The organism is Chondromyces crocatus, assembly GCF_001189295.1.
Taxonomy (GTDB): Bacteria; Myxococcota_A; Polyangia; order Polyangiales; family Polyangiaceae; genus Chondromyces; species Chondromyces crocatus.
Window position 1 is genome coordinate 10,310,861 of sequence record NZ_CP012159.1, and the last position, 115,343, is coordinate 10,426,203.

A 115,343-nucleotide genomic window follows, 5' to 3' on the forward strand; every position below is an offset into this window, starting at 1 on the left:
GAACGGTCCCGAGATGCACTCGGTGCTCGGTCGAGTCCCTTCGCACCGCGCGCCACTGCGTAAAGAAGTCTAGGCTGAACGGCGTACACGGTCCCGCGATCGCGAGACCAGTCTGATGTGATGAGGAGGGCCCACAGGGGTGCCCTCCCATCTGGGGCCGCTGGGGTAGCATCCAAGATGCTCCAGGTCCCATCGCGAGAGCGCTGGCGGAGGAACGATGGTCAACCCTCAGATGGTGATGTACGAGGAGGAGTTCAATCAGATCCAGAGCGTGGTGGATCGCCTCGTCAAGGACGCCAACGCAAAGGTCGTGTTCATCGTCGACAAAAACGGGCAATTGATTGCCGCGAGCGGCGATGTCGACAACCTTGACACAACGTCCCTTGCGTCGCTGACAGCGGGCAACATCGCGGCGACCGGCGGCATGGCGAAGCTCCTCAAGGAGAACGAGTTCGCCACCCAGTTCCACGAAGGTGAGAAGGCCAACATCCACATTCAGCTGGTTGGTAACCGCGTCATCCTCGTGGTGATCTTCGACTCCAAGTCGAGTCTCGGTCTCGTCCGGCTCCGCGTGCGAAAGGCAAGCGAAGAACTCAACCACATTTTTGAGGCACTGCTCAAAAAGGTTCAGGAGCCCGGCGCGGACTCACCGTTCGCCGAGATCACCGACGAGGACATCGACAACCTGTTCAACGACTAGGAGCGCGCTCGATGAGCTTCATCAACTACATGGCGCGCGAGATCAACTGCAAGATCGTCTACTACGGCCCTGGCCTGTGCGGGAAGACGACGAACCTGCAGTACATCTACGAGCGCACCAATCCGGAAGCGAAGGGCAAGATGATCTCCCTCGCGACGGAGACCGACCGGACTCTGTTCTTCGATTTCTTGCCGCTCGCCCTCGGTGAGATTCGCGGCTTCAAGACGCGGTTTCACCTGTACACCGTTCCCGGACAGGTGTTCTACGACGCGAGCCGGAAGCTGATCCTCAAGGGAGTCGATGGGGTCGTGTTCGTGGCCGATTCTCAGGTTGCACGCGTCGAAGCGAACCAGGAGTCGGTGGAGAACCTGCGGACCAATCTGGCGGAGCAGGGATACTCGCTGGACAAGATTCCCTACGTCATCCAGTACAACAAACGCGATCTGCCGGAGATCGGGACGGTTCCGGAGCTGCGCCAGCTGCTCAATCCTCTGGGCGTCCCTGACTTCGAGGGAGTCGCACGCACCGGCGTGGGCGTCTTCGACACCCTCAAGGCGGTAGCGAAGCTGGTCCTGACCGAGCTGAAGAAGGGCGGCCCCTGAGCCGACTTCCGCAACGCCAGGGACATCTGCCCTCCAGCTGGATGTCCATTCCTTCTCTGACACCTTCCAATCAACGGCAACGCATCCAGCGCTCCGGAGCCCCACGCTTCGGGCGCTGATGCCTGTGCCGTGGCGCTCACGAGCGAGCCCGCGCACGGGACCCGAGGAGGAACCCTCGTGGTCCAGGGTGAGCTTCTCGCGGCTCCGAACGGCGGCGACCGGGGTGGCGTGAGCGTGTGATGCGAGGGAGGGGCGGAGGCGGATCGGCACGCCGGATCCTCCGCGTGGCACCGCCCTGCATTGCGCTCGGTGGCGGACAGGAGACCAGTCCGCCAGCCGAAGCGCGTGTCTACTTCATCTGAACGCGAGAGATGGCATTGAGCGGCGGCAGTCGGGCCGCTGCAATGAGGAGGGGATTGATGAGCAGCGGCCGGAGCATCGTCCTCGCTTTTTCGTCGAACGGCTGCAGCAGCGCCTCGGCCTGACGGATCGCGTCGACGAGCTTCTCGGCGATGAACCGAGCGTCGGCATTCGGATTCTGGTCTTCCAGCTTCTGAATGTCATCTCTGACGGATTCGAGGATACGAACGTACTTCGCCAGGGCTGTATCGGTAATCGGGGTTGCCCCACTGCTCGAATTGGGAACACCGAATTCGACCGTCCGCTTGAATTCACCCGGCACGCCACTCAATCGCCCGCGAATCTTCTTCACGTCGATGTTGAACCGGAGTCCGCGCGTCTTCGAGGCCAGCGCCTGGTTGATGCCCTGGTTCATGCGGTCCGTGACGGCCTTGTTGGCGAGCGCTCCCTGATCTCGCTTCCACTGGGTGTGGTCTTCGAGCTGTCGAAGGATACGGAGGTAGGGGTAGTCCGGCTTCGCCAGCTCGGTGAACAGCGCCTTGGCCTCTTTCAAGTTCGCTGGAGAGCGGACCGTGAGATCGGTCATCCACTCGTTCCACTGCTGGATGTAGAGCTGGTCGTAATCGCTCGCGAGGGCGTCCAGGTGCTTCGGGATGCTGTCGGGCTGCTCCTCTCGACCGAGCGGCACCACCCACTGCTCACGCTCGAGCAAACCTGCGCCCTCGGCGATGTTCTCGAGGACGGCGAAGTGTCCCTTCTCCGTGTACGGCCCGTCGACCTCCTTCCAGCGCTTCTCCTTCGTATAGAGCTGGCTGCTCACGTACTTCAGGACGTCGGGGCGGTCGGCGAACATGTCGCCGAGGGTGTGCGGGGGGAACTTCCGGTTCGAGCGGCTGTTGTCGCCGGTCTCGTCGTACTTCTCGTCGATCAGCGAGTTCACGAACAGGTCGTAGTAGCGCTTGCGCACGGGTACGGCCTGGAGCGTGGCGCGCGTCTTCTCGATGAGCTTTGCGTCACCAGGGATGGGGGTGACCTTCTTCTCTTTGAGCAGCTCGAAGTAGTATTTGACGTGGGGACCGAGCTGCTTCCGGAGGTCGGCCTCCGGGAGATTGGAGATGGGGCGCAAGACCTCCGCCCAGAGCGCGGCGTACTTCCCAGAGGCGTAGTCGACGTCGAGGTTCTCGATGTCACCGAGCATCAGGTACGTCTTCAGGTCCGTCCGCTCTCGCAGGTAATGGTCCCCCTTGGTCAGCTGCAGCCGCGCTTCGAGGAGCTGCTTGCAGGGGATGACGAAGCCTTCCTGGAGGCTCTTCACGTAGACCGCGACGGTCGGCCGGTAGATCGTGTCGCCTTCGTACATCGTCCAGCCCATGCCGATGGGCGGGCCGTCTTGTCGGTACGTGTCCACCTCGAGGAGGCGGTCGAGGAGTGGTCGGAGCGTGGTGAGCTTCTCCGAGAGCTGGCGAGGCTCGCCCCACTGGATCTCGGACACGGCGCGCGCCCGAACTTCGGAGTCCCTGAGGAATTCGCGGTTGCGGATGAACGAGGTGATGCCGGGGACAGCGAGGATCACGCCGAGCGCCGCGGCCGCACCGCTCACCGCAAAGCGCATGATCTTCTGCCGCCGGAGCTCGCTGGCGCTGCGGGCCGCGATGTCGGCGTCGGGGAAGACCACGTTCATGAACATGTCGTGAAGGAAGTAGCTCTTCGCTTCGATGGCCTGCTGCGTGGCCGTCTCCTGCGTGCGGATGCCCATGGCGTGACCCATGCGCTGGAGGACACGGTCGAGAGGCCGACCCTCCTGGGTCCCGCTCGTGAAGTAGAAGCCGCGGAAGAGCGGGGTCCCCTGGAATGCGTTGACCATGAACATGGTCGAGATCAACTCGGACAGATTGCGACGGACGCCAGAGAACTCCAGAGGGAACTGGAAGATCTTCTCACGAGCATCGCGGCTGCGTTCCATGACGAGGCGCTTCACCGCGCGGCCGTGCAGGTGCCGCGTGAGCACGTCGAACTCTTCTTCGAAGATGCGCCCCGGATCGGTCTTGTCGGCGCCCATCTTCACCGTGGATCCCCAGGCCTGTGCGCGATCGCTCTTGCGTAGATCGCCGAAAAACTCGGTGAACCCGGCGATGAGGTCGCACTTCGTGAAGAGCACGTAGACCGGGAGGATCATGTGCAGCTGCGTCATGACCTCGTCGATGCGGGCGCGCAGCTTCTTGCCCATCGACTCGATCTGCTGCTCGTTCGCGTCGATGACGTCGGTGATGCTGATGGCGATCAGGATGCCGTTCAGCGGGCGTCTTCCGCGGAACTTCTTCAGCATCTGGAGGAAGGCGATCCACTCGTCATGGTCGTCGGCCTCCGTGGTGTAACGGCCTGCGGTGTCGAGGAGGATCCCCTCGTTCGTGAACCACCAGTCGCAGTTTCGGGTACCGCCGACGCCACGGACGCCACCGCCATTGCGCGGATCCGCATAGGGGAAGACGAGGCCGGAGTGCTTGAGCGCGGTGGTCTTGCCAGCCCCCGGCGGGCCGATGATGGCGTACCAGGGGAGCGAGTAGAGCGCGGCGGTTCCGCTCTTCTTTCCCTTGCCGAGCTTGGAGTTCTTCAGCGCGGCGATGCCGCTCTGCACCTGGCGCTGCAGCTCTTGAATCTCTGCGCGTCGTTCAGGGCGCGCGTTCAGCGCCTGCTGCGCCCCTTGCTGCACGATGGCGCGCTCCATCGCAGACGCCGCACGGCTTGCACGGAAGCGCCTGTAGACGATGAGCGCGACCGCCGCGAGTGCGACGACGACCGTGAGCGCAATGGGAATTGCGAGGTGCAGCTCCAGTGTGAACCAGAGTGCCCACGCGATGAGAATGAGGAGCGCTAGGAGGATCCACCACACAGCGCAACGATACCATCACCGCTGGCGGGGAACAGCATGCGTCGGCGACGTGATCCACAGCCGCGCTCCTCCACGAGGGGGCACCGTGGCGAGCGTCCTGGGCCCCGGAGCGCGAGGTGGAGAGCCGTAGCATCCACTACCTGCGTTCCCCGGGGTATGCAGGGCTAGTTGAGCATTACGTAGTCCTCTGGCTCCAGAGGAACGTACTCGTCATCCCCATCCTGCATCGCCCGGGCGCGGATGCAGTCCACGGCGATATCGATCACCTCTTCCCATGTCGCCGTGGCGTAATACTCTTCCTCGGATACAGGGGGCAGCTTCGCGAGCCGAGCGGAGAGGACGAAGCGGTCCTCGTCGTTCATCAAGAAGGGCGTCATGTAGTCCCCACTGGGCTCGCCTTCGCTCGAGGACGAGGTGCCGTCGCCCTCTTTGCGAGCGCCTGATTCGACCAGAAGCGCTGCGTCATCGGCATCGTCGTCGTCGTCCTCGACTTCTTCGTCCTCTCTCACAACGCCGTCATGGTTCGCCGCTTCCGCGCTGGCCGGGTGGTGCAGAAGCTCACGCACGAGGACCATCGGGCTGAAGGCGAGATACGCACTCTCGAACTCCAGGCGCCATTCGGAAGGATCGTCGGCGTCAGCGCGCCACCACGACGCGTGTTTTCGGCGGACGACCTCTCCGAAGTAGGCGCCCGCCGCGTTCACGAGGAGGAGCTTCACCTCTTCCTTGGACTCCACGCCGTTCCGCGCCTGGTTCAGGTAGTGATCCAGAAGAGGCAGCGTCTCGGGCGTATAATCCAGCGGCACGCCCAGGGCCTTCTCCACAAACTTGACGCAGCTGCGCGCAAGGTCCGCAACAAGGGGAGGCACGTCGGCTCCCACGGCGTCAGTAGGGTGAGGGCTCACGCCATTTTTGTCTTTTGTATCCATCGGCTCGTTCCTCGTCACACGGTGGGCCCGGGGACACCCCCTCGAGCTCCAGCACTCTGGCTGAACTCGTCAGTTCGTCGCCTGCCCTACCCTTCGTCGAACCTCGTCGATCTACACTAGCGTAACTCGACAGGGACATCCGACCAGGCCCCCGCCTCCCTGCCCCCTTCGAGCTCGAATATCTCCGGGTTGCTGCGGGCTTCGACGAGATCGTCAGGGACTCGTCTGGAATTGCTACCGTGATTTCGGCGTGCTCGTGCTAGACTCCGCCCTCACGTCGAAATGAGACTCGGGATCTTCAGCGACACGCACGCCAACTACGAGGCGCTCAGCGCTGTTCTCGAGGCGTATAGGAAAGAACGTATCGACGTTTACTATTGCCTCGGGGATACCGTCGGCTACGGCGGCTCGCCCAACGAGTGCGCCGACCTCGTTCGGAAAATTTCACGCAAGACCATCCTTGGCAACCATGACGCAGCGGTCGCTGGTCGCATGGACTACTCATATTATTATGAGGCAGCCCGCCATGCGCTCGACGCCCACGCGTCAATGCTGTCGCCAGAGAACACGGCCTGGCTGAAAAGTCTCACGTACATGGAGAAGCTGCCGGACATCGGCGTCGATCTCTGTCACGGCTCCCCAGTACGCCTCGAAGAGTTCGAGTACATCTTCGCTCCCGAGCAAGCACGTGAGTGTTTGCCGATGTACGGTGAACTCGGTCACATCACCCTCATCGGGCACTCTCATCTCTGCAAGGTTTTCGCGCTGACACCCACGACGGTGGAAGAGCTGCCGGCAGTCGATTTCACGCTCGATTCGAACCGCAAATACATCGTCAGTGTCGGCTCTGTGGGTCAGCCTCGCGATTACGACAATCGCGCGAGCTACACGATCTACGACAGCGACGCCAAACGGTTCGAGTTCCGTCGCGTCGAGTACGACATCGAGAGCGCTGCGGAGAAGGTCCTCCGCGCCAAGCTCGAACGCAACTTCGCGCACCGACTCTACATCGGCGTCTGAGGGCATCGAGTCGGCACTCTCGGGTGCCGGTTCGACGCTCGAGCGCGTCGAACGAATCCGGACGGCGAACGCTGCACAAAGTCCGGACCGACGCGTGCCCCCCGGGAAGGTGGGAGCCGAGTCGTCAATCCATCCGCACCAAGAGAGCGCAGACGCGAGGCGTCACGCTGGACGCCAGCCTCGCCGGAGCTTGCAATGGAACACGAGCGACTCCGAGTCGCTCGTCGCTGCCGAGCCTTCGAAATCGCCTTCGAGGGAGGTGATGCGAAAGCCATTGTAATGGAGGAGCGCCTCCAGCTCCTGGGGATGGAACTGACGGTGCGCCAGCGGGGTCATCCAGGAGTCGCCACCGTTCACAGGGGAGAACTCCATCGCGACGAACAGAACCTGGCGGAGTTTGTCGTAATCGAAGCGCTCCGAATACCGAACCAGCATCGAGCTGCTGGAGGCGTCGGGATAGCGGAACCGCGGCGTCGAGTAAGCGCGGGCAGGATCGCGTGCGAGCTCTGAAGGCTGCGGCATGGAGACGTCGAAGACCAGGCTCCCGTTCGGAGTGAGGTGCTCCCTCGTGCGGGCGAGGAATGCCTCGACATCCTTCCTCTCATAGAGATGCAGGAACGCATTGAAGGGACAGATCACCAGGGGAAAGCGGCGGCCCAGGCGCAGTCGGCGCATGTCACCACGCCGCACGTCGATTCGATCGACGGTGTGGGTCGGCTCTTGCTGCATCCGACGTCGAAGGTCGTCCAGCATGGGCGCTGAGCGGTCGACGCCGACGATATCGAGGCCGAGGCGGGCAATGGGCAAGGTGATGCGGCCGTTTCCGCAACCAACCTCCAGGATCGGTCCACCGTGCTTGCTGGCCAGGTCGACATAGTACGCGACGTCTTCCGTGCGACGGGCGTAGGTCTGCTGGTAGTAGGCAGGATCTTCGTAATGAGCCGAGGTGCCAGCCTCTAGCTCGGCGTCCTCAGGATGACGCGTCACGCCAGCACCCACGGGTGCAACATGGGCATGTTTGCAAGGATGTCGATCAGGGGTGGGAAACGACCCGGGTCACCCTTCAGGTGACAGCTACCGATTCGCGACCCCGACTTGCTTGAGCCACTCGTTCACCACTTCGTGCGAGCTGCGGTTGAAGTGGACTTTGCCGGCAGCGATTTCACGAAGAGCCGTCACAGCCGGCTTGTTCTTCGTTCGAACCTCGGCGTCCGCGCCCTTCATCAGCTGGCGCGTTCGCTGCGCAGCCAGGATCACCAGGGCGAACCGGTTCTCTTCACGCTCCAGGCAGTCTTCGACGGTCACACGAGCCATAGATGCGCGGAGGCTAGCGCCCTCCTCCGTGGGGGGCAACAGTCATTCCGGGTCTTCGTCCCTGCGCGCAGGCCGCCAAGTGTTCAGTCGTCGGCATGCTCGGGCCGCTCGGGTCGCTCGACTCCTCACGAAATGGGCGCCGTGGCGCGCAGTTCCAGGGTGACGATGCCACGAAGGACCTGTGCGGGTTGCCCTCGGGACATCATCCGACTACGAGAGCGTGCGTGACTGAAGAGAAGGACTCCATTCTCCCGCCGTCTCCCAGTCTGGCCGCCGGACTCAAGTACCGACGAATCGTTCTGAAGATCAGTGGCGAAGCCCTCTGCGGCGAAGAGGGAGGATTCGGGATCCGACCCGAGACCCTGCATCGTGTGGCCGCAGAGATCGCCGAGCTTCAGCGATTGGGTGTCCAGATAGGCATCGTCGTGGGAGGCGGAAACATTTTCCGCGGGCTGAAGGGCGCGAGCGCCGGGATGGATCGCTCCCAGAGCGACTACATGGGGATGCTCGCCACCGTCATCAATTCGCTGGCCTTGCAGGATTCCCTCGAAAAAGCGTCGGTGTCCACGCGCGTGATGACGGCCCTGGAGATCCGACAGATTGCCGAGCCCTACATCCGACGGCGCGCGATGCGTCACCTGGAGAAGGGATCGGTCGTGATCTTCGCCGCTGGCACCGGGAATCCTTATTTCTCGACGGACACGGCTGCGGCGCTGCGAGCAATGGAGGTCCAGGCGCAGGCCTTGTTCAAGGCGACCAAGGTCGAGGGCATCTACGACCGTGATCCCCGCCGCCACGAGGACGCTCAGATGTTCACCCGGCTGACCTACGACCGCTTCCTGGTCGACAAGATCGGGGTGATGGACTCCACGGCAGTGACCTTGTGTCGCGAAAACCGACTTCCCATTCGTGTTTTCAAGCTGACCACGCGAGGCAATATCCTGCGGGTATGCCGCGGCGAGGACATCGGCACCGTCGTGGAGGAGGAAGCCTAGGTCCATGTCCGGCTCACGCTACCTGCCGACGCTCCTCGCCGCCGCGGTGTCGCTAGGGCTTCTGGGCTGCAACGAGAAGGCGGTCGAGCAGCTCCCGGACGCTGGCGCGTCGGCCTTCGGTTTGTCGGCGGAGCAGTCGTCGCGGGTGCTGGCCAAGGTGGGTGATCGGGTCATCACCCTGGGCGACTTCGCGGCGGCGCTGGATCAGATGGACCAGTTCGACCGCCTTCGATACCAGTCGAAAGAGCGACGGCGCGAGCTTCTCAGTGAACTGGTCGACGTCGAGCTGCTGGCGATGGAGGCGCAACGGCGCGGCCTCGACAAGGAGCCGGACGTGCAGGACGCGCTCCGACAGACGATGCGCGATGCCATCCTCGCCCAGGAGCGACGGTCATTGCCCGCTCCTGCGGAGATCTCGGCCGAGGAGGTTCGCGCCTATTTCGACGCAAACAGCGACAAGTTCGTGGAACCAGAGCGGCGACGGCTGGCGGCGATCGTTCTCAAGAGCCGTGCCGATGCCGAGAAGGTCCTGAAAGAGGCCCAGAAGGCGAACACCGCCATCGCCTGGGGCGAGCTGTTTTTCAAGCAGTCCATTTCGGCACCGAAGGTCCGAGACGCGAATGCGCCCGTCGATCTGGCAGGCGACCTCGGAATCGTCGGACCACCCGGAGACGCGCGCGGGGGCAATCCACAGATCCCGGAGCCCTTGCGCGTGGCGGCGTTCCAGATCGGGAATGTGGGTGAGGTGGCGCCAGAGGTCCTCGAGGCCCAAGGGAAGTACTACGTCATCCGGATGACGGGGATCACCGCAGGGCACCGGAGGACGCTGGCCGAGGCAGACCGATCGATCCGGGTCGCTCTCCTGCAGCGAAAGACCCAGGAGCAGGAGGCTTCCTTGAGGGAGTCGCTGAAGCAGAAGATCCGCGTCGAAGTGGACGAGGCGGCGCTCGCCTCGGTGAAGCTGCCAGATCCTGCGACGGCGGGCCCCTATCCAGGCTATCAGCCGCCCTCGGCGCCTACCTCCCTGCCCTCCGAAGGGGGCACCAAGCATGGAAACGGCGGAAACTGAAGGTCTGCTGGCCGCCAGCAAGCTCGTTCGAGCCGCGGACACAGCACCCGATGTACCTGGCATTGCGCCGAATGGCAGCCCTCGTCGCTCGAAGCGGCCGGCGGGGCCCCGGGACTGGACCTGGCAGCTTCGACATGCCGTCACGACCGCAGAGGGGCTCGCGAAGACGCTTTCTCTGACGCCCGACGAGCTCGCCGGAGCTCGACGCGCCGAGGAAGCAGGTCTGCCGATCCGGGTGACTCCCTACTATCTGCAGCTCTGCGATCGTGACGATCCGACCTGTCCGATCCGCCTCCAGTGTGTTCCTCGTCTCGACGAGAGCGCGGTCGTCGAGGGAGATCTCGCAGACCCGCTGGGAGAGGAGGCCCACGAGGTCGCTCCGCATCTCGTGCAGCGTTATCCGGACCGGGCACTGCTGCTGGCCACCGATCGGTGCGCCGTTTACTGCCGCTTCTGCACCCGCTCACGGATGGTGGGCGATGGCGGTGGGAGCGTCTCCCTCGACAAGCTGGACCCGGCGTTCACCTACCTCGCCGCCCATCCGGAGGTGCGTGACGTCATCCTGAGCGGAGGAGATCCGCTCTCCATGTCCACGGACCGGCTAGTGCGGGTCATCGCCCGCCTCCGTGAGATCGAGTCCATCGAGACGATCCGCCTGGCAACACGGACTCCCGTGACGCTCCCGCAGCGCATCACGGGAGAGCTGGTGCGGGCGTTGAAACCCCACCATCCGCTCTGGGTGATGACGCACTTCAACCACCCCAAGGAGCTGACACCGGAGGCCGAGAGAGCGTGCCGACGGCTCGTGGATCACGGGTTCCCGGTGATGAACCAGACGGTGCTGCTGCGCGGCATCAACGACGACGCAGCGACGTTGGAAACCCTCTTCCGAGGGCTGGTGCGCTGGCGGGTTCGGCCCTATTACCTGCTCCAGATGGATCCGGTGCGGGGGACTTCGCACCTTCGAACTGCGCTCGCTCGGGGCATCCAGATCATGGAGCGGCTCCAGGGGCACCTGACCGGCATCGCGTTGCCGAAGTTCATCGTCGATACGCCGGGAGGCATGGGAAAGATCCCGATGGGGCCGAGCTATGTCGTCTCGCACAGGCCAGGGGTGACACGAGTTCGCACCCACCGAGGCGTCGAGGTCGACTACGTCGATCCACCGGACGCATCGGCGTCGGTCCCAGCCAGCACGTCAATCTAGAGGCTTTCGCGACAGCACCTTCACCACCCGGAACGAGAGGTTGGTGTTGCGGGTCAGCGCAAAGAAGCGAGCGCGCGACGCGCTCCTGCAGCGCTGATCGTCGCTGGCCCAATTTCCCGAGCGAAAGACGCGCCAGGTCGACGCATCCCGCTCGACATCGACACTCGGCTCGGGCTCGCCGAGCGCATCGGCCCAGGTCTTCTCTCCGTAAATGTCGCCCACCCACTCCCGCATGCCGCCAGCCATGTCGCGGACGCCGTAGGGCGAGACATCCGCAACGAACGTCCCCACCGGCTCGGGTTGCGGGATGAAGGGTCTCGACGTCCTCATCAGGCAGAAGGTCGAGTCGAAGTGGTCCCCCCAGGGATAGAATCTCCCGTCCGCTCCGCGGGCGGCCTTCTCCCATTCCATCTCGCTGGGGAGGCGGATCTCGGCTCCTTCCTTCTCGGAGCGGTACCGGCAGTAGGCGACCGCGTCGAACCAGTCGATGAGGAACACCGGCAGGTTCCACAGGTGCCCCTTCTCCGCAGGGTAGAGCTTGCGCGTCTCGCCTTCGAGAACCGTCGGGATCGGCTCCCACCCCCCACCATTCGCTGGCTGGACGACATAGCCCTCCGAGCCGCGCGTGTCGTGAGGCGCTCGCTTCAGGGCAAAACCGAGGTCCCTCGTCTCGAGGTCATTGAGGAAGTCACAGTATTCGCGGAACGTGACGGGAAATTTTGCAATGGCAAAGTCCGGGACCACGAGATCGGTGCGCCGCAGTGACTCGATCGCGTCGGGATCGCCTCCGGCGATGAAGGTGCCTCCGGGTACATAGATGAACCCGTCGCCAATCTCGGCGTCGGTGAACAGATTCACCTCGGCGTGGTGGTGGTCGCCCCGCTTCAGCAGGACGGGGTACCGCACATCACGGTATCCCGCGCGCTTGAGCACGAACAGGTAGCTCCCAGGGCTGAGGCGGGCGTCGCGGAGGGGCGTGCGGCCCAGATAGCGCTCGTCGCTCGCCACGAGGACGCGATCTTTCTCCACGTACCGGTAAGCGAGCACGGCCGCGCCGCTGGGCCAGGTGTCAATCGAGATCGCCGCATCCGCTTTGAGCAGGGCAGCGTAGGTGCCCACATCGAACTCGGAGACGAGAGCTTCGTAGTAAATGCGCTCGGCCTGCCGCCGCTCTTCATCGGCGCGCTGAGCCCTCTTCCAGTACAGGTCTGCCAGACCCGCTCGGGCCTCGGACGAGTCGGGATCGTAGGCCAGGGCCTTGGTGTAGAGGTCGATGGCCTCCGCGTTCGCGCGCGCCTGCTCTCGCTCCACCTCTGCTGCCCGGTCTTCCAGCTCCCAGCCGGCGCGTTTTCGCTCGATGGGCTCGTGGCCTTTGACGTCCTGGAGCAGCCGACGGGCTTCCTCCTGAAGCCACTGACGCTCCGCGGTGAGGTCGTGGTCCCGCTGCAAGGGCGTCTTCGCCAGGGCGCAGAGTTTCCCTGCCTCCTCGCGACGCCGAGAGCGTTCCTTGGCGCCCTCGAGGAAGGCATCGACTTCGGCGGCGACCACGTCGGCGGACGCAGGTCGCTTCGAAGGATCCTTGGCCAGCATCGCCATGCACAGGTCCTCGAGGATGAGCGGGCAGCTGGGAACGATCGTACGAGGTGGCCTGGGCTCTCGCGTCTGCGTGGCCAGAATGACCGCAAGGACCGTCGGAGCGTCGAAGGGATGTTCGCCGGTCAGGATCTCGTACAGCACGACCCCCAGCGCGAAGATGTCGACCCGGTGGTCGATGCGGTCGTGATCTCCGCGGATCTGCTCGGGCGCGATGTAGCCAGGTGTCCCGGAGAGTCCGCTGGGCAAGGTCCCTCCCCCCTTCCGATCGAACGCACGGCCGAAGCCGTCCAGGCGCAGCGGTTCGCTGCTCATCGATCGTGAGTCGGGCGCACTGTCGACCCGACAGGACAGGGGCTTCGCGTTCCCCCAGTCCGCGAGATAAATCTCGCCGTAATCGCCCAGGAGCACGTTCTCAGGCTTGATGTCGCGATGGATGACGCCCCGCCGATGGGCATAGGCGAGCGCACGCGAGACCTGGACGAAGGCGCCCATGAGCCGGACCAGGGACCACTGTCGCCGTAGCTCGTGACTGGCAAGCACGTCTTGCAAGCTCTGCTGCTTGACGACGCGCATCGTGTAGAACGGCAACCCTTCGGCCAGCCGACCGAGATCGTAGACCGGGATGATGTTGGGGTGCTCGAGCTGAGCGGTGATGCGTGCCTCCGCCATGAAGCGCTCCACCACGCCAGGCTCGTCCGTCACGCCAGGCAGCAGCATCTTCAGTGCGACGACACGGCCGATCTCCTGGTCGCGCGCCTTGACGACATTGCCAGCACCGCCCGTGCCGAGCGAGTTGCCGAGCTGGTAGCGGGCCGTCCGAGAGATCTCCTCCGAGAGCCTGGTCTCCGCAGGGCGCGCCGAGAGCGATGCACTTTGTGACGTCGCCGCCGCCGCCGAGGTGGTCATCGAAGCGGTCCCCGCCTCAGGGGTGGCCTGGATGGCAGGTTGGACACCTTCACTCGAAAGCTCGTCCATGAGCTGGTCGAGCTGCTCCTGCGTGAGCAGCTGCTCGACCAGCTCGCTCGCAGACGTTCCGCTGCCGAGCGCCACCCTGCAGGCGGTGTCCCAGAGTGCCTCTGGGGCGATGAACCCTCGCCTCACCGCGGCGAGTGCCAGGGCGCGAGCCTCACGGGTCTGACCGAGCTTCACGCGAGCGACCTCTCGTCCTGAGCGACGAAAGTCAGTCTAACCTGGAGACCAGGCCAGACGCCACGCATGCGTTCCTCTGTCACACGAGAGAGGTAGCGGCGGGCATGGGCTGACCCTGCGCCGCTCCACCTTCACGCGCGAACTACTGGGCAGGGCGAACACTCGCCAGACCGAATGCGCCATCGCGTGCCTGCGTGTCCACGCGGACGTATTCGATACCGCACCCGGAGGTGCCCATTTCAGTGATCAAGCCCTGGAAAAAGGGCACGCCTTGGTTTTGCAAACGCCCGAGATTCCAACGGATTGCAATATTTTTGCAAGTGCTGTCGGGAATCAGATCCGGGCAATCCACAAGGCGGAAAGCCGTTCCAGCGAGGATCTGCAGCTGCTCGGCCGACTTGTCGGCCGCCACCACGGTGATGACACTCGAGCCCTTCGTGTAGTTCACGACCTGCCCGGTCGCCGATATGGCTCCAGCGAGAACAGCGGACGACGACAGGGTCAAGGCGACGGTGACCAACGCGGCCATAGCACTCTGCTTCATGGCAACCTCCATGCACGCTGCGGCACAGAGTCATTCTCCGCGCAACGCCCAGCGAAGCGAAGTTACGAGTTCCTTGCATCTCGGTGCAAGAGAGCCCATCGCCACAACTGACGCGGCGACTGATTTTCGTAGGACCTTTCTTTCCCCTGGCACCGATTGTCGTACCGCTGGTGGTTCGAAGCAGGACGGGGCGTCGCGTCACTGACGGTCTACACATCGTAACCCCCGCACCGCGGCGGACTTTTCGCATCCAGACGTCCGCCATGGTAGGGGGTCGTTTCTCATGGCCGACACCACCACGACCGCCGACTTGCTCTCTCGCCTGGATGAGATGAACCGCCGCGCCATGGAGGGTGGTGGGGCAACGCGCATCGCGAAGCAGCACGAGGCTGGCAAGCTGTCCGCACGTGAGCGCATCGAGCTGCTCCTCGATCCAGGCTCCTTCGTCGAACTCGACCGCTTCGTCGTCCATCGGTGCACCGACTTCGACATGGCCCAGAACAAGATCCCCGGCGACGGTGTCGTCACGGGCTGGGGCCTGATCGATGGCCGCAAGGTCATGGTGTTCGCCCAGGATTTCACCGTGATCGGCGGCTCGCTCTCGAACGCCTATGCCCAGAAGATCTGCAAGGTCATGGAGCTGGCGATGAAGATCGGAGCCCCCATCATCGGGCTCAACGACTCCGGAGGCGCCAGGATCCAGGAGGGCGTGGAGTCTCTCGCGGGCTACGCCGACATCTTCCTGCGGAACACGCTCGCGAGCGGCGTCGTCCCGCAGCTGAGCGCCATCATGGGCCCCTGCGCCGGCGGTGCGGTCTACTCCCCTGCGATCACCGACTTCATCCTCATGGTCGAGGAGAGCAGCTACATGTTCATCACCGGCCCGGAGGTGATCAAGACCGTCACCAACGAGGACGTCACGAAGGAGGCCCTCGGCGGGGCCTCGACGCATGCCACGAAGAGCGGCGTGTGTCATCTCACCGCACCGGATGACCGCGCGGCCCTCGCGACCGTGCGGGAGCTCCTCTCTTTCCTGCCGTCGAACAACACCGAGGATCCCCCCCGGCGACCCGTATCCGACCCCGTCGACCGCGAGGTGACGAACCTCGACGCGATGATCCCTGCCGACTCGTCGAAGCCTTACGACATGAAGCAGGTCATCCGTACCGTGGTCGACGACGGCCACCTGTTCGAAGTGCAAGGCCGGCACGCGCAGAACATCGTCGTCGGGTTCGCGCGCATCGGCGGCGCCCCCATCGGAATCGTCGCCAACCAGCCCAGCGTTCTCGCGGGCTGCCTGGACATCAAGGCCAGCATCAAGGCAGCCCGCTTCGTTCGCTTCTGCGATTGTTTCAATATTCCGCTCGTGACCTTCGTCGACGTTCCCGGGTTCTTGCCGGGGACCGACCAGGAGTACGGTGGCATCATCACCCACGGTGCGAAACTGCTCTATGCGTTCGCCGAGGCCACGGTCCCCAAGGTGACGGTCATCACCCGCAAAGCGTACGGAGGTGCCTATGACGTCATGGCCTCCAAGCACATCCGCGCCGATTACAATCTCGCGTTTCCGACGGCCGAGATCGCGGTGATGGGTCCTGAAGGCGCGGTGAACATCGTCTACCGCAAAGAGATTCAGCAGGCGTCGGACCCGGCGGCCGCGCGAGCGCAGTTCGTTGCGGAGTACAAGGCCAAGTTCGCAAACCCTTACAAAGCCGCCGAGCTCGGGTTCATCGACGAGGTGATTTACCCCCGCACGCTCCGCATTCGGCTCGCTCGCGCCCTGGAGATGCTCCGGGACAAGCGCCAGAAGAACCCCCCGCGGAAACACGGCAACATTCCTCTCTGAGCAAAGCAGCCTCGACTGGGGGAACGCGCGCCTCGAGGCCAGGCGGCGCTTCCATGCCGTCGCGCGCCTCTCATTTTCGATCAGCACGCGAAAAGCACGGTTCCGCAGGTCGCCTGGACGACGGGGTGCCCTCGCCGGAGGACACACGCCCATTTCCCGAACGACAGCACGCGTACCCCGTGGGCAGCGTGCTGTCCGGTTGCACCTCGATGCGTGTGCGTGTAAACGTGGTTCTTAACGCACCGGCTCTGCCTGGGGCGTGGACGCGATGCTTCGTTGTCGGCCTCTCAACGAGAGGTACAGCTGTCGAACCAAGGGTCTGACAACCTCTGGTTGAAGTGAAGGCCCCGCTACGGGATCAGCCTTCAGGGCTCACGGTGATGGCGCCTGGTTTCGGTGGTCGCGGCTGGTAACTAACGTTCGGGTCACGTTTGCGGAGGTATAGAGTTATGAAGTCTTGGGTTCTTGCTGCAATTCTGGTGTCTGCGGGTGCTCTGGCGGCGTGTGACAGCGGTGACGGGAGCGACGGCGTGGGCGGCTCGGGCGGCGAGGGCGGTGGCGACACCACGACGACCACCACGACGACGACCACCACCACCGGCACCGACACGGAGACCGAGAACGCCTGCGCGGACGCAGACGCGGCCGGTGGGGCCTGCGCGGTTGACTCTGAGTGTGGCTCGTGCGCCATCCAGCAGACGTGCGCCCCGCTCGTGGTCGTCTGCTCCGGCAACGCGGCCTGCCTGGCGATCAACACCTGCGCCAACGCCTGCCCGGATGACGACGATCAGTGCTACGAGGACTGCTTCACGAACAACCCTGACGGCGTGGACGACTACTACGCCATCCAGGACTGCGTGGTCTGCGATGCATGTCCGACGACCTGCGACGCCGAAAACCGCGACGAGTGCTCGGGCACCTGAGCCCCTCGACAGCGTGTGATTGATGAAAGGGTGCCTCAGGGCACCCTTTCGTTTATTTGCACCACCGCTTGGTGGTCGGCGAGTCGAGCGATACGCCGAAGACTTGCTGCTTCCCTCCTTCTCCATCCCTGACGTCGTGCCGAACACTGCGGCGATTCGCCGCACCGGGCAGGGTGCACTCCATTGCAATGGAGAAGGCAAGCGTGTAGAGCCTTACGAGAAACCGAAGTCGTTTTCAGCGAGCTTTTCGTTTCTGTCAGCACTTCAAACCATCCGCAGGGGTGTCAAACCATCGCAGGGGTGTCAAAGCCTGCTGGCAATTCACGCCGCCATCGGGCGACTCGCTCGCCTGGAGTCCTCTGGCTCGTTGGCGGCGACGAACCGAGGCAATGGTCACTTGCAGGATGGTGGAGGTATTGCGCATGAAGCCTTGCATACTTGCAGTGCTCGTTGTGTCGGTCGCCATGCTGACAGCGTGCGATGGTGATGGGGATGGTGGCGCGGGTGGCGGAGACGACGCAGCTGGAGGAAACGGCGGCGGCGGGTCCACGACGACGACCACCACCTCCTCCACCGGTACGACCACGACTTCCACGACGACCTCCAGCGTGTCGGCATGCGAGGAGGGGGCTTCGGACTGCGCAGCGTGCCGAGAATGTGCCCTCATGACGGGCTCCTGCTCGGACGAGTTCACCATCTGCAAGAGCAACCTGGCCTGTCAGGGGCTGTACGGCTGTGCAGAAGACTGCCGCCTCAACTGCGCCTCATCAGCGGACCCGAGCTGCTTCGATACCTGCATGAATGGGCAGAACGGGTGCAACAGCCAGCACCCGGCTGGAGCTGCAGATTTCGCCGCATTGACTCGGTGCGTAGAGACGGAAGAATGCCCCACGCTCTGTGCCCCGCCGTGACCGAGCACGCGCGCCTCCACCGCGCCACTCGTACCGTGCCGATGTGACGTTCGAGGCGCGCCGCCCGTGCCGCGCCTCGGTGCTCGTGAGTTCGGCAGCCCCGCCCCACCAGCCTGGTGAAGCCTCCTCTGTCACGTCGCACGTCGCAGAGAGGGGCGTTCGTGGTGACCCCCACGTAAGGCGCCCTCGTTCATCGGTTGCGAGCGCGTGCATGTCTATCCGGGGTCTCGGACCGGGGTCAAGACCGTCCAGGCCCCGCTGGCTTGCTCGTCGCCCAAGATCGCCTTCAAGACACTGGGTTGCGCCTTCATGGCTTGGGCAACCCGTGGTAACGCTTGGCGAAGCCGCTCCTGTGCGGCATCCGACATGGCTAAGAATCTCCTCGTAATCAATGTCGACATCCGCGAGACCCGGGTCGCGCTGATCGAGAATGGGATCATTGCCGAGCTGCATATCGAACGGGAGAGCTCCACGGGAACTCTCGGTAACATCTACCTCGGCAAGGTGAGCCGCGTTCTGCCGGGTATGCAGGCGGCATTCATCGAAGTGGGACTGGAGCGCGCGGCGTTCCTCCACGTCGAAGATCTCATCCGACCAGACGACTTCGAAGCTTACCTGGCGGGACGGCGCCACCCATCAAGCGAAGAAGCGCGCGGTGGACGGCGAGCCTGGGCACCACGCCCGGGCGAACCCCACGTGCACGTGGAAGAGCCTGATGATGACCTGCCACACCTCGAAGCCTCCGAATCCGAGGCCGAGGAGGTGTTTTCCGCGCCACTCGAACACCAGCGGGAAGGAGAGGTCGAAGCTTCGATCGCTCTGCCAACAGCGCTGGACGTGCTCGAAGATTCCTCTTCGGGCGAAACAGACGAAGAACAAGGACCGTTCGTCGGCCTGGAAACCCTCGATGCTTCAGGCGACGTCGATGTCGACCGCGAAGACACCGACCTGGCACCAAGCAGTGAAGGGGACGACGACGCCCTCGAGGCAAGTGGCGCGCTGGCCCCCGCCTCGGACAGCGACGCGGCCACGGAATCTGTAGAGTCTACAGAGCCTGTAGAGGCTGCAGAGCAGGATGCTGAAGAGTCTCAGGCTCCGTCCGCGCCGAGCGACGACGACGATGTAGAAAGAGGTAACCTCTCTCCGCAAGACGCAGGGGTCGACCGGCAAGGCCAGGATCCAGACGCGAGCGCCGCTCCTGACGTCGACGCGGACGGCACTTCTGGCGACGACGCTGCGCTCCCGGGATACGAGACCGAGCCTTCCCTGGCCCAGGCCTCGACAGCGGCGCCCTCGTCAGAGGATGTCACTTCGGCGGAAGACGAGACGTCGGGCGCTGCGCAGGAGCTTTCCTCCAGCGACGCGCTCCTCGTCACGACGCCATCAGACGCGGAGCCCTCGCTCGAAGGAGCCCCAGACGCCAGTGTCGACGCTGGTGCCACCACCGAAGAGGTCCCCTCCGTCGCGCGCGCCCGCTCGGGGAGGACGCGCTCACGCCGTGAAGGCCGCGTCCGCCGATCCGGAAGGACCCGCGATCGCCGTGCAGAGATCGGCGCGGAGACCGAAGCAGCCCCTCCGCAGGAGCGGCCTGTCGGCAGCGGAGAGCGTCCCGAGGGAGCCCGCGAGCGCTCCAGTGGGCGCGAGGGCGGCCGAGAACGCGCTGCCACGCCGGAGGCGACGCGCGAAGGTCGGGAGACGCGCGAAGGTCGGGACAAAGAGCAACCGCGGGGACGCGAGGGGCGCGGCAAGGGGCGCGAGCGCTCACGCGAAGGGCGCGACCGCGAACAACCGCGAGGCAGAGACGGACGCGAGCGAGGCCGGGAGAGCCGTGAAGCCGAAGCACGGAACCGTACCCCCGCCCGGGCGCGCTCCAACGAACCCCCCCGCATCTCCAAGTCGACGCCGATCCGGGAAGTGATCCGCGAAGGCCAGGAGATCATCGTCCAGATCTCCAAGGAGCCGATCGGCACCAAGGGCGCGCGGGTGACCAGCCACGTCTCCCTCCCGGGCCGGTACGTCGTCTACCTTCCCACGGTCGACCACATCGGCATCTCCAAGCGCATCGGCTCCGAGAAGGAGCGCTCTCGCCTGCGCGAGTCGATCGAGTCGATGAAGCCCCCGCAAGGCGGCCTCATCGTGCGCACGCTCGCCGAGGGCCTCACCAAGAAGCAGCTCAAGGCCGACGTCGGCTACCTCGTGAGGCTGTGGGGCGAGATCGCCAAGAAGCGCGAGAGCGGCATCCGTGCCCCCACGGTGCTCTACACGGAGCTGGATCTCGTCCTCAAGACGGCCCGTGATCTGTTCACAGACGACATCGAAAAGATCGTCATCGACGATCGCGACGAGTACATGCGCCTCAAGCGCTTCGTCGAGATGTTCATGCCGGAGCGCGCCGACGCCGTGGAGTACTACGACGGCGAGGAGCCCATCTTCGACGCCTATGGCATCGAGGACGAGATCCAGCGAGCGCTGGCCCGCAAGGTTCCCCTCCCCTCCGGCGGCTACCTGATCATCGACCAGGCCGAGGCGCTCACCGCCATCGACGTCAACACCGGGCGCTTCGTTGGCAAGGGCTCGAAGGACCTCGAAGAGACGATCCTGGCCACCAACCTCGAAGCGGTGGAGGAGATCGCCTACCAGCTCCGATTCCGGAACATCGGCGGCTTGATCATCCTCGACTTGATCGACATGGAGCGTGCGCAGAACCGGGAGAAGGTCCGCAAGCGCCTCGAAGATCTCCTCGCCCGGGACAAGGCCAAGACCACCCTGAACCGCATCTCCGATCTCGGCCTCATCGAGATGACCCGGAAGCGGACGCGGGAGAGCCTGGGGCAGATGATCCTCGAGCCCTGCTTCTACTGCGACGGCACCGGCCAGCTCCAGTCGAAGCAGACCGTCGCCTACGAGATCCTTCGCCAGATCCGCAGGGAGCGACACCACCTCCCGGGCTACTCGGTCGTCGTGAACGCCCACCCGGCGGTGATCGACCTCCTGAAGAGCGATGAGCGTGTGGCGGTGATGGAAGCCGAGCGGCTCTTCCAGCGCCGGATCGATCTCGTCCCGCGCAAGGAGTACCACCTCGAGCAGTTCGATCTGCAGGGCAGGTAAGGCGCGATGGCGGACGATCAGGATCAAGAGAACAAGGCGATGGGACGTCAGGATGAGCGCGTCACCATCAACAAAGAGTTCGAGTCGTACGACGCCTTCATCAGCGAGTACGTCACGAATATCTCGCGAACCGGCGTGTTCATCCGCTCGAAGACGCCCCTCGCCGTCGGTACCAAGGTCAACCTCCGCTTCACGGTGATCATGGACGACATCGAGACCATCGAAGGTGTCGGTGAGGTGGTCCGCGTCGGCGACGACCCGCCCGGGATGGGTGTCGTGTTCACCGAGCTGTCGAGCTACTCCAAGGGACTCATCGACAAGTTGCTGACGAGCCAGCGCGCCCCCGGCGCGCAGCTCACCCGTCCGGCGGACAAGCCGGAGGAGTAGAAGCCGGAGCCGATGTTCACCGGGCTGGTCGAGACGATCGGCGTCCTGCGCCGCCGCGCAGGCGCCCCCCTCGCGCGTGCGCTGATCGAGGGTCAGCTCGGCGTTCTGGTGCTCGGCGACTCCATCAGCGTCAACGGCGCATGCCTCACCGTCGATCGCATCACCCCGGGCGGCTTCGAGTGCGACATGTCGCCGGAAACGCTGGAGCGGACGACCCTGGGACGGCTCCCCCTCGGGGCGCGGGTCCACCTGGAGCCTGCGACTCCCCTCGGCGGCCGCATGGGGGGTCACGTCGTCCTGGGGCACGTCGACGGCATCGGCCGGGTGACGGCCACCGAGCGCGCCGGCGCCGCCCTCCGCCTGGAGGTCAGTGCCCCAGCCGAGCTCGCGCGGTTCATCGCCCAGAAAGGCTCCATCGCCATCGACGGCGCCAGCCTGACCGTCAACGCCGCAGGCGAACCACGAGGCTCATCCTTCACCTTCGATGTCATGCTGGTCCCCCACACCCTGGGGAAGACCTTGCTCGGCGAGCTCAAGCCGGGATCCGCGGTGAACCTTGAAGTCGACGTGCTCGCGCGCTACGTGGCGCGACAGCTAGAGGTCGTGGCGCTGCAGGGTCGCAGCGTCCCCACCCACGAGGGGCGGGAGGAAGCGGATGAGCATGTCGATCCTGATCAACGAATCCTCCAGAAGCTACGAGCCGCAGGCTTCGCCTGACGCTGCTGGAAACGCCATGACACAACGGCTGACGATCGACGGCGCCGTGCTCGACCGGGTGAACCGCGGTCTCGAGCAGATTCGCGCTGGGCGCATGGTCATCCTCGTCGACGACGAGGACCGCGAGAACGAAGGCGACCTCTGCATGGCCGCCGATCTGGTGACGCCCGAGGCCATCAACTTCATGGCCATGCACGGGCGCGGCCTGATCTGCCTCACCCTCGACGAGGAGCAGGTCGCACGCCTCGAGCTGCCGATGATGGCTGCCCCGGGTCGCGGAGGCCCACCCCTCGGCACCGCCTTCACCGTCAGCATCGAAGCCCGGACCGGTGTCACCACCGGCATCAGCGCCGCCGACCGCGCCCACACGATCCGCGTCGCGATCAACCCCGATGGAAGGCCCGAGGACCTGGTGACCCCGGGCCACGTCTTCCCCCTCAAGGCCCGCCGCGGCGGTGTCCTCGTCCGCGCCGGCCAGACCGAAGGCTCTGTCGACCTCGCGCGCCTCGCCGGCCTCAGGACTGCGGGCGTCATCTGCGAGATCATGAACGACGACGGCACCATGGCCCGCATGCCGGACCTCGAAGCCTTCGCTGCGAAGCACGACCTGGTCATCCTCACCATCGCCGACCTGATCCAGTACCGCCTCCAGACCGAGCGCTTCGTGCGCCGCGTGAGCGAAGGCCCCGTGCGCCTCGACATGACCGGCTCCGAGTGGACGGGCATCGTCTACGAGATCGTTGGCGAGTCGCGCGAGTTCTTCGCCCTCGTGAAGGGCAACGTCGCCACCCCCGATCCCATTCTGTGCCGCGTCCACAGCGGCTCCCTCATCGGCGACCTCTTCAGCTCCACCCCCGCGGACGGCGGCTCCAACCTGCGCGAGGCCGTCACCGCCATCGAGAAGGCCGGCGCCGGCGTCGTCGTCTACATCCCCCCGCGCGGTGAGCTCCGGCAGGAGTTCGCGCAGCTCCGCAGCATCGCCGCCGGCGAACCGCCCCGTGTCGCGGAGGCCCCCTGGACCTTGCGTGAGTTCGGCCTCGGCGCCCAGGTCCTCGCCGACCTCGGCGTCCGCCAGATCCGCCTCCTCACCAACAGCCAACGCAAGATCGCGGGCCTCACGGGCTTCGGCCTCGAGGTCGTCGAACGCGTCCCGCTCTACTCCGTTCACGGCAACGCTTGAGGTTGAGGTAAGGAGCCCCCATGGCAGACAGCAAGCAGACGCCCGCGGTGATCGAGGGCAACCTGGTCGTCCCGCCCGGAGCGCGGTTCGTGCTCGTGGTGAGCCGCTTCAACCACTTCATCGTCGACCGCCTCACGGAGGGCGCGCTGGATGCCATCGCCCGCCACGGTGGCGATCCCGCGCGCGTCACCATCGTTCGCGTCCCTGGCGCCTGGGAGATCCCCACCGCCGTCGCCCGCATCGCGCGCAAGGGCGGCCCCAGCGCCATCATCGCCCTCGGCGCCGTCATCCGCGGCTCCACCCCCCACTTCGACTACGTCGCGGCGGAGGTCACCAAGGGCATCGCGTCCATCGCCCTCGACACGGGTGTCCCCGTCACCTTCGGCGTCCTCACCACCGACACCATCGAGCAAGCGATCGAGCGAGCAGGCACGAAGGCTGGCAACAAAGGCTGGGAAGCCGCCGTCAGCGCCATCGAGATGGTCTCCCTCGCCGCCGCGCTGGACGGCGCCGGCCTCTAGATCTAGAGACCCCGAGGACACACATGGGTGCTCGCTCAACCGGACGAGAGTCCGCGCTGCAGATGCTTTTTGCGATCGAGGTCAATGCGGACCCCGCACCTCGCGTCGTCACCAACTACTGGCGAGAAACGCCAGGCGATCCCGAGGGCCGTGACTACGCCGACGAGATCGTCCTCGGCATCGCCGGCGACCTCGACAAGGTCGATGGCATCATCCGCAAGGCCAGCACCAACTGGCGCATCGAGCGGATGGCGCGCGTCGACCGCAACGTCCTCCGCCTCGGCGCGTGGGAGCTGCTCCACCGTCAGGATGTCCCTCGCGCCGTCATCCTCGACGAGGCCGTCGAGCTGGCCAAGCGCTACGGCAGCGAGGACAGCGGCTCCTTCGTCAACGGCGTCCTCGACAAGATCGCCGAGAACCTGGGCCGCCTCGACCAGGATCGCTGAAGGCTCCTCTCGGCGGGCGGGCCGCGCGCCTCGGTCGAGCTGCGCGCTCCGTGCGATGAATGGCCCACGGAACTGCGCCAACGCCCCCCGCCAGTCTGCCTCACCTCACCACTTCAGCCACGCCACCGTCACCCCGCCCCCGCCCTCGCTCTGCCCACCGGCCCGCGACCGCACCACGTAGCGGTGCCCTCGCAGCGCCTCCTGCACCGCCTCGCGCAGCGCCCCCGTCCCGTGACCGTGAATGAAGAACACCACCCCCAGCCCTGCCCCCAGCGCGCGGTCGATGAACTGCTCCGCCATCGCCACGGCCTCGTGCGCCCGCAGCCCGCGCAGATCCACCGTGTTCTGTGACGTCTGCACCGGCACGTCCGGGTCCGCTGCCGCATCCAGCGACACCTTCCGCGTCGTCGGTACCGGCGGCGCCGCAGCAGCCGCAGCCTGGATCTCCCCGACGGACGTCGTCAGCTTCAGCGGCCCCGCCGCCACCCGTAGCTGCCCCCCGGCCAGCACCTCCACCACCTCCGCCTCCGCACGCAACCGCGGCACGTACACCTTCGACCCCACCTTGATCGACGCCGCGTTCACCGCGCCGCGCGGCTCGCTCACCTCCAGCGCCCGCGTCTCCAGCGCTCCCCCGATCGCCACCTTCTGCCCGATCGCGTCCAGCGCCTTCGACGCCGCCCGCAGATCGTCCTCGTTCGCCCGCCCCCGGAGCCGCGCCTGCGCCGCCCGCAGCTCCTCCCGCGCCTTGCGCAGCCCGGCCATCAGCGCCTCCCCCTCTTTACTGATGACCGCCTTCTCCTTCTCGCGCAGCCGCTTGATCTCGCTCTGCAGCTCCCGCTGCCGCGCCCGCGCCGCCTCCGCTTCTCGCTCTGCATCAGCCCGCGCCAGCTCCAGCGCCCGCCGCTCTGCCGCCAGCTTCTCCACCATCTGCTCGAAATCGAGCGCCTCCCGCGACAGGAACCGCTCCGCCCGCTCCAGCACCGTCGCCGGCACCCCGTAACGCCGCGCCACGGCCAGCGCGCTCGACGCTCCGGGGATGCCCGTCGTCAACTGAAACGTCGGGTTCATCGCGCTCATGTCGAACCCCACCGACGCGTTCTCGAAGCGCCCGTCTCCCAGCGCCAGCGCCTTCAGCCCCTCGTAGTGCGTCGTGCACGCCGTCGTCCCACCACGCGCGCACAGGGAGTCCAGTACCGCTGCCGCCAGCGCCTCCCCCTCCCGCGGATCGGTTCCTACCGCCAGCTCGTCCAGCAGCACCAGCGCCCCTGGCCTCGTCTCCCCCAGGATCTCCGCCAGGTTCCGCACGTGTGCGCTGAACGTCGACAGGTTCTTGTGAAGGCTCTGCTCGTCCCCCACGTCAGTCAGCACCACCTCGAACAACCCCACCCGCGACCCTGACTTCGCCGGCACCGGCAGCCCAGCGCGCACCATCAGCGCCGCGAGCCCCAGCGTCTTCAGCGCCACCGTCTTCCCGCCCGCATTGGGCCCCGAGATCACCATCGCCCGACCCGCGTCCACCGCCAGATCGCTCGGCACCACCTGCACCCCGTCCAGGGCCAGCAGCGGGTGGCGCGCCCCCAGCAGCTCGATCGACGGCCGCCGCTCCTGCCGACTCTCTTCACCTTCCTCCGCGCGTGGCGCCCCTGGACCCACCCCAGCGAACGCGTCCGCCGGGATCTCCGGAAACGTGAGCGACAGATCCTTCGAGAACCGCGCCGACGCCCCCCGCAAATCCGCGTGGCTCAGCGCCCTCGCTGCCGCCGCCACGCTCTCGATCACCTCCCCGACCCGCGCCGTCAGCTCCGCGTAGATCGCCTGCTCTTCCCGCGTCACGTCCGCGTCGAGCATCTTCAGCCGGTTTCCCTGGTCCACCACCGTCCGCGGCTCGATGAACAGCGTCGCCCCGCTCGCGCTCGTCGCATGCATGATGCCCGGAAACCGCTCGTGCGCGTCCGAGCGCACGGGCAGCACGTAGCGCCCGTCCCGCTCCGTCCAGTAGCGGTCCTGCAGGATGTCCTCGTGCTTGTTGATCAGCTCCTCCAGCCGACGGATCAGCCGCTCTCGCTGCGACCTCCACTCCGCTCGCAGCTCCCCCAACCGCGCCGACGCCCGGTCCGACAGCGACCCGTCCAGATCGAAGGCCCCCGCCAGATCACCCGCCAGATCGTCCAGCCCAGGATCCAGCGCGCACGCCTTGTTCAGCGCTGGCGCGTGCTGCCGCCGCCCGTGCAGGTACTGACGCAGCGTCCTCGCCACGCCCAGCACCGCGAGGACGTCACGCAGCTCCTGGTTCGACAGCACCGCCCCGATCCGCGCCCGGTCCAGCGCCGCGTCGATCTCGGGCACATCCCGCGACGGGAGCGGCTCACCGCGCGCATCCAGCTCGACGGCTTCCCGCACCTCGGCGAGCGCCGTCAACGCATCGTCGCGCCGCTCCGCGAACGGGAGCTCTCGCGCTGCGCGGCGCCCGCCCGGGGACGCGCACCGCACCGCGATCGCCTCGAGGATGCGATCCCACTCCAGATCGGAGCGGGTCTTGGGGGGACAGGGAGAAGAGAGAAGATCAGAGGTGGTGAGGTCGGTCATCAGGCTTCGGAAGGATCCCGCGCGACGCCTCCAGCGCCGCTCGGCATCGGGTTCTGCTCTCGTTCGAGGTAACGGAAGATGGTGCGAGGATCGACGCCCAGATCGCGCGCCGTCTGGGTCCGGTTGCCGTTGTTGCGCTCCAGCACTTCGAGCACGTAGCGGCGTTGAAACTCTTCCTTCGCCTTCTCCAGGGGAAGGATCGGCGTCTCCGCGTCCGGCCCGAGATCGAGATCCTCCGGGCCCAGGAGTGGCCGGTCGCAGAGGACCAGCGCCTTCTTGATCCTGTTCTCTAGCTGCCGGATGTTCCCGGGCCAGGTGTATTTCTTGATCGCCGCCAGCGCCGCCGGGCTGTACCCGCGCACCGGGCTCTGCAGCTCGTCGGCGTACTTCGACAAGAGCGCCTTCGCGATGATCAACACGTCGTCCCCGCGGTCGCGCAGCGGCGGCATCCACAGGTTCACCACGTTCAGCCGGTAGTAGAGATCCTCGCGGAAGTTGTTCGCCTTGATCTCGTCCTCCAGCGTCCGGTTCGTGGCCGCGACCACCCGGATGTCCACCTTCTCCGGCTTCGAGTCACCGACCCGGAACACCACCCGCTCTTGCAGCGCCCGCAGGAGCTTCACCTGTAGGTTCAGCGGCAGCTCCCCGATCTCGTCGAGGAACAGCGTCCCCTTGTCTGCGAGCTGGAACTTCCCTGGCCGGCTGGCGATCGCGCCCGTGAACGCCCCCTTCACGTGACCGAACAGCTCGCTCTCGATCAGGTTCTCGGGGATGGCGCCGCAGTTGATCGTGATGAACGGCCCGTTCGCGCGGTTGCTTCGTCGGTGTACCTCGCGCGCGATCAGCTCCTTGCCCGTCCCCGTCTCGCCGGTGATGAGCACGCTGATGTCGGTCGCCGCCACCTTCTGCAGCTTCCGGAACACCTCCAGCATCGACGGGCACGCCCCGATGATCTCCCCGAAGCGCTTGTCCTTCAGCTCCGCGGTCAGCTTCTCCTTGTCGGCCCGCAGCGCGTTCACCAGGATCGCGTTCTGCAGGATCAAGGACGACTGCGACGCGAAGATCGCCAGCAGATCCAGCTGCGTCCTGTCGAACAGGTGCTTGATCTTGTCGTTGCCCACGTAGAGCGCCCCGATGAGCTGACCCTGCGCCACGAGCGGCACGCACATCACGCTGGAGAGCTTCATCGCGATGACGCTCTCGCTGCGCCCGAACTGTGTGTCGGCGAGCGCGTCGGACACGATCACCGGCCGGTTCGACTCCAGCACCTGCTGCACGATGCTGTCGGAGATCCCGCCTGCCGCGTTGGTGATCGCCTCCTTGCGCACGTTACGCGAGGCGCGCACCACCAGCTTGCGGTCCCCGCCCGAACTGTGCACCACCGGGTTCGACGCGTCCGCCGCCGCCTCGGCGCCCTCGATCAAGAGCAGGAACCCCTTGTCGGCGTGGGTCACCTCGATCACGTCGTCCAGCATCGCCTCGAGCAGCTCGTCGACGCTGCTCCGGTTGCTCAACTTCTCGCTGAACGCGAACAGCTTGCGCACCCCGGCCAGCTCGGGCGACGCCGAGGTCGGCGCGCTCGCCGCCGGCTCCTCGTCGACGCTGCGCCGCGCCGCCGACGGCGCATCCGAGAACATCGAGAACCCGATCTCCGCACCGCCGAGCTGCACCCGATCGCCGTGCACCAGCCGCGCGCGCCTTTTCTTCTTGCCGTTGATCGCGATCTCCCCCTCGCGCTCGCACTCCTCGATCACGAAGTCACGGCCATCGAAAACGATCTGCGCGTGATGCTCCCGCACGCCGGCGCCAGAGAGCGCGAGATCGTTTCCGAGCGCCTTGCCGAGGGTGGTGACCGGCTTGTGCACGCTGTACAGGCGCGGCGTCCCCGCGGTCGAGAAGCACTTCAGGGTCGGCATTGCGGGAGAGCATAGCAGGGGCGCGGCGCGCGATGCCTCCTCACGCGGCGACACGACACCGCTGCGCCCCTTTCGGCGTGGCAGAAGACTCGGGCGCAGCCCGGTCGAGGCCACGGACGTAGCCTCGGCGGGAGCCCGAAAGCCAGGGACGCTGCGGCCCCGCCGTGAGCGCACCACTGGCGCTCGCTCCAGCGCTGTCCCCCGCTCACCCTCCCGTCGGCCAGGCCGACCACGGATGTGCCGACGGTGAGCGCGCTACCAGAGCTCACCCATGAGCTGCGCCCCCATACCGCCAGGGACACTGAGCGGCCCGGCGCCGAGGACCTTCAAGAACGGACGCTCCGGCACGAGCTCCTCGTCGTTCCGCACCAGCGCGCCCGCGCGATCCGGTCGCCCGATGAACGCGCCGGCCCCGAGACCGAGCAAGCTGGCGACGCCCTGGAAGATGAGACCCGTCCGCGGATCCGAGTCGCTCCCCGCATACGCGATGTACACCGGCAGCGACGCCACCGCGCCGATCGCCGCCCCACCCCACATCCAGCCGATCTGGTTCCACGACGGCGTCCACGCCAGCGACACGCCCACCGCGCCGGCCACCGCCACGTTGAGCCCGATGAGCCCACCCAGCGCGACCGAGTCGTTCGCCTGCCCCCAGTCCCCTCGGCTCGCGCCACCACCGAACATCCCGCCGATCGCGCTACCCCAGACTGCGCTCGACGCGAGCAGCATGTTCGTCTTCGGGTTCGGCCGGAGCAGGTGGTAGAACGCGAACCCGGCCACACCGCCCACCGTGCCGCCGATGAACTCCGAGGTCGCCAGCCCCAGGAACGGCCACTCGTTCTTCTTGTCGGCGCTCATCCACTGGTACGACGCGACCCCCAGCCCCTCCGCCGCGCCGATCAGCATGCCCGTCGCGATCGCCGACGGCAGCCCCTCCGGCATCCGCGGCCGGTCGGCGATGAACACCAGGACCGGCGCCGCCACACCAAGGATGCCGGGCGCGATCAGCGCCAGACCAGGGTTCTCGATCCCGAACAGCGCGTCCACCCAGATCCCCGTCCCCACGCCGTAGGCCGTCGCCGTCGCGTAGAGATAGCCAATCTCCAGCCCCGTCGAGCGCGGGCGCCCCGTGGACACTGGCTGCTGCGGATAGCCGTAACCCCCGCCGTAAGGCTGCTGCGGGTAACCGTAGCCACCGCCACCATAAGGCTGCTGCTGGGGATAGCCACCGTACGGCTGCTGCTGGGGATAGCCGCCGTAGGGCTGCTGGGGATAGCCGCCGTAGGGCTGCTGCGCGTCAGCGGTACCGAGGAAGGTGGAGACCACGAGCGCAGCCGCCAGGCCGGCGAGAGAGCGGAGTCGCATGCTCCCACCACTCTACACGCTTCGCCGCGGCGCCTGCCACGCCGCTCACCGCCCCGACCGACGCGATCTTGCTCTCCACCCCTGCTCCACGACGCCTGCACTGCCGGCGACGCGGCCGCCGCGGCGCCAGCGCTCACTCCCGGGTCAGCGCCCGGTTCATCAGATCGACCACCGCCTGACGGGGTGACTTGCCCTCGTACAGCGCCCGGTAGACCTCGCTGGTGATCGGCATCTCCACGTTCAGCTTCCGGCCGAGATCGTAGGCGCTCTTCGCCGTCTTCACCCCCTCCGCCACGTGACCCAGCGACGCCAGCACGTCCTCCAGCGTCCGCCCCTTGCCCATCTCGAAGCCCACCGTCCGGTTCCTGGACAGCTCCCCCGTGCAAGTCAGCACCAGATCCCCCATCCCCGACAGCCCGGCCACCGTGAGCGGGTTCGCCCCCTTCGTGATCGCCAGCCGCGCGATCTCCGCGAGCCCCCGCGTGATGAGCCCTGCCCGCGCGTTGTGCCCGAACCCCAGCCCGTCGGCTGCCCCTGCCGCGATGGCCACCACATTCTTGAGCGCGCCACCCATCTCCACGCCCACCACGTCGTGCGACGAGTAAACCCGGAACCGCTCCGTGGCGAACATCTGCTGCACCGCGTGCGTCTCGGGCTCGCTCGCCCCGGCGACCACCACTGCCGTCGGCTGCCCCACCGCCACTTCTTTCGCGAAGCTCGGACCCGACAGGTACGAGAGCCGCGAGACGATGTCCGTCCCCAGCTCGTCCACGAGCACCTCACTCATCAGCATCAGCGACTCGTTCTCGATCCCCTTCGTCGCGCTGCACAGCAGCGCCCCCGGGGGAAGGTACGGCCGCGCCTTCTTCACCACCTCACGCAGCGCGTGCGACGGCACCACGATCAGCACCAGCTCCGCCCCGCGCAGCGTCCCCTCCAGATCCGCCGTCGCGTGCAGCGTCCCCGGCAGCTCGATCCCTGGCAGGTAGCGCGCGTTCACCCGATCCCGCTGGATGTTCTCGGCCACCTCCGGCTGGTGCGCCCACACCCGGGTCACGTTCCCCTTGTCCGCGAGCACCTTGGCCAGCGCCGTGCCCCACGCGCCCGCTCCCAGGACTGCAACATCACCCATGAGCCGACCCTACCACCCCTCTCCGTGACCTTCGACTATGCTCCGCACCATGAACGCCTCGCGCGCCGCTCGCGCGCTCCTTCTCCTCTTCTTTCTCCTCGGGCTCCCGGCGGCGTCCTGTGGCCAGAGTGCGCTCGGCCTCATGCCCGGCGTCGTCAACAACACCGGCAACCTCTCGCTGCGCCGCGCCGTCCTCGCCTGGGCCCAGCAGCAGATCTGTTCCGAGGTCCAGAAAAGCAGCGTCCCGCTGCGCCTCCACCCCGAGGACGACCCCGCCATGGGGCGGTTCTTCCCGAACTCGTGTCAGACCCAGCAGCTCCAGAACGGCAACCTGCAGGTCACGCTCGGCGGCTACGGCTACGCCTGGACGAACCTCACTCGCCGCCTGGGCTTCGAAGCCAGCGCCACCGTCGAGTACGAGCAGGACTTCCTGATGGATGGCGGCGCCATGTACGTCTACTTCCGCCAGCGCTCGACCACCGCCACCACCTTCAATACGCGCCTCATCGAGAAGCCCGCCACCCTCGCCGTCGGCGGCTTCTCCCTCTCTCCGGGCAGCGCCATGGCCAACAGCTTTGGCGCCCAGCTCCTCAGCTCCGAGATCGCCCGCGGCTTCACGGTCGTCCGCGAAAGCGACAGCACCGTGAGCTTCGGCCTCGGCCTCATCGAGAAGGGCGTGCGCCCACCCACCCCGTACGAGCGCGGCGACAGCAAGAGGCGCATCCTCGCCAACGAGAGCAGTGAGATCCACCAGGAGCAGCGCGACTACGTGGGCCCCCTCGAGGTCACGGGCAACGGCCAGGCGCTCGGCATCACCGTCCACGTCGATGGCGCGGCGAGCGTCGACGTACTCATCGTCCCCCGCGGGCCGGCCGATCCCTGGCTCCAGGGCTACACCACCCAGGCCGCGACCACGCCGCCCCCGACGCCACCGCTCCTCGCCGAATCGGTTCCGGCGGGCGCGATCTGGCGCCGCACCGTCGCGCTGCCGCGCGGCTACTACTACCTGGTCCTGGACAACACCAGCACCGCAGGTCCCACTGCACCCAGTGGCCACGCGCACGACGACCGAGCCGCCCTGGTCAGGTACGCCGTGCAGCTCGGGGACGCCCCCTGACGCGCCGGCCGGACGACGCGGCGCGACGCGACGCGCGGGCGCTTGCCGCGGCAGGTTGTGACGTATACATAAACCCCCCTTGACGCCGCGATCCGAAGATCAATCCAGGACCCCGTCGCTCGGCGCGGCTACCTCGTCCACGGAGCCCCGCCCTGGCAAAGAGCTCGACGACGGCGAAGAACGAAGCGCCAGCGTCCCAGCCAGCAGCCCCGGCGGCGGCGCGCCACCCGGAGGCACCGCCGGCGGCCTGCTCCGCTTTCTTTTCTACGCCGTGTGGATCGTCGCCGTACCGCTGATCCTCGCCGTGGCGAACGTCTGGCTTCTCACGCCGTCGTCGTCCGGCGGAGGCCAGCCCCTCCGCGACTTCGTCGCCGAGCAGCAGATCCCGGTCGGCATCGTCCTCTTCACCCTCTTCGCCATGGTCCTCTGGCGCTTCCGCCACGACCTCCCGCTCGCCTCGGCGCTCGGCGTCGGCGGCCGCCGCGACATCCCCCCCAAGGCGCGCGCCCGCTTCGAAGACGCCGGCGCCCTCCTCGAAGAAGCGCAGCGCATCGTCCGCACCCGCAGACGCGACATCGAGCGCGAGCTGACCGAGGGCGAGCGAGAGCAGCTCGACCAGGCGCTCAAGAACCTCGACCGCGCGATGACCTCCGACCGCTTCGACCTCGGCACCTTCGACGCCGCGCACAGCCGCGCCGACAAGGTCGTCGGCGAGTACCTCGGCAGGTGGCGCAAGGGCGAGATGCGCGAGTATGCCGAGTCCATCGGCATCGCCGTCGCCGTCGCCCTCATCCTCCGCGCCTTCGTCGTCGAGGCCTTCAAGATCCCGAGCGGCTCGATGATCCCGACCCTGATGGTCGGCGATCACATCTTCGTCAACAAGTTCACCTACGGCCCGCTCATCCCCTGGACCGATCACCGCCTGCTCTCGCGCCTGCCGCCCTCCCGCGGCGACGTGATGGTCTTCAAGTTCCCCGAGAACAAGGAGCAGGACTTCATCAAGCGGACGATCGCCATCCCTGGCGACACCCTCGAGGCCATCAACGGCCGTCCCATCCTCAACGGCTGGCTCGTCCCCCACTGCCACGTCGGCCCCTACCGCTACGAGGGTCGCCAGGCCGAGCTGTACGTCGAGTACCTCGACGAGAAGTCGTACTTCACCCTCTACGACGACAACCCCGACGAGCAGACCTGCAAGGTCGAGAGCGACTGCAACGCCGGCCTCGTCTGCCGCAAAGGCCTCTGCGGCGTGCTTCAAGGCCCGTTCAAGGTGGGCCCCACCGAGGCGTGGGTGATGGGCGACAACCGCAACAACAGCCACGACTCCAGGAGCTGGCGCGCTGGTCTCGGCGCTGGCGTCCCCTTCGAGAACATGAAGGGCCGCGCCATGTTCGTGTGGATGAGCTTCGAGCCTGGCGGCGGCATCGCCCAGGACCGCCTCGCCGTGAACGTCATGGGCCGCCCCAAGCTGCCCGGAAACCTGAGTGACCGCGATGCCGCCAAGCTCCAGAGCACCCTCGATCAGTGCCTCCGCGAGCGCCCCTCCATCGCCGATACCACGCCCCCCGCCCGCCGCTGACCCCAGCCCTGGAAAGCCTGGTCTTCTCCCCCTGGACGTAGGGACTCTGCCGCCGATGCTGCAGGGGCCGCCGGTCTCGTGTACCGTGCGCCTTCGAGGAGACCACGCATGACGAGCAAGACGCTGCTTAGCCTGGCCGTTGGGGGCGCCCTGTGCTTCGGCGCGGGCTGCAAGGGTGAGACCGCGACCACCGACGACCTCCCCAAGCCGGTCGAGACCGCGCCCGAGACCCCCACGGCCGAAGCCGCGCCCGCCACGGACGACGAGATCGCCAAGTACCCCAACCAGGTGCCTCAGAGCGGCACCCGGAAGACCCTGCAGGCGTTCAAGATCTTCCAGGCCGCCGATCCCGCCTCGAAGCTTCTCACCACGCTCGGGCCAGGCACCCTCATCAACCTCAAGGCGAGTTCCGGCAACTGGATGCTCGTCGACTGGCCCTGCGGCGTCTCCAAGCTCTGCCCGGGATGGACCGAGCTGAGCGTCACCGACAGCCGCGTGTCGACCGTCACGTCGACCCTCACCGACGCCGGCACGGGTGACGCGGGCACGACCCCCACCGACGCAGGCACGACCCCCACCGACGCAGGCACGACCGATCCCGCGGATGCAGGCACGACGAGCCCCACCGACGCAGGCGCAGCCGACCCCGCTGACGCAGGCACCACCGGCGACGCAGGGCGTCGTAGACCCATCAAGCTCAACATTCCCGATCTCAAGAAGTGACGGTCGGGGCATAGCCCTCCGACCACGTCCCTTCACCTCCCGAGGGCTTCGCGCGACGCCACCTTGTCGCGCTGCCCTCGGCAGTGCTACCGCATCACCACTTCCCATCGCCACCCGCCTGCGCGCCTCTGGCGTGCCAAGGTGCGCGCTGCCATCCGAAGCAGGAGCCTGGTTCCATGAGCGATTCGATGTGGGCGCTGACCTACGACCGCCAAAAAGATCCATGGGAGAGCACCGTCGGCTTCCGCCGAGAAGAGGTAGCTCGACCCGCCATCGACGAAACCAAGGACTACCACGACCGCTCCAGCGTCCTGATCAAGCCCATCATGACGGGCTTCTGCGGCTCCGACCGCGGCATCTGGTTCCGCACCGCCTTCCGCGACATGATCCACAAGTCGCTCGACCGCGATCACGAGAACGTCCGCGTGATCGGCCACGAGCTGCTCGGCCGCGTCGTCGAAGTGGGCAAGGACGCCCGCCGCACCCACGGCTTCGAGGTCGGTGATCTCGTCTCCACCGAGAGCCACATCCCCTGCGGCGCTTGCTACCAGTGTCGCGTCGGCGACACCCACGTCTGCGCCGACGACAAGATCATCGGCATCAGCGAGAACGGCTGCTTCGCCGACCTGGTGAAGCTCCCCGCGAAGAACCTCTGGCGCACCGACGTCACCAAGATCCGCCCCGAGGTCGCGGCCGTGCAGGAGCCCTTCGGCAACGCCGTCCACGCCTGCACCAAGGTGAACCTGCGCGGCAAGCGCGTCGCCATCGTCGGTTGCGGCACGATCGGCCTGTTCGCCGTCGCGATCGCGCGCGCGATGGGCGCCATTCACATCATCGGCGTCGAGCCCTCCGAGCGGAACGCCGAGATGGCGCGCCGCCTCGGCGCCGACGTCGTGCTGCGCCCCCACCCCACCAGCGCCGAGCGCCCCCACGCCCACGACCCGGAGCTGACCGATCGGATCCGCAAGTACACCGACGGCGTCGGCGTCGACGTCGCGCTGGAGATGAGCGGCGTGAACAGCGGCGTCAACAACGCCATCGGCGCCGTCCGCCGCGGCGGCGACGTGATCCTCTTCGGCCTGAAGAGCGGCGACGCCATCATCGAGAACCTCGATCGCCTCATCGTCGACGGCATCAGCCTCCACAGCGTCGTCGGCCGCCGCATCTTCGAGACGTGGCACATCACCCGCCACCTGCTCGAGTCCCGCGACCCGAACATCCACGACCTCATCTGGGAGGTCATCCTGAACCGCGGCGAGGGCACCATCGTCAACTTCGCGGAGTTCGACCCGAAGTCGTTCCAGTCGACCATGGAGCGCTACCCCAAGGTCGTCATCCGCTACTGACCCTCCCCTCCCCTCTCGTCCTCCTCCTCTTTTTTCCAGAACCCACCCGCCACCGCATCACCTGACGCGGTGCCCATCGTCACGCTTGCCCATCGTCACGCTTGCCCATCTCGCGCCTCCGCCCACGGAGTTCCGCCCGAGCGACAACCAGCGCCTCGTTCGATCCCCGAGGTCGCGGAGCAGGCTCCGCCAGCGAAAATCACGTTTCCACATGTCGAAACCGTCATCGCTCCGGTTCGGACGACGTTTCCACATGTCGAAACCGTCATCGCTCCGGTTCGGACGACATTTCCACATGTCGAAACCGTCATCGCGCCGGTTCGGACGACATTTCCACATGTCGAAACCGTCATCGCTCCGGTTCGGGCGACGTTTCCACATGTCGAAACCGTCATCGCTCCGGTTCGGACGACGTTTCCACATGTCGAAACCGTCATCGCTCCGGTTCGGACGACGTTTCCACATGTCGGAGCGTCGTTTTTCGTGTCGATACACAATCCCCGCCCCTCGGGAGGACACTGCGTGACCCACGAACCGCCAAGGCAGTGCGATTGGAGACGCGGCGGAACCAATCCAGCGTCGTGCCAGGTCGATTGGAGACAAACAGGAACCAATCCCCAGCACTGCTGGGGTCAGGCCCGGCGAGGAGGACAGGTGCCGGCGGGAGGTCAGGCGCCGATGGAGGGATCAGGAGATGACGCCGAGCTTCTTGCCGACGCGGGTGAACGCCTCGATGGCGCGGTCGACGTGGGCGGGCTCGTGGGCCGCCGAGAGCTGCACGCGGATGCGGGCCTCGCCGCGTGGCACGACCGGGAAGGAGAAGCCGATCACGTAGATGCCCTCGGCGAGCAGCGCCTTCGCCATGTCGCCAGCGAGGCGCGCGTCGCCCAGCATCACGGGGACGATCGGGTGGTGGCCCGGCTTGATGGTGAACCCCGCCTGGGACATGCCCTCGCGGAAGCGCCGCGCGTTCTCCATGACGCGCTCGCGCAGCGCGCTCTCCTTCTCGAGCAGCTCGAAGACGGCGATCGAGGCGCCGACGATGGCGGGCGCCACGGTGTTCGAGAACAGGTAGGGCCGCGAGCGCTGGCGCAGAAGCTCGACGATCTCCTTGCGGCCGGTGGTGAAGCCGCCGCTACCGCCACCGAGTGCCTTGCCCAGCGTGGAGGTGAACACGTCGACCCGGTGCAGCACGCCGAGCGCTTCGGCCGTGCCGCGGCCCGTGGGCCCGATGAAGCCCGTGGCGTGGGAGTCGTCGACCATCACCATGGCGTTGTACTTCTCGGCGAGATCGCAGATGACGTCGAGCTTGGCCAGGTAGCCGTCCATCGAGAACACGCCGTCGGTGGCGATGAGGCGCAGGCGCTTCTGCTGGGTCTTCTTCAGCGCCTCCTCGAGGGCCTCCATGTCGCCGTTCGGGTAGCGGTGCCGCTCGGCTTTGCAGAGGCGGACGCCGTCGATGATCGAGGCGTGGTTCAGGGCGTCGGAGATGATCGCGTCCTCCTCGCCGAGCAGGGTCTCGAAGAGGCCGCCGTTCGCGTCGAAGCAGGACGAGTAGAGGATGGTGTCCTCGGTGCCGAAGAAGCGGGCGATGGTGCCTTCGAGCTGCTTGTGCAGGTCCTGCGTGCCGCAGATGAACCGCACGCTCGACAGGCCGAAGCCGTGGGTGTCGATGGCTTGCTTCGCTGCCGCGAGGACCGCCGGGTGCGAGGAGAGGCCGAGGTAGTTGTTGGCGCAGAAGTTGAGCACGTCCTGGCCATCGGTCGTTCGGATCACCGCGCCCTGAGGGGTGGCGATGATGCGCTCCTCCTTGTGGAGCCCTGCGGACCGGATGTCTTCGAGGACCTGCGCGTACACCGGACGAGCCGTATCGAACATGGGGGCCTTATACGGCCGGTCGCGCCGAGGGTCGACGGCGGAACGGTGACGTCTCCCCTAGGCAAGCAGGGGTGGACCGTGGCACGTAGTACGGTGCGCGCGGGGGCGGTCTGGGGAAGGAGACACGGGGATGGCGGACGCGAAGGAACGCGGGTGGCACCGCATCGCCCTGGTGGGTGTGCTCGTGGCAGGTGGCGCGTTGCAGCCAGGGTGCAGTTGCTCGGACGAGAGCAAGCCGAGCACGACCTCGACCACCAGCACCACCACGACCACCAGCACCGGAGGCCTGGGGGGCGCGGGCGGGGTTGGTGGCGTGGGCGGCAGCGGGGCCGCGGGCGGGGGCGGTAGCGGCGGTGCGGGAGGCGACGAAGGGCTCTACGAAGTGACCGAGGTGGCCTCGGCACGCGCCTTCGACGTCACGCCGTCTCCTTCGGGCGATCGGTTGTACTTCACAGGCCTCGACGCGACGGGGAACGCGGGGGTCTTCGCGGTCCCGTCGGCGGGTGGGTCCGTGTCCACCATCGCGGTGGGCTCGGGTCTCGTCGCGCCCTTCGGGATCGCGGTTCGTGGAGATGGGCAGCGCCTCTATGTCGCGGATCCAGGGGCGGCCGTCGACGCGGCCAACGACGCGGGTCGGCTCTTCGAGATCACGACGGCGGGTAGCGTGAGCATCCTCCAAGGGGGCGACGGCACGCGGCCGCGTAACCTGGAGGTGCACGTGAGCGCCCAGGGCGAGGAGCGGCTGGTGTTCACGGGGGTCGATCCCGCCGATGGGCAGGTGGCGGTCTTCGCGCTGCCGCTCGGGGGTGGTGCGCGCACGGTGCTGTACAAGGGGGCGCCACTCGTCGATCCGAGCGGGGTGGCGATCACGGAGAGCGGCGTGATCCACGTCTGCGATACCCGAGGAAGCCACGATCAGAGCGCAGCCGTCTTCACCATCGAGGAGGGTCTGGCCACCGAGCTGGTCTCCGGCCTGCGCGTGGGTGTGCCTTGCGGGGTCGCGTTGTCGCGGGATGGTGAGCGTTTGCTCGTCTCGGCGCGCGATCCGCAGGCAGGTACGGATGCCGTGCAGGTCATCCCGCTCGCAGGCGGTGACCCGGAGACGTTGACCACGCTGATCGGCGCGCACCACGAGCCCGCAGGGCTGCACCGCGCAAGGAATGCGGAGGTGTTCGGCTTCGTCGACAGCACCGCCGGGGGAACGGGCCGCGTGTTCGTGTTCAAGGAGTGAGGGCGATGAAAGGATCTCGGACCATGAAGAAGCCCGCCTGGTGGACCCGCGCCGCCATCGCCGCCGTCACCGCCATCGGCGCGCTGGCGCTCCCTGATGCAGCGCACGCAGCGTCGCACCGCGAGGCACCGGCCATCGCCAGGGACCCGTCGGCCGACAACACCGATCTGCACGCCTGGGTGCAGGGCAGCAACCTGGTGATCCTGGCGAGCTACGTGCCGTTCCAGCCACCCGCTGGCGGACCGAACTACCACTCGTTCTCGGACGACGTGCTCTACGAGATCCACCTCGTGCGCGGTCCGACCAGCCTGGAGGACGCGATCACCTACCAGGTCCGCTTCGCCACGACGATGCCGGACTACGTCGATCCAGCAGCCGGCATGCCCACGCCCGCTGGTGGCAACGAGTTCTTCGCGCAGATCAGCGGCGCGGTGCAGACGTACACGCTGGTGAAGATCGAGAACGGCGTCACGACCACGCTGATCAGCAACGCCCCGGTGGCGCCGCCGAACATCGGCCCGCGCACCAACGCGCAGGTGTACCAGGCGCCTCCTTCCGGCTACCCGGCGTACTCCGTCAGCTCGACCTTCCTGCGGTCCTTGCCGGGCAACGAGGGGCGGGTGTGGGTCGGCCCCCGCGACGACGGCTTCTACGCCGATCTCGGCCACCTCTACGATCTCGGCGGCCTGTGCCCGCTGATGGTGCAGCCCAACCCGCCTTGCACCGCGCGCAACCACCTCGGCGGCTACAACGTGCAGACCATCGCCCTGGAGATCCCACTCGCCCGCGCGAACGGCGGGCCGGTGACGCAAGGCCCGAGCAACGCCCAGACGGTGGGCATCTGGGCATCGGCCAGCCGGCGCAAGGTGCGCGTGCTGCGGGCGAACGGCACGCACGACGAGCTGGGCCCCTGGGTGCAGGTCTCGCGCGTGGGCCTGCCGCTGATCAACGACATCGTGATCGGCTTGCAGGACAAGGACCGCTACAACGCCTCGCACCCCCGCAACGACATGGCGAACTTCGGCGCCTACATCCTGAACCCGGTCCTCGTGCGCAACGCGGAGTACGCGGGCCTCTACGGTGCCGGTCAGCCCCTCGCCGCCTACGCCGCGCAGCTCCCCGAGCTGAAGACGAACCGCACCGACATCATCGACGTGATCAACCTGGCCCTGCCCATCCTGGGCTCCCACACGATCTCCTCCGTGGCCGACGTGCTGCGCGTGGACCTGGGGATGCAGTCCATCTACCCCAACGGTCGCCCGCTCATCCCGGGCAACACCATCGAGCAGACCGACGTGACCGACATCTCGTTGACGCTGGTGCTCACGGGCACCGTGGGCCTCAACATCGGCGACGGCGTCGGCGCGAACGATCGGTCGTTCCTGAACACGTTCCCGTACCTGGCGCCGCCCTGGGAAGGGGCGAACGAGAGCCACTACCGCTGAGCGCTCGGGGCCTCCCTCGATGCGACGCTACGCCATCCACCGCAGGAAACGGCACCATGACCGACACCATCGTCCTGTACCGCCCCGTCGGCCCCGCTGAGCTCGATCTCCTCCGCGCCACGGACTGGAAGCGCTTTCCCCCACGCCTCCCCGACCAGCCCATCTTCTACCCGGTCGTACAGGAAGAGTACGCGCGCAAGATCGCCCGCGACTGGAACGTGCCCTCCAGCGGCTCCGGCTACGTCACCCGCTTCCACGTCCGCGCCGACCATCTCGCCAGATACGATGAGCAGCTCGCTGGCGGCACCCAGCACACCGAGTACTGGATCCCTGCCGAGAAGCTCGACGAGTTCAACGACAACATCGTCGGCCCCATCGAAGTCATCGCCGAGTTCCACAAGGATCGCTGACCCTCAGCGCGCCATCGTCGCATCGACGACGCCACCGCGTGCGCTCACGCGGTCGAAGCGCTGCCCGGGCGGCCGGGCGATCGAGCGCGCTTCCGCGGCGTCGTCGAGGAAGACTTCGCGGAGCTTCCGGTGACGACGAGCCGGAGGTCGACGCGCGTCGCGTGGACGTAGTGCGCCAGATCATGCTTCTTGGAGCCGTTGACCCAGCGTTCGAACGCGCTCTTGAAGAGTACGATCCCGATCTCGGCAACGAGGTTCGCCGTGTTCTGGGGGACGCCGCGCTCACGTAGGCATGCAGCCATCGCCGACGTCAGCCTCGCGAGCTTGATGAGCTCTCGCTCGTGCAGCTCGGTGTGCGCCGCGATGAGGCCCTGTCGCTCACGCGCGTGGGCGCGGCGTTGCTCGAACATCGGCGCCGTCGCCTCGAGCCCGGCCACCACGGCGTCGAGAGGAGCCATCGACTTCGGAGCGGTGGTGATGCCATCGACGACGAGCTTCTCGAGCTGCTCCGAGCCCGAAAAGAGGACCTCTCGTTTGTCGGTGAAGTACCGAAAAAACGTTCGCTCCGTGAGCTTCGCCCGAGCCGCGATCTCGCTGACGGTCGTCCGGTCGTATCCGTACTCCAGGAAGAGCGCCATCGCCGCCTCCTGCAGCCGTTCGAGTGCGTTGGGTTCCCAGCGGCCCATGCAGCCGACCATAGCCCCTCCGTCAGGAACTGACATCCGTCACCCTTTGTGATTGCAGAGACTGACATCACACCGTAGATCTGATGTCAGTTTCTGACATAAGGAGACGGCCCATGCGCGTTTTCGTCACCGGCGCGTCCGGTCACATCGGTTCTGCTCTCGTCCCGGAGCTGCTCGCCCAGGGGCACGACGTCGTAGGTCTCGCTCGCTCCGACGCCTCTGCGTCGAAGCTCGTCGCAGCCGGTGCGGTGGTGCACCGTGGCGATCTCGACGACCTCGACGGCCTGCGCGCTGCCGCCGCCGGAGCGGACGGCGTCATTCACCTCGCCTTCAGCCACGAGACCGCTTTCTCAGGCTCGCCCGAAGGGTACGGAACGGCGGCCACTCAGGAGCTGCGCGCCCTTCACGCCATCGGCGAGGCGCTCGTGAACTCCGGCAAGCCCTTCGTGACCACCGTAGGAACGGCAGCACTCGCGTTCGCGAAGCTGGGTCGCCCTGGCACAGAGGAAGACACGATGCCAGCCGGACCGCGCGTCGACGCCGAGAACGCCACCATCGCCCTGGCCCAGCGCAGCGTACGTACCTCGTCCGTTCGCCTCCCGCCGACCGTGCACAGCACGCTGGACCACGCAGGCTTCATCCCGTCCCTCATCGCAATGGCACGCAAAACCGGCTTCTCCGTTTACGTAGGCGATGGTTCGAACGTCTGGCCAGCCGTGCATACGCTCGACGTGGCGCGTCTCTATCGGCTCGCGCTGGAGTCCGCGCCCGCCGGCACACGACTGCATGGTGTCGCCGAAGAGGGCGTGCCGTTCCGCGCCATCGCCGAGACCATCGGCAAGGGACTCGGGCTCCCAGCAAAGAGCATCACCCCGGAAGAAGCCCCGCACCACCTGGGCTTTCTCGCAAGGTTCGCAGGCGTCGACAACCCGACTTCCAGCACGCGTACGCGCGCCCTTCTGCAGTGGGAGCCAACCCATCCCGGGCTGCTCGCAGACATCGCGGAAGGCCACTACCTCACCCCTCGAAGCTGACCAGGACGAGGAGAGAGAGACCATCCCCTCACCCACCTGCCGGGTGAGCCCTCCGCAGATTCACACCGAGCCTCGCGAGCCCCCAGCGGACTCACACCGAGCCTCTCTCCTGCGTCCGCAAACGCGCGACAGCCATCGAGAGGTCTGAAATTCACGCCCCCTCGCCCCACTCATCGACGACGGCACTGGAGCCGCTCAACCCGCCAGCGCCGCTCAAGCCGCTGGAGACGCCCGTGTCCCCTGGAGCGCTTCCACCGCTGGGACCCTGCACCGCCCGATCAATGGCACATGATCCGACAACCCGGCAAAGGCGCCCCGCCGCCCGAACGCATGTGTCCCCTCGAAGTCCAGCCACTCCAGCCCTGGCGACGAGTACACATGATCCAGGTGCATCCGCAGGTTCATGAACCCTGCCGTCGGAAATGCCCGTGCCTCCTCCACCGACACCCGCTGCACCCGTGAAAACGCATCGACCAGCCCTGCTTCCTCCCGCAGGTACCTGTCCACCGGCGACCCTGGCAGCGCGTTGAAGTCCCCCACCACCACGAACAACGGACTCCGCTGCTCCTGCTGGATGAAGTTCGCCAGCACCCGCGCCTCTTCGAGCTGGTTCGGACCGAACCCCATCCGCGCCTGACCCGTCCAGAACTCCCGAGAGAACACACTCGGAAGACTCAGGTGCGTGTTGAAGATGTCGAGCGTCTGACCGCTCGGATGCCGGAACGACACGTGCGCGCAGATCCGCGTCTGCTTCAACCGCCGCACCCGACGACGAAACGTGATGTCGTGCGGCTGCGTCGCGTTGTGATGATCCACCTGCAGCGTGTCGCGCGCGATCACGGCCAGACCCGTCGTGTAGATGTTGGTCCGCATCGTCAGACGGTATGTGTGCGCCGGGAAGTAGTAGGCGAAGTAGCGCTCGGTTCGACCTGATTCCGCAAGCGCCGCGTGGAACTCCAGCATCAGGCGCTCGAGCTGCGTCTCCTCCGGGTGCCACTGCGGGTTCATCGTCGACGACCGCAGCGATTGCGTCTCCACCTCCTGGAGACAGATCAGATCGGGCAGCGGCGACAGATGCGCCAGGGACCGCGCGATCCGGTGGATGGCCGCAGACGTCGTCGCGATCCCCCGCGTCGCGTGACCGAAATACCGGACGTTGTACGTCATCACCCGCAGCACGGGCGTGGACGGCCGGCTCGCCTCGTCACCCGCTGGACACGGCGTCGCGCTCATGGTTCCTCTCGACCATGGGCAAGAACGTCATCGTTTCCGAGGAGACCCTCCGGGATCTGCTGGAAGCGCACGCCTCCCTGTCCGCCTGGTACTACGTCCTCTGGAACGCCTTGCGCCGTGCGGGCGGGACCGCGAATGCCCCGGATGGCTCGGAGCGCGCGGCCTTCCTCGAGCGCATCGCCCAGGAGTACCCCGAGCTGGCCGCGATGGCGCGCTCGCTCGGGGAACCCCGCATGTTCGTCCCCGCGCCTCCCTCGGTCGCGCCGCCGCCCCTGGTCGGGAGCGCGGGCGGCAACGAGCCGACGACGGCGGTCGAGCCGGCGACCGCCAGGGCGCGAGAGCGCCAGGGGGGTGGGAGTGAACCGGAGGGTGAGGGGGGTCGATCCTGAGCTGAGCATCACGCGCCGAAGACGCGTTCCACAAACCAGGCCACACCAGCGAGCACGATCAGCACGCTCGTCAGTCGCACCACACGGGGCGTCAGCCAGCCACGACGACGGGCGAACGCGAGGAGAGGCAGCCACACCGCCAGCACGGCGAGCTGACCTGCCTCCACGCCGAGGTTGAAGCAGAGGAGCGCCTTCGGCACCTCGGCGCGGGGAAGCCCGATTTCCTGGAGGGCGCCGGCGAATCCGAAGCCGTGGATGAGGCCGAACGGGAGGGTGATGCGCCAGCGGCCTTCGGCGTCCTTGATGTACAGGTTCTCCACACCCACGTAGGCGATGGACAGCGCGATGGCGGGCTCGATGAGCCGCGGGCTGGGGGTCCAGATGCCGAGGGTGGCGAGGGCGAGTGTGATCGAGTGCGCCACCGTGAACGCCGTGACCACCAGCAGGATGGCGCGGAGACGGCCTCCGAGCAGGACGAGGCCGAACAGGAACACCAGGTGGTCGATACCGAGAAGGATGTGCTCGATGCCCATCAGGAAGAGGTCGAGGGCCGTGGAGGGGGCTGACTCTTCGGGCGCTGGGGTCGGCGCGGAGGGCAGGCTCGCGGAGGCTGCGGGGGCCGAAGGGCGGGCGACGACGGCAGCGGCGATGGGCGCGGTCAGCGTCTTGCGCTTGCGGTAGAGGAGCGCCTCGCTGACCCGAGGGCCGCCGCCGACACGGAGGAGCTGGCGGTGGTTGAAGGCGAGATCCTCGATCAGGCCGACCTCGAAGCGCACCTCGCCGGGGGGCGCGGAGCACGAGAACGTGGCCTTGAGCGTGACACCGTCGCCCTCGACGGGGAGCGCGAACAGGAGGCGGCCAGGGCACGCGCTGCCGTCGCCGAGTACCTGGATGCGATCGATGACGGCGCGCTCGATGCGATCGTGGGCGTCGGTGAGTTCCTTCTCGCTCAGGGTGTCGTCGCGGTCGCGGTCGAGGCCTGGGAGGAAGGTGGCCAGCTCGCGCTGGGCGAAGGTGATCTCGCCATTGACGGAGGCACCTTCGACGACGAAGTCACCGCGGGAGAGGCCGACTTCATGCGCCGAGGCGAGCGCGGGGAACGCGAGGAAGAGGGCCGCGAAGAAGAGGGCCGCGAGGGACGGCGGGAGGCGCACCACGAGGGCGGCGAGGAGGTGCTGGTGGCAGCGGTCAAGGGGCCGAGGCATCAGGACTCCGGGCTTGCGCGAGCAGGCGCGCAGCATCGGCAGCGCCCGCAGGGTCGAAGTGGGGGTTCTGCCGGAGCGCGGCCTGGAGAAGGCGCGAGGCGTCGGCGTGCTCGCCCGCGGCGAGGTGGATGGCGCCGGCGTGGTAGAGCAGGCGGGCGTCACGGGTGCCGAGGGTGCGCGCGCGGTCGCTGGCAGCGCGGGCTTCGGGGAGGCGGCCGGCGCGGTGGAGGATCCAGGCGTAGGCGTCTTCGGTGTAGAGGTCGCCGCTGCCACCGCGGTGAGCGCGCTCGGCCTCGATGAGGTGGAGGGCTTCGGCCGGGTCACGATCGGCGAGGAAGAGGGCGAGGGCGCGCGGGTCGGACTGGCGGGCGGCGTCGATGGCGGCGGTCTGAGCGCGGGCTGCGGCGTCGGGTGTGGCAGGGGCGCTGGGGGCTTTGAAGGGGCCGGCGAGGTGGTGCGCGTCGGCGAGGAGGAAGAGGGCTTCGGGGGTGGCGCTCCGAGCGACGGCGCGGTCGAGGAGGGAGATGGCGCGCGAGGTGTCGCGCTGGGCAAGGGCGACGCGGGCCTTGCCGAGGAGGGCGGGTGGGTAGTCGCTGGAGGCGTCGAGGGCGCGGTCGAAGCCGCGGTCGGCGCCTTCGAGGTCGCCTTCGTGCCAGAAGAGCATCGCGGCTTGCACGAGAACCCAGGCGTAGGGCTCGGGCTCGGCCGGGTCGTAGGCGTTCATGGCGAGGCGGAAGATCTGCTTGGCGCCGACGATGTCGCCGCGCAGCCAGCGAAGGTGGGCGACGCGGGCGTAGGCGCCGAGGTCGGGCTTGAGGTCGACGCGGCGCTGGGCGGCGCGGACGGCGTCGTCGAAGCGTCCGAGTTCGAGGAGGGTGTCGCTGAGGGTGTCGAGGGCGAGGGCGTCGTCAGGGTCGGTGGCGAGGAGCTGCTCGGCAAGGTCGCGTGCGTCGGTGAAGCGGCGCTGCTGGAGGAGGATCAGGGCGCGGAGGCCGAGGGCCGGGCGATGACGCGGGTCGCGCTCGAGGGCGAGGGCGGCGGCGGCGTCGGCGTTGCGGTAGAGGCGCAGGTCGCTGGCGCGGCGGGCTTTGCGGACCCAGGCGTGGCCGAGGAGGACCCAGGCATCCGGGTCGAAGTCGGTGCGGGTGGCGCGCTGGACGAGGGCGCGGAGGTCGCGATCGGCCGGGGTGGCGCCGGCAGGATCCTGGAGGGCGAGGCGGCGGGGTTCGAGTGCAGGAGGCGCTGTTGCCGAGGCGGCGGTCAGGGGGGTGGAGGGAGGGACTGAGGCCGACGACGTGGGAAGGTTCGACGAGACGGCAGGGCGATCGCGGTCACACGCGAGCGGGGCCACGGCGAGGGCCACGACGAGAGGGAACGGGGGGAGCGCTCGGCGGGCGGCCATCGGGGAGGTGGAGGCACGGCGCGAACAGGCGGGGGCGGGGGCGCCTCTGGGCCTGTGCGGCGGGCGTCGAGGGAGTCGGTCTTATCGCAGGCGTGGCAGGAGGTCGACCAGGCACGAATTGCCTTGCGGTAGGTCACGTGGTCGGCAAGCTCGTGAGCCGGTGCGGCTGGCCTGGTTGCGGATGCGGGTCCTCTCGGGGGACGGGAGCTGCGCGTTGAGCGGGCTGCGCGGTTCGTGGAGCGGGCTGTGCGGTGTCCTGGTGTTCGTGCTGATCGGGGGGTCGTGCGGGCGTGAGTCGGCGGGCGGGGATCCGGGGGTGGGGCCAGGAGCCAGCGCGACGGGTGCAGCGGGTGCGGTGGCGGGGGCCGGCGCAAAAAGCACGGCGCACGCTGGCGCAGGGCGTGACGCGCGAGGCAGCACGAGCGCGGGCGCGGAAGCGGGCGCGGGCTCCGATGAGGTGCGTCCGGTGTATCCGGTGACGGGAGAGGCGCCAGAGGCGGTGGCCGTGCGCCTGTGCGAGGCGCTGCATGCGCTGCCGTCGGCGCGGAAGGCAGCCTGTCGGGGGGGGACCGAGGGGTTCCATGCGGGCGCGGAGTGCGCGCGCACGCTGAGTGAGGCGCTGCGCGCTGGAGCGGTGGTCGTCGAGGAGGAAGCGGTGGCGCGGTGCCGCACGGCGATGGAGAGCGCGCTGTCGGGGTGTGCGTGGGCCGGGGGGCTGACGCCGCGGGCGCCAGTTTCGTGCGAGGGGATCGTGCGGGGGACGCTGCGGGAGGGGGCGCGGTGTCGGTCTGCGCTGGAATGCGTGTCGGGGCTGAGTTGCGCGGGGTTGGGGCCGACGAAGAGCGGGCTGTGTGTGCCGCCGCGGGTGGCCGGGCCGTGCGGACGCGCGGTGGATACGCTGGCGGTGCTGGCGCGGCAGTCGCAGGCGGAGGTGGAGCATCCGGAGTGTGCTGGGCACTGTGCGCAGCTCCAGTGCGCGGTCGATGTGCCGCTGGGAGGGGCGTGCAAGGGTGATGTGGTGTGCGGGCGCGGGCGCGCGTGCGTCGCAGGGCGCTGCGCAGGCGGGCAAAGGGCGGGCGCTCAGGCCGAGGGGCCGTAGCGCTCTCCGGCGAGGAGCTTGAGCTTGTACAAGGCGCCCACCTGGCCGCGATCCATCGCGACGCGCGGGACGTTGAGAGGATCGCAAGCGGTGGTGAGACAGAGGCCCGTGTTGTTGGTGAAGCCGATCTCGAAGCCCGCGGCCTGCACCGCAGCGCGGTGGGCACGTGCCAGGGGGTAGCCGACGGGATAGGCGACGGCGTGGACAGGCTCGCCCAAGACATCCATGAGCACGCTGCGGGAGCAGATGAGGTCGCGCCGCGCTTCGTCGGGCGACATGGTGTTGAGCACGCAGTGGCGGTGGCCGTGGGACTGCACGTCCATGCCGGCAGCGCGGAGGGCGCGGATGTGCGGCCAGTCCATGATGGTGGCCTGGGCGAGCTTGCGCTCTTCGTCGACGCCGAGGGTGACGTCGGTGGCGCGCTCCAGCTCGGCGAGGCAGCGCTCGATGTCGACGCCAGGGGTGCGCTTGATCGCGGCGGTGATGCGATCGGCCGCGGCCCGCGGGGCGCGCGTGGGGTGGAGGACGAGCGGGACGGGATACGCGAGCTCCACGACCTCACGACGACAGCGGCGCAGGGTGAGATGGACGCGATCCCACCAGAAGATGCGGCCGGCGCCAGGGTAGATGGTGGGAATGAAGAAGGTGGCGGAGACGCCTGCGTCCCGGAGGATGGGGAGCACGACGTCGTGGCAGTCGCGGTAGCCGTCGTCGAAGGTGATCAGTACGGGGTTTGGAGGCAGGTGGCCGCCGCGGAGCCCCTGGCGGAGTTCGGAGAGGGAAAGCGCGGTGCAGTGCGCCTTGATGAGGGCGATCTGTTCGCGCAGCTCGCGCGCCGTGGCTTCTGCGACGCCTGTGTCGAACTCGCCCACGCCATCGGGCTCAGCAATGCGGTGATAGGTGAACACGCCGAGGATCGGCACGCGACACCGGCCTCGAAGCCAGAGGAGTCGATCGAGCAGACCAAGCGTATCCAGAGCGCCCGCGGCGAGCGCGCGAGAGGATCCGCGCCGAGGGAGTTGGTAGAGTGGCTGGACCGGCCGGGCAGCGTTCACGAGCATACTTGTTATATGGATGTCGGGAGAGGCGACCGGTATGCGGGCGATGTAGATGGGATCGTTGCAAGAAACAGGGACGATCAGCCTCGCCCCGAACGCGGCGAATCCGGAGACACGAGGGAGAAGAGAGCGCTCGGTGTCTGCACCGAAGCTGGTTGCGTCCGCGGGGGATCGTACCCAGCACGCGCAGGTTTTCCTGCGATCGACGGTCAGGGTGGCAGAAGGCGCATGCCTGTCGTGTGCATCAGAGAGACAGCAGTGCGCGAGGAGTGTGCACGGGGTCCAGATGCGCATCCGCCGCTCGGAGCGCCGCTGAGATCTCCGTGGGGGGCGCTCGTAGGTCGGTCGTCGCGCGTGCGACGACGAGGGCGGTAACGGCCACTGCGCCGGCGTGGAGCAAGGCGTGTGTGCATGCTGCGAGGGTTGCGCCCGTGGTGGCGACGTCGTCGACGAGGATGACGGTGCGATCGCGGAGGTCCGCGGGGCGACGGACACGGAAGGCGCCCGCGACGTTGCGCAGGCGTTCTTCGCGCGTGAGACGTGCCTGCTGCGGTGTGGCATGGAGGCGCGAGAGGCCGCGCGCCATGAGTGTTGTGCCGAGGTCTCTGGCGAGGTGGGTGGCGAGCAGCGCGGCCTGGTTGTAGCCCCGGTCGGCCAGTCGGCGTGGATGCAAGGGGACCGGGACGATCAGGTCGGCTCGTAGCTCGGCGCTTCGAGCTGCCTGGATCAGCATGCGGGCGAGGGGTCGGGCCAGATCGGGTCGGTTGCTGTACTTGAGGCGGCGCAAGGCCACGGCGACGGCGCCTTCGTACGCGGCGTGCGCGACGAGCAGGGTGGAAGTGTCGACCAGGGGCGTCGGGGTGCACGTCGGTGGGAGGCCGACGTCCTGGAGAGAATCGGTGGTCACGCAGCGCACCGTGGCGACGCAAGGCGGGCAGAGGTCGGTGGGGGTGACGAGAGGGGCGTCACAGGCGGCGCACGTCGGTGGGCTCAGGGCGTGGGCGCCAAGGGCGAGGAGGGCGTGGAATCCGCGGGACAGAAGGGAAGCCAGGCGAGGGGGGACAGGACGCTGGCGCATGGCGGTGTATCGGGGCCGCATGCCGTCGGGTTGCGCAGGGATGAAAAGTGCATCGCGTCCCGGGCCGCGCGCGATACCATCGGCGCGTGACGATTCCGCCCGGGAGACGCCGTCGCGAAGCCAGGAGGAGCGGTCGGCCTTGAGCACGCCCGAGGAGTGGCGCTGGACGGACGAGCTCGGCGTGCAGCGGCGCGTGAGCACCGAGGAGCTGCACGAGGCGCTCGCCAGCGGGTTGCTGTCCGGTTCGACGCTGGTGTGGCAGCGGGGGATGTCGGCGTGGGCGCCCGCGCACGAGGTGCCCGAGCTGGCGCAGGTGATCCTGACGCGCGACGACGGTGAGCTGGACACGATCACCGAAGCAACGCTGACGGAGCCAGGTCGGGTGATCCAGGAGTCACCTGGAGCGCCCGGAGCGCCCGGGCAAGCGCCAGTGCCCGCCGAGCGGGGACTCCCGACGTCACCCGCGATCACGCGGGGCGCGGCGCGGGCTCGGGTGAGCGCGGGCGAGGCGCGGGCGCGCGCGGTGATGCAGACGCTGGTGGGGCTGGAGGGCGAGGGGCAAGCGATCGAGGCGATGCGATCGAGCGCGTCCACGCCGCCGATCGCGATGCCCGCCGTGGGTGGAGCGCCCGAACCAGGAGCGCGGGCGATCATCACCCGGCCGCCCCAGTTCGGTCCGTCGGAGTCGCGTGCTGGAGCGGGGTTGCCAGGTGGTGGGGTGATCCCGCCAGCGCCGAGGGTGCCCGGGTTGTTCGGGGGGAACACGACGCCTGGTGCGGGTGGGGCGACGCGGGCGGGGGCGCAGCGTCCCGAGGGTTCTCAGGAGAAGGCAGCTCCCCGTCGTCCGCTGATCGAGATGCCTGGGCGCAAGCCTTCGGGCGCCGCGGAGCCGCGCAAGGGTGGGGCTCCGGCTGGTGCGGGGACGGTCGAGGAGGCCCTGGCGCGGGCCACGAGCGGTCGTGGGGCAGGGGCTGGAGCGAACGCTGGGCTCGGGGCGCAAGATGGCGCAGCGCAACGACATGCGGTGCGCGGCCCTGCTCCGCAGCGAGGGACGCCAGCGCAAGGGGAGCAAGGGACCGGAACGCTGGCTCAGGGGGCGCAAGGGACCGGGGCACAGGCGCACCGGGCGCAGGGGTCGGGGGCACTGGGGCAAGGGCCCCATGCGGTGCAAGGGCAAGCGATGCAGCCGCAGACGTCTCCTGGGCTGGGGTCCCATGCGGCGCAGGCCCCGGAGGCGCGAGGGTTCGCGATGCAGGGGCAGGCACCTCGCGCCGGCGAGGTGCCGCGCACAGGGAGGACAGCGGCACCACCGCCTCAACGGCCCGTCGGCCGTAATCTGCCGCCACCTCCCACGCTGACGGCGGATCCGAGCGACGCCGCGGCCCCTGTACCAGCCCTGGGGCATCCAGAGGAGCTGCGCTATGCGGCCGGGGCGAGCCGCTTCGGGTGGGCACCGCGCGCTGCCGATGGAGGCGGAGGCGGAGAGCGAGCTGCCGGGGCGCCCGTGGACAGGGGGTCTCCGGGGGGCGAGCCGCAAGGGAGTTCGACCGCTGCGTCGGCGTCGTCCGAGCGAGAGGCGCCGATCACGCAGCCCGCGGGCGGCGTGGCGCCGCGGGGCGAGGTGGCCGCGGAGCGGGCGTCGGGTGTGGGGCACGAGGCGGGAGAGGCCGCGCCGCGGCGGTGGTCTTCGGAGAGGAGCCGAGAGTCGGGCGGCGTGGTGGAGACACTGGCCTCCGCGCTGATCCCCGCCGGATCGCTGGGGAACACGCCTCCAGCAGGAGGCGTCGTCGTGCAACGGGACAGCGCGCTTCCCGGCGGGAGAGAGAGCGCGCTTCCCGGTGGGCACGTGCCGGGTGGGGTCACCGCAGCAGGCGTGGCGGCAGCGGGTGGTGGGCGCGTCAACGGGAGCGGTGGTTCGCTGATGCCGACGGTGGCGTCGATGGTGGCGACGCCGGCGCACAGGGCGTCCCAGGTGCCCGAGGAGAGGGCGCCCGAGGGCTCTCCGGAGAGCTGGACGGCTGGGTCGCGCTCCGGTGGGTCGCTGTTGCACGCGCAGGTGCGGGTTCCCGTGTCATCCCTGCTGGGGACGGGCGGGACGCTGATCGTGCTGGTGTTGATCGCGTTCCTGGCAGGGCGGTGCTCGGTGGGGGATCGAGGCCGCGTGGAGGTAGCGCACGCTGGGTTGCTGGAGAGCGCGCTGGGGCCGTCGAGTCCCTCCCCCGCAGGTCCGCCGAGGCCTTGCTGGGTGTCGAGGCAGCCGCGCAAGTGGGCGCCGCTCGTGGACAAGAGCGCGCCGTTCGACATGGCTGCCCTGGGAAGCGCTGGTCTGCTCGTGGGTTACGCGCGGACGCAGACGGAGGCGATGGGGCTGGAGGTGGATCTGGCAAAGGGTGGGGTGTCGGAGACCTTCAAACAGGTCGCCCGTGGTTCCATCTCACGGGTGTTCCCGACGCCGGGAGGGACGGAGGCGTTCGTGGTGACGCTGGATGGGCAAGAGGGCGTTCAGTCGCCATTCTACGTGCCCGGTCCGCAGCCGCTGGTGGTGGGCTTCGGTGAAGGGGGGATCGTCACGAGCGAGCGCGCCGATGGGACCATGACGCCCGTGTGGCCGAAGGTCGGGGGTGAGGCCGAGGCGATGCGGGTGGTGAAGGCGGGAGAGAAGGGCCACGCGCTGCTGCTGCGACGGGACGGGGGTGTATGGGGCGGGTGGATGAATCCCGCGCGCTCGGCGCTCGGTGAGCTGATGCAGGTAGCTGGCTCGGGCGGTTCGGTGGGGAAGCCGTCGCTCGGCTGGAACGGGCGCGAGGTGGCCGTGGTGTTCGCCGACCGGCCCGCCGGCAGCAAGGCGTGGGAAATCCGGCTGGGCCGGGCGCCATTCGGGCAGATGCCCGCAGCGACCGAGGTGCTGCCGTTGCCGGAGGGTGGGCCCGGTGGCGATGCCTTCGCTCCCGACATCGCGGGGCTCGCGGACGGTCGGTGGGTGCTCGTGTGGACCGAGGGTCCGGCCGGGAGCCGCGCGATGCGCGCGCTGACGCTGGGGCCTGATCTGACACCGATCGGGGATCCGATTGCGCTGTCTCCGCCAGCAGGAAACTTCGGGCAAGGCATCCTGGGGGTGGCAGGGAGCTACGTGGGTACGGTGTTCCTCTCCAAGCCGGCAGCGATCTACGAGCTGTGGGGGGTGGTGATGCAATGCGGTTGATCGCCGGTTTGCTGCGAGGCTGGGCCGCGTGTGGTGGTGCAACGGTGGTGGCGCTGAGCCTGGCCCTGGGTGCCGTCACAGGCTGCTCGACGCCGTCGCGGACGCGCATCGAGCAGGGGTCGCAAGTGACGACGGGGAGCGCGCCTTACGATGCGTTCTTCCAGGAGGTGCTCGCGACGCACGAGGAGACGCGTGAGGCGGAGACGCTCGCGTCGGGCGCACGGGCCGGGCTGAGCCGGTCGCTGGGGCTGCAAGAGGCGGCAAGCCGCGAGGTGGTGCTCGACGCGGCGCGGGCGCGGGCGGCGAAGCTACGTGAGGAGGGTGTGCTGCTCCATTTGCAGCTCACGCCCGAGGTGAAGGTGGTGCGGGCCGGTGGAAAGAAGGGCCTGGACGACGACGGCAAGGAGATCCTGGACGCGCTCGAGGCTTCGGCCAAAGGCGGCCTATCGGTGTCGAAGCAGCTCGACCAGCTCGCCAGCCGGGTGACGGAGCTGGAACGAAAAAGGGCGGAACTCGATCAAGAACTCTCGATGGCGTTCGCGTCGGCGCCGTCGTCGCAGCGCCGCGAGGTGCAGCGCGAGCTGGATGCAGCCGGGAAGGTGCTCGCCGAGGCGAAGGAGGGGACCGATCTGCAAGCGGCGCTGGTGTCGAAATTCGTGCTCGATCTGGCCATCGCCGTGGAAACGGGAGCGTCTCCCGGCGAGGCCAGAGGCGATACGAAGCGCTCCGGGGCGCGTCCCACAGGGCGTCCGGCGCCGCGACGTGGTGGACCTCCCGCAGCGCAACCACCGCCCAAGCCCGCTGGCGGCAGTGACGACTTCGAGTTTTGACGCGGCAACGACTTCGGGGCTCCAGGCTGCCCTCCCCCTTGTCGCGGGAGCGAGGCCACGCCTATCCTCCCGGACCGCTCGAGGGGCGTAGCAGCGCTACGCGCCGGGGCGCTCTCTCCCGATGATTCGCTCTCACCAGCTCGCTCAGGCCGTCTCGGGTTCGGTGCTTCTCGCGCTCGCGGTCACCTCGACGGAGGCAGCAGCGCAGGCCTCACCCTGGTCGGAGGCCGTGGTCGTCGGTGGCTGGTCGTTCCGCCCCCAGCTGGAGCTCAGGACCCGCGGCGAGCTCCGTTCGAACCCCATCGACACCGGCGGCGAAGTGTATGGGTCGAGTGCTGTGCTCGCCGAGGGGTTCGGGACGACGCTGCCCCCGGTCGCGGAGACGCGGGCAGAGACCGACATGCAGTGGGTCGTCGGGGAGCGCGCGCGGCTGGGCCTCACGGTGGACCGTGGCGCGCTGACCGGCGTGTTCACGCTACAGGACGCGCGACTCTGGGGGAGTCCGGAGACGATCTTCCTGGGTCCAGGTCAGTCCGAGCTGCCGTCGACGGCCCCCTGGGAGGCGTACCTCGACGTCCATACGCGCTCCGGGCGGAGGGCGTTCTTCCGCATGGGTAGACAGCGGGTGGTCTGGGGGGATGGTCGGCTGCTCGGGGAGAGCGACTGGGCGTACACGCCGCGCTCGCTGGACGCGATGCGCTTCGGCGTGCAGCTCGGCGACATCGACATCGAAGCCATGGCCGCGCTGTTGAGCGCCCCCGGGGCAACTCCGCCTTCCGTGGCGGGAACGCGCCGGCCTATCTCCGAAGGGACCGGGGCACAGCTCTACGGGCTCGATGCGGTGTGGCACATCGCGCCGCTATTCCAGGTGGAGCTGACGGGCCTCGCGCGCATCGTGCGGGAGCCGCGGCCGAGCTGGCTGACGCCCGGGGACACCTTCGTGGTCGACGGCCGGGTGTTCGGAGAGCACCGAGGCTTCAGCTATGCGGTCGAGGGGGCTTACCAGTTCGGCCGCATCGCGACGTACGGGGAGGATCGGCCGCTCTCCGCCTTTGCACTCGCAGCGCGCGCTGGGCTCGAGACATCGCTACCAGGGCACCTGAAGTTCGGTGTGCGAGGCGCTTATGCGTCAGGCGACGATGGCGAGCTGGCCCCCGGTGAGACACAGACGCGGTTCGACCCGATCCTGCCGGACGAACGTCGCCACATCGGGCTGATGGGTCTCTACGGGTGGTCGAACTTGATCGAGGGCTCGGGCACCGTGGAGGTACGGCCGCTCGACGAGCTGTCGGTGCTCGTTGGTTACACCTTCGCAGCGCTCGCACAGGCGTCGGGTCGCTGGGTGACCTCACGGCTGCTTCCCGTGGGTGCGGTCGTGGGCAACGAATCGCGCGTCCTCGGTCATGAGATCGACGCCGTCGTGGCGCTCACCCCTTGGGATCCGCTGCGCATCGAGGTGGGCTACGGTCTGTTCCTGTTCGGCGAAGGAGCCCGGACCATCCTCACCGCCGCGAGTCGCCCTGCGGATCTTCAACATTTCGGTTACCTGCAAGCGACATTGCGCGTGCCGTGAACACGGCTCGCTAGCCTCAGCAGGGCAACGAGTAGCGGCTACCAGGACAGGAGACTCACCTCCGCGACGAGAAGTGAGGGCTCAAGGGCCGCGGTTCATCTCGAAGCACCAGCCAAGCGTGACGTCCCTTTCGCGACCAGGGTCTCTCCAGAAAGCGAAAGCCCCGGAGCGTTGCGCCCCGGGGCTTCACTCACCTGCCTCGACCGAGGCTCAGGTGCTCGGCGCGGGCTTGGGGGCGCCGAAGATGCTGGCAGCGCGCCGCTTCTCCTTCGCTGCACGCTCGCGATCTGCGTAGGTGGGAATGACGACCCGATCGCGCTTCGGTAGCTCACGCCCAGCGACGATGGCGTCGACTTCCTCGGCGTCGAGTGTCTCGCGCTCCAGCAGGGCGATGGCGAGCTTCTCCAGGGTCTCGCGCTGTTCGCTCAGCATGCGCCGCGCCTCGTTGTGGGCGTCCATCACGAAGCGACGGACCTCATCGTCGATCTGGTTGGCGATCGTCTCGGAGTAGTCGCGGCGACGGCTGGTGAAGTCGCGACCGAGGAACACCGACTCCTCGTCGGAAGCGTAGGAGATCGGGCCGATCACCTCGCTCATACCGAACTCGGTCACCATGCGGCGAGCCAGGTTCGAGGCCTGCTTGATGTCGTTCCCGGCGCCTGTCGTGTACTGACCGAAGACGATCTCCTCGGCGACGCGACCCCCCATGAGCACCGCGAGGCGCGCCTTGGCGAACTCACGCGACATGCTCAAGCGGTCTTCCTTGGGGAGCTGCTGGGTGATGCCCAGTGCGGGTCCACGAGGAATGATGGTGACCTTGTGGACCGGGTCGGCGTGCGGCTCGAGCAGCTTGGCGACGAGGGCGTGACCTGCCTCGTGATACGCGGTGGTCTTCTTCTCGTCCTCGCTGATGACCATGCTCCGGCGCTCGGCGCCCATGAGCACCTTGTCCTTGGCCATCTCGAAGTCACCCATGGTGACCATGTCCTTGTCCTGGCGCGCGGCGAGGAGGGCTGCCTCATTGACCAAGTTCTCGAGATCGGCACCGACGAAGCCGGGGGTACCGCGGGCGAGGATGTCGAGGTCGACGTCGGTCCCCAGGGGAACCTTCTTGGTATGGACGCGGAGGATGCCCTCGCGGCCACGGACGTCAGGACGATTGACGACGATGCGCCGGTCGAAGCGGCCAGGGCGCAGGATCGCCGGATCGAGCACGTCGGGGCGGTTGGTCGCGGCGACGATGATCACCCCCTCGTTCGACTCGAACCCGTCCATCTCGACGAGGAGCTGGTTCAACGTCTGCTCGCGCTCGTCGTGGCCGCCGCCGAGACCCGCGCCGCGGTGGCGACCCACCGCGTCGATCTCGTCGATGAAGATGATGCAGGGGGCGTGCTTCTTCCCTTGCTCGAAGAGGTCGCGCACGCGACTCGCGCCGACGCCGACGAACATCTCCACGAAGTCGGAGCCAGAGATCGAGAAGAACGGTACGCCCGCTTCGCCCGCGATCGCCTTGGCAAGCAGCGTCTTGCCCGTCCCAGGAGGGCCCATCATGAGCACGCCCTTGGGGATGCGGCCGCCGAGCTTCTGGAACTTCTTCGGGTCCTTGAGGAAGGCGATGATCTCTTCCAGCTCGTCCTTCGCCTCGTCGATACCAGCGACGTCGGCAAAGGTGATCTTGTTCTGCGCTTCGCTGAGGAGGCGCGCGCGCGACTTGCCGAAGCTCATCGCCTTGCCGCCACCCGCCTGAAGCTGGCGCATGAACAGGTAGAACATCACCAGCAGGAAGACCATCGGCAGGATGGTCACGAGCGCACCAGACCAGAACGGCGAGGCGTCTTCCTTCTCGAAGCTGACTGCGACCTTGTTGTCGTAGAGCAGCTTGGTCAGGTCCTCGTTGTTCTCGGGGCCGATCGTGACCTTCTTGGTCTTGGAGCCGCTCTTCGGGTCCTTGACCCAGAAGGTGTATTCGCGGTCCTTGACGGTGACGGACTCGACGTGGGGCTCATGCTCTCGGTCCTGGACCTGAACCTGAGTCAGGAAGTCGCTGAAGGCCACCGGTGTGGCGGGAGGGCGATCCGGGCTCAGGAATTGCCAGATCGCCAAGAACATCATGATCAGCAAAACCCAGAGCAGCAGCGTCTTGTGCGATTGCTTCACGAGTGACCTCAAGGCTCGCTACTGACGAGCCACCACGTCCTCAAGGGTACGCGTGTTCCGACCATCATGCCACCTGCGCAGCTCCGCCCAGGCGTGTTGTGTGCCAGGCGCCCGGACGGCTGCAGCCGCCCAGCGCGGCCTCACGGCCGGCGGCGCGCCCGCTTCTCCTCAATAAGCACGGTTTCACCTCCAGGGAAGTCCAGGGTGAACTCTCGGTCTCCCTGGAGGCTCAATCGTACGGGACGCCCGAGCTTACGGGCTCGATCCACCGCCAAACGTTGCGCCCTGCCCAGAGGTATGGGGAGGGCTTCATCGTCCGGCCGCTCGGTCGCCAGCATGTCGGAGAGCGCGCAGAGGTGCTGAACGAGCTGCGGGGAGAGGCCCTCGAGCAGAGGAATCACTTCACAACGAACGCGGGTGCGGAGGAACCGGGGATCGAGGTTGCTGGGATCTTCAGCGAAAACGAGCTGATGCCGCTGCAGGTGGCTCAGGACGTCGCTCCGACGAGCGAGCAGCAAGGGGCGAATCAGCTCCAGGTCCCCTTCGTCCCCACGCTCAGGGGGGGGTCGAGAGGTCTCCTCTCCTCCTTCATCGTCACAACTGGAGGGCTCGCTCCCAGGTGGAACGGAGACGGAGGGCGGAACCGAGACGGAGATGGAGGGGAGCACGAGGGGCGCTTTCGGGGGCAGCACGGCAAGGCCACGGGGCCCCGCACCGCGGAGCAAGCGGATCAAAAACGTTTCGGCGCGGTCGTCGGCAGTGTGACCCGTGGCAATCGTCCGCGCTCCCGAGGCGCGCGCCACCCGGGCCAACGCGCTGCGCCGTGCGTTCCTCGCCCTGGCCTGGAGGTTGGCGCCAGGGGCCACATCGATGCGGGTGATCTGGAACGGGATGCCGAGGGAGGTAGCGACATCGCCCGCGAGTGTGAGCTCCGCCGATGCCTCGGGCCGGAGGCCGTGGTCGACGCCATGAGCGATCACGCGGTGACCGATGCGAGGCCGAAGGAGGCCGAGCACGTGCAGCAGCGCCGTGGAATCGGGTCCACCCGAGCAGGCGCAAAGGACCACATCGCCACGGGTAAGCAGCTCTTCGTCACGGATGAGGCGCTCGGCGAGGCGCCGCAGCGAGGGGGGGTGGGAGCGGCCCCTTCGCGAGGGAAGACCGTTGGGCCCGCTCATCAGCTCACCCGAGCTCGAAGGCTTTGCAGAAGATCACCTGCTCGCGCGCGGTCAGGTCCTGAGAGAGGTGCGGCTCGACGGGAAACCCGAGCGAGCACCGCGGGGGGTCACCCAGGTCCGGAGCGCCGGGGTCGAACGAGGCGCAGTCGGGGCAGGCGAAGACCAGACGGAAGCGGCGTGCTTCCTCGCGCAGCCGATCGTCAACGTTGTGGATCATCTGCTCTCAAGATAGCGCAGCGGCACGAGCCGGGCGGCGAGCAAGCCGGACGATGACTTCGACGTGGCTGGTCTGTGGGAAGAGCTCCACGGCTTCGAGGTGGGTGATCATGAGTCCAGACGCGGTGAGCAAGGCGAGGTCGCGCGCAAGCGTGGCCGGGTTGCAAGAGACGTAGACCACGACGCGCGCGCTCGATGCCGCCAGCGCAGCCGCAGCCCCGCTGGCACCACCCCGGGGAGGATCAAGGACGACCACGTCGACCCGTGGGGGAATGGGGGTGGCATCGGCATCAGCGACGACGACTTTACCCGAGAGTCCCCGAGCTGCGAGGTTCTCGCGAAGACAGGCAGCGGCCTCGGCACCTTGCTCGATGGCGACGAAGGAGGCGAGGCTCGCCTCGCCATCTGCCGCGTCAGCAGCGTTCGGTCCGCGCGCGAGCAGGACCGAGAGGGTCCCGCTCCCCGCAAAGAGCTCGAGCAGGTGAAGGGGCCGCGACGGGGCGTCGAGCCAGACAAGCTCGTGGACGCGCCGCGCGAGAACCGAGGCGCCCTCTTCAGAAGGCTGGCCAAAGCCGCCGGCAGACAGCAAGAGAGGCGCCCCGTCTGCCCCCTGGATGACTGGTCGTGGATCACCGAAGGATGCCGGACGGTTGACGCCTTCGAGCGCGACGCGGGCGCCAGCCCAGGTTCCCTGCGCAACCCGCTGGTCCAGCTGCTGCCAGGTTGAGGGAGCGAGCTCACCACGCCACGCGAGTTCCACGACGGGACGCCCACCTGCACCCGCGGCGATGAGGACGTCGCCTTCTCCAGTCGCACCGACGAGGAGGTCCGGAAGCTCGCTCAAGAGGGCATCCAGAGAGGGAGTCAGGACGAGACAACGATCCACCGGAACGAGCGCGTGCGTTCCCGAAGCGCGATAACCGACACCGATGCCGGACGTGCCATGAACTCCGCGCCCACTGCCTCGCCTGGAGCCTCCTCGGGATGCCTTTGCCAGGAGCCGGGCCCGGGTGCGGTATCCAAAGGGTTGGGGCGCAGGATGGACACGAAGGGGAGGCAGCGCGACGTCCGATGTGGTCCGCCTGATGGCCCGCTGGACGAGCACAGCGTGAGCCTCTTGCTGTGTGGCAGCGGAGAGATGCATCCAGTCACATCCTCCACAGCTCGTGACGAAGGCGCAGAGAGGCTCGACGCGTCCAGGGCCGGGAGTCAGAACGCGCAGGACCTTGCCACGGGCAGGTCGCACAGAACGGTCGACGTCAGCCTCGACCACGTCGCCAGATGCCGTACCGGGGACGAAGACGACTTCGCCTTGTTCGGTGCGCGCGATGCCTGAGCCGCCAGCGGCCAGTTCCTGGATCGAGAGCGTAACAGGCCTCACGCTCGCACGGTCACGACGGGATCCCCCGCCACCGCGCTCGGAGAGCTTCTTCATCATTTCATGGCGATGCGATGCGCCGAGACCGAGCCAGAGACGACGATGACCGAGATGACCTTCCTCGTGGTCCCCTTGCGACCCGTGACCCGATGCTGTCCAGGAGAAGCCGCGACGCGCATGACCGGCGAAGGACCGAGGCTGCGGCCGTTGTCGAGTACTTCATCGCACTGCGGATCACACTGAATGGTCAGATAACCAGGGACTTCCTTGGGCTCGCTCGAAGCCGCCGCCGCTGGCGCTGAGGCGGTGACGGGCTTGGGTGAGCTGGCGGGAGCTACCGCGGCTGTAGCCGTGATCGAGGAAGGCGCGGAGAGCGCGGCTGGAGCCGCTGCCGCAGCAGCCGTGGGCGATGCGGAGGGCTGCGCCGGAGGGGCATCGTCGGCGGGCGCTTCAGGGGGCGGAGCCGCGACCACTGCTTCAGTCGGAGCGGATGGAGGCGACGCGGCCCCCATGGTCGTATCCGCGGCCGGTGCGACGCTGGGGGGAGGCGCCTGTGTCCGCTGCATCTTGAAGTAGACCAGCGCGACGATGCCGATGAGACACAGCGCCGTCAGGGCGACGACCGCAATGATCACGCCGGTATTTCGTCGCTGTCCGCGCTTGGCGGCATCTTGCTGAGCCATCCAGAGCGCGGCCGGATCAGGGCGAGGCAACGACAGCGCCGTCTCGATCTGAGATTGCGGCTGATGCCCTGGAGGAAAATGCATGGGAAACGCCTGCGTGGCTGGAGGCTGCGGACCCGTCGGAGCGGGACCGAAGCTGGGAGCGCCGCCATGACGCACACCGGGATATCCCTGCGGACCTGCTGGAGGCCCACCGTACCCTTGGCCGTTGTAGGGAGGAGCGCCGAAGCTCGGCCCTCCCATGCCCTGCCCTCCCATGCCCTGAGGAAGCTGGCTAGCAGCTGGTCCCGGACCGAAAGCGGGTCGCGGTCGATCGGTCGGAGAGGGGCCCAGACCCATCGTGCTGGGTAGCGCCAGGGTCGCGCCGAGATCATCGTCTCGTTCGTCGAGCGAAGACGCCGAGAAAGGCGGCGGCTGGGAATACGGGTTCCCCGGGGGGCGGGCGCCGTAAGGAGAGGGCCCCGGTCCCGCCATCGATGGGAGCTGCATGGTCGCTGGAGCACGAGGCGGTGCGCCCGTCGGTCCAGGCTCGGCTTGGAGTGGACGCCCCATCCCCATGCCGTGCGGGTGTCCTCCCGGGCCTGCAGCGCCAAGGGCCGGCATTCCTGCGGCTGGACGTGGCCCCATGCGCTCGGGTCCGACGGATCGAGGTTCGAGTTGATCGCGGTTGGCGACCGTCGTGGGGACGTCCTCATCGTCGTCCATCAGCGAGCTGGCAGCCATCTGCGACTCGACCTGCGCAGCGCGACCGATGGGACCGATCCCGCTCGCTGGAGAGCCAGACGAGCGCGGGGCGTTGCCGCGCGATCGTCGCAGGTCGTCGTCGTCTTCCCTGCCACCGCCGCTCCCTCCAGCGACGCTGGGATTTCCGGTGGCTTTGAGCTGATCGACGTTGATGGTCGACGTGACCTCCGCCGCCCAGGCGAGGTGCTGCTCCCGCTTCTCGATTCGATCCGCGAAGACCTGCCGAACGAACTGCGCGACCTCCTCGGGACCGACGTAGGCACCACGGCGCATGAGGAAGTTCTGGAGGGCCCTCGAGAACTCACGCGCGGTGGCGAAGCGTTGACGCCGATCCTTGGCGAGCGCTTTGAGGACGATGGCCTCGAGCTCCAGCGGGTAGTTCGGGATCAGCGTGGACGGTGGTGGCACCTCGCATTTCTGCACCTTCTCGAGGGTGTCGAGGTCGGTATCCATGCGAAACAGACGTTGGTTCGTGGTCAGCTCCCACAGGACCACACCGAGCGCGAAGATGTCGGTCGTGCGATCGATGTCTTTCACGCCCGAGACTTGCTCGGGCGACATATAGGCGAGCTTCCCCTTGAGCGTGCCGGCTCGGGTCGATGAGAGGCGATCGGCGACCTTGGCGATGCCGAAGTCGACGACCTTGGTGTAGCCGTCGTAGGTGATGAACAGGTTGTGCGGCGTGACGTCGCGATGAACGAGGCCGAGGAGCTGACCGTTCTTGCCGCGAAGCTCGTGCGCCGCATGCAACCCTTCGGCTGCGTCGGCACACATGCGAGCGGCGAGCTCCGGCGAGAGCTGTAGACCACGCTCTTCGGCACGACGCATCACCTCACGAAGCGGCTCGCCGTGGAGGTACTCCATGGCGATCCAGTAGGTGTTGTCGTCTTTACCCAGATCGAACACCTGGGCGACGTTGGCGTGATTGATGCCTGCCGCGATGCGCGCCTCGTCGAGAAACATGTCGACGAACTGGTCGTCCTCGACCAGGTGCGGGTGGATGCGCTTGATCGCGACCCACTTCTGGAACCCGCCAGGACCATCCATGCGCGCGAGATGCACGCTCGCCATCCCACCGACGCCGATCTCGTCCACGACCCGGTAACGGCCAAGGAAGAACGTCCCAGGGGTCTTGTCGGAATCCTTCGAACGGGACGATGAGCTGCTGGTCGACCCGGAGCTGTTTGGTCCGCCCATACGTGCAGCGGGTCGAGGCGGAGGTTGGGCCATGAGTAGGACGCTACTTTACCGCGAGAGCGCGGCACTTCGCCACGTTGTAGGGGAATTGCGTCGACAGCGGGCCGACGTTCTTCTCTCTGCAAGGCTGGCAACCCAGCAGGCGATCCCCCGATCGCGTCGCGCTCGGGTTCCCGTCGCCAGGATCACCTCGCATGATCCTCCATGGAAGGAGGCCCGAACAGGCTCGGGGCATTCCAGCCCCCTTCCGGACCCCCCTCGAACGATCCCGATGATCATGGAGCGGTGGCGAGGGAGGAGTCTTGTGTCCCACAGGTGGGACACTGGCGGATGGTAGACTTCAGGGGAAGGGTTGTCCGGGCTGACCCCGCTCGAAGTAAAAACGGAAGTATCCGGTGACGTGTGACTGAAGCTCTTCCGGTATCGCATCCGGGGGCGCACCGACCGGGGCGTCACGGGGGTCGCCGACCCAGACGTCGAACGTCGCATCGGTGAACTTCTCGTCGGCATTCTTCTCGTGAGGATCGCCGCTGAAGAGATCGTTGAACACGATGTGTCCGCGCACGGCATACAGCACGATGTTCTGGTTGTGACACGACTGCTGCAGGTAGAGCGACATGTGAACGAGCGACGCAGGATCTCCAGGTTCGCGCGGCGGTGCTCCTGGAGGCTGAACACCGACGGGGAGTGAGACGGGAAGCTCCACGCCGAGCATGCCGTTGCGGATGGCATCGACATCGTCGACCAGGATTCCCAGTCCGTCCGAGACCTCCTGGAGATCCGTGCCTCGCTGCAAGCGAACCAGGAGTGTCGATCGGTAGGGGACGGCGGCGAAAAAATCGGGTTGTAGGTCGTAGGTGGTGTCCCAGCACTCGCGAGCCAGCAACCGATCGCTATGAACTTTTCCTTCGCCCTGGCCCAGAGAGCACCCCTGCGCTCCGAGGGCGAGGAGCCCGCACAGGGTGAAGCTGCGCCCGACGTGGCTCGCTCGGGTCATGGCGCCACCTCAAGGGGACTCATGGGCGCTTCCGCCGCTCGAGACTGGGGCGACGAAGGAAGGGAAGCCTCTATCGTTCCGCCACCGAGCACCCGATCGCCTCGATAAGCGACGGCCACTTGCCCCGGGGAGACCGCCCGGACCGGCGACACGAACCGGACCACGAAGGAGGCTTCTCCCATTGGATCGACATGGCGCTCGATCACGGCTGGGGCGCCATCGTGCCGCGCGCGAACACGCACCTCGGCCTGGAGAGGAAACACCACATCGTCATCCCACACGGTGTCCTTCAGTGTGGCACCGCCCGCATGCAGCGCCGTCTCGTCACCGAGATGAACCGTCGCGGCCGTGGCATCCAGACCAACCACGAACGCGGGTCGACCCAGCGCCACCCCGAGCCCCTTGCGCTGTCCGACGGTGAAAGCATGGACCCCATGATGCTGTCCCACCACGCGCCCATCACGATCCACGATGGGGCCAGGGCGAATCCGAGCATTCGCACGCTCGGCGACGAAGGCGTCGTAACGCCCCGTGGGGACGAAGCAGAGCTCCTGGCTCTCGCCCTTGTGAGCACCAGCCAGCCGTCGCGTGATGGCCTCCGCTCGGACCTCCTCCTTGGTGGAGTCACCGAGCGGCAGGATCAAGCGATCGAGTTCGGACGCTCGGAGCATGTGGAGGAAGTAGCTCTGGTCCTTGTGACGATCCCGACCGCGGTAAAGTCTGGCGGTCCCCCCTTCACGGACCACCCTCGCATAATGCCCCGTGGCAATCGCCGCCGCGCCGAGGCGATCGGCTAGCGTGAAGAGTTCACGAATTTTCACCGAGCGGTTGCACGATACGCAGGGACTCGGCGTGCGCCCCTCCAGGTAGGCGTCGACGAAGGGAGCGACGACATGCTCTTGGAAGAGTTCGCGGCGGTCGAAAGTGTAATGCGGGATGCCCAGCATGTCGGTCACCCGCCGGGCATCATGCTGGTCCTCGGGCGCACAGCAGCGACCCTTCACCCCATCGTCAGGATAGTCCCAGAGGTGCAATGTCACGCCGACGACATCGTGCCCGGCGTCGCAAAGGCGTGCAGCCGCCACGGAGGAGTCCACTCCCCCGCTCATCGCAACCAGGACTCGATTCTTGCCAGTCAGAGCACCCATCGTTTCCCCTGTTATAGCCGAAGCCTCGGTGAGGGGGCGACCTGACAACCTCGGTTTGCGCCGCCCAGCAAGAGTCCACTGGTCGAGCATGGAGGCGTTGTGCCCGCTCTTGCGGAGCAAGCGCCCAGGTCGCGGATCCACCTTGGCCTCCCCCGAGGGCCACGTGTACCTTCGTCTGCCCATGCCGAGCGGCGTCGTGCTCGTGATCGAGGACGATGAGTGGGTTGCACGCCTGCTCGCAACGGCGATCCGTGACGCGGGGTATGAGGTCGCCGTACGCGAGACTGCAGAGGACGGTCTCTCCGCAGCCTGCGCACTCGAACCCGAGGCGATCGTCTGCGACATCGATCTCCCCGACCACGATGGTTACTGGGTCGCGCGGGGGGTACGCATGCACCCTTCACGGGTCTCGGTCACGCCGTTTCTCTTTCTCTCCAGCCTGGATGACCAGGAGTCACGCCTGCAGGGGTTTCACGTGGGCGCCGACGTCTACATGACCAAGCCCTTCCGGGTGAACGAGGTCGTCGCTCAGATCGGAGCCCTCGTCCAGATGGCCTCGCGTCTACGCCACCGGCGCGAGAGCCTGCTCTCCATCCCGCCAGCGGTCGAGCAGACGGCCATCGAGGGAGATCTCAGCCAGATGTCGGTCGCGACGGTCCTCACCGTGCTGGAGATGGAGCGGCGCACCGGACTCTTCGAGGTGACGAGCAAGAAGCGCCGCGCGCACCTCGAGCTTGCCGAGGGCACGCTGGCGAGGGGCACCGTGGGAGCGCTCCGGGTGCCCCCACTCTCCGTGCTGCGCAACATGCTCGCGTGGCGAGTGGGGCGCTTCTCGTTCCATCCGGCCGATGTGGAGCCGCCGTCCGAACGGCGCACCATCGCGGCTTACCTGCTCGAAGCGACGCGGCTCGAGGACGAGAGCGCTCGCGCGGACCTCGATTTGCCACCCTCACGGCGCAGACCCGAACCGAAGTTCGGGACCACTGCACTGGGAGGCCCGCCACCTTCGCCCGAAGATTTTTCCCCCCCCTCGTCACGTGGCCTGCGCCCGGGCACAGCGCTGACTCTCTCCGACGACGGGGCCGCGTCGTTCGAGTTGCTGCTCGACCTCGAATCAGCTCCTCCCTCCGGGCCGAAGAGTTCGAGTCGTCGCGGAGGCCCTCCCCCTTCGCTGCGCTCTCTGGCCCGGGCAGCAGGGGTCCCGATGCCCTCTTCCCGCGGCTACTCGGCGGGCTCGCCCCCGCTGCCACCGCCCCTGGTCCCCCCACGTCCAGCGCCACGGCTGCCCCCGAGGCCCGACGGCAACGTGAAGAAGCGATGATTCACGCCGGATGCCCCTCGGGTGCCCCTGGATCATAGGCGCGCAGGTAGCTGAGGTTCACTGCGTTCACGACGGCGTGCGCGAGCACAGGTCCCAGAAGGGACCCCGTCAGAGCGAAGATCGCGCCGAAGCCCGCGCCCGCAAGCGTCGCCCAGGCAATCCAGACCCACCGACTGGGTCCCTTGATCTGGTGCGCCACACCAAAGACGACGGCGCTCAGCCCGACGCCCAGGAGGGGGGTCGCGAGCCCTCTGAAAAGAAGCTCTTCACCCAGGCTCGACAGGACGGCAAGCAGCAGGATCTGCCCCGCCGAAAGCTCCCGAGCCACGGGCCGGAGGTCTTCGTGGAGCTGCCGAGCCCAGCGGAATCGAGGTACTGCCGCCCGCGTCGTCACGATGATCACCAGCGCAAGTGCCAGCCCCAGCGCAACACTGCTGCCCACGGCAGCAAGGCTGCTCAGCGCTGCCCACGGCTGCGGGTGTTCCCAGGGAACCCCGTCCCGAAGGATCAGGGCCAGGGCGATCGCGAAAGCCGACAGCACCGCGTATCCACCAGCTACTTGCAGGGTCGCGGTCGACCGAGTGGTTTGCGACCACCGCCCACGCATGACGCCATCCTGGCACATCGGGTCGACACCGTGAAGCCGCTCGGGTGAACCGGGTGGCACGGCCTGCTCGACGGCACCCTTCTCGACCCACTGGCCGTGGAGGGACAACCGGGCTACGTCGATCGCGAGATGCACGCGACCGTCATCCTGTTCCCTGGCTCCAACGCCGACGCCGAGATGGTCCGCACGCTGCGCGACGTCCTTCAAGTTCGGACATCGATCGCCTGGCATCGTGATGCCGAGCTGCCGCCCGGTACAGACCTTTGCGCCATCCCCGGCGGCTTTTCTTATGGTGACTACCTACGCGCTGGAGCAATCGCTCGCTGCAGCCCCATTGTGGCAGCCATCCGGCGGCACGCAGAGCGTGGAGGACTGGTCCTGGGGGTCTGCAACGGGTTCCAGATCCTCACGGAGGTGGGCCTCCTGCCTGGGGCGCTCACCCGCAACGCACACCTCCGCTTCGAGTGCCGCGATGTCTTCGTGACGCCACAGGCAGAGGGCCCCTTCACCACGGGTCTACCGCGGGTGCTTCGACTGCCCGTGGCACACGCCGAGGGGCGCTACCAGGCCAGCCCTGAAACGTTGCTTTCGCTCGAAGCCAGCTGCTCTGTCGCCTTCCAGTACTGTGACGAGGAAGGACGAGTTGCGAGAACTCCCGATGAGGAATGCTGGACCGAGACGAATCCCAATGGCTCGATGTTGAGCATTGCTGGCGTTGTCGGAGGACCTGGCCGAAACGTGCTCGGCCTGATGCCCCACCCGGAGCGCATGAGCGAGGCGTTCCAAGGGAGAGCGGATGGACGCAGCTTGTTTGAAGCAGCGCTGCGCAGCGCCGTGGTCACGGCGAAGCCAGGGCAGGTTGCGGGTCTCGCATGAACAACCCGAACATCGCGGCGAACCCACACTGCAGCGCCTGTGGGGCAGATGTGGCACTGCAAGCGGAACGCTGCCCTCGCTGTGGCACCAGCCAGCGGCAGGACGTGTGCCCACATTGCGCTGCAACCTCGGGCGTCACACGGGATACCGAGCTGCGCTTCCGCTGCGATGTCTGCGGAGGCCCGCGGGTGCCCCCGTCCCCTGGAGGGCTTCCCCGCTCGGGTCGTGAAGCCACCGCGCTCCAGCGGGCTCAGACGGCGGTCTCTGGCCGTAGCCTCTGGCGGATCGCTTCGGTGGTCGGCGGACTGATGCTCGGCTTCGCGTTTCTTGTCCTCACCTTGTTCCTGCTCATCAGTGGCGCGAGCACGGGCTTGTTCGTCGCGGGAGCGCTCACCATTGTCCCGCTCGTCATGTTCATGCTCTGGGCCATGGCCCGGGCGCGCGCTCGAGGCCGTGAGATCGCCCCCTCTCTGGACGCTGCATGGCTCGCCGCTGCAACGGATGTCGCAGCGCAGAGCCAGCAGGCATTGACCAGCCGTGAGCTCTCCGCGGCCCTGAGCATCGGGGACGCACAGGCAGAAGAGTTGCTGGCCCTTCTCGAGGTGAACGATGTCGTGCGCGGGACGGTGACGCAGGACGGGAACATGGTGTACTCCCAGCGCCTCCGCGTGGGACCTGCTCCGGCCACCGCAAACCAGACGACCGCTGGGGCAGAGCCGTCAGCGCTCGCTGCCGCGGCCGAAGAGGAAGCGCTCGCGCTGGAGGAAGCGACCCTGGGCACGCGAGGTCTGGAGATCGATGTCGACACCGCAAAAAAGTGAACGCCGTGACCGGCGTGCGCTGACCCACGTAGGCGGACCGACGCGCCTGACCGGAGATCCGGACACCGCCACGAAGCTCGCTGATGCGCTCGACGTCGAGGGCGCCCTGACCGCGGAGGAGGCCGCCCGTGCCCATGTGCACGGTTTCCATAGCTATCCGGCGCGGATGCATCCTTCCACGGCGCGACGCCTCGTGGAGCAGCTATCCCCTCCCACCGCTCGGGTTCTGGATCCCTTCTGCGGAAGTGGCACGGTGCTCGTCGAAGCCAGGCTCGCGGGGCGCAGGGCCATCGGGGTCGACGCGAACCCACTCGCGGTGCGCCTCGCTCACCTCAAATCACGCGGCATGCGCGCTGCGGAACGCGAACGTTTGCTCACTGCAGCCAAGGAGGTCGCGAGCCTCGCCGACACGCGACGGCGCGCTCGCAGCGGCGCCAGCCGCCGATACGGGCCAGAGGACATGGCGCTCTTCGATGCGCACGTACTCTTCGAGCTCGACGGCCTCCGTGTGGGCCTCGACGAGCTCGGAGACGCAGCCGCACGGGCGGATCTCGAGCTGGTCCTTTCGTCGATCCTCACCAAGGTGAGCCGTCGCGCCGCGGACACGGCAGCGCACGAGCAGCCCCGGAGGATTGCTGCGGGTTATCCAGCCCGCCTGTTCCTTCGGAAGGCGGAGGAGTTGGCACGCCGTCTGGCCGAGGTGCAACCCGCCCTCTCGGCAGCGCCAGCGGCCACCGCCGAGGCAGGCGATGCACGAGTTCTCTTCGGCATTGCCCCCGGTTCCATCGATCTCATCGTCACCTCCCCCCCCTACCCTGGCGTATACGACTACGTCGCTCATCACGAGGCCCGGCTCCGCTGGCTCCGGCTCCCGCGAGAGCGGTTCGAAGAAGCGGAGATCGGCGCGCGCCGCCGGCTAGAACGCCTCGGCCCAGAAGAAGGACTCTCCCACTGGCACAAGGAGATCGGTGCGGTCCTCGCGGCGATGGCACGCGTTCTTCGACCGGACGGGAGTGCAGTCCTCCTTCTGGCCGACAGCGTACTCGCAGGAGAGCCCGTATACGCGCTCGACGCGATTCATGACGTGGCGACTCCCGCAGGGCTCGTGGTCCGAGCGGCCGCCTCCCAGGAGCGCCCGCATTTTCATGGCCCTACCATGCGCGCCTTCTCACGAGCCCCCCGGGAAGAACACGCCATCCTCTTGGCTCATTCGCCTGCCGCTTCCCCCCAGATCCGCAGGAAATTGCCCCCAGGCAGAGGTCATGTGGCAGGGTCTCGACGACCCGGCAAACCATGAAGGCTCTTTTTCTTTTCCTTGGGCTCTCGGCGCCTCTCCTCGTCACGGCGGCCTGTGGGCGTGGAGGCGAAGGACCAGCCAGCCACGACAAGACGGGCGCCCCTCCGTGTGACGCTTACGTCGCTCGCCTCGAAGCCTGCTCGGCCAGCGCGCCGGCCGAACTTCGCGAAGCCCATGCCGCTGCCATTCGAGAGGCACGGGATCGCTTCGAGCAGAAGGTCGAGCTGGCGGAGACAGATCCCGAGCGCCTCCCCCTCGAGGAGACCTGCAAGCAGCTCACTGACTCACTCTCCGAGCGGGCGGGTTGCCCCTGATCCCAGCTGACGCGCTAACCTCCGCCCGTGCCTACCATCTCCTTCGAAGCCAGCTCGCTCGGCCCTGCACTCTCCGTCGATGGTGAGGGTGCGTTGATCGACATTTGCGACTCAGAGAACGCGCCGGTCGGTTTCTCCTGCCGTGCCGCAGCATGCGCGACTTGCCAGATCGAAATCCTCGCAGGTGCAGAGCACCTCGAATCACCTGGCCCCGACGAGAAGGAGCTGCTCTCGATGCTCGGCGCAACAGAGACCGAGCGCCTCGCGTGTCAGGCGGTCGTCCGCCGTGGCCCAGGGCTCATCCGCATTCGCTGGGTCGGCGACGGCATGTGACGAGCATGCCATTGCCGCATGCTCACGCTCGCGCTCACTCGACAGCCTGAGCGTCTTCCAGCTTCGCGCGCCGACCATCCCCCTTCGAGAGCCAACCGTGAAGAATGGCCACGCCGAGGAGCCAGGCCAAACTGACCATCACGAAGAGCAGCTGCCCCATCCAGACCCGCCCCAGCAGCAAACAGAGCACCACAACGTCGAGCCGCGGCGACGATGGACCGAGCGCGAGCGCCAACCTGCGCAACCCCTCGGCCTGCTGGGCATCTCGCCCCTCGCCTCGCAGGGCACTGTACTTCAACCGATAATGACTGGCGGCCGCGGTGCGGCCAATGGCCAGCAGCAGGGCCAAGAGAAGAACACCAGCTGGAGAGGCATATGTGCTCCAGACTCCTGCCGGAGGAGGATTCACCAGCACGTGATAAAAGAGGCCGCCATACAGGAACAAAACGCCGAGCCATTCGATTGCTGCTGTTTTGACCTGCAGATTCGCCGGCTGTGACTCCGAGACGGTCCCATGTGCCCGGTGTGCATCAGCGAGCAGCGTGCCAGCACGTCCCAAGATCGTGCTGAGTTCGAAAGCGACTCCCGCCCCCACCACGCGGCCAAGCGCAGGGGTCGTTACCAGGACGCCAGACGCAGCTGCGAAAAGGGCAGAAACGACCACAACGCGATCGGGCATGATCCGAATACGGAACAGCCTCTGCGCGAACCACCGAGCGAGCGGCTCACGATGTACTTGCCGCAGCGGATCCTCGAGCCACCGACTCCAGCCACTGGCCCCGATGCTGGGATGCAGGGACACGCTGGGGGGGGGCTCGAAGGGGGCGGTCACCATGCTCGGCTCCACGGGCATGATGCGCCCGGATCAGGGCGACTCTAGGCCAGCGCTCTTGAAACACCAACTAGAATGCGGGGGCCGACAATCGGCGAGATTGTGCCTCCGCATCGCGAATGGGACAGCCAGCACGCCACGCTGCGTAGTCATGTGCGCACTACGCTGCGGACTTTCCAGCGAGCGCATCCATGAGGCGATGCGCGCTATCCTCGCGAGCGTGAGGCTCATCGCCACGGCTTTCGTCGCGCTGCCCCTCGCGCTCGCGGCCTGTCGCAGCGCGCAGATCGGCTCTGTTGGTGCCGTGCTCGGTCGCGACGGAGAAACGCAAGCGGTCTACATTCGCGATGTGCCTTCCGGCCTCGCCGCCGATCGCGCCGGCCTCCTTCCGGGCGATGAGATCCTCATGATCGATGGCGTCTACGTCCGCGCTCTCACCTCGAAGGATCTCCGTGCTCGTCTGCGAGGCGATCCAGGCAGCACCGTAGAGCTGACCGTTGCTCGCGGGAGCGACGTGCGGCGGCTTCGCGTGATCCGCAGCGAGCTGCGCGAGGGCCGGAAGGCGGCGCCTCGTGAAGAGCGCATCGACCCCTGATACCCGGAACGCATCACCCGCGCCCGGAGACGAGCAGCTGCACCTCGGCGTAGTATCGGTCTGCGTAGAACGAGAGCACATCGACGGCGTCGCGCACTTCGCTCGGGTCGAGATGCTCGAGCCGATACTCGACGCTGAGCAGGATGTCCCCCTCCTCGTCCGCCGAGAATTTCGCCATGTTGATCTCTCGGTTCAGCCGGAGCAGCCGCCGCGCCACCAAGTCCGCGGCATCCGACTCGGCTGGAAGCCTGCCGAACGGGAGCACGGCGAACGTGACGAAAGGGGGTGAGACATGGACGTAGAGATGAAATTTTCTCGTCGATCCCTCGAATCCGCTCCGTAGCGTCACCGAAGACAGCGCCTCGACGGGCCATCCTTCCCCTTCCAGGCACGCTTTGATCTCCTCGACCCTCATCGAGGCCATTCTATCCCGACCGCCGCCCTGACGCAGAACCCACTGCTTTGCCGCGGCGCGACATGAATCGACTCACCTCGGCCACCGTCCATCCTTTCTGGCAGCATCGCAGAGGAGGATGTCGGCGCTGCATTCCGACCAGAAAGAATGATTTTCCTACTTGCTCCACGAACCGCCTTGCCACGGCGCATCACAACATCCTCGAAGCCCATTGGTGAAGATGCGTGAAGCTGGCTCCTCTGGGGCTACGGGCGCTGGCAGTGCGCAGCGGGGCAAGTGTATACGGGAACATAAGACAGCTCAGAGCTGTGATGGAGGTGGACATGATGATGCGTAGAGCGGCCGCCGTGCTGCTGGGAGCGTTCTCGCTCCTCGTCGGACTGGCGCATGAGACGCGTGCAGACGAAGCGAAGGCCGGAGGCGCTGACGAGCTGAAGATCGGCACGCTCGCGCCGAAAATGAGTCCATGGGGTCAGGTCTTCACGGTCTGGGAAAAGGCCGTGCGGGAGAAGAGCGGTGGCAAGCTCGAGCTGAAGTTCTTCTACAACGGCCAGCAAGGCGACGAAGGCGCCATGATTGGCAAGATGAAGGCTGGCCAGCTCGACGGCGCCGCGGTCACCGCCGTGGGCCTCAGCAAGGTGAACAAGGACATCGTTGCCCTGCAGATGCCCGGTCTGTTCACGACCTGGGCCAAGCTCGATGCGGCCAGGAACGCTCTGAAGGGCGAGTTCGAAGAGGGCGTCTCGAAGGCTGGCTTTCGCATCCTCGGCTGGGGAGACGTCGGCCTCTACCGCACGATGACGAAGGGATTCGCCCTGCGCAGCCCCGAGGACATGCGCGGCAAGAAGCCCTACATGTGGCGCGACGATGCCATCCAACCGACCTTCTATCAAACCATCGGCGGCGTCACGCCCGTCCCCCTGAACATCCCGGAGGTTCTGCCTGGCCTGAATACAGGCACCATCAACGTGCTCGTCACGCCGTCCCTTGCCGCCGAACAGTTCCAGTGGGCGTCGCGGCTCGACCACATCGGCGCCAACGTGGGAGGGACAGCCATCGGCGCCGTCATCCTCACCGCGAAGCGCATGGACGCCCTCCCCGGCGATCTGCGCACGGTGGTGACCGACACCGGCAAGGTCGCCGCAGCTGCGCTCACGCAGCGCATCCGCAACGAGGACGATGCGGCCTACAACCGGCTGAAGGGCAAGATGACGGTCGTGGACCTCTCGGCCGACGAGACCGCCAAGTGGAGCGCCCTGTTCAAGCAGGTCCGACAGCGGCTCGCGCAGGGGACCTTCTCGGGCGACCTGGTGAACAGGCTCGAGGGATACGCCAAGTAACGCACACACAGCCTGTCTCACCCGGCCTCGACGTCGATCCACGACGCGCCGGCAGCAGGACGGCTCGACCATGGACGCCGGGATGCACCACCATCCCGGCGTCTGGCGTTTGGGCCCCCCTCACGCGTTGACGGTGCCTGGAGGGCGAACTATTCGTTGACCTCCATTTCTGCGACCCGTATCTCCTCCGTCAAGGAAGACATCATGCGCCGTTACCAGTTCACCTCCGAGTCCGTCACCGAAGGGCACCCCGACAAGGTGTGCGATCAGATCTCCGACGCCATCCTGGACGGCATCCTCGCTCAGGACCCGACGGCCCGCGTGGCCTGCGAGACGCTGGTCAAGACGGGCATGGCTGTCGTCGCTGGCGAGATCACCACCTCTGCGTGGGTGGACATGCCCGAGGTGGTGCGAAGCACGATCAAGGACATCGGCTACACGGACTCTTCCATGGGGTTCGATTACGCCACCTGCGCAGTCCTCACGGCCATCGAGAAGCAGTCCCCCGACATCGCGCAGGGCGTGACCGAGGGGCAGGGCCTGCACAAGGAGATGGGCGCTGGTGATCAGGGCCTCATGTTCGGCTTTGCAACGGACGAGACGCCGGAGCTCATGCCCTCGCCGATCACCTTCTCCCACCGGCTGGCCAAGCGACTCGCAGAGCTTCGCCGGAACAAGAAGCTCGACTGGCTCCGCCCCGATGGCAAGACCCAGGTCACCGTCGAGTACGAGGACCACACGCCGGTCCGGATCAGCGCCATCGTCCTTTCCACCCAGCACGCCCCCGAGGTGAAGCACAAGACCATCGTCGAGGCCGTGCGGAGCCAGATCATCGACAAGGTGATCCCGGCCAAGCTGATCGACAAGGCGACCAAGATCTACGTCAACCCGACCGGACGCTTCGTCGTCGGCGGCCCCTGCGGCGATGCCGGCCTGACGGGCCGTAAGATCATCGTCGACACCTACGGCGGCATGGGTCGTCACGGCGGCGGTGCCTTCAGCGGCAAGGACCCGTCCAAGGTCGACCGCTCGGCCTGCTACTACGCGCGTTACGTCGCCAAGAACATCGTCGCAGCGAAGCTCGCCTCCCGTTGCGAGGTGCAGATCGCTTACGCCATCGGCGTCGCTCATCCTGTCGGCGTGCACGTCAGCACCTTCGGGACGGGTCGCATCGATGAGGAGCTGATCGAGAAGTACGTGATGTCGAACTTCGACATGCGCCCCAAGGCCATCATCGAGCAGCTCGACCTGCTCAAGCCCATCTACCGGAAGACGGCAGCCTACGGTCACTTCGGCCGGGACGAGTTCAGCTGGGAGAAGACCGATCGAGCGGCCAAGATGGCAGACGATCTCCTCCGGCCCACGTCGACCACCGTCCCCGCGAAGGTCTCGTCCAGCGCCAAGGCGCCGAAGATCAGCAAGGACGCCAAGGCCCCCAAGAACGCAAAGGCCCCGAAGGAGACCAAGGCCGCCAAGAGCATCAAGGCGCCGAAGAACCCTCAGCCCGCCAAGAAGAAGGGCAAGTAAGCCCCGCGGGCAGGCCGCCTGCCTGTCGACATGCTCCGAAGAGCGCTGGTGCCCATGCGGCATCGGCGCATTTCTCGTTCAACGGGACCGAGCGCGTTGCGCCAGGGTTCCGAGCACTTCGAGGGTCGCTCCCTCCAGGATCACGGCGTCCGGCTCCAGCCTGGGCGTGCTGCTCCCATCGCCGCTCGTTGCACCACGTGCGAGGGCATCGAGGACCCAGGTCCCCGTGATCACATCACCCCCCAGCCACACGCGCGGACATGTCTCTCGTGTCGCGCTCTCGGATGCCAACGAGTCGCCCGCCGGCAGGGTCTCCGCTTCGATCCAGCCGATCGGCACCCGCTCGAGCGAGACCGCCACGGGTGGCGAAGATGGAAGCCCGAACCCACTGCTTCCATCCACCAAGCCTGACAGCTCCCCTGTACGCAGCTCGACGGGCTCGCGCGTCACCTGTGCGGCCGCAGCGATCCCCACGAGCACCTCCTCCACGAGGATCTCCGGCGTAACCCCCGCAGGGAGCACCTCTGCCAGGGCAGCAGGCTGCTTTCCGAGCCATCGATCCAGCACCAGCTCCTCGGGCGCAGCGCACCTTCCCGGCAAGGCAAGCGAAGCATCGAGGCCAGACCACACTTCCAGCACCACCGCGCCCTCCACCGTGGTTTCCGCCGCGATGACCGCAGCAGGCCGACGTCGGATCGAGATCCACTCGCGACCGAAGTAATGCGCTTGCACTCCGGCTCGCCCGAACCCCTTCAAAAAAAAGCGTACATTCCGGTTCAATACCGTCCTCGCGGTTGCATCATGCGCGAGCGCCGCGACGTCCGGCAGCGCCAGGGTCCACACGACCCCCCGACCGCCCAGATGAACTGCCGTCCCCGTCGTCGCACGTCGAAACACTGAGATTCCCGCCTCGGCGCAAGCCGCCAGCTTCACGACGCGCCCAGCGCGCTGCGCAGCGCCCAGCAAGATCGCAGGCCCCTCGACCAGACTCCCGGCCATCCATGGCCTGCCCTCCTGGCGCGCCGCATCGAGCAGCGTCGGGGCCAGCATCATCGCTTCGCGCAAAGATCGGTAGGCGGTGGGCAAGCAACGCACGGCGTCCTCGAAAGCGCAGGAGGCGCCACCATCAGCGCTTCGGCTCCGGACGCTTACCACACCCGCATGACCGACGACGCCCTCGCAAATCAGGCTTTTCGTGCCCGGAGTGACCTCTCCCCTGACAGGATCGTGCGTCGCGAGCGCCTCGCGTTGGTTCGAGCAGCACCTTCATGTAAAACTTTCGAGGCTCGGGCGTTCACGAGCCACGCTCACTCGCGAGCCCAGACGCGCGCGGAGGTGCCATGCAGACCCGGATCCTTCTTCCCCTGACGGCAGCGCTCGTAGCGGCATCACTCCACGCTGGTTGTCTCCAGAACAAGCTCCCCCTCCCCGACGGAGACGGAGGCGGCGGAGAGGGCGCGGGAACGACCACGGGAGAGGGCGGTGATGGCACAGGAGGCACCGCCGGGGCGGGACAAGGAGGGACAGACAACAGCGGGGGAGCCGGCGGGGGGACAGGCGGCTCCGGAGGCGACACCGGGACCGACACCTGTCCTGGCGATGCGTTCGACATCTCCCTTGGCGTTCCGCTCACGCTCGGTGGAACGACGACTGGTTTCGTCGATGACTACACCTCGTACTGTGGCACCGGCACGGGCTCCGGTCCGGATACCGTCTACCAGTTCACGCCCACGTCCGCCGGCACCATGACCGTCGAGCTGACGAGCTTCGGAGACCTGAACGGCGTGCTCTACGCCCAGGATGTCTGCGGAGGCCCCAGCTTCTACTGCAGCGACCGCGGTACGGGGATCGAGACCCTCTCCTTCGACGCGCAGGTCGGGGAGCCCTACTACATCGTGGTCGACGGACGCGATCAGACCGAAGGGGCCTATACCCTCTCGGCACGCCTCGACCCCGCCGTGTGTGGGGACGGCGTGATCAACGCCCCGCAAGAAGAGTGCGACTTTGGCGATACGAACCCCGGAGATGGCTGCGACGCGACCTGTCAATTCGAGATCCCCACCGATGACTCCGACACCTGCCCAGGCCAGCTCCATCAGGCGAGCATCAGCAGCCCGCTGGTGATCAACTCCTTCACCACCGGCTACACCGACGACTACACCTCGTGCGGCGCACTGCCAGGCTCTCCGGACCGCGTCTTCGCCGTCTTCGCCTCCTCCAGCGGGACCATGACGGTCACCTTGCCGAACCTCGGCGCTGCAGGCGGCGGCTTCGACGGCGTGCTCGCCGCCTGGGGCGGGAGCTGCGACGCCGGCAACGCGAACGCTCCCTCCTACCTCGGGTGCTCCGACGGCATGGTCGCATCCGACGAGGAGACCCTCTCGTTCGCCGTCACCGCCGGCTCGGTCTACTTCATCGTCGTCGATGGCTACGCGAGCTACAGCTTCGGCAACTTCACCCTGACCGTCACCATCACCTGACGCTCGCGCCTCACTCCGCTTCGCCCGCCTACTCTCCCTTCCAGAGCACGCCCTCCCAGGGATCTCGCCCTCGGTGCCGCACGTGGTAACGCACCGTGCCGACCGCGCCGAGCACGAGCGCAGCCACCCCTCTCCACGGGACATCTGCGATCATGCGGACCCCCACCCGCGCCATCGGCCCATACGGCGCCCGCCCAAACGCTTCCAGCGTCGGCGCCGCCAGCCACCTGGGCACTGGCGGCAGCGGCTCGAGCGCCATCCGGATCGCCTCGACCATCGGCTCACGCCCCTCCCCCTCCAGCCACCGCAGCACCACCCAGGCGATCCCTGCGAAGCCTGCCGCCCGCAGATGCTCGGCGAACCCCTCCGGCGAACCGACCCAGCGTCGCAGCGCCAGCTCGAGCTCTCTCCGACGCAGCGCGGCCCCCAGTGCCAGCTTGTCGAGCACCGCATCGAGCAGCAGCACGAGCAGGTGATCATGACCCGTCAGCATCCGGAACGGCGCCCTCACCACCCGCGGATCGCGCACCTCCTCCGCCCGCGCCAGGATTTCCTCGGCGCTCACGCGACAGAGCGCGGGGGGTCCGAGCGAAGCGCGCACATCCACAGGCAAGCCAGGCGGAACGACCACGTTCACCGCGAAGAGCTGTCGCGAGTCATGCACCAGCCGCCACCCCTGCTCCCGCGCGACGGCCCGCACCCCAGCCAGATCGTGGCGCCCTACCAGCACGTCCACATCCCCGAACGGCCGCTCCAGCGGGTCGTCGTACAGCGCCACGCTGGTCACCACCCCCTTGATCGGCGCCGCAGCGATCCGCGCCTCGGCGAGCGCCTGCAGCACGACCCCCGCCGCCTCGCGCAAGCGCGTATCCACCAGGAGCCGCGCCCCTAGCTGGACACGCGGAGCCTCACCCTTCATGCCCGCCCGCGCCATGCCGGACGTGAACGCCCCTGGCCACGCGCACCGCCGTGGCGCTCATGCGTCGCACGGCGATCCAGCCTGTCCGCATCGATGCACGCACCACCGAACGCGCGGGCACCATCAGCGCCCCTCGCTTCACCACCGTCACCCGGCCCAGCACGTCCTCTGCGCGCACCGCCGTGTCCGGCTCGAGCAGCGCGTCTCCCCAGCAGATCACCTGACCGCACGCAGTCACCCGGATCACCCGGTGCGTGATCACCGCCGCCCCCCGCCTGAACATCACCAGCTCCCCTGGCGAGAGCGCACCGACCGAGCAGGGCGTCACCGCAAGCAGCGACCCTTCCGGCGCCGCCGGCCACATGCTCGCCCCGCGCATCTCCACATGAAACGGCCCCGATCGCTGTCGCAGCTCCTCCCAGAGGGCCAGGAGCACGCCCATCGACCATCGAACTTCGGGAGGATGCCCTTCAGCTCGCCGCTCCACGCAGACCGCCGCGACGCGCCCGACTAGCAGCCTTGACCTGGCAGCACAGGCGCTCGGGTCCCGAGCGTGATCGGCGTGAAGCCCCCCCCGCCCTCACGCGCCGGCGCGACATACGGCCTGCGGCGCTTCAACCCGCTCTCCCCCTGCCCCCCCTCGCTCGACGCCTCTTGCGATGAACCATCGCTCACCGCGGACGAGCTCCCCTCGCGCACATCACCATTCTTCATGGGGCCACCTCTCCCAGGGCAGCTTACCCCATTACGTTCGCTCACGCTGGAGCGGAGGAGCCTCCTCCTCGGGTGTCCCCGCCCCCTCGACCGGCCCTCGACGCTCCCTCCCAGTTTTCCGGAGCAAGCGCTGCGCAGGAACGATCCCGGCGAGCGTGACCAGCCGCTCGTGGCTCGGCCGGACCCAGGGAAACCTCGACACCAGCAGCTCGTCCGCGGCCGAGAGCACATCACGCACCGGCCGGACCCCCAGCGCGCCCACCCGCTCGAACGGCCCGACCCCGGCCCCCCGCGCAGCCACCTCCGCCTCGGTCGCGGACAGCAGCTCCACAGGCCCCACCTCCACCTGGTGCCGGATCAGCGCCCGCGCGCACGCAGATGGCTGAGGACCGAGCAGATCCCCCGCCTCGAACGCAGCCGACCCATGACAGCGGCTGCACCATGGCATCAGCGCGCAGTCGCGACAGCCGTGGAGATCCTCCCACCGCAGCCTCGCCAGAAACTGGAACGCCTCCTCCTCGGCGACTGCCGCGATCCTTGCGGCCCCGCTCTCCCCTCGCCGAGCGTCCGCAAGCTCCACCGGGATGTGCGTGCACGGCCGCACCGATCCGTTCGCGTGGACCGTGATGCTCGACGAACAGGCACCACAAGGCGTCGCCTTCAGCTTCGCCTCCCGATCCATCGTCGCTTCACCACGCGCAGCCACGACCTTCAAGTACGCCTCGAGCTGCTCCCGCGTCGGCTCCACCTGGAGCGACGTCAGGCTCCCGTCTTCCTTCGCAGTGATCCCACTCTCCACCTCCAGCTCGCACCCCAGCGACCCAGCCAGCACCTCCAGCCGGCTCACCGACGCCGAGCAGAGCCGCGTCAAGGGCACCACCATCACCACCCCGACACCACGCGCAACGAGCCGCGCGATCGCCCCCGTGGTGCTCTCGAACGATCCCGGCACCCGGGTCACCGCGTCGTGCTCCGCCGCCACGTCCGAGTACACGCTGATCCGCACCCGCCACACCCCCACCTCCGCCACCACCTCCAGAAGCGCGTCGCTCAGCGCGTACCCGTTGCTCTGAAGGATGATCGCGAACGCCCGCTGACGTGCCGCGCGCAAGATCTCCGGCAGATCCTTCCGCAGCGACGCCTCTCCCCCGCTGAACGAAACGATCAACACCCCCAGGCGCTTCAGTTCATCGAGGACCCCCTCGATCTCACCGAGCGACATCTCTCCCTTCTGCCCGTGCACCTGGTAGCAGTGCTGACACGCATGGTTACAGACGTCGGAAACGAGCACCTGAGCCATGAGGGGCAGCCCCCCCGCAGCCTTCTGGTTCAGCTCGAAACCGGTCCCCATGAGCGCTCACCCCGAGCTGGACGACCAGCTCGAAAGCCGCCGCCGCGATCCCGGTGCTCGGATAGACGCCCCCTGCAGCATCAGGCCTCCAGCGTACCGCAGCGCCCATGATGTTGGCACCGCGATCTCCGCTCCTGCCCTCGGCCTCCCCTCACGTGGATCGCAGCGTTGGCGTGGATCGCACCTTCAGGGTCGAGATTGCCCGCACGGACGCGGCTCACCGCGTCTCTGGCACCCGTCGGAGCATCCCCAGCCCCTCCAGCTCGCTCACGAAGTGCTCCACGTCCGCCCGCGCCTGAGCCTCTTCCACCTCGAACTCACGCACCACAGCGTCCACGATGGCGTCCAGTGAGCGCCCATCCGCGAGCTGCCACACCAGCGACCCCACCTCGTTGAGCGTCTGGATGGCGGGCGACGAAGGCACCACCAGCACGGCGACCCCATCCAGGATTCGCCACGCCACATTGGGCGAACGCTCGACCCGCTGCATCTGCTCCTGCTCTCCCATGCTCTCCGGTGCGCCTCCTTCGGTGCCACCTGCCGCGCGAGCTTGGAGGCTCACCAGCGGCCCGTCCAGCGGGATCCTCGCTCCCTCTCGCAACCCATCCATCCACCGACGCACCCCGGACGAGAGTGCCCCGGCCGGCGGCACCTCCAGCACCCAGAGCGGCAGCGCGCGAAGGCGCCCCACCGCGTCGAGCACCGAGTGCGCTTCGGATGGAGCCGGCGGAAGCGCGATCACCGACTCGACCCACCCCCGCACAGGGTCTCCATGCCGCTCCGCCCCCAGCGCCGTCGCCCCCTTGTTCACCCATGCGCCACCACGACACGGCACCCCCTGGTCCGAAGCATCGACCCGCGCTCGTCCCGCCCGCTCGAAGGGCAAACGGTGAAGCCGCGGCGGCTCTCGCGACAGGTCCACCGCGATCATGTCGTCCGAGAGCCTGCGCATCCCCTCTCGCCCCAGCCGCCGCGCGGTCGTCGTCTTCCCTGCCCCAGACCTCCCCAGCAACACCACGCCCTCTCCGTCCACCTCCACGGCAGCCGCATGCAGCAGGAGCACCTTCTCCCGCATCAACGCCAGCGTGGTCACCGCACGAACCACCGCGTCGACAGCCCCCCTCGACCGGGCACCATCCAGCCACCCCTGCCCCTGAATCTCTCCATCACCCACCTCGAGCTCCAGCTCGGCGCCATTCGTCCGAAGGACCGCGCGACGAGCGCTGCGCCACGCAAGCTCGACGGTCACCAGCGCCGACGACGGCAACCCGACCCCCTCTCCGGATGCCTCCAGCACGAGACGGATGCGACTCCTCTCCGCGGGGTGGCTCGCCCCGCTCATGGCCTCTGGCCACCGCGCCTCCAGGGCCTCACGACACGCAAGGGGAAGCCCCTCCAGCCGAAGCGCAAGCCTGAATTCAAGGGACGGCAGATCCGCACACAGCGCCACGGCCCTGGAGGTCATCGCCCCCTCCATGCTGCATCCCTCAACGGCGCAGCGCCTCTTTCCCCGCGTCGCACGTCGTCTTTACCCCTCGATGCGGAAGAATTCCGCTGCCGCTCCTGCGCGTACTCGGCCCCGTCCTCATCGCTCGATCGATCGGTCGATCGACTGATCCATCCCCCCCTCATCCTCCCGCTCGATCGCATGAAGGAGCCACCGCGAATCCCCCTGTGGTAACACGTGCCCCGGCGCCGGGCTGGAATGCCTCCACACCGGCCCTCGTCCGAACGACCGCGATGACGATCGTCGATCTGATCAGCAACGAAGCCGGCCCGGATCGCCGTCGCCTCCTCCTGGCGGCCACCGTGGCGGGCGCATCCAACGCGCTGATCCTGGCCCTCATCAACAAGGTCGCCGGCTCACCGCAGAGCGCGGGCCTCGGCATCTTCGCGATGTTCGGGCTGGCCGTCCTCACGTACGTCATCGGCGTTCGTCACACCTATCATCGCACGACCTACTTCATCGAGACGGCGCTCCACCGCATCCGGACCCGGCTCGTCGCGAAGGTCGAGAAGACCGGCTTTCAGCACCTCGAGCGCATCGGCAACGCCGAGATCATGGATCGGCTCACCGAGAACATGGCGGTCGTCTCCGAGTCGGGCGGCCACGTCTCCCATATCCTCCAGTCGCTCTCCATTCTCGTCTTCGCGACGTTGTACATCGCGACCAAGTCCCCCCCCGCGTTCGCGCTGGTCGTCCTCATCGTCGCAGCAGGCATGTCCCTGTTCATCTCCAAGAAGATGGAGGTGAACGCCTTCCTGCAGCAGAGCGCCCAGATCCGGCTCAAATTCTTCGAGCTGCTCTCGGACCTCCTCCGCGGCTTCAAGGAGGTCAAGTTCAGCCAGCGGCGGGGACGCGATCTGAGGCAGGACATCACCAACGCTTCCGACAACCTCCGCTCGGCCACCATGAAGGCCGAGGCCCTCTTCGACGACAGCGTCATCTTCGCCAACTGCAACCTCTACGCGGCGCTCGCTTCGCTGGTGTTCGTCCTCCCGCACCACGTGAACCTCGAACCCAAGCTGCTGACCATGATCGTGACCGCCGTCATGTTCTCGTGGTCTTCCGTGGGCGGCATCGTCATCGGTTACCCGCTCTACCTGCGGTCGAATCAGGCGCTGGAAAACATCCGCATCCTCGAAGAGAAGCTCGACGCTGCGGAGCAAGACGAGAGCAACACCATCGACCAGGCGGGCCCCTGGAGCGCACCGTTCAACAGCATCGAGGCCCGCGCCATCGAGTACCGCTACATCACCGACGACGCCTCCACGCCGTTTCATGTCGGCCCCATCGACCTCACCATCACCGCTGGCGAGGTCGTCTTCATCGTCGGCGGAAACGGCAGCGGCAAGTCGACCTTCCTCAAGGTGCTCACCGGCCTGTACCAGCCGACCCGGGGCACCCTGAAGGTCGACGGCATCCAGGTCACGCCGGAGAACGTCGCCTGGTTCCGGGAGAGGATCTCGGCCATCTACTCGGACTTCCACCTCTTCTCGAAGCTCTACGGCTTGCTGTCGATCGATGAGGCGTCCGTTCGGCGCCTGCTCGCGCAGATGCAGATCGAAGACAAGACGACCTTCACCGACCAGGGCTTCACGAACCGTCACCTCTCGACGGGACAGCGCAAGCGCCTCGCCTTGATCATCACCCTGCTCGAAAACCGTCCCATCTACATTTTCGACGAGTGGGCGGCGGACCAGGACCCCGAGTTCCGCAAATATTTCTACGATGAACTCATTCCGATGCTCAAACTGCAGGGCAAGACCGTGATCGCCGTCAGCCACGACGACCGCTATTTTCGTTGCGCAGACCGCGTGATCACCATGGAATACGGCGCCATTCGCTCCATCGAGACGATGACGCCGGGCACGAGCCCCACGCACGACAAGACTTCGGCCGCCTGAATGGGGCCGCATCGTCACTTCGTTTCAGCAACCTGAACCCAGGAGTCACGAACCATGGCCACCGAGACCGTCACCACCACGCAGACGAAGCAGCCCGGGAAGCACGAGATCAAGGAAGAGATCAAGACCGAGACCAAGGACGGCACCAAGGTCGAGGTCAAGCACGAGGTCAAGCAGGAGACCAAGACCGAGGCACCGCCCGCCGATCCCTTCTCGCGCGTGGGTCGCGCCGAGGCGATCATCCAGCGGAACGTGATCTGGGCCCTCGGGGCGGGCGCCATCCCGGTCCCCGTCGTGGATCTCGCTGGCGTGTTTGCCGTACAGCTCAAGCTGCTCAAGCAGCTCTCCGATCTCTACGGCGTCAAATTCAGCAACTCCATCGCCAAGAAGATCACCGGCTCGCTCCTCTCCAGCGTGGGTGGCGTGGGCATCGGGACCGTCATCGGCGCGGGCCTCGCCAAGCTCGTACCGACGGTGGGCACGGCGCTCGGCGTCATCGCGGTGCCGGTCTTCGCCGGTGCGTTCACGCACGCGACCGGCCGCGTCTTCCTCATGCACTTCGAGTCGGGCGGCACGTTCCTCGACTTCGACCCCCATACCATCCGCGCGCACTTCCGCCAGGAGTTCGAGAAGGCCAAGGAGACCGTGGGCCATACCCGCGCCGCCTGAGAGCACTGACGTCCCATGAACCTGGCACCGATCTTCCTCTATGGCCTCCCCATCCTCACGGTGTTCGCCGTGGGGTTGCTCGGGAGTACACGGCGGATTGGCTTCTGGCTTGCGGTCATCCTCTCGGTCGTGCTCACGCCCATCGGAGGCTTCGTCGTGGCGCTGCTCTCCGGACCGAAGAAGTACAAGCCCAAGTACGTCACGAAGAAGACGGGCCAGGGGCAATTGACGGCGTCACCGGGAGCGAACGCCGGAGGCTGAACAGGCCTCCGGCTTCGCCTCACGGCGGCCCACGAGGTGGCTCACGCCCCTCGCTCCACGTCCCCGGAGCTTCGAGACAGCACCGTCGCTCTCGCTGAAAAGACACCATGGCTTACCGAGATCCAGAGACCGACCCGACAGATCCTGCGAGCGAGAAAGACAAGAAGGAAGAAGAGCCGCTCACCTGGCGAGGCCGCCTCTCCCAGTGGGTCAACCAGGCGCAGTTCCTCGTCTACACGGTCCTGGTCGTCGCCCTCATCACGCTCGGCTTCCTCTGGCAGCGCATGTTCGTGACGATCCAGCCGGGTCATCACGGCGTCATGTACCGGTTCCTGGCGGGAGGTACGGTGACCGATCGGATCTGGGGAGAAGGCCTGCAGGTCATCCCCCCGTGGGATCGACTGACCATCTACGAGACCCGCCTCCAGCAGCAGACGCTGAAGTTCGACGTCCTCAGCGAGGAGGGGCTCGCCCTGGGCGTCATCGCGTCGGTCCGCTACCGCCCACGCCAGGACATGCTCGGCTTCCTGCACCAGGACATCGGCGCCGACTACTTCGAGCGCGTCATCAAGCCCGAGGTCCAGGCCCACGTCCGCCGCACCTTCGGCAGCCGACCCGCGCACGAGATCTACTCGAGCGCACGCGACGTCCTCCAGGAACTCGGTCGCGTCCCCGAGGTCGGGCGCGTCGAAGACACGGACGTCGGCGTCACGGCACGCTCTTACGTGGAGATCCAGGAGCTGAAGCTCCTCGACGTCAAGCTGCCCGACGTCGTCACCGCCGCCATCGCCGAGAAGTACCGCCAGGAGCAACTCATGCTCGAGTACCGTTACAAGCTCGAACGTGAGGAGAAGGAAGCCGAGCGCAAGCGCACCGAGGCTGCCGGCATCCGCGACTTCAACCTCATCGCCGCCAAGGTGTCACCCGACCTCCTCCGGTGGCGCGGCGTGGACGCGACGCTCGAGCTCGCAAAGTCCCCCAACACCAAGGTCGTGGTCCTCGGCGCCGGGCAAGGCAACAACCCCGTGCTCATCAACCTCGTCGACAGCCCGAGCGGCCCGCCCCCCGCGAACCCCGCCGCCACCGACACGGCCAGCAGCGCTGGGGGGAACGAGGCCTACGCCGCCCGGACCGCGACGGGCGCCACCATCCAGCCACCGCAGACCGCCACACCGGAGGTGCAGACGGTGGCCCCAGGTGCCCCCAAGGCGCCTTCCAACGCCTCCGAGCAAGCCAAACCCTCCGGTCCTGCAGCTTCTGCCGCACCCGCAGCGCCCGCCCCCTGATCCCCTGACGCCCAGACACGGCGCCCTGCCGACGAGAACGCCTCGGACCTGATGCCCATGGCGCCAGGGAGAGGGCGAAGTCCCCGGCGGCCTGAAGGCTCCCGCCGCCATGAGAGGGACCCGAGCGGCGTTCAGTTCCGACCGGTTGCGTCTTCCCAGAGCCCGATCAGCCCCTGGATGCCCGGACCATCGAGGCGTGGCGGCTCCTCCAGCGGCACCTGGAACGAGATCCCGTAACGACGCAGATGGACGAAGGGGTTCGTGTAGGAATCGAACGCTCGGATCGACACCTCCGGGCTCGCAGGGCGGAAGCCATACTCGATGGCTTTCTCCTGGATCGGCCGGCTCCGCAGGAAGGAGATCCACCTCTCGGCCGCCTCGCGCTGCACACCGAGCGCTGGATCATCGGGCCACAGCATCACCACCGGGTGCTGGTTCACGATCGTCGGCTGCGGGTAGATGACACGCATCGTGCGCATCACCCGCGCGTGATCGTCGATGCGCTTGAGCACGGAAAAGACCAGGTGCTCGTACGTCAGGATGCCGTCGAACCGCCCACCGCCGACGTTGAACATCGTCTCGGTCAGGAGGCGGGCCGACCAGAGCGGGTTCTCTAGCCCTCCCTCGCAGCGCCCCAACCAGTTCCGCAGATCCTCGTCCCGCTCGGCGAGCGACTGCGTGAACTCGAGACGCAGATGTTCCCCCGAGATGATGAACCGCTCCGCGTCCGCTCCGGTCAGGCCGATGCCCCGGGCCGTTTCGTCGGCCAGCGGTGGCCGCCGATCCGGCGGCATCACGTAGTCGTAGGCCATCAGGTAGAGCGCCTCGAGCCCCGACGTCGAGCGCGTCGGCGAGGTGTGCCCGAACTTCACGCGCCCCCAGCGCTGGATCTCGTTCACCGTCGGGAACTCGGGCGTGTACTCCACCTCCACCGGCGGCGGCGGCGGCGGCGGTTTCCGCGCCCCTCGGGCAGGCTTCACCGGGGGTGCAGGAGGCGGAATCAGCGGCTCGTACCAGTCGATCCAGCGCCCCGGGACGCGGTCTTCGAGCGCCACATAGAACGGCTCCGGCTCCTCGGGCACCAGCGCGCAGGCCATCTCCGCCCAGGGCCCCGGACCATGCCAGGGCACCCGCGGCCCTCCCTTCGCCTGCGCGTCCCGGATCGCGTCCAGCACACGCATCCGGTCCTCCCAGACCAGCGCGATCAACGGAGAGCGCGCCAGGGAGATCTGGTCCTCGATGCGGAACAGCACATCCTTCGACTGGTGCTTCCAGTGATGGTCGATGTAACGCAGCGCGAGCTCGTCGGCCGGCGCCCACAGCGTGGGCTTCACCTCGCCCAGCAGGATGACGTCGGCGGCCTCCAGGTCCTCCCTGGGATCGAGCTTCACCTGGATGTTCGGACACAGATCCGAGAACTGCTCCGCCGCGTCTTCGATCCAGCGCCGCTTGTCGTCGCTGTACACCATGCTGATGACGTGCGGGATCCCGGTCCTCGTCGGCTCCCCACAGACACTCCGATCGATATCGGTCAGGAGCTTCACGTTCACGAGCCGGTCCGGCGCAGGGCCCGCCGGTTTCGCGTTTCCCCCTCGCCACAGGAGGTAACCCATCCCGACGAGGACACCGACGATCGCGACGAGCGCGCCTATTTCCCGCGTGGGAAACAGCTCCCTCGGGGGAGACGGCGGGTCCTTGTGGATCGCTTGCGACACGGCCGCGGATGATGCCAGCAACCATTCCAGTGAGCAAACACTTCGTGGCGCAAACGGAGCCACCCATTCACGCAACCACCGTCCACACGTTCAATCGATTCCTGGAGGGTACACGGCAGACGACCAATACGATCATCAGCGCTCCATCAACCGATTGAATCAACTATCACCAGCTCGATCGCCACGACTGTCCCGGCCCATGCGCTTCATTCACGAGACGCCTCGGCGAGCGCGCTCAGAAGCTCCCGCTCGAGCAACGGATTCTGCAGCACGGCCGACATGAGCGCCGGGTATGCCTGCCGCTTCGCCTCGGCCGCGGCGATCGGGTTGGCGGCGGCCTGCGCCACGCCTACCTGCAAGAGGAACAGCCTCCCCTGGACGGCGAGTGCGCTCGCCAGGCGTGGGTTTCGCATCAGGGCCATCTCGGCGAACGCGAACCCCTCCTTCAACAACGCCTCGGCGCCCTCGCTCGACCGACGCGGGAGCTGCGCCAGCGAGAGCGCGCAGGCTTCGGCCAGCAACACATACGGCTCGGGATCCGCGAGGTCCGGGACGAGCCACGGCGAGAGTTTCTCCTTCACCGCCTGGATCACCGCGAGCCCATCGTCCGTCGTCTTCCCTTGCGACACCGCCCACGCCCCCGCGACCAGCTCCACCTGTGCCAGCCCCACAGCGAAGGACAGCACCCAGGGCACCTCCGCGGCCCCCGCGGCGAACGCGCCCCTCGCCCGCCGGAGCGGCTCTCCCGGATCCCGCCCATCGCGCACCCGCTGGCGCGCCTCCACGAGCGCCACCATCCCCTCGACATCGCGCGCCACGGCCATCCCCGGCGCCGAGACCTCCAGCAACCGCAGCGCCGTCACGGCCTCCGCGAGCGCCCCCTGCGGACTCTCGCCGCGCGCCTGCGCATCCATCGCACGGATCAGGTGCGCCTCGGCTGCGTACCTCGCGAACCCATGCCAGCCCGGGCTCCGCGCCTCGCCCGCCCTCAGCGCCTCCAACGCGCGACGCATCACCTCCTCCGGCGACCGCCCCTTGTCGAGCAACCAGTAGCCTTGCTCCAGGAACAGCGTCGCCCGCTTCGCGTCGCTCATCGAAAGGCTCGCCCCGCGCGCCGTCCCCTCGTCGAGCAGGGCCAGCGCCCGCTCCACCGTCGGCTCCACGGACACACCCCGCCACCGCTCGACCCGCACCATCATCGCCAGCACCGTCGCCAGCGACTCCTGCGCCGAACCGTACGGCGGGAACTTCGCGATCCCCGCCTCGTACACCTCCGTCGCCCGCCGCACGCTCGCTCTCGGCGCGATCCCTCGGTTCAGCTCCAGGAGCATCTGCGCCCGCAGCGCCGTCCCCAGCGTCTTGTAGGCCTCCAGCTCGTTCGGGTTCGCCGGCAAGGCCTCCTCGGCGAACCGCACGGCGTCGCGCACCTCGCGCTCCGGCGCCTCCCCGGGCTGCGGATCCCCTGCCAGCGCGTAAGCGTACAGCGCGTGCAGATCCGCCCGCGCGCGCAGCGTGAGCGGGTTCAGAGGATCCGCGATCACCGCCTTCTCGCACGCCACCCGCGCCCGCCCGAACCTCGGTCGCGGCGCCTCCCCGTGGAACCGCGCCGCAAACATCGTCCGCGTCCCCAGCAAACAAGCTGCGCGAAGCAGCTCCGGATCGCTCCGCGCCACGTCCTCTGCCGTCTGGAACGCCGCCTGTGCCGCCTCCAGCCGGGCCGACATCACGCCCCATGCGTCGGGGCGACCGCTCGTCCAGTCGCGCAGCGACAGCCCGGCGAGCGCCTCTCCTTCCAGCCGCTTCGCCTCGAACAGCATCGGCGACTGCTCGAACGCCTCCGCCGCCCGGACCCGCGCCTCCTCGAACTCGCCCGCGTAGTACGCGCGCAGCGCCTCCCCGTACGCCAGCGGCTCCAGCTTCCCGGCGGATGCCTGGCCCAGCAACGCAAGCGCTGGCGCCTGGTAGCGCGCGTCGATCTCGGCGAGCCGTGCGGTCCGCTCTGCCTCGTCCGCGATCCGATGCACCTCCAGATAACGCCGACCGTGCAGCTTGAGGAGCGTCGTCCCCAGCGCGTAGTCCAGCTCCGCGGGCGCATACCCGGCGGCCCTTGCCGCCTCCAGGTGCGCTTCGGCCTCCTCCAGATCCCCCACCGAGAGCCGCCCCCTGCCGATCGCGTAGTGCAGCGGCCCCTGCGCGGCGCGCCCCGCATCGGACAGCCGCCTCTCCAGCCCCGACAGGCGCTCCCGCACCAGCGCCCGCTCCCTGTTCACGTCGTGCAACGGCATCTGGTACGCGCTGCGCATCAGCAGCTCCATCCCCGCCGCCTCACGACCCAGCTCCTGCGCGAGCCGCGCCGCCGCGTCGGCCTCGCTGCGCACCCACAGCACCGCCACCACCGCGACGGCCGCCAGAAGCACCAGGGTGCTCACCGCCCACAGCTCCTTGCGGCGCCGCAACCGCCGCCACATCCGCGCGATCGTCAGAGGCCGCCGCGCCCCGACCCGCTGCCCCTCCAGGAACCGCTGCAGATCTTCGGCCAGCGCGCGCGCCGAGCCGTACCGACGCGCCGGCTCTCGCGAAAGGCACGTCATCGTCACCGCCTCCAGAGCCGCCGGCACCTCTGCGCCGACCGACCGAAGCGGCGCTGGCTCCTCGCTCGCGATCCTCGCCAGGATCTTCCAGGGCGCGTCGTCCACATAGGGGGGGCGACCCGAGAGCAGCTCGTACAGCGTCGCGCCGAGGCTGTACACATCGGTCCGCACGTCGATTCGCCCGCCCGCCGCTTGCTCTGGTGCCATGTAGGCGGGCGTCCCCGCCACATCACTCCCGAGCGTCTCTTTCCCGGCGCCCCCTCCGACTTCCCGCGCCAGCCCGAAATCCACGATGTACGGCTTCAGGCCTCCGCCGGCCTGCGGCTCCACCAGGATGTTCCCTGGCTTCAGATCCCGGTGCACCAACCCCAGCCGGTGCGCCGCGTGCATCGCCGCGCTCACCGCCCGCATGATCTCCACCTTCTGCGTCAGCGTCAGGCGTGGCGACAGCCGCCACAGCGGCTCCCCCTCCACGAACTGCATCACGATGTAGGGCTCACCATCGACCTCCCCCGCGTCGTACACGGGGCATACATTCTCGTGGTGAACGCGCGCTTGCGCCCGAGCCTCCCGCAGCAGCCGCCGGTGGCGCGCCGGATCCCCGTGCTTCAGCAGCTTCACCGCCACCTCGCGCCCGAGACGCGGATCATGGGCCCGGTAGACCACCCCGACCCCCCCCTCCCCCAGGAGACGGATGTCCTCGTACCGCGCCTGAAGCGACAGGGGCACCTGAGGCCGCTGTGGCCGTTCGACCCAGCCGGATGCCGGCATGGTGTCATCGAGCGCGGCGTCTTGCGTCGGAGCGCCAGCGGCTGGTTCGGGGCTGCTCAGCCCTTCACTTGAACGAGCCCCCATCCGCTGACGATAGTCCCGCTCTTGACGGAGGTGGTTCACAGAACGCCGGACATCGAGCCCTCACCAGGAAGCGCCGCGCCTGCCCCCGGCCAGTCGGTACACCGAGGGCGGCCGGTGCACCGTGACAGGAACGAAGGCGACCACTTTTCCATCTGTAACATAACTCAACCGTCGCGCGAGCGAAGCCCGAAGCGGTCCACCCGCCGCACCATCATGATCCGCGTGATCCCGAGCAGCCGCGCCGCTTCCGCGACGTTTCCACGCGCTGCCACGAGCGCCTCCTCCACCAGGGAACGCTCCATCGGATCCAGCGCCGCGAACCGCGCCGCGAGCGACATCCCCGTCGTCAGCGACGACGGCGACAGCGCGGCCCTCGACACTGCCGGGCTGAGATCGTCCAGCTCGATCACCGCCCCTTCGGCCTGAATCGCCGCCCGCTCGACCTCGTTCCTGAGCTCTCGCACGTTCCCCGGCCACGGGTAGGCGTGCAGCGCAGCCAGCGCCGCCGGCGAGAAGCCCAGCAGACGCTTGCCCAGGTTGAGCGCCGCGGGCTCCAGGAACGCCGCAGCCAGGAGCGGCAGGTCTTCACTTCGTTCCCGGAGCGGCGGCACCGCGATGTCCCCCACGTTCAGACGAAAGAAGAGATCCTCCCGGAAGCGCCCCTCGGCAGCTTCCTTCCGCAGGTCCTTGTGCGTCGCCGCGATGACCCGCACGTCGACCAGCGACGGCTGCTCGGCCCCGAGCGGCAGCACCTCGCCCTCCTGCAGCACGCGCAACACCTTCGCTTGCGCCATCGGGCTCAGATCACCGATCTCGTCGAGGAAGAGCGTGCCGCGGTGAGCGAGCGCGAACCGACCCCGCTTGTCACGCTGGGCCCCCATGAAGGCCCCTTGCACGTACCCGAACAGCTCCCCTTCGATCATCGTCTCCGGGATGGCTGCACAGTTCACCGCCACGAACGGCCGCTCTGCTCTCGCCGACGCCGCGTGCAGCGCCCGCGCGACCAGCTCCTTCCCCGTCCCGCTCTCGCCGTGAATGAGCATGTTCGTCCCGCTCGCCTGAGCGAACTTGACGATCTGGGTCTTCAGCCGCTGCAGCAGCGGGCTCTGCCCGATCAGCTCCGCCAGCGGGCCCGTGTGCGGCGACTGGCCCGTCGCCTCCGCCATCACCAGCGCGCGCTGATGCTGCTCGGCCCTCTCCAGCGCTGCCGCCGTGAGGCGCCCGAGCGCGCTGAGAAAGTCGAGATCCTCCGAGCCGAACGGCGCGTTCTGGTTCCAGTGATCGACGTACAGAAATCCGAGGACCCGCCGCCCCGACTCGAGCGGCGTCCCCATCCCCGAGCGGCTCGCCCCCTCCATCGGCGGTGACGAAGCCCCGGGCTCACGCCCCCCGCGCAGCAGCACCGCCTCACGCCGCACCAGCAACGCGTCCAGGATCGGCCGGCTCAGCACCACCTCTCCCTCCACCGTCGCCCCCGCCCGCGTGCGCAGCACCTGCCGCAGCGGCGCGTCCTCGTCGCCCTCACGCAGCGCCGCCAGCGCCCGATCGCAACCGAGCACCCCGAGCACCGCGTCCAGCATCCGCCCGAGCAGCTCCTCCGGATCGCCCATGGCCCCGATCGCACGCGTCACCTCGACCAGCAGCCCGAGACGCCGATCCGCCCGGTGCAGCTCCAGCGTCTCCGGCGCGAGCGACGGCTGCGCGTGCGCGATCTCCGCGCGCTCGTGCTCCGTGAACGTCAGCTGAGCGGGCCCGATCTGGAGGACATCCCCCTCCCGGAGCTGCGCTCGCTCGGTGCGGATCCCATTGAAGAACAGCCCGTTGGAGGAGCCGAGATCCCGCACCCCCCAGCCGCTCTCGTCCTGCTCGAAGCGGGCATGCTGACGTGAGACCTGCTGATAGACGAGCAGAAGATCGCTCGGCGCCTGACGGCCGACGCTCAGACCTTCGTGGAGAAGAACGGAGACGGCAACCTGCCCTGGCTCGCGGACGATCAAGTACGGCATGAGGGGACTTCCAGGAGACCATAGCCCAGCGCCATGGCCCTCCCAACGCCTCCAGCAGGCCGCCGCGGAGAAGGTCGCGATCAGGACACCGACCGGGGCGCGCGCGGAGCGCAGGACCCGATCGGTGCTTCAACGAGAGACGTCAGGGGAAGGGATAGTAGCAAACCTCGAGCTTCGGACGCCGCGCCTGCGTGCTGTCCTCCGAGGAGCGGTAGAGCATCCGGACCGCGCCACTCTGGAACCACACACCATTGTTGGCTGTGTCACCGCTCACCCACTGCCGCACGATGCTGGTCAGGTCGGCAGAGCGAGGACCGTAGCTGAGCCCCGCGGCGAGGCTCGAGAGGCTACCCAGCGAGGCCGGGCCGAGACCCGCAGCGCCGATGGTGTTGTACACCCCCGTCGCCTGGGTCCAGGGGACGAGGATGGGGTGCAAGGTCACCGGCGTGTTCGGCGTGGCCGTGTACTTCTGCTCCAGCGTCAGCGTGCTGGAGACGACCGTGACCGAGGGGCTCAGGAAGCTCAGATCGAACCGCACGATGCCGAAGGCGTCGCCCAGGATGGGCCGGTTGCCCGTGAGCAGCTCGGGGTAGGTCGTGGCGCTCTGGTCGTTGGGTGAGCCGGCGGAGATCGTGCTGTCGGCCACCCCGTTGCGCGGCGCCGCCAGACCATCCTGCACCGTCACGCAGCCCGACTGGCACGCCGCGGGCGGCAGCACCACATCGGCAGGGCAGGTCGTCGCCGACCCGTTGCAGACCTCGACGACATCGCACCCATCCACCGCCGGGCGGCAGACCGAGCCCGAAGCGCGCACCGAGCAGGTCCCGTCGACCGCCGCGCCCGCCGCCTGGCTGCACGCCTGGCAGTCGTTCTGGTTGTTGCCGCCGCAAGCGCTGTTGCAGCACACCCCGTCGACGCAGAACCCGCTCAAGCAGTCGACGCCGAACTGGCAAGCCACCCCTTGCCCGTTGCCCACCGTGAACGACCCCGTCGCCGACGACTCCGCCAGGTTCACCGACAGGTCGTTCGTCGCATACCCACCGAACTTCGCCGAGAACGACTGGAACCCCTGCGGCGCGTTCGCCGGCACCAGCCAGTCGTACGTGAAGATCCCCTGCGCGTTCGCCTGCACCGTCGCGATCGCCGCACTGCCCCCGTAGAACGTCACCGTCCCCTGGGTCACCGCTTGCCCGTTCTGCCGCTGCACCCGCGCCGCGAGGTTCGCGTGCGTCCCCGGGCTGACCACCGCGCCGTTCCCCGACACGATGATCGTCGACGTCGGCGTCGCGCTGACCGTCGGCTGCTGCGGAATGTTGACGTTGTACGTCACCGTGCGATGCGCCGGCCCGCTGCTCGTCGCGTACGTGATCGTCGCCGTGATCGGCACGACCACGCTCCCCGGCTGGTTCGGCGCGAAGGTCACGCTCACCGTCGACGTCGCGCTCTGGTTCGGGTTCAGCGTGAAGCCGCCGTTCGTCTGGGTGAGGTTCGAGATCCCCGCCCAGTTGCCCCCGAGCGTGATCGAGTACGAGTTCGCCGCGTACCCGGTGTTCGTCACCGTGAGGTCGAACGTGCTGGTCTGCTCCACCGGCATGAGCGGCTGAACCACCCCGCTGGGCGGCGCAAGCTCCACGTCGACGTTCAGCGTCCCGTAGCAAGCCAGCGCGATCGACGCATAGATCGACGGCACATCCGGCGCGTACCCCGGCAGGCTCCAGCTCCCGTCCCAGTGGCTGTCCCCCGTGCCGCAGTAGTTGTTCGCCGTGCCGCACTGCCGCTGCGCCAGCCAGTCGATGCCATCGAACACCGCCTGGCTCTCATCCGAGCGCACCCCCATCAAGCAGAGCCCGTACAGCGCCTCCGCCGTGCTGAGCACGTTCTGCCCCCCGAGCGCCGCATCCCCCCAGCCCTGACCGGGGTTGTGCCGCGCCAGCAGGTCGGCCCGCATCGACGCCAGCACCGGATCGCTGTCCGGCGTGCGCCCCGTCGACGCCGCACCGATCGCCGCATACGCCACATCCAGCGTCGTCCACGAGCTCCCCGTCCGGGCGTAACGCGCCTCCAGCGAGTTCGCGAGCGAGTTGGCGAAGTTCTGGTACGTCGTCCGCTGCGCCGGCGTCAGGGCGGAGTCGACCTCGACCAGCGTGTGCGCCGCGATGGCGAACTGCGCCGTCGGGATGATCCAGTTCGAGTCCGTCGGGAAGGAGTTGTGGTCCTGAGGAACGTAACGGCTCGTCGTATTCGCGTGGGGCAGCCCATCATTCCCGAACGAATAGTTGTAGTTCGCCGTCGCCGAGAGCCCCCAGTCCACCCCCTGCCGGAGGTCCGCCAGGTACGCCGTGCTCGTGTACTGCGTGTACCCGGCGAGCCCGAAGATGTTGTACCCCGACTTGGAGAAGTCATAGACGCCACCATGCGTCCAGCGCCCATTCGGCTGCTGCTCCGTGACCGCAATGTAACGCGCCAGCCAGCCGATACCGGTGGTGATGCTGGTATCGACGTCATAGCCGGTGTGCCCGGCCAGCGCGGCGCCATAGAGAGGCGCGCCTGCCCGGTGACAGGCCGCGCAGTTGTTCACCTTCACCCAGGCCACCGTGTCGTCGACCGTCCACGTGACGCCCTTCTGAGCGACGGCATCGATCTGCGGCCCCGTGAGCCGCATACCGACCTCTGCGATGGCCTCGTCCCCCCCCACCTCCACCACCGAATCGTCCGATTCGGTCGTGCACCCCGAGAACAGCCCGACCGTGGTAGCGACCGCCACCACCGTCATGAATTTGATATTCATTCCACGATCCTTCCATCCACGAACAAGAAATGGACGCACGCCTCTCCGTTACCGGCGCGCGACAGACGAGCGCCCTCTCTCCCCGGGGGCGAAGCACGTGCGGGAGCCCGGTGCATGACCGGCGATTATTGATCGTGTTGCTATCACGCCCCTCGAGCGAAAGGCAATGAGGGACGACCGACGCGCTACGCGTATTCGGTGCCGTTCACGAGAATGGTGAATCGCAAAAACTTACAAAGTTAACACCCCTCCTTGGTGCGACACAAGGCGCGTCTTCACGAGACCTCCCACCCCGCAATGGGCACAGGAAGAAAACCTTTCGTGATACCACGTTCGCCGCGCGGCCCACAAGACGGCCCGCGCCGTGTCACGAAACGCGCTCCTTTCGGTGACGATCTCTGACGAATACGAACAACCAGTGGAGCCGTACGGGCGCGGAGGACGCTGGATGACCACCGATTCCCAGCGACCCCGAGCCCGGCGAGCCCAGCGACCCCGAGCCCGGCGAGCCCGGCGAGCCCAGCGACCCCGAGCCCAGCGAGCCCAGCGAGCCCGAGCCCGGCGAGCCCGACGAGCCCAGCGAGGACGACGGGGTTCAGCGAGCCCAGCGAGCCCGACGAGGACGACAGGACCGGCAAGGTGAGCCGGTGGCCCTCGACGCTACGCGTTGCGTCGTTGCGATGGTCCCACCTCGCGACAGGGCCCCCCGCCGTCATCGCTCTACCAACCAGAAGCGCTGCCTATCCGCAACATTCCGGATCACAGGGATCAAAGTGCCGCCCTGAGGAGATGCGCTCCCGTCATGCGCATACACATGCCGTTTGGTTGCATCCAGATGAGGGCGAGAGGGTCTGGATGGCCGAAACCCATGCTTCGTCTCATGCAGGGTGGCGCCGTACCAGAGGACCTGCACCGCTATGCCCAATGCCGAACCAGCGACCCATGATAGGCTCGCCAATCAAGGGAAACCGATGTCCCACCCGCTCCGGGGGACGACGAGCATGAAAACGCTGCGCATCTTTGACCTGACGATAAGCGTTCCCGACGACGTGCAGATGACCACCGAGCCATCGTCGCATTGGTCCTCCACATATTATTTCTATGGCCCGTCTGTCAGCGGATTTCGCGCCGCCTTCACACGTGACGCCGCAAAGACCGGGTACATTACGACCTACGAGTCCGAGACGAGCTGCCGTTTCAAGCAAGGAGAGCGCACCATCCTGCTCAGCCAAGTAGACCAGACCCAGCTCAAACTCATCTTCACAGACGCCGCAGCGCTGCCACGTGCGCAATGCACCGACCAGAGCATCTGTCTGGCAGGCATTGAACTCACCCTCCCCGCGGGTGTGGAAATCCGCGCCGGCCGTGAGTGCCGCCGTGGCCCCTACTGGTCGGAGGCCGTGTGGTGGCTTCGCGGCGTCGAAGCGCTCGACGTCGCCACCCACATCCATCACGAGCTGAACGCAAAAAAGATCACCTCCAGAGCCGTCTGCACCCCCGCCAGAGGACAGGTCCCGCCGTGCTGGAAGGTCAAAGGCGAGCAGACCAAGCAGCTGCTCGTGCAAGCCTCCCTGACCGAAAACGAGCGTCACATCGAGCTCGAACTGGCGGTATACGGAGCGTTCAATCCCGACTGAGCCTTGTTCTCCCTGCGCCTGCCTCTCCCCTGCCCAGAGCCACGCCGCTCACGCTCGTGCGACGCTCCCGGAGCCTCGCGCAGCCCTTCGTGGCAGGTCTCACACGACAAGGATCGCCCGATGGTTTCACAATCCTTCATTGGCCGAGACATCTTTTCAGCGATCTGGGGCCTGGTCATTCTGAGCGCCGCGGCGGAGCACCTCGAGGATTTGCGGCTCCCGTTTGATCCTCAACTCCAGCAGTTCGCGGCAAAGCACGACAGGAGCCTGTCCGCCCTGTGGCACGCGGTGCAGGCGTATGCGTGCCTCAATGATGCCGTCATGACGATCTCGATCGAAGACTCACCCTGGTTCGATCCGGAGTCGACCTTCTACGAATTCGAGATGCTGAAGGCGTGGCTGGTCCTCGGGAGCCTGGAGTCCCAACGATTCAGGGAAGAGGGGGTGGTTGAGCGCCTCACCTTCGACCACGAGAACATTCGCCGCACCTGCACCGACCTCCTCGCCAAGCTTCTCGACTCCCTGCTCAGCGGCCACTGGGCCTTCTGCGTCGACGGCCGATCCGGCACGGAGCCGCTGACGGATGCCACTCGGCGACTTCAGGAGGTCTTCCAGCACCTGACACCGATCCTGGAGAGCGTTCGATTTCCGTCGAACGCCCCCTTCACAATCGCCTTCTCGACCTGGCTCCCCACCTGGAGCGCCGACGACGTCTTTCCAGAAGCACAGAGCTACGCTGTCTACATCGACGCCTGGATTGAGCACATGCGCACCGCCCGTCCGTAGAAGCCTCGCCTCTCCCTCTCGACGCCACGGAGAGGGGCATTCGGCGTCCAAGGGCAGTCGGTTGCGGACCGACGGCGGCTCATGATTCCATGACGGCAAAGGGCCAGAGACGCATACCGACGATGCTGAACACGGTGCACAGATGCTCGGAGCCCTCGACGTCAGCTGAGCCCTGAGCCCGTCCCCAGCCCGTCGCGCCAGCCCTGCGTCACGACCGAGGGAGACCCCTCGGCCTGCCCCTCATGGTTCACGCGCCTGGTTCGCGATCACCTGCTCCGCCCGCGCATTGCCCGCAGGGGTATTCGCAAACCAGCAGATGGCCACGAAATCGGTATCCACGCCTGCGGCACGCCAGTCACGCTCGATCCTCGCAAACGCTTCCGGGACCGGGACTGACCAGGCCTTGAACTCTGGGAGGGTATCGCCCACCTCCATGAGCCCGCGACCCAGAAGCTCATGGATGAGGCCCATCGTTGCACGGACGAGCGGTTCACCCGAGAGCCCAGTCTCAGCCTGGACACAGCCAAACACGACGGGCGAATAGACCCAGTCATCGAAGCCATCCACGAGGATCTCATCCATCATCTCATCCCGCGTCATGAGTGATCCTCCTCGAAACGAGGCCTCTCCTGCGAAACGAGGCCCCCTGCCCTGACCCTTCGCGCTCCGAAGCCGGCCGTCATCGCCGCCCGTGTGCCCGTCACGGCATCTCCGGGGACGCGAACCTGAAGTGGGTGGTGGTCGTGACCTCTCCCCCCTCGGGCGGTGGGAAGGTCATGCGCTCGAAGGCCGCCTGAACGCAGCGCACCATCGCCGTGTCCATCATGCGCGCGGCCAGGCCTCGGACCTGGGTCACGCGCCCGTCCTTGCCAATGGTGAAGCGCAAGGTCACGCGGCCCTCCAGCAGCGGGTCACGGGCGAGGGCCGCGACGTAGCAGGCGTGGATGCCCCTGACCTGCGCTTGCACGACCCGCCGGATGACCTCCTGGGGCAGCTTCCCCGGGCCCGTGGTCATGCTCTGCCCCGCCCCGGCGCTGACCGGCGTCCTGTCCGGGGAGCCCGTCCCGACGACCAGGGTGCCTGCCCGGACCGCATCGAACTCGTCGTCGTGAAAGCCCGGCCCGCCGAGCGGATCGCCCGCAGCAGGCGACGCTGGCCTCGCGGCGGCAGGCATCGGCGCAGCGCCGGCCGGCGCTGGTTCGGCAACGGCAGGCGCCCCCTCCGCGGGCTGCGGACCCGTGGGTGCGACCCCTGGCCCCCTCGGCGCAGCCCTCGCGCCCTCCGCGCTCCCCGGAGGCCTCCCATCGACGACGACGACCCCGACCGGCGACGCTGGAGGCCGCTCCGCGCTGCACCCCGGCGCAGCAAACAACGGCAGCAGGGCCAAGGAGAGCGCACGCGAAGGCATACCCCCACACTCCGTGCGCACGCGAAGCCCGTCAAGAGACCCCTGTAGGCCAGCGCATGCGTGGCAAGTCGAAATGCGGCATCTGTGGTGATCCACGCGGCTCGGAGGCCAAGCCGATCTGGGCACCTGACCCCCGCCTCGGCTGGGCGAAATCGGCGAGCACTTGGCCTGCGGGCAGGATGCCCCTCACCATTGACCTCCAGGTCATCCTGACCTGGGCGAAGCAGACGCAACCCCGAACCGAAGCGTGAAGGGACCACGACATGCGCCAGAAACCGCGGTTCCGACACGCACACGCCGTCGAGTCGATCGGCATCCTCTCCGCAATCGCGCCGCAACAAGTGTTCGAGCAGGCCCGCAGCGAGCTTCAGAAGCGCACCGGTACCCTTCCAGGAGAGGAGCGGGCGGCAATCGCCAGCTACCTGCGTGCCGGTGCCATCGTATTCGCCATCATGGAACACACGACAGACGTCCTGGAGGGAGCCTTCGGCGTTCCAGGCGGCAGCGGGGTACGGACCGACGGCGCGTACTACTGGCGAGGTGACGCCGCGGACTACGTTGAACGCTACTGCATCGCGCCGTCCGACGATTTCCTCAGCCACGGGCGCGCGTTGCAGTGGTCGCCTCGCCCCATGGCAGAGGAAGACATCGCCGGCGTGTACGATTACCTGATGGCCAACATGCGCCAGATTCGTCGTGCCAGAAAGCGGCACAGGACCTGACCGTTCGCGACCGCGACGAACGAGGAGTGGCATGCACACGCATGGGTTTGCTCAGCCAATGACTCGTCTCTGGAAGAACAGATCCCGTTCTGTACACCGCCACGCTGCGCCAATCAGGATCCTCACAGCAAAACACGATCATGCAGTACCCCTCATCCCGCAACCTGGAGGGGCCGACCAACCAGGTCACCCAGACGGTGGCGCCCACGACAGCCGGATGCTCGAGCCGCGCCTCGATATCGACGAGCCCCTTGCAGAGCTCAGCCACGTCGAACCACGCCCCGGCAGTCCCTTCGAACAACCCGCGCAAGAAGCTGGTGCAGCTCTCACGACCGAGCAGATCAGCGGCAAGGTCTGACAGCCGTTCCTCTCTGCTCAGCTCGGACTCGCTCTGCATGCTCATTGAACGACCTCGCGTGAGTCGTCTTTATCCCTGCTGCCGAGATACCGCTCGACACCGAAGGTCATCCACGATGACGACTGGCTCCGCTTCATCGCCAAGATTCTCGCAGAGGGCCACACTTTCTACGTCATGGTGTGAATGACCCGTACCCTCGGATAACGTGTCATTCATGGCAACGAACCGGGAGCTGCTCTCCTTCTGGCACGACAAGAAGGTCCCGCTCGGCCCATCTACATGGTCGGGACCCCGGATGGATTTCCATTGAAGCCATCGGCCGCCTTCGATGAATTTCTCGATCTCTACATCCATGATAGTGAGTTCCTCTACGGCTGAAAACCGCTCCCAGCAGGCTCACCTCCGAATCATCCCTGGAGAGTCCCCTTCTTCTCTGGAAAACCCCATTCACCATGAACGTTCAGCCCCTGAATGAACCAGAAAGGATCGAGGCGTCATGAAGAGCATCGTGCAGGCCGACTTCATGGAATCAGAGTTCGAGCAATACCGTGGTGCCGAGGCGATGGTCTGGAGGTACCACGCCACGTTCAGACGAATTGCGATCAGCCTCAGTCTTCCTGACCGCAACGAAGCACTCTATCTGGTTGCCTTGGGATGCCGGCACATCAGGGGCCCATTCGACTGGAGCAACGCTGACATCAGGATCCACACGGATTCCAGCCCGGCTTTCTACGATGCACCGTGTCGTATCGTCGACGAAGCGGCCCGGTTCGAGCTGCTCTGTAACGGATGGGGTCTCGTGAAGGCCCTCCCGGAGGATTTCGAGACGAGCGCTGAAAATTTCCTGGGTCGTTTTCCGGATGATGATGTGGAGTAGGCCATGGGCAGCTCGTGCATTCGAGCCTCCACCCAGGAAGCCACAAAGAGATGAAGCACGTCTACATTCTCACCCATGAGTACGAGGCATCCGAAGGGGTGGATGAGACCAAGATGATTGGCGTGTATTCCAGCAAGGAGAAGGCGGAGATGGCCATCACCCGCCTGATCACACAGCCAGGATTTCGTGATTACAAAGACTGCTTCAACATCAGCAAGACGACCCTGGACGAGGATCACTGGACCGAGGGATTCATCCGCTGGGAGGAGGCGATGAGCGGCCCGCCGAAGCCCTGATCACGAGGAATCGCTTCATGACGGCTGGCAACGCGCATTGCGCGGGAGAGAAGCCCACAACCGAGTGCACGGCAGGAACAGGCGATGCGTATCGTGCTCGATGAATCCACGCTCACGCAAAGTGACGACGCGAGCCGCTCGATCACTGGCGTGCTGCGCTGCACGGAAGACCGGCGCGATGCGGGTGTCGTGCATGAGGAGCACATCGACTTGCCCGACCTCGCAGCGCAGGTGCGGCGACTTGCTCGGCATGGACGACTCTCCTGCTGGGAGGGTCTCTCGGGATAGCATCTCTCGTTCGTGAGGTTCCTGTCGATGTCCAGTGTGATGCCCGCAGGGGCGGCACACGTGACGTCAGCCTGGATGATATGATGCGCCATGAGCGTCGCATTCCATGCCGCGAGCATCGCATTCCACGATGAGAGGCACCATGGGCTGGAGAGAAGAGGCTATCGCGAACGACTGGTTCTTGAACTGCATCGCGCTGATCAAGCGGTCGCCTGGGATGTGGGTCCCGACGAAATCGGCGCGCGAGCTGGATCTGTTTTTCCTGGGCTACATGAAGGCGAGGAACGACCTGGGCTTGCCAGAATACGGGGGCAGGGAATGCGGCCTGCTCGAAGCGTTTCAGACCTGGCTGTGCGCGAAGCTGAACCTCGATCCCCGCGTGGGTTGGGTTCACTGTGTCGAACAGCTCGATCGACGACCCGAGAACATTGGAACATTCGTGTCGCTGTTCGAAGAATTCCTGGGCACTCTGGGAAAAACGCTCCCGGAAGCCGATCCGGAACAATGGGTTGGCATGAAGCCTCCTCGCTCGGGGAATGCGGAGGATGCGGATGTCGAAGAGCGTCCGTCGATGACCGAGCGCTTCGATCCTTGAGAGCTGAGGAGCCTGAGAGCTGAGGACATCTGGCCCCAGCGCTCAGGTATGCAGTGGCCTGGTACGCAAAGACGTTCAGGGGGGCTGAAGCAACGGCACTGGCCCTCCACCCGCTGGGCCCCGCTGCTCCCTGCGCAGCAGGCCCCCCTCCCCCCCCGCGCTGACCCCGCCGCTCCCTGGGCACCGGTCTGCCGCACCTGCCTCGCTCCTGCCGCTTCCCGCGCACCAGTGCCCTCCCCCTGCTTCGCCCCCGCCGCTCCCCGCGCACCGGCCCTCTCCCCCCATGGGGACCCTGCCGCTCCCCGCGCACCAGCCTTCTCCCCCCGCCGGGACCCTGCCACTCCCCGCGCACCGGCCCTCTTCCCCCATGGGGACCCTGCTGCTCCCCGCGCACCAGCCTTCTCCCCCCGCTGGGACCCCACCGCTGCCCGCGCATCAGTCCCTTCCCCCCGCTGGGACCCATTTGCTCCCTCCGCAATCGGCCGCCTCCACCCCTGTCATCTCCTCACTCACGCACAGCCACCCACCTCACCACCGACAGTGGGCTGCCAGCTCACCAAAATCCTCCAGGCACTACGGATTCCCCTGGTTTCAGCCGGAGCGGCGGTTCACGTTCTCGAAGGAACCCACCTCGCCTCGCAGGAGACAGAGGCGCCAGCCCAACCGATCCGGGAGGAGCAGCGAATGAGCGGTCTGTCGAGATTAAGCCGGCCGGAGATGCGGACCATTGCGGGGCAGCTCCTCGAAGGGCTGCAAGCGCGCGCGGCATCGGGGCCGCCGGAGCCTTCGCTGGATGATTTCATTCCGCAGCTCGCGGCCGTGAACGCCAGATTGAGCGGACATCTCGCGGGGGGCGCGGTCGCGGATGCCAGGCGGCGCTCGCAGCTCGTGCGGCTCGACGAGGCGGATGACGAGGTCGACACGTGGCTCCGGCATGTCGCGGGTTTCCTGGAGGTGGAGGCACGCCGTCGGACGGGCAACCTGCAAGAGGCGGTGAAGGCGCTGAAAGCGCAAGCGTTCCCCGAGGGGCTTTCGCCGATCCGCGCGTATGTGCCGGAGGAGAATCTCTACTGCCGCACGGCGATCGCGGTGCTCCAGAGCGCCGCGCATGCGCCGACGGTGGCGGCAATCCGGTTGCCCGCGGACTGGCTGACGGCGTGGGCCACCGCCATCGAGGCGAGCGAGGCGGCCTTCATCGAGGCGTCGAAGGCACGGCAGGCACAATCGCACCACGTGAGCCACGGGATGGATGCGAAGGGGGAGTTCGTCGAGGTGGCGCGGCGGCTGCGGCACTATGTGCAGAGCCGGGCGTCGCGGCGCGAGAAGAGCCGGGTCGACGAGGGGGAGCGGTTGCTTTCGCCGCTGACGCTGCCGCTGAAGAAGCTGCGGATGGAGGACAAGGCGCGGGCGACGCGGCGCGAGAAGGCGGCGCAGGAGGGCTCGGCTGCGCAGGCTTCGCAGCAAGGTGAGGTCGCGCGGGCGGCACAAGAGGGCTCGGCCGCGGAGATGGCGCCGGAGGGGGAGAGCGCGCGTGCAGCGCTGGAGGGGTCGGGCGCGCAGGCTTCGCAACAGGGTGAGGTCACGAGCGCAGGCGTGGAGGGGTCGGACGCGAAGGTCACGCTGGAGGATGAGAGCGCGAGGGTGGCGCAGACGGGATCGGCCGCGGAGAGGCCACAGGCGGATGAGGCTGCGGATGCAGCGCCGGAGGGCTCGGTCGCGGACATGGCGCTGGCGGGGGCGGTCGCGAGCGCAGCACAGGAAAGCGCGGCCGAAAGCACGGAGGCCTCGCAGGTCACCGCGAACGGCCTGGATGCGGCGAAGGGGAGACTCGTTTCCGAAGAGAGCAACGCCAGCGACGTCCCTGGAGGCGGTGATGCGGGAGAGGGGCCAGGGGGGCGTGGAGGTGCCGCCTTCGGGCGATGTCGGCCCGAGGAGGCTTGCGAGGGGATGCGCACGAGGCGGGGGAAGGGTCAGGGGGTGGAGGCGGCGATGCCGGCCGCGGCGACGCGCTGGTCTTGCTCGACGGAGCTGGCGCTGACGCCGATCGCGCCAATGAAGGCGCCGCGCTCGTCTCGAAGGGGGATGCCGCCGGCGAAGGGGATCAAGCCGCCGCTCGTCTGTTCGAGTCCGTAAAGGGGGCGCCGGGCTGGACGAGGGGGCCGAGGTCCCTGGTCTGCGTCTTCATGGCGAGGGCGGTGTAGGCCTGGGCGCTCGCTGGGCTCCGTGGACGCTGGTTTCGGGCCACTCGACGCTGGTTCCGGGCCACTCGTCGACGAAGCCGTTGCGGTTGACGGGTCTCGCTTCGAGGATCTCCGTTCTTCGAGCGTGCCGCTGGGGTCACCCCGGCGCGCTGTGGCTCCATCTTCCTCGCTCATCGTTCGAGCCGTGTCCGCGGTACGAATCGGGCCGCGTGACGCTCGTGTCGTAGCTCGGTTCCTTCGTGATTGAAGCTCCGAGGTCCGGGCACCCATGCGCAGCGTGATCATTTCGCGCTTTGCCTGGGTGCTTTGCCTGGGTGCTTTGCTTGGTGATTACGAATTCGAACCGTTGGTTCGCCTTTCTCCTGCGTGGCTCACTGACAGTTTCGCTTGAGCTTCATGGGTATGTGTCGAGCGTGGGACCACCGGCCTCTGCCGAGTGACGCGGGAATGGGTTTGTGGGTGACGATCGACACCATCGATCAGCTCGCCTTTCGCAAGCGGGCGCGCGCACACGGAACGGAGGAGAGCGCCGAGCGGAGCAGGGGCCGAGCCTGCTGCAAGAGGCGAGGCTGAGAGGCGAGGCGCGAGAGGCGAGGCGCGAGAGGCGAAGCGTGCCAACGGGTGCGAGCCTGGCCACGAGGCGCGAGCGTGAACGGGCCGCGAGGCGCGAACCCCACGAGGCGCGAACCCCACGAGGCGCGAACCTCGTGACCTCCGGGAGGCGTCGTGGCTGCCGTCGTTCTTGCAGCGTCCACGACGCGCAGGTAATCGCATGTCATGGAGAGCCCTGATCTGCGTCGGGACTCGGCAGGAGCGCGGCTGTGCCGTGCTTTCTATCATCCTCGAACGAGCTGCCTCGCGGCGGATCTGAAGCGCGCTCGGGAGGCCCTCCTCGGGGAGGGTGGGCAGCCGGCGTGTTCTGCGGGGGAGGAGGTCGATCGCATCGACGGCTGGCGTTCTCCGACCCGGGAAGGCGCGTGGCAGCACGTGCGGCTGCCGGAACCCGTGCTGCACCCGGCCGCCACGATCGCCTGGGGGGAGGTGCTGGGCTGGCGCGCGACGGCGACCACGGCCCTGCTCGAGGGGGAGGTGTTCGTGGACCCGCAGGGACAGCTTCGGCTGTGGCCCTGGTACCGGGAGGAGGATGGGGTGGAGCATCCTCGCGCGGTGCAGCGCGCCGCTCGGCTGGGGGTGTTGCTGCCGGAGCGGTTCCTCGATGAACCGTGGGAGTCGGCCGAGTACCTGCGGCGCACGGGGGCAGAGGCGCTGATGCGGCTGGTGCGGGAGCGCGGGCTGGGAGACCCCGCCGATGCGCTGGTGGAGGTGGTGCCGGTACCTCCGCAGCACGAGCGTCCGCAAACGAAGCTGGAAGGGGAGCGGGAGGTGGATGCGCCACTGACGCAGCGGCTGGAGCTGCTCCTGCACGTGGCGCAGTCGTGCAAGCTGCTGCTGGCGGAAGGGACGTACCGGGAGCTTGCGCTGGAGCGGCTTCGGGGGGCTCTTCAGCTCGTCATTGCGGCAGCGGAGGGCGCGGGTGGCACCGAGGGCGCGGGTGGCGCCGAGGGTGTAGGGGGCGCCGAGGGTGCCAGGGGCGCTGGTGAATGGGTGGGGGCGCCGGAGACCTGGCGGCCGACGTTCGAGCTGCAGGGGCCGCCGCCGCTCCCCGAAGAGGGGGAGTCGATCGCGCCCTCGCCCGAGGCGTTCACGACGCTGGAGCGGCTGTGGGCGCTGGAGGAGGGGGTGCTGCTCGTCTACCAGGCGCTGCTGGTCTGGGTCGATGCCGGGGGGCTGGTGCGAGGGCAGTGGCGCTACACGGGGACGGTGGAGCACGCGGCAGGGCGGCTGGTGCTCGTGCAGTTCACGGATGGCTTTCACGCGCTCGACGTGGTCACGGGGAGGTGGCTCTCGGGGACGCTGGATCCTGCGGTGTGCTTCGGAGGTCCGCTGTCGCAGGCGCCCGAGACGCTGCCGGTCGGGGCCGAGAACCTCCAGGAGAGCTGGCCCTACTTCGTGCTCTCGCCGGATGGGCGTCACGGTTGGCACCCGGATGGGAACACCGGCATCGTGCGGCTGGAGGATGGGCTGCTCGTGGCGGATGAGGGGGTCTTCGGGGGGTTCGAGGCGAGCGAAGGGGGCGAGGACGAGGGGGACGAGGGCGACGAGGGGGACGAGGGCGACGAGGAGGGGGGCGAGAAGGACGCGGGCGGGGACGAGGGAGAGCGCGAGGACGACGAGGGCGCGCGGCGGAGGGGTGAGGGGCGGACGCTGATCGCGTCGGAGCAACTGCCGACGCCGGGGGCCAGGATCTTCGTGCTGGATGGGGTGAGGTTCACGCTGCGGGCAGGGACGGAGCACACGGTCCGTGATGGTCGGGCTGCGGCGTTTGCGCTGGGGACTGGTGGGTTCCGAGGGCTCATGGGGGGGGCGCTGGTGGAGAATGCGCGGCGGGTCGCGCGGCTGGGGATGCCGTGCAACCACGCGGCGTTCTCGCGGGATGGGGCGACGCTGTGGGCGCTGGGGCCCGATCATCTGCATCGGGTGCGCTGGGAGGAGCAGCCGCGGCATGCAGGGTCGTTCGATCTCGGTCCGCTCGCGGGGTTGTTTCGTGTGGATCCGGAGGAGCGGCTCAGCCCAGCGGAGCGGGCGAAGCTGCTCCACTGGTTCGGTGGGGTGGCCGGGGTGGGGGCCGCGTCGCTGGTCGCGCTGGTGAGGGCGACGGGGGCGTCGCCGGAGGCGCTGGAGGCGGTGCAGGCGGCGTGCACGGGCGCGGGGTCGCCGCGGCTCCAGGTCCATGCAGAGGCGGTGGGCGCGGCCGGCGTCACCAGGGGGGAAGGGAGATGAGCCCGGGGATGCGCGCGTTTCTGCTGCCGGGTGGGGAGGAGTGCCAGCACCTGGCGTTCCGGCCCGATGGGGGCGCCGTGGCGATGGCGTCGCACCGCGGTGTGGGGGTGATGTCGCTGCCCGAGGGGCACGTGCGATCGCTGGGGCTTCAGCCGTCGTCGCTCCAGGCGATGGTCTGGACCGAGGCGGGGTTGACGCTCGCCGATGCGGAGGGGGGCACGGTCCTCGTGGACGAGGCGGGGCGCGTGCGCGCGGAGGCTGCGGGGGTGGGTGTCCTCGCGGTGGGTCAGGGGGCGCTGCTGCGGTTGCGCACGCCGGAGGGAGCGGCACGGTACGGGGGGACGCCGGCGCTCGAGGTGCTCGATGCTTCCACGCTGGGGCTGCAAAGGAGCCTGCCGCTGGAGGGTCAGGTGCTCGCGGTGCAGGGCGCTCACGCGCTGGTCGCCTCGTCGAGGGGGGTGACGCTGGTCGACTGGGAGCGCGGTCGAGAACTGCACCGCGCGGAGCTGCCCGATCTGCCGTCAGGGAGCTGGGTCCGCCGGGATGCGGTCTCGGTGGCGCTCGCACCGGATGGGCGGCGCTACGTGGTGAGCGGGCACGATCATGCCTGGCTGGGTGAGCTCGGGAGCGCGCCGCGCTGGCTGCCGGAGCACGGGGTGTGCGCGTTCTTGCCCGAAGGGATCCTGGTCGGGGCGTCGCTGCTCGACGAGGGGGGGAGCCCGCAGGCGGTGCTTCGGTTGACGGGGCTGCCGTTGCTGACGCGCGCCGTCGCGGTGTCAGCGGATGGGCGGTGGGTGGCGCTTCAACATCAAGGGGCGCTGTACGTGCACGCGCTCGGCACGCTGGGCGCGCGTCAGGCGGCACGGCCAGGTGCGGTGCGGCCGGTGACGGCGCTGGCGTTGAGCCCCGATGGGCGGTGCCTCGCGGGGACGACGACGCAAGGGGAGCTTCTGTTCTGGGACACGGAGGCCGGGAAGCTGCGCGCGGCCGTGGACACGAGGAACCACGATGCGGCGGCCCTCGGTTTCACGGCCGACGGGCGGCTGCTGGTCGGCACCAGCCGGGGGGTGGAGGTGTGGGATCCGGAGGGGCCACGCCGGCTGGAGAGCTGGATGACGCCGGAGCTGACCCACGTGCGAACGCTGTCGGTGCGGGGGGATCGGGCGCTTGCGGTGGGTCGGGAGCGCGCCGTGCTGTTCGATGCGGCGGGGGGCGCGCTGGCGGTGTTCGGGCCGTGGAAGGAGGCGTCGCAACGGAACGTGACGCTGGTCGGGGGGGATCTCCATCCGTCGGGCGAGGCGGTGCTGCTGCTGCGAGAGCGGGAGGAGGCGCTGCTGCTCGGGGCGCAAGGGGAGGCGCAGGGGAGCTTGCCGCCGCTGCGGCACGGTGTGTTCCACGCGGGGGGCGAGGCGCTCTTGACGAGCGATGGGCGAGGGTCCGAGCTGCGTCGCTTTCCTCTGCAGGACGAGCCCACGGAGACGCGGGCAGACTTCGAGCTGGCGGCGTCGATGAGGCAGGGGCTGCTCTGGGCGAAGCGCCAGGATCTGGGGGTGTTTCCGCTCGATGCACAGGCGCCGACGTGGGTGCGGCGGTTCCACGATCCGATCGGGGCGCTGGCGGTCGGTCTGGGGACGCAGACGATCTACACGAGCGGGGAGGCGCGGTGGATCGCCGAGCGTGACCTGCGCGATGGGCGGCTGCGGCGCGCGCTGCCGGCGGGTTCGGGTGGGCAGGTGCGCGCGCTGGCGCTGGATCCTTCAGGAGAGCTGCTCGCCGTCGGAGATGGGGAAGGTCGCATCCACCTGTGGCGGCTGGGCGCAGTCCCGGAGCGGCTGTCGATGCTCGATGGGACGTCGCTGCAACCGGAGGGGACGCTGTTCGATCCCGGGGAGATGGGGCCGGTGCAGGCACTGGCATTCCCGGGGGCGCTGGTCGCGGTGTGCGGTCATCACATGCTGCACTGGGTGTCGCCAGGGACGATGGCGCTCGATCGCAACGTGTGCGCGCGGCGGGACGTACACGCGCGGGGGCTCAGCGCGGACGGGCGGCGCGCGTGGAACGGGGGCGAGTTCTTCGGGCTCGGTGACGAGGTGGAGGTGCTCGACGTGGACACGGGGCAGACGCTCGCGAAGATGCCGGGCCCGCTGGGGTCGGACCAGCGGATCGCGCTCTCGCCGCAAGGGGATCGGCTGCTGATGACGAGTTCACCGGGTCAGGGGACGGAGATCGCGCTGTGGTCGGTGCAAGGGCCACGTCGGCTGGCCACGCTGCACGTGGACCGGCCGATCCGGCAGGCGCGGTTCCTCCCGGATGGGTCGGTGGGGATGTGGCTCGATGCGCCCGCGCCGGACGACGAGGACGAGGGGGTCTCGGGGCCGGGGCTTCTGTGCCGGTGGGATGTCGCGGCGTGCGTGGTGGAGCGGTGGCTGCCTTCGACGCTGGGGCTGACGGATGCGCACGGGGTGGAGGTCGGTGGCGGCAGGGCGCTGTTCTGGGGGTGGGGGCCGCAGCAGATCGTGGACCTCGCGTCCGGGGAGCGCATCGCCGCGCTCTCACCGCACGAGCTCGCGAGCGTCACGGCGGGTGCGCTGTCGGCGGATGGGCGCGTGGCGGTGACGGCCGATGGGCTCGGCGAGATCCGGGTCTGGGATGCGTCGACGGGTGCGTGGCGTGCGAGCTTCTGCAGCACGCTCGATGGAGGGACGTGGGTGCGCACGGCAGAGGTGGTGCGCGACGTCCCGGGACCGCACTGGAAGGATCAGGCGGCAGAGACACGCGCAGCGCACGAGCAGCGGGCGTTGCTGCACGACGACGAGCACGACGACGAGCAGGAAGCCGGCAGGGAGGGCGAGCGCGGATGAGTCATTCGCTGATGGTCGCGCTGGAGCAGCCTCCGGAGGCGCTCTGCTGGGCTTGCGGCGAGGAGCGCGCCACGGGCCTCGCGGTGCTGGAGATCGCTCGACCCGGGCTGCGGCTCGTGAGCGCCACGGGAGAACCCGAGGTGCCGCGGCAGGTGTTCCACGACTGGATCTTCGGCTGCGCCGAGCGGTTGCTGCAGGCGTACATCGGGTACGGTCACCTGCAGGCGCACGAGAGCGACTGGCTGAGCCACGGGCTGGCGCTGATCAAGGTGACCGGCGCCCCGCCAGGGGAAGACGCCGATGCGCTGCGGGACTCGGCGCTCACGCTGCTCGCCTCGCTGAGCATCCCGGCGCGCCTGCGTTCGGGTCACCCGGTGGAGATGGGGGCGGTCTACGACTGGTCCGTGGCGGCGCTCTCCTGGGCCGCGAAGCGGTACGTGCGCGATCGGCGGTGCGCGGAGGAGCCCCCCACGCTCTGCAGCAAGGCAGCCGACATTCACGCGGAGGTGGCCGAGCACCGGGGGAGCGATCCCACGGCGGCGCGGCGGCTGGAGCGCGCGGCGCAGCTCCAGTCGCTCGTGGGCTCCTTTCGGCAGGCGCTGGGGCGACCTGCGTGGCCGGGCGTCCACGTGAGCAAGTGAACGGCGGAGTGATGCCGCGCAGGGTGTGACCTAGCGGCGGCAGGGGAGGCCGGTCTACCCTCACGCCATGGAGGTCGTCTCCGGCTGCGCTCTGCCTGCCGCTTCGTTGATGTGGCAACCCCGGGCATCCACCTGGGTCCTCACCTTCTTTTGCAAGGCCACCTTTCATCTGCAGGCGGGCGAGTCTCCGCTGGCCGACGATCAGGAGCCGATCCACGTCGAGGACAGCTACTGGGACGATGACCCGGCACGCAGCCTGTACGCCGCCACGGACCTGACGCCGCACAAGCCGCGCACCGACGTGATCCTGGTGGGCTCCGCGTTCGCGCCACAAGCGCAGCCGGTGCGCTCGCTCTATGCGCGGCTCATCGTCGGGGATCTCGACAAGTCCATCGAGGTGTTCCTCGACCGCGCGCTGTCGCCGGACGGGATGATCCTCGAAGGGCAGCGGTTCACGCGCATGGCGTTGAGCTACGAGCGCGCCGCGGGAGGTGGACCCGACAGCGTGAACCCGGTGGGCCTGCGCGCGGACGCCCGGGATCCCTACGGGCGGCTCAAGCTCCCGAACCTGCAACCACCGGGGCAGATGGGCAACCCAGGGGACATGGCGCCGATCGGGTTCGGTCCGATCTCGCCAGGGTGGGCACCGCGCCGCAGCAAACTCGGGCGGTACGCCGCGAGCTGGACGCCGCACACCGTCCGCAGTGCGCCGCTGCCCGAGGATCTGGACCGCTCGTTCTTCAACGCGGCGCCGCGCGATCAGCAGCTCAACGGGCTGAGCGAAGACGTGCGCATCGTGCTCGAGAACCTGCACCCGCAGATCCCCCGGCTCGTGACCAACCTCCCTGGTGTCCGCCCGCGCGCCGTGCTCGAGGGGCGGGGCGGCCATCACGCGCTCGCGATGCGCGTCGACACGCTGTGGATCGACACCGATCGTCAGCTCTGCACGCTGACGTGGAGCGGTCAGCTCGCGCTGGAGAGGCCGGACGAGCCAGGTCGGATCACCCTCAACGCGGACAACCTGCCCGCGACACCGAGCACGATGCGCCAGGCGGGCACGCCCCAGGAGCGAGCGCCGTCGTCGCACACGTTCGTGGGGACCGTCGACGACGACGAGGAGAACGGGCCGGAGACGCAGACGGGGGCGACCGCCGGGGGAGCGACCCCGTTCGGGCCGGGCCGGCGAGCGACGTTCGTTCCAGGGGTGCCGGGGAACGTCGTCGACCCGAAATCCGCGCTGCCCTTCGCTGCGCCGAGCGCCCCGGCGCGCGAGGAGGAGCGCCGCACGCCTGCGGGTGGAGGGGGACTCCCCTTCATGAACCCCTCGGCCACCTCCGGCGGTGCGCTGACCCCGTGGCCGCAACCCGCGCCCTCGGCGCCTGCACCGCGCCCGTCCTCCCCTGGGTGGCCTGCGGCGGTCCCGACGCCCGTGCCCCAGGCCGCGCCGAGTCAGCCCGTCACCGTGCCTCCGCTGGCCCCGCCGCCCCAGGCCGCACCGCTCCCTCCGATGCCGCCACCGCCCGTCCCATCCCCGATGCCGTCCCCGATGCCGGTGATCCAGCCTTCGGGCACGAGCGACAGCGCGTGGTCGTCGGGCATCGGGCGCGGGGATCAGCCGCCGGCGCGCTCCATCGGCGAGGCAGCCGTCGCCGCGGCGGCGCCACCTCCGCCGGTGCGCGTGGACGGCAACGGCTGGGCATTCGGCGCCTCGACGGCCGCAGCGGCCACCGGGGCATCCGCTCTCCTGGCCGGCAAGCAGCGCGAGGAGCGGCCCACGATGTCGTCGACGTCGGGTGCCGCCGCGGTCCGCCCCGCAGCGCGGATGGACTCCCGCGAGATCCTCCACCTGATCTGGTACCAGCCCGACAGCGTCGCGCGCATCTGTCGCGTCCCGGTGTGGCGCGCGATCCTCGACGAGCTGGAGCAAGAGCCCTCCGACGACGCGCTCGACGACCCGGCACCGACGAAGGACCCGATCGAGATCGAGGACCGCCGCGACATCTTCGAGATCCTCGCCCACGGCGCCTCGCAGGACGCCGATCAGCTCGGCGACGAGCTTCAGGGAGCCGTGCGCCCGGGGGGCAAGTTCGTCCCTCCGCTGCTCTTGCTCGCGGGCGATCTCGTCTTCCCCTTCGACGAGCGCGAGACCCTCAAGGCAGCGATCGCCGTGGCCACCTCGGTCGCAGGAGCGGACGAGGGGCTGAAAACGAACCTCCGCGAGGCGCGCGAGTTCCTTTCGACGCCGGATCTCCTCTGCCCACCGCAGGTGTTCGACGGGCACACGAACCGCATCCGCGAGGCGTTCCAGCGGGCACGCCGCGGCGTGTCGGCCGACTACCTCGACACCCAGATGGAGCGGGCGCTCCTCGAAGGCCGCCACTACCAGCGGCGGCAGGTGCTGGGGATGGTCGCGATCCGCGCCTACTTGCTCAGCAGCACGGGCAACGGAGCCCGGCCGGCGCCGGTCTACCTGCCGGAGGATCTCGCCCGCAAGCTCCCGCTCTTCCAGCGCTTCAGGACCCGGCTCATCGTCGAGCTGTACCAGCAGGAAGATCAGTACGAGCAGCACGCCGCAGCGCTGAAGGCACTGGTGCTCGGCCGGGTGACGCTCCCGCCGGATCGTCGGTAGACGCTGACGCGGGGCTGCGCGGTCTCCCTCGCCTCGCGCGGCCTCCCCTCGCCTCCTGGCGAAGGGAGCAGCCAACGCGCCCCCTCCCCTGCCCCCTCTTCGCTCAGCTCTCGAAGCGCACGTGCAGGTGGTTGTGGTGCCCCTTGTAGTAGCGCACCCCGGTGATCTCGGAGTCGTTGAACAGGATCAGCTTCAGGTTCGGGTCCTTCTGCAGCTCCTCGACCACGCGCCGCGTCCTCTCGCGGCTGTA

94 protein-coding genes and 1 pseudogene (1 of these 95 cut by a window edge) are annotated in these 115,343 nt (G+C 67.8%); 52 read left to right on the forward strand and 43 right to left on the reverse strand.

The features are described from left to right. The first annotated feature begins 217 nt into the window (after positions 1-217). Complete coding sequence (locus CMC5_RS37305; protein WP_012239856.1) at positions 218-700, forward strand: roadblock/LC7 domain-containing protein; 483 nt, start codon at positions 218-220, stop codon at positions 698-700. A gap of 11 nt (positions 701-711) precedes the next feature. Continuing rightward, a complete protein-coding gene (locus CMC5_RS37310) occupies positions 712-1,302 on the forward strand; it encodes a GTP-binding protein (protein ID WP_050434859.1) in 591 nt (196 codons plus the stop codon). Between the two features lie 349 nt (positions 1,303-1,651). On the opposite strand, the gene tssM is transcribed toward CMC5_RS37310, so the two are convergent. Both tssM and CMC5_RS37320 read right to left on the reverse strand, forming a co-directional pair. Then, positions 1,652-4,552, reverse strand: coding sequence for a type VI secretion system membrane subunit TssM (gene tssM, locus CMC5_RS37315; RefSeq protein ID WP_050434860.1), 2,901 nt, complete (start codon positions 4,550-4,552; stop codon positions 1,652-1,654). A 164-nt stretch (positions 4,553-4,716) separates the two neighbouring features. Beyond that, positions 4,717-5,358 (reverse strand): hypothetical protein, encoded by a 642-nt coding sequence (locus CMC5_RS37320; RefSeq protein ID WP_156339144.1) that lies wholly within the window; start codon positions 5,356-5,358, stop codon positions 4,717-4,719. 405 nt (positions 5,359-5,763) lie between these two features. Here CMC5_RS37320 and CMC5_RS37325 point away from each other — a divergent pair, with 405 nt between their 5' ends. Further along, entirely contained in the window at positions 5,764-6,501 is a 738-nt protein-coding gene (locus CMC5_RS37325) for a metallophosphoesterase family protein (protein ID WP_050434862.1), read from the forward strand. 162 nt (positions 6,502-6,663) lie between these two features. Here CMC5_RS37325 and CMC5_RS37330 read toward each other — a convergent pair whose 3' ends face one another. Both CMC5_RS37330 and rpoZ read right to left on the reverse strand, forming a co-directional pair. After that, positions 6,664-7,488, reverse strand: coding sequence for a class I SAM-dependent methyltransferase (locus CMC5_RS37330; protein ID WP_050436364.1), 825 nt, complete (start codon positions 7,486-7,488; stop codon positions 6,664-6,666). 87 nt (positions 7,489-7,575) lie between these two features. Further along, on the reverse strand, positions 7,576-7,815 hold the full coding sequence (rpoZ, locus tag CMC5_RS37335) for a DNA-directed RNA polymerase subunit omega (RefSeq protein ID WP_050434863.1): 240 nt from the start codon (positions 7,813-7,815) through the stop codon (positions 7,576-7,578). A gap of 224 nt (positions 7,816-8,039) precedes the next feature. On the opposite strand from rpoZ, the gene pyrH reads away from it, so the two are divergent. The 3 genes from pyrH to CMC5_RS37350 are packed head-to-tail and all read left to right on the forward strand — an operon-like array spanning position 8,040 to position 11,086. Then, positions 8,040-8,810 (forward strand): UMP kinase, encoded by a 771-nt coding sequence (gene pyrH / locus CMC5_RS37340; RefSeq protein WP_156339376.1) that lies wholly within the window; start codon positions 8,040-8,042, stop codon positions 8,808-8,810. 4 nt (positions 8,811-8,814) lie between these two features. Then, positions 8,815-9,879 carry a peptidyl-prolyl cis-trans isomerase gene (locus CMC5_RS37345; protein ID WP_050434864.1) on the forward strand — a complete coding sequence of 355 codons (1,065 nt, stop codon included), beginning with the start codon at positions 8,815-8,817 and terminating at the stop codon, positions 9,877-9,879. Continuing rightward, positions 9,860-11,086 (forward strand): KamA family radical SAM protein, encoded by a 1,227-nt coding sequence (locus CMC5_RS37350; protein ID WP_082363148.1) that lies wholly within the window; start codon positions 9,860-9,862, stop codon positions 11,084-11,086. The genes CMC5_RS37345 and CMC5_RS37350 overlap by 20 nt, the downstream gene beginning before the upstream one ends. On the opposite strand, the gene CMC5_RS37355 is transcribed toward CMC5_RS37350, so the two are convergent. Both CMC5_RS37355 and CMC5_RS37360 read right to left on the reverse strand, forming a co-directional pair. Then, entirely contained in the window at positions 11,078-13,831 is a 2,754-nt protein-coding gene (locus CMC5_RS37355) for a protein kinase domain-containing protein (protein WP_050434865.1), read from the reverse strand. The two genes, CMC5_RS37350 and CMC5_RS37355, sit on opposite strands and share 9 nt — an antisense overlap. Positions 13,832-13,973: 142 nt before the next feature. After that, on the reverse strand, positions 13,974-14,375 hold the full coding sequence (locus tag CMC5_RS37360; protein WP_156339145.1) for a hypothetical protein: 402 nt from the start codon (positions 14,373-14,375) through the stop codon (positions 13,974-13,976). 283 nt (positions 14,376-14,658) lie between these two features. On the opposite strand from CMC5_RS37360, the gene CMC5_RS37365 reads away from it, so the two are divergent. From CMC5_RS37365 to nusB, 8 genes are all read left to right on the forward strand, one after another. Further along, positions 14,659-16,221 (forward strand): acyl-CoA carboxylase subunit beta, encoded by a 1,563-nt coding sequence (locus CMC5_RS37365; RefSeq protein WP_050434867.1) that lies wholly within the window; start codon positions 14,659-14,661, stop codon positions 16,219-16,221. A gap of 449 nt (positions 16,222-16,670) precedes the next feature. Beyond that, positions 16,671-17,144 carry a hypothetical protein gene (locus CMC5_RS46730; protein WP_218920158.1) on the forward strand — a complete coding sequence of 158 codons (474 nt, stop codon included), beginning with the start codon at positions 16,671-16,673 and terminating at the stop codon, positions 17,142-17,144. Between the two features lie 1,118 nt (positions 17,145-18,262). Then, positions 18,263-21,163: an Rne/Rng family ribonuclease gene (locus tag CMC5_RS37380; RefSeq protein WP_245678083.1), complete on the forward strand. Its 2,901-nt coding sequence runs from the start codon at positions 18,263-18,265 to the stop codon at positions 21,161-21,163. A gap of 6 nt (positions 21,164-21,169) precedes the next feature. Beyond that, positions 21,170-21,550, forward strand: coding sequence for a PilZ domain-containing protein (locus tag CMC5_RS37385; RefSeq protein WP_050434871.1), 381 nt, complete (start codon positions 21,170-21,172; stop codon positions 21,548-21,550). 12 nt (positions 21,551-21,562) lie between these two features. Further along, the gene (locus tag CMC5_RS37390; RefSeq protein WP_050434872.1) at positions 21,563-22,267 is read left to right on the forward strand and encodes a riboflavin synthase; all 705 of its coding nucleotides are present in this window, start codon (positions 21,563-21,565) and stop codon (positions 22,265-22,267) included. A 16-nt stretch (positions 22,268-22,283) separates the two neighbouring features. Beyond that, positions 22,284-23,447, forward strand: a complete 1,164-nt coding sequence (ribB, locus tag CMC5_RS37395; protein ID WP_050434873.1) for a 3,4-dihydroxy-2-butanone-4-phosphate synthase — start codon at positions 22,284-22,286, stop codon at positions 23,445-23,447. 20 nt (positions 23,448-23,467) lie between these two features. Beyond that, complete coding sequence (gene ribH / locus CMC5_RS37400) at positions 23,468-23,968, forward strand: 6,7-dimethyl-8-ribityllumazine synthase (RefSeq protein ID WP_050434874.1); 501 nt, start codon at positions 23,468-23,470, stop codon at positions 23,966-23,968. A gap of 23 nt (positions 23,969-23,991) precedes the next feature. After that, a complete protein-coding gene (nusB, locus tag CMC5_RS37405; RefSeq protein ID WP_050434875.1) occupies positions 23,992-24,414 on the forward strand; it encodes a transcription antitermination factor NusB in 423 nt (140 codons plus the stop codon). Between the two features lie 105 nt (positions 24,415-24,519). On the opposite strand, the gene CMC5_RS48805 is transcribed toward nusB, so the two are convergent. From CMC5_RS48805 to CMC5_RS37425, 4 genes are all read right to left on the reverse strand, one after another. Then, positions 24,520-27,003, reverse strand: coding sequence for an endonuclease MutS2 (locus tag CMC5_RS48805; protein WP_050434876.1), 2,484 nt, complete (start codon positions 27,001-27,003; stop codon positions 24,520-24,522). Then, positions 27,003-28,919, reverse strand: a complete 1,917-nt coding sequence (locus CMC5_RS37415; RefSeq protein WP_050434877.1) for a sigma 54-interacting transcriptional regulator — start codon at positions 28,917-28,919, stop codon at positions 27,003-27,005. The genes CMC5_RS48805 and CMC5_RS37415 overlap by 1 nt, the downstream gene beginning before the upstream one ends. A 255-nt stretch (positions 28,920-29,174) precedes the next feature. Continuing rightward, a complete protein-coding gene (locus CMC5_RS37420; RefSeq protein ID WP_050434878.1) occupies positions 29,175-30,284 on the reverse strand; it encodes a hypothetical protein in 1,110 nt (369 codons plus the stop codon). A gap of 133 nt (positions 30,285-30,417) precedes the next feature. Next, entirely contained in the window at positions 30,418-31,416 is a 999-nt protein-coding gene (locus CMC5_RS37425) for an NAD(P)H-dependent glycerol-3-phosphate dehydrogenase (protein ID WP_050434879.1), read from the reverse strand. Positions 31,417-31,465: 49 nt separating this feature from the next. On the opposite strand from CMC5_RS37425, the gene CMC5_RS37430 reads away from it, so the two are divergent. The 4 genes from CMC5_RS37430 to CMC5_RS37445 all read left to right on the forward strand — a co-directional run bounded on the left by CMC5_RS37430 (position 31,466) and on the right by CMC5_RS37445 (position 36,181). After that, positions 31,466-32,533 (forward strand): hypothetical protein, encoded by a 1,068-nt coding sequence (locus CMC5_RS37430; protein ID WP_156339146.1) that lies wholly within the window; start codon positions 31,466-31,468, stop codon positions 32,531-32,533. A 79-nt stretch (positions 32,534-32,612) separates the two neighbouring features. Then, complete coding sequence (lepB, locus tag CMC5_RS37435; RefSeq protein ID WP_050434881.1) at positions 32,613-34,112, forward strand: signal peptidase I; 1,500 nt, start codon at positions 32,613-32,615, stop codon at positions 34,110-34,112. Between the two features lie 108 nt (positions 34,113-34,220). Further along, on the forward strand, positions 34,221-34,835 hold the full coding sequence (locus CMC5_RS37440) for a hypothetical protein (protein ID WP_050434882.1): 615 nt from the start codon (positions 34,221-34,223) through the stop codon (positions 34,833-34,835). A gap of 176 nt (positions 34,836-35,011) precedes the next feature. Beyond that, positions 35,012-36,181 carry a zinc-binding dehydrogenase gene (locus CMC5_RS37445; protein WP_050434883.1) on the forward strand — a complete coding sequence of 390 codons (1,170 nt, stop codon included), beginning with the start codon at positions 35,012-35,014 and terminating at the stop codon, positions 36,179-36,181. A 57-nt stretch (positions 36,182-36,238) separates the two neighbouring features. On the opposite strand, the gene CMC5_RS47110 is transcribed toward CMC5_RS37445, so the two are convergent. Further along, a complete protein-coding gene (locus tag CMC5_RS47110; protein ID WP_050434884.1) occupies positions 36,239-36,646 on the reverse strand; it encodes a hypothetical protein in 408 nt (135 codons plus the stop codon). Positions 36,647-36,868: 222 nt separating this feature from the next. Continuing rightward, positions 36,869-38,059, reverse strand: a complete 1,191-nt coding sequence (gene kbl / locus CMC5_RS37455) for a glycine C-acetyltransferase (RefSeq protein ID WP_050434885.1) — start codon at positions 38,057-38,059, stop codon at positions 36,869-36,871. Positions 38,060-38,189: 130 nt separating this feature from the next. Between kbl and CMC5_RS37460 the strand changes: the two genes are divergently transcribed. From CMC5_RS37460 to CMC5_RS37470, 3 genes are read left to right on the forward strand one after another with little or no spacing between them, the layout of a single operon-like run. After that, a complete protein-coding gene (locus CMC5_RS37460) occupies positions 38,190-39,290 on the forward strand; it encodes an NHL repeat-containing protein (protein WP_245678084.1) in 1,101 nt (366 codons plus the stop codon). Positions 39,291-39,313: 23 nt separating this feature from the next. Beyond that, on the forward strand, positions 39,314-40,735 hold the full coding sequence (locus CMC5_RS37465) for a DUF4331 domain-containing protein (RefSeq protein ID WP_245678085.1): 1,422 nt from the start codon (positions 39,314-39,316) through the stop codon (positions 40,733-40,735). Between the two features lie 56 nt (positions 40,736-40,791). Continuing rightward, positions 40,792-41,145, forward strand: a complete 354-nt coding sequence (locus CMC5_RS37470; RefSeq protein WP_050434887.1) for a hypothetical protein — start codon at positions 40,792-40,794, stop codon at positions 41,143-41,145. A gap of 44 nt (positions 41,146-41,189) precedes the next feature. On the opposite strand, the gene CMC5_RS37475 is transcribed toward CMC5_RS37470, so the two are convergent. Further along, positions 41,190-41,831 (reverse strand): TetR/AcrR family transcriptional regulator, encoded by a 642-nt coding sequence (locus CMC5_RS37475; RefSeq protein ID WP_050436368.1) that lies wholly within the window; start codon positions 41,829-41,831, stop codon positions 41,190-41,192. 113 nt (positions 41,832-41,944) lie between these two features. Here CMC5_RS37475 and CMC5_RS37480 point away from each other — a divergent pair, with 113 nt between their 5' ends. After that, positions 41,945-42,865, forward strand: coding sequence for an SDR family oxidoreductase (locus CMC5_RS37480; RefSeq protein WP_050434888.1), 921 nt, complete (start codon positions 41,945-41,947; stop codon positions 42,863-42,865). Positions 42,866-43,078: 213 nt separating this feature from the next. Here the strand turns inward: CMC5_RS37480 and CMC5_RS37485 are convergent, their stop codons facing one another. Beyond that, complete coding sequence (locus CMC5_RS37485) at positions 43,079-44,098, reverse strand: endonuclease/exonuclease/phosphatase family protein (protein WP_050434889.1); 1,020 nt, start codon at positions 44,096-44,098, stop codon at positions 43,079-43,081. Positions 44,099-44,112: 14 nt separating this feature from the next. Between CMC5_RS37485 and CMC5_RS37490 the strand changes: the two genes are divergently transcribed. Further along, positions 44,113-44,487, forward strand: coding sequence for a hypothetical protein (locus CMC5_RS37490; RefSeq protein ID WP_050434890.1), 375 nt, complete (start codon positions 44,113-44,115; stop codon positions 44,485-44,487). 8 nt (positions 44,488-44,495) lie between these two features. On the opposite strand, the gene CMC5_RS37495 is transcribed toward CMC5_RS37490, so the two are convergent. Together CMC5_RS37495 and CMC5_RS37500 are read right to left on the reverse strand one after the other, a co-directional pair. Beyond that, positions 44,496-45,692 carry a HupE/UreJ family protein gene (locus tag CMC5_RS37495; RefSeq protein WP_156339147.1) on the reverse strand — a complete coding sequence of 399 codons (1,197 nt, stop codon included), beginning with the start codon at positions 45,690-45,692 and terminating at the stop codon, positions 44,496-44,498. Beyond that, complete coding sequence (locus tag CMC5_RS37500) at positions 45,676-47,094, reverse strand: tetratricopeptide repeat protein (RefSeq protein WP_082363150.1); 1,419 nt, start codon at positions 47,092-47,094, stop codon at positions 45,676-45,678. Before CMC5_RS37500 ends, CMC5_RS37495 begins: the two co-directional genes overlap by 17 nt. Before the next feature lie 181 nt (positions 47,095-47,275). Between CMC5_RS37500 and CMC5_RS37505 the strand changes: the two genes are divergently transcribed. Continuing rightward, positions 47,276-48,193 (forward strand): hypothetical protein, encoded by a 918-nt coding sequence (locus tag CMC5_RS37505; RefSeq protein ID WP_050434892.1) that lies wholly within the window; start codon positions 47,276-47,278, stop codon positions 48,191-48,193. Here the strand turns inward: CMC5_RS37505 and CMC5_RS37510 are convergent. Both CMC5_RS37510 and CMC5_RS37515 read right to left on the reverse strand, forming a co-directional pair. After that, positions 48,175-49,116: a polysaccharide deacetylase family protein gene (locus tag CMC5_RS37510; RefSeq protein WP_245678087.1), complete on the reverse strand. Its 942-nt coding sequence runs from the start codon at positions 49,114-49,116 to the stop codon at positions 48,175-48,177. The genes CMC5_RS37505 and CMC5_RS37510 overlap by 19 nt on opposite strands. A gap of 379 nt (positions 49,117-49,495) precedes the next feature. Next, positions 49,496-50,329 carry a ComF family protein gene (locus tag CMC5_RS37515; protein ID WP_082363595.1) on the reverse strand — a complete coding sequence of 278 codons (834 nt, stop codon included), beginning with the start codon at positions 50,327-50,329 and terminating at the stop codon, positions 49,496-49,498. Between the two features lie 139 nt (positions 50,330-50,468). Between CMC5_RS37515 and CMC5_RS37520 the strand changes: the two genes are divergently transcribed. The 3 genes from CMC5_RS37520 to CMC5_RS37530 all read left to right on the forward strand — a co-directional run bounded on the left by CMC5_RS37520 (position 50,469) and on the right by CMC5_RS37530 (position 55,934). Then, entirely contained in the window at positions 50,469-53,531 is a 3,063-nt protein-coding gene (locus tag CMC5_RS37520; protein ID WP_050434893.1) for a GYF domain-containing protein, read from the forward strand. Further along, positions 53,522-54,361: a hypothetical protein gene (locus CMC5_RS37525; protein WP_050434894.1), complete on the forward strand. Its 840-nt coding sequence runs from the start codon at positions 53,522-53,524 to the stop codon at positions 54,359-54,361. Before CMC5_RS37520 ends, CMC5_RS37525 begins: the two co-directional genes overlap by 10 nt. Positions 54,362-54,482: 121 nt before the next feature. Next, a complete protein-coding gene (locus CMC5_RS37530) occupies positions 54,483-55,934 on the forward strand; it encodes an alginate export family protein (RefSeq protein ID WP_050434895.1) in 1,452 nt (483 codons plus the stop codon). Between the two features lie 210 nt (positions 55,935-56,144). Here the strand turns inward: CMC5_RS37530 and ftsH are convergent, their stop codons facing one another. The 8 genes and pseudogenes from ftsH to mnmA all read right to left on the reverse strand — a co-directional run bounded on the left by ftsH (position 56,145) and on the right by mnmA (position 65,815). After that, a complete protein-coding gene (ftsH, locus tag CMC5_RS37535) occupies positions 56,145-58,091 on the reverse strand; it encodes an ATP-dependent zinc metalloprotease FtsH (protein WP_050434896.1) in 1,947 nt (648 codons plus the stop codon). A 140-nt stretch (positions 58,092-58,231) separates the two neighbouring features. Next, entirely contained in the window at positions 58,232-59,269 is a 1,038-nt protein-coding gene (tilS, locus tag CMC5_RS37540) for a tRNA lysidine(34) synthetase TilS (RefSeq protein ID WP_050434897.1), read from the reverse strand. 4 nt (positions 59,270-59,273) lie between these two features. Next, positions 59,274-59,486: a hypothetical protein gene (locus CMC5_RS37545; protein WP_050434898.1), complete on the reverse strand. Its 213-nt coding sequence runs from the start codon at positions 59,484-59,486 to the stop codon at positions 59,274-59,276. Positions 59,487-59,492: 6 nt separating this feature from the next. Continuing rightward, positions 59,493-60,329, reverse strand: a complete 837-nt coding sequence (locus CMC5_RS48185; protein WP_245678611.1) for a class I SAM-dependent RNA methyltransferase — start codon at positions 60,327-60,329, stop codon at positions 59,493-59,495. A gap of 414 nt (positions 60,330-60,743) precedes the next feature. Continuing rightward, positions 60,744-60,923: pseudogene (locus tag CMC5_RS48190) on the reverse strand (TRAM domain-containing protein); the annotation flags it as partial. After that, entirely contained in the window at positions 60,920-63,385 is a 2,466-nt protein-coding gene (locus CMC5_RS37555; RefSeq protein WP_218920160.1) for a serine/threonine protein kinase, read from the reverse strand. The pseudogene CMC5_RS48190 and the gene CMC5_RS37555, both read right to left, overlap by 4 nt. 442 nt (positions 63,386-63,827) lie before the next feature. Continuing rightward, on the reverse strand, positions 63,828-64,484 hold the full coding sequence (locus CMC5_RS37560) for a hypothetical protein (protein WP_050434901.1): 657 nt from the start codon (positions 64,482-64,484) through the stop codon (positions 63,828-63,830). Continuing rightward, positions 64,481-65,815, reverse strand: a complete 1,335-nt coding sequence (gene mnmA, locus CMC5_RS37565; protein ID WP_342673914.1) for a tRNA 2-thiouridine(34) synthase MnmA — start codon at positions 65,813-65,815, stop codon at positions 64,481-64,483. The genes CMC5_RS37560 and mnmA overlap by 4 nt, the downstream gene beginning before the upstream one ends. On the opposite strand from mnmA, the gene CMC5_RS37570 reads away from it, so the two are divergent. Further along, positions 65,775-66,953, forward strand: a complete 1,179-nt coding sequence (locus CMC5_RS37570; protein WP_245678090.1) for a response regulator — start codon at positions 65,775-65,777, stop codon at positions 66,951-66,953. The two genes, mnmA and CMC5_RS37570, sit on opposite strands and share 41 nt — an antisense overlap. 1 nt (position 66,954) lies before the next feature. On the opposite strand, the gene CMC5_RS37575 is transcribed toward CMC5_RS37570, so the two are convergent. Next, positions 66,955-67,767 (reverse strand): CPBP family intramembrane glutamic endopeptidase, encoded by an 813-nt coding sequence (locus CMC5_RS37575; protein WP_245678091.1) that lies wholly within the window; start codon positions 67,765-67,767, stop codon positions 66,955-66,957. Here CMC5_RS37575 and purQ point away from each other — a divergent pair. Genes purQ through CMC5_RS37600 form a run of 5 tightly spaced genes read left to right on the forward strand, consistent with a single transcriptional unit; the run spans position 67,738 to position 71,201 of the window. Continuing rightward, positions 67,738-68,436, forward strand: a complete 699-nt coding sequence (purQ, locus tag CMC5_RS37580) for a phosphoribosylformylglycinamidine synthase subunit PurQ (RefSeq protein WP_245678092.1) — start codon at positions 67,738-67,740, stop codon at positions 68,434-68,436. The genes CMC5_RS37575 and purQ overlap by 30 nt on opposite strands. Then, positions 68,433-69,257: a zinc ribbon domain-containing protein gene (locus CMC5_RS43615; protein ID WP_179955499.1), complete on the forward strand. Its 825-nt coding sequence runs from the start codon at positions 68,433-68,435 to the stop codon at positions 69,255-69,257. Before purQ ends, CMC5_RS43615 begins: the two co-directional genes overlap by 4 nt. Next, positions 69,235-70,554 carry a DNA methyltransferase gene (locus tag CMC5_RS37590; protein ID WP_050434905.1) on the forward strand — a complete coding sequence of 440 codons (1,320 nt, stop codon included), beginning with the start codon at positions 69,235-69,237 and terminating at the stop codon, positions 70,552-70,554. The genes CMC5_RS43615 and CMC5_RS37590 overlap by 23 nt, the downstream gene beginning before the upstream one ends. Beyond that, positions 70,551-70,868, forward strand: coding sequence for a hypothetical protein (locus CMC5_RS37595; RefSeq protein ID WP_050434906.1), 318 nt, complete (start codon positions 70,551-70,553; stop codon positions 70,866-70,868). The genes CMC5_RS37590 and CMC5_RS37595 overlap by 4 nt, the downstream gene beginning before the upstream one ends. Before the next feature lie 27 nt (positions 70,869-70,895). After that, positions 70,896-71,201 (forward strand): 2Fe-2S iron-sulfur cluster-binding protein, encoded by a 306-nt coding sequence (locus tag CMC5_RS37600; protein ID WP_050434907.1) that lies wholly within the window; start codon positions 70,896-70,898, stop codon positions 71,199-71,201. A gap of 34 nt (positions 71,202-71,235) precedes the next feature. On the opposite strand, the gene CMC5_RS45375 is transcribed toward CMC5_RS37600, so the two are convergent. Further along, positions 71,236-72,036, reverse strand: coding sequence for a hypothetical protein (locus CMC5_RS45375; RefSeq protein ID WP_156339148.1), 801 nt, complete (start codon positions 72,034-72,036; stop codon positions 71,236-71,238). A gap of 217 nt (positions 72,037-72,253) precedes the next feature. Here CMC5_RS45375 and CMC5_RS37610 point away from each other — a divergent pair, with 217 nt between their 5' ends. Continuing rightward, the gene (locus CMC5_RS37610; RefSeq protein ID WP_245678094.1) at positions 72,254-72,628 is read left to right on the forward strand and encodes a PDZ domain-containing protein; all 375 of its coding nucleotides are present in this window, start codon (positions 72,254-72,256) and stop codon (positions 72,626-72,628) included. A gap of 13 nt (positions 72,629-72,641) precedes the next feature. Here CMC5_RS37610 and CMC5_RS37615 read toward each other — a convergent pair whose 3' ends face one another. After that, positions 72,642-73,043, reverse strand: a complete 402-nt coding sequence (locus CMC5_RS37615; protein WP_245678096.1) for a T3SS (YopN, CesT) and YbjN peptide-binding chaperone 1 — start codon at positions 73,041-73,043, stop codon at positions 72,642-72,644. Between the two features lie 224 nt (positions 73,044-73,267). On the opposite strand from CMC5_RS37615, the gene dctP reads away from it, so the two are divergent. Together dctP and metK are read left to right on the forward strand one after the other, a co-directional pair. Continuing rightward, positions 73,268-74,383 carry a TRAP transporter substrate-binding protein DctP gene (gene dctP / locus CMC5_RS37620; protein WP_156339149.1) on the forward strand — a complete coding sequence of 372 codons (1,116 nt, stop codon included), beginning with the start codon at positions 73,268-73,270 and terminating at the stop codon, positions 74,381-74,383. A 204-nt stretch (positions 74,384-74,587) separates the two neighbouring features. Further along, positions 74,588-75,910, forward strand: coding sequence for a methionine adenosyltransferase (metK, locus tag CMC5_RS37625; protein WP_050436372.1), 1,323 nt, complete (start codon positions 74,588-74,590; stop codon positions 75,908-75,910). A 78-nt stretch (positions 75,911-75,988) separates the two neighbouring features. On the opposite strand, the gene CMC5_RS37630 is transcribed toward metK, so the two are convergent. Continuing rightward, positions 75,989-77,005 carry a lipoyl protein ligase domain-containing protein gene (locus CMC5_RS37630; RefSeq protein WP_245678098.1) on the reverse strand — a complete coding sequence of 339 codons (1,017 nt, stop codon included), beginning with the start codon at positions 77,003-77,005 and terminating at the stop codon, positions 75,989-75,991. A 245-nt stretch (positions 77,006-77,250) separates the two neighbouring features. Here CMC5_RS37630 and CMC5_RS47115 point away from each other — a divergent pair, with 245 nt between their 5' ends. Continuing rightward, positions 77,251-78,390 carry a hypothetical protein gene (locus CMC5_RS47115; protein WP_050434913.1) on the forward strand — a complete coding sequence of 380 codons (1,140 nt, stop codon included), beginning with the start codon at positions 77,251-77,253 and terminating at the stop codon, positions 78,388-78,390. A gap of 28 nt (positions 78,391-78,418) precedes the next feature. Here the strand turns inward: CMC5_RS47115 and CMC5_RS37640 are convergent, their stop codons facing one another. The 5 genes from CMC5_RS37640 to CMC5_RS43620 form a co-directional block, all read right to left on the reverse strand. Further along, entirely contained in the window at positions 78,419-79,264 is an 846-nt protein-coding gene (locus tag CMC5_RS37640) for a nucleotidyltransferase family protein (RefSeq protein WP_218920161.1), read from the reverse strand. 34 nt (positions 79,265-79,298) lie between these two features. After that, positions 79,299-79,751 (reverse strand): S24/S26 family peptidase, encoded by a 453-nt coding sequence (locus CMC5_RS37645; protein ID WP_050434915.1) that lies wholly within the window; start codon positions 79,749-79,751, stop codon positions 79,299-79,301. A 68-nt stretch (positions 79,752-79,819) separates the two neighbouring features. Then, complete coding sequence (locus CMC5_RS37650; protein WP_050434916.1) at positions 79,820-80,023, reverse strand: hypothetical protein; 204 nt, start codon at positions 80,021-80,023, stop codon at positions 79,820-79,822. 31 nt (positions 80,024-80,054) lie between these two features. Further along, a complete protein-coding gene (locus CMC5_RS37655; protein ID WP_050434917.1) occupies positions 80,055-81,374 on the reverse strand; it encodes a radical SAM/SPASM domain-containing protein in 1,320 nt (439 codons plus the stop codon). 217 nt (positions 81,375-81,591) lie between these two features. Further along, positions 81,592-82,839 carry a PqqD family peptide modification chaperone gene (locus CMC5_RS43620; RefSeq protein WP_169796780.1) on the reverse strand — a complete coding sequence of 416 codons (1,248 nt, stop codon included), beginning with the start codon at positions 82,837-82,839 and terminating at the stop codon, positions 81,592-81,594. 275 nt (positions 82,840-83,114) lie between these two features. Between CMC5_RS43620 and CMC5_RS37665 the strand changes: the two genes are divergently transcribed. The 4 genes from CMC5_RS37665 to CMC5_RS37680 all read left to right on the forward strand — a co-directional run bounded on the left by CMC5_RS37665 (position 83,115) and on the right by CMC5_RS37680 (position 86,998). Beyond that, positions 83,115-84,782, forward strand: a complete 1,668-nt coding sequence (locus tag CMC5_RS37665) for a cyclic peptide export ABC transporter (protein ID WP_050434919.1) — start codon at positions 83,115-83,117, stop codon at positions 84,780-84,782. 54 nt (positions 84,783-84,836) lie between these two features. Beyond that, positions 84,837-85,451 carry a YcjF family protein gene (locus CMC5_RS37670; RefSeq protein ID WP_050434920.1) on the forward strand — a complete coding sequence of 205 codons (615 nt, stop codon included), beginning with the start codon at positions 84,837-84,839 and terminating at the stop codon, positions 85,449-85,451. 15 nt (positions 85,452-85,466) lie between these two features. After that, positions 85,467-85,712, forward strand: coding sequence for a hypothetical protein (locus CMC5_RS37675; protein ID WP_050434921.1), 246 nt, complete (start codon positions 85,467-85,469; stop codon positions 85,710-85,712). A 107-nt stretch (positions 85,713-85,819) separates the two neighbouring features. Continuing rightward, a complete protein-coding gene (locus tag CMC5_RS37680) occupies positions 85,820-86,998 on the forward strand; it encodes a prohibitin family protein (protein WP_050434922.1) in 1,179 nt (392 codons plus the stop codon). 131 nt (positions 86,999-87,129) lie between these two features. Here the strand turns inward: CMC5_RS37680 and CMC5_RS37685 are convergent, their stop codons facing one another. The 4 genes from CMC5_RS37685 to CMC5_RS37700 form a co-directional block, all read right to left on the reverse strand. Further along, positions 87,130-88,713 (reverse strand): type 2 periplasmic-binding domain-containing protein, encoded by a 1,584-nt coding sequence (locus CMC5_RS37685; protein WP_156339150.1) that lies wholly within the window; start codon positions 88,711-88,713, stop codon positions 87,130-87,132. Positions 88,714-88,919: 206 nt separating this feature from the next. After that, positions 88,920-92,033 carry a serine/threonine-protein kinase gene (locus tag CMC5_RS37690; protein WP_218920163.1) on the reverse strand — a complete coding sequence of 1,038 codons (3,114 nt, stop codon included), beginning with the start codon at positions 92,031-92,033 and terminating at the stop codon, positions 88,920-88,922. A 290-nt stretch (positions 92,034-92,323) separates the two neighbouring features. After that, positions 92,324-94,165 (reverse strand): sigma-54-dependent Fis family transcriptional regulator, encoded by a 1,842-nt coding sequence (locus CMC5_RS37695; RefSeq protein WP_050434925.1) that lies wholly within the window; start codon positions 94,163-94,165, stop codon positions 92,324-92,326. 142 nt (positions 94,166-94,307) lie between these two features. Next, positions 94,308-96,953, reverse strand: a complete 2,646-nt coding sequence (locus tag CMC5_RS37700) for a DNRLRE domain-containing protein (RefSeq protein WP_156339152.1) — start codon at positions 96,951-96,953, stop codon at positions 94,308-94,310. 1,001 nt (positions 96,954-97,954) lie between these two features. Here CMC5_RS37700 and CMC5_RS37705 point away from each other — a divergent pair. Further along, positions 97,955-98,590, forward strand: coding sequence for a hypothetical protein (locus CMC5_RS37705; RefSeq protein WP_156339153.1), 636 nt, complete (start codon positions 97,955-97,957; stop codon positions 98,588-98,590). A 3-nt stretch (positions 98,591-98,593) separates the two neighbouring features. Then, on the forward strand, positions 98,594-99,376 hold the full coding sequence (locus CMC5_RS37710; RefSeq protein ID WP_156339154.1) for a hypothetical protein: 783 nt from the start codon (positions 98,594-98,596) through the stop codon (positions 99,374-99,376). A 240-nt stretch (positions 99,377-99,616) separates the two neighbouring features. On the opposite strand, the gene CMC5_RS37715 is transcribed toward CMC5_RS37710, so the two are convergent. Next, complete coding sequence (locus CMC5_RS37715) at positions 99,617-99,976, reverse strand: hypothetical protein (protein WP_050434929.1); 360 nt, start codon at positions 99,974-99,976, stop codon at positions 99,617-99,619. Positions 99,977-100,076: 100 nt separating this feature from the next. Beyond that, the gene (locus CMC5_RS37720) at positions 100,077-100,784 is read right to left on the reverse strand and encodes an AgmX/PglI C-terminal domain-containing protein (RefSeq protein WP_156339155.1); all 708 of its coding nucleotides are present in this window, start codon (positions 100,782-100,784) and stop codon (positions 100,077-100,079) included. A 263-nt stretch (positions 100,785-101,047) separates the two neighbouring features. Here CMC5_RS37720 and CMC5_RS37730 point away from each other — a divergent pair, with 263 nt between their 5' ends. From CMC5_RS37730 to CMC5_RS37750, 5 genes are all read left to right on the forward strand, one after another. Next, complete coding sequence (locus CMC5_RS37730; RefSeq protein ID WP_050434932.1) at positions 101,048-101,506, forward strand: hypothetical protein; 459 nt, start codon at positions 101,048-101,050, stop codon at positions 101,504-101,506. Positions 101,507-101,723: 217 nt separating this feature from the next. Then, positions 101,724-101,864: a hypothetical protein gene (locus CMC5_RS45380; RefSeq protein WP_156339156.1), complete on the forward strand. Its 141-nt coding sequence runs from the start codon at positions 101,724-101,726 to the stop codon at positions 101,862-101,864. A gap of 496 nt (positions 101,865-102,360) precedes the next feature. Continuing rightward, positions 102,361-102,741: a hypothetical protein gene (locus CMC5_RS37735; RefSeq protein ID WP_050434933.1), complete on the forward strand. Its 381-nt coding sequence runs from the start codon at positions 102,361-102,363 to the stop codon at positions 102,739-102,741. 50 nt (positions 102,742-102,791) lie between these two features. Beyond that, the gene (locus CMC5_RS37740) at positions 102,792-103,037 is read left to right on the forward strand and encodes a DUF7336 domain-containing protein (protein WP_050434934.1); all 246 of its coding nucleotides are present in this window, start codon (positions 102,792-102,794) and stop codon (positions 103,035-103,037) included. A 430-nt stretch (positions 103,038-103,467) separates the two neighbouring features. Further along, a complete protein-coding gene (locus CMC5_RS37750) occupies positions 103,468-103,920 on the forward strand; it encodes a hypothetical protein (RefSeq protein ID WP_050434936.1) in 453 nt (150 codons plus the stop codon). Positions 103,921-105,890: 1,970 nt separating this feature from the next. Here CMC5_RS37750 and CMC5_RS49035 read toward each other — a convergent pair. Then, positions 105,891-106,406 carry a heme-binding protein gene (locus CMC5_RS49035; protein ID WP_342673915.1) on the reverse strand — a complete coding sequence of 172 codons (516 nt, stop codon included), beginning with the start codon at positions 106,404-106,406 and terminating at the stop codon, positions 105,891-105,893. Between the two features lie 492 nt (positions 106,407-106,898). On the opposite strand from CMC5_RS49035, the gene CMC5_RS45385 reads away from it, so the two are divergent. The 4 genes from CMC5_RS45385 (at position 106,899) to CMC5_RS37775 (ending at position 115,093) form a co-directional block, all read left to right on the forward strand. Then, positions 106,899-108,962 (forward strand): hypothetical protein, encoded by a 2,064-nt coding sequence (locus CMC5_RS45385; protein ID WP_050434938.1) that lies wholly within the window; start codon positions 106,899-106,901, stop codon positions 108,960-108,962. Between the two features lie 8 nt (positions 108,963-108,970). Continuing rightward, a complete protein-coding gene (locus tag CMC5_RS37765) occupies positions 108,971-111,823 on the forward strand; it encodes a WD40 repeat domain-containing protein (protein ID WP_050434939.1) in 2,853 nt (950 codons plus the stop codon). Beyond that, positions 111,820-112,464 (forward strand): hypothetical protein, encoded by a 645-nt coding sequence (locus CMC5_RS37770; protein WP_050434940.1) that lies wholly within the window; start codon positions 111,820-111,822, stop codon positions 112,462-112,464. The genes CMC5_RS37765 and CMC5_RS37770 overlap by 4 nt, the downstream gene beginning before the upstream one ends. Positions 112,465-112,531: 67 nt before the next feature. Beyond that, entirely contained in the window at positions 112,532-115,093 is a 2,562-nt protein-coding gene (locus CMC5_RS37775) for a DUF2169 family type VI secretion system accessory protein (RefSeq protein WP_050434941.1), read from the forward strand. Positions 115,094-115,196: 103 nt separating this feature from the next. Here the strand turns inward: CMC5_RS37775 and CMC5_RS37780 are convergent, their stop codons facing one another. Beyond that, on the reverse strand, positions 115,197-115,343 hold the final stretch of the coding sequence (locus tag CMC5_RS37780; RefSeq protein WP_050434942.1) for a penicillin-insensitive murein endopeptidase. It continues 540 nt past the right edge of the window; 147 of the gene's 687 nt are visible here — the last part of the coding sequence; its start codon lies off the right edge, out of view; the stop codon is at positions 115,197-115,199.

What these genes read in the sequence shown, in the direction of transcription:
- CMC5_RS37530 (WP_050434895.1), top strand. Translation starts at nt 54,483, where the DNA reads ATGATTCGCTCTCACCAGCTCGCTCAGGCCGTCTCGGGTTCGGTGCTT.
- CMC5_RS37735 (WP_050434933.1), top strand. Translation starts at nt 102,361, where the DNA reads ATGAAGAGCATCGTGCAGGCCGACTTCATGGAATCAGAGTTCGAGCAA.
- CMC5_RS37590 (WP_050434905.1), top strand. Translation starts at nt 69,235, where the DNA reads ATGTCGACACCGCAAAAAAGTGAACGCCGTGACCGGCGTGCGCTGACC.
- CMC5_RS37665 (WP_050434919.1), top strand. Translation starts at nt 83,115, where the DNA reads ATGACGATCGTCGATCTGATCAGCAACGAAGCCGGCCCGGATCGCCGT.
- CMC5_RS37505 (WP_050434892.1), top strand. Translation starts at nt 47,276, where the DNA reads ATGCGGGTCCTCTCGGGGGACGGGAGCTGCGCGTTGAGCGGGCTGCGC.
- CMC5_RS37545 (WP_050434898.1), bottom strand. Translation starts at nt 59,486, where the DNA reads ATGATCCACAACGTTGACGATCGGCTGCGCGAGGAAGCACGCCGCTTC.
- CMC5_RS37390 (WP_050434872.1), top strand. Translation starts at nt 21,563, where the DNA reads ATGTTCACCGGGCTGGTCGAGACGATCGGCGTCCTGCGCCGCCGCGCA.
- CMC5_RS37645 (WP_050434915.1), bottom strand. Translation starts at nt 79,751, where the DNA reads ATGGGCGTGCTCCTGGCCCTCTGGGAGGAGCTGCGACAGCGATCGGGG.
- CMC5_RS37740 (WP_050434934.1), top strand. Translation starts at nt 102,792, where the DNA reads ATGAAGCACGTCTACATTCTCACCCATGAGTACGAGGCATCCGAAGGG.
- CMC5_RS45385 (WP_050434938.1), top strand. Translation starts at nt 106,899, where the DNA reads ATGGAGAGCCCTGATCTGCGTCGGGACTCGGCAGGAGCGCGGCTGTGC.
- rpoZ (WP_050434863.1), bottom strand. Translation starts at nt 7,815, where the DNA reads ATGGCTCGTGTGACCGTCGAAGACTGCCTGGAGCGTGAAGAGAACCGG.
- CMC5_RS37385 (WP_050434871.1), top strand. Translation starts at nt 21,170, where the DNA reads ATGGCGGACGATCAGGATCAAGAGAACAAGGCGATGGGACGTCAGGAT.
- mnmA (WP_342673914.1), bottom strand. Translation starts at nt 65,815, where the DNA reads ATGGGCAGACGAAGGTACACGTGGCCCTCGGGGGAGGCCAAGGTGGAT.
- CMC5_RS37420 (WP_050434878.1), bottom strand. Translation starts at nt 30,284, where the DNA reads ATGCGACTCCGCTCTCTCGCCGGCCTGGCGGCTGCGCTCGTGGTCTCC.
- CMC5_RS37440 (WP_050434882.1), top strand. Translation starts at nt 34,221, where the DNA reads ATGACGAGCAAGACGCTGCTTAGCCTGGCCGTTGGGGGCGCCCTGTGC.
- CMC5_RS37700 (WP_156339152.1), bottom strand. Translation starts at nt 96,953, where the DNA reads ATGAATATCAAATTCATGACGGTGGTGGCGGTCGCTACCACGGTCGGG.
- CMC5_RS37425 (WP_050434879.1), bottom strand. Translation starts at nt 31,416, where the DNA reads ATGGGTGATGTTGCAGTCCTGGGAGCGGGCGCGTGGGGCACGGCGCTG.
- ribB (WP_050434873.1), top strand. Translation starts at nt 22,284, where the DNA reads ATGACACAACGGCTGACGATCGACGGCGCCGTGCTCGACCGGGTGAAC.
- CMC5_RS45375 (WP_156339148.1), bottom strand. Translation starts at nt 72,036, where the DNA reads ATGGTGACCGCCCCCTTCGAGCCCCCCCCCAGCGTGTCCCTGCATCCC.
- CMC5_RS37460 (WP_245678084.1), top strand. Translation starts at nt 38,190, where the DNA reads ATGGCGGACGCGAAGGAACGCGGGTGGCACCGCATCGCCCTGGTGGGT.
- CMC5_RS37310 (WP_050434859.1), top strand. Translation starts at nt 712, where the DNA reads ATGAGCTTCATCAACTACATGGCGCGCGAGATCAACTGCAAGATCGTC.
- CMC5_RS37490 (WP_050434890.1), top strand. Translation starts at nt 44,113, where the DNA reads ATGGGCAAGAACGTCATCGTTTCCGAGGAGACCCTCCGGGATCTGCTG.
- CMC5_RS37775 (WP_050434941.1), top strand. Translation starts at nt 112,532, where the DNA reads ATGGAGGTCGTCTCCGGCTGCGCTCTGCCTGCCGCTTCGTTGATGTGG.
- CMC5_RS43615 (WP_179955499.1), top strand. Translation starts at nt 68,433, where the DNA reads ATGAACAACCCGAACATCGCGGCGAACCCACACTGCAGCGCCTGTGGG.
- CMC5_RS37470 (WP_050434887.1), top strand. Translation starts at nt 40,792, where the DNA reads ATGACCGACACCATCGTCCTGTACCGCCCCGTCGGCCCCGCTGAGCTC.
- CMC5_RS37650 (WP_050434916.1), bottom strand. Translation starts at nt 80,023, where the DNA reads ATGAAGAATGGTGATGTGCGCGAGGGGAGCTCGTCCGCGGTGAGCGAT.
- CMC5_RS37675 (WP_050434921.1), top strand. Translation starts at nt 85,467, where the DNA reads ATGAACCTGGCACCGATCTTCCTCTATGGCCTCCCCATCCTCACGGTG.
- CMC5_RS37615 (WP_245678096.1), bottom strand. Translation starts at nt 73,043, where the DNA reads ATGAGGGTCGAGGAGATCAAAGCGTGCCTGGAAGGGGAAGGATGGCCC.
- CMC5_RS37560 (WP_050434901.1), bottom strand. Translation starts at nt 64,484, where the DNA reads ATGACCCGAGCGAGCCACGTCGGGCGCAGCTTCACCCTGTGCGGGCTC.
- ribH (WP_050434874.1), top strand. Translation starts at nt 23,468, where the DNA reads ATGGCAGACAGCAAGCAGACGCCCGCGGTGATCGAGGGCAACCTGGTC.
- CMC5_RS47115 (WP_050434913.1), top strand. Translation starts at nt 77,251, where the DNA reads ATGCAGACCCGGATCCTTCTTCCCCTGACGGCAGCGCTCGTAGCGGCA.
- CMC5_RS47110 (WP_050434884.1), bottom strand. Translation starts at nt 36,646, where the DNA reads ATGTGGAAACGTCGTCCGAACCGGAGCGATGACGGTTTCGACATGTGG.
- CMC5_RS37680 (WP_050434922.1), top strand. Translation starts at nt 85,820, where the DNA reads ATGGCTTACCGAGATCCAGAGACCGACCCGACAGATCCTGCGAGCGAG.
- CMC5_RS37705 (WP_156339153.1), top strand. Translation starts at nt 97,955, where the DNA reads ATGAAAACGCTGCGCATCTTTGACCTGACGATAAGCGTTCCCGACGAC.
- CMC5_RS37515 (WP_082363595.1), bottom strand. Translation starts at nt 50,329, where the DNA reads ATGCGCCAGCGTCCTGTCCCCCCTCGCCTGGCTTCCCTTCTGTCCCGC.
- CMC5_RS37770 (WP_050434940.1), top strand. Translation starts at nt 111,820, where the DNA reads ATGAGTCATTCGCTGATGGTCGCGCTGGAGCAGCCTCCGGAGGCGCTC.
- CMC5_RS37480 (WP_050434888.1), top strand. Translation starts at nt 41,945, where the DNA reads ATGCGCGTTTTCGTCACCGGCGCGTCCGGTCACATCGGTTCTGCTCTC.
- CMC5_RS37720 (WP_156339155.1), bottom strand. Translation starts at nt 100,784, where the DNA reads ATGCCTTCGCGTGCGCTCTCCTTGGCCCTGCTGCCGTTGTTTGCTGCG.
- metK (WP_050436372.1), top strand. Translation starts at nt 74,588, where the DNA reads ATGCGCCGTTACCAGTTCACCTCCGAGTCCGTCACCGAAGGGCACCCC.
- CMC5_RS37595 (WP_050434906.1), top strand. Translation starts at nt 70,551, where the DNA reads ATGAAGGCTCTTTTTCTTTTCCTTGGGCTCTCGGCGCCTCTCCTCGTC.
- CMC5_RS48805 (WP_050434876.1), bottom strand. Translation starts at nt 27,003, where the DNA reads ATGACCGACCTCACCACCTCTGATCTTCTCTCTTCTCCCTGTCCCCCC.
- CMC5_RS37750 (WP_050434936.1), top strand. Translation starts at nt 103,468, where the DNA reads ATGGGCTGGAGAGAAGAGGCTATCGCGAACGACTGGTTCTTGAACTGC.
- CMC5_RS37495 (WP_156339147.1), bottom strand. Translation starts at nt 45,692, where the DNA reads ATGCCTCGGCCCCTTGACCGCTGCCACCAGCACCTCCTCGCCGCCCTC.
- CMC5_RS37415 (WP_050434877.1), bottom strand. Translation starts at nt 28,919, where the DNA reads ATGCCGACCCTGAAGTGCTTCTCGACCGCGGGGACGCCGCGCCTGTAC.
- CMC5_RS37525 (WP_050434894.1), top strand. Translation starts at nt 53,522, where the DNA reads ATGCGGTTGATCGCCGGTTTGCTGCGAGGCTGGGCCGCGTGTGGTGGT.
- tilS (WP_050434897.1), bottom strand. Translation starts at nt 59,269, where the DNA reads ATGAGCGGGCCCAACGGTCTTCCCTCGCGAAGGGGCCGCTCCCACCCC.
- purQ (WP_245678092.1), top strand. Translation starts at nt 67,738, where the DNA reads ATGGTCCGCACGCTGCGCGACGTCCTTCAAGTTCGGACATCGATCGCC.
- CMC5_RS37670 (WP_050434920.1), top strand. Translation starts at nt 84,837, where the DNA reads ATGGCCACCGAGACCGTCACCACCACGCAGACGAAGCAGCCCGGGAAG.
- CMC5_RS37475 (WP_050436368.1), bottom strand. Translation starts at nt 41,831, where the DNA reads ATGGGCCGCTGGGAACCCAACGCACTCGAACGGCTGCAGGAGGCGGCG.
- CMC5_RS37715 (WP_050434929.1), bottom strand. Translation starts at nt 99,976, where the DNA reads ATGACGCGGGATGAGATGATGGATGAGATCCTCGTGGATGGCTTCGAT.
- CMC5_RS37695 (WP_050434925.1), bottom strand. Translation starts at nt 94,165, where the DNA reads ATGCCGTACTTGATCGTCCGCGAGCCAGGGCAGGTTGCCGTCTCCGTT.
- CMC5_RS49035 (WP_342673915.1), bottom strand. Translation starts at nt 106,406, where the DNA reads ATGATCACGCTGCGCATGGGTGCCCGGACCTCGGAGCTTCAATCACGA.
- CMC5_RS37325 (WP_050434862.1), top strand. Translation starts at nt 5,764, where the DNA reads ATGAGACTCGGGATCTTCAGCGACACGCACGCCAACTACGAGGCGCTC.
- CMC5_RS37350 (WP_082363148.1), top strand. Translation starts at nt 9,860, where the DNA reads ATGGAAACGGCGGAAACTGAAGGTCTGCTGGCCGCCAGCAAGCTCGTT.
- CMC5_RS37485 (WP_050434889.1), bottom strand. Translation starts at nt 44,098, where the DNA reads ATGAGCGCGACGCCGTGTCCAGCGGGTGACGAGGCGAGCCGGCCGTCC.
- CMC5_RS37445 (WP_050434883.1), top strand. Translation starts at nt 35,012, where the DNA reads ATGAGCGATTCGATGTGGGCGCTGACCTACGACCGCCAAAAAGATCCA.
- CMC5_RS37730 (WP_050434932.1), top strand. Translation starts at nt 101,048, where the DNA reads ATGCGCCAGAAACCGCGGTTCCGACACGCACACGCCGTCGAGTCGATC.
- CMC5_RS37465 (WP_245678085.1), top strand. Translation starts at nt 39,314, where the DNA reads ATGAAGAAGCCCGCCTGGTGGACCCGCGCCGCCATCGCCGCCGTCACC.
- CMC5_RS43620 (WP_169796780.1), bottom strand. Translation starts at nt 82,839, where the DNA reads ATGACCTCCAGGGCCGTGGCGCTGTGTGCGGATCTGCCGTCCCTTGAA.
- CMC5_RS37655 (WP_050434917.1), bottom strand. Translation starts at nt 81,374, where the DNA reads ATGGGGACCGGTTTCGAGCTGAACCAGAAGGCTGCGGGGGGGCTGCCC.
- CMC5_RS37500 (WP_082363150.1), bottom strand. Translation starts at nt 47,094, where the DNA reads ATGGCCGCCCGCCGAGCGCTCCCCCCGTTCCCTCTCGTCGTGGCCCTC.
- CMC5_RS37345 (WP_050434864.1), top strand. Translation starts at nt 8,815, where the DNA reads ATGTCCGGCTCACGCTACCTGCCGACGCTCCTCGCCGCCGCGGTGTCG.
- CMC5_RS37365 (WP_050434867.1), top strand. Translation starts at nt 14,659, where the DNA reads ATGGCCGACACCACCACGACCGCCGACTTGCTCTCTCGCCTGGATGAG.
- nusB (WP_050434875.1), top strand. Translation starts at nt 23,992, where the DNA reads ATGGGTGCTCGCTCAACCGGACGAGAGTCCGCGCTGCAGATGCTTTTT.
- CMC5_RS46730 (WP_218920158.1), top strand. Translation starts at nt 16,671, where the DNA reads ATGAAGTCTTGGGTTCTTGCTGCAATTCTGGTGTCTGCGGGTGCTCTG.
- CMC5_RS37360 (WP_156339145.1), bottom strand. Translation starts at nt 14,375, where the DNA reads ATGAAGCAGAGTGCTATGGCCGCGTTGGTCACCGTCGCCTTGACCCTG.
- kbl (WP_050434885.1), bottom strand. Translation starts at nt 38,059, where the DNA reads ATGTTCGATACGGCTCGTCCGGTGTACGCGCAGGTCCTCGAAGACATC.
- CMC5_RS45380 (WP_156339156.1), top strand. Translation starts at nt 101,724, where the DNA reads ATGCTCGAGCCGCGCCTCGATATCGACGAGCCCCTTGCAGAGCTCAGC.
- CMC5_RS37430 (WP_156339146.1), top strand. Translation starts at nt 31,466, where the DNA reads ATGAACGCCTCGCGCGCCGCTCGCGCGCTCCTTCTCCTCTTCTTTCTC.
- CMC5_RS37305 (WP_012239856.1), top strand. Translation starts at nt 218, where the DNA reads ATGGTCAACCCTCAGATGGTGATGTACGAGGAGGAGTTCAATCAGATC.
- CMC5_RS37765 (WP_050434939.1), top strand. Translation starts at nt 108,971, where the DNA reads ATGCGCGCGTTTCTGCTGCCGGGTGGGGAGGAGTGCCAGCACCTGGCG.